The organism is Comamonas testosteroni (assembly GCF_030505195.1).
GTDB classification, from domain to species: Bacteria; Pseudomonadota; Gammaproteobacteria; order Burkholderiales; family Burkholderiaceae_C; genus Comamonas; species Comamonas testosteroni_G.
The window spans coordinates 740554-852561 of sequence record NZ_CP129672.1 but is presented as its reverse complement, the minus strand read 5'-3'; the positions used below and the strand labels follow the sequence as shown (position 1 = coordinate 852561).

The window sequence follows — 112008 nt, the reverse complement described above, 5'->3', positions numbered from 1 at the left end:
CGGCAAATCGATGCATCAGCCAGCTGGAGGCCATATGGCGCGATACCGAGGCCACGCGCTGCCCCTGGTCGCCAGCGTTGCTGCGGCTGATTTTTGCGTCGGTATAGGCATAGGCCAGCGTCCAGTCCCAGTTTCTGGCCAGGCTGGCGATCAGCTCGGCTTCAAAGCCCTGGGTTTTGACCTCGCCCAGTTGCAGGCTGTTGAGAGGGTTGGCCGGATCATTGGTCTTGCGATTCTGTTCACGCAGGCCGTATACCGCAGCATAGCCAGAGATGCCTTTGCCCTCAGGAATCCATTTCACGCCGGCTTCCAACTGCTTGCCGCGCTGGGGTTTGAACGGCGTGCCGTAGAAGTCCACGCCGCCCAGAGGCTGGAAGGATTCGGTGTAGCTGACATACGGAGCCCAGCCGCCGCTGGCCTGGTACGTCACGCCCAGGCGTTTGGTGGTGGCAGAGTCGTCGGCGGCCGCTGCCGGGCGACCTTCGGTCTCGGTTTTGGCCTTGTCGTGACGCAAGCCCACTGTCGCGGTCCAGGGGCCCCAACGCAACTGGTCCTGCAGATAGACACCGAGCTGGCGCTGTGCCACGTTGGGCGCACGTACCAGTTGGGAGGCCGAGGGCGGCATGAACGTGCCATACACGGGGTTGTAGACATCCAGCGCTGTGCCTGGTCCGCGCCAGTTGGATTGGTTGCTGGTGTTGCGCTGCCAGTCCATGCCGGCCAGCAATTGGTGCTGAACCTCACCGGTTTGCAGCAGGCCTTCGAGCTGTGTGTCGATCAGCAGCATGCGTCCGCCATTGATCTGCCACACGGCATCGCGCGGTACGGTGCGGCCGTTGGCGTCAAACACCGGGCGCGCTGGACGGCCCGTGGCAGCGTTGGCTGCAAAACTGGTGTAGAGCGTACGGTAGTCGACTTCGCTGATGGTGCGGCGCAGATTCTGACGCAGTGTCCATTGAGGGCTCAGACGATGGCTGAACAGATAGCCAAATGACTTGTTTTCGGAGTCGTACTTGTCCCAACCCGGTTCGCTGATAAAGGTGCGGGTCGGAATCTGTCCGTAGGGGCTGGGCAGGCGCGTTCCCTGCCAGGGAAAGAACTGGGTGATGGAGCCGCTCTTGTCCTTTTGGTACAGGGCTTGCAGCGTCAGCGAAGTATCGGTGCTGGGACGATAGGTCAGAGAAGGCGCAATCACCACGCGGTCGTCCTTGACGTGATCGACCTGGGTGTTGCTGTCGCGGCCCACGGCCACCAGGCGATAGAGCCACTTTCCCTCGTCGTCCATGGCTCCCGTCATGTCGCTGGCAATCTGCTTGCGGCCGTGGCTGCCCAGCTGTATCTGCACCTCACGCATGCGCTCGGCCTGGGGGCGTTTGCTGGTCAGGTTGAGCACACCGCCCACGCTGCCCTGGCCATACAGCACGGAGGAGGGGCCGCGCAGGAATTCCACACGCTCCAGCGTATAGGGCTCGACCTTGATGTTGTTGTAGGTGCCGTAAGTGCGCAGCAGCCCGTCCTGGTACTGACTGACATCACCGCCACGGGCCTTGAAAGAGTCCACGCGGTTGTCGAAATAGCTGGAATTGATGCCCGCCGTGTAGCGCGTGGTTTCGCGCAGGGTGGTCACGCCCTGTGCTTCGAATTGGTCGCGCGTGACTACGCTGATGGATTGCGGCGTTTCGATCAGGGGTGTATCTGTCTTGGTGGCCGAGATCGCACGCCGGGCGACAAAGCCGCTGACCGGACCGGTGGCGGTTTCACTGGCCAGGCTGTCTTGCACGGTAACGGGGGCCAGCATGACTTCGGCATTGCCGTCAGCGCTGGGTGCGGGAAGCGAGGTCTGTGCCTGAGTGCCCAGGCTCAGGCAGGCCAGGGCGCTGAGCCAGGCCAGCGAACGTCGGTCGGTCAGACCGGGATAAGAGGAGTTCATGATGCGTTTGTCAAATGGCTGGCCCTGCAAAAAGCGTCGGGGCCTTTGTGTTGGCGGGGTTCGATGCGCTGCTGCGCATCAGGGCTTGGGGGCGGCGGGCAGGGCGGGCGATGGCATGCCGTCCTTGAGGCTGAAGCTCAGCGTGGTCACATAGCTGGCCTCGCCATAGCGCTTGCCCTGCGCTTCGCCGCCTTGCTTGTCGTTGTGATGCACCTCGGCCACGTACAGGCCCTTCCAGGGCAGGGCAAAGTTGACCCGGCCTTGCTCGTCGCTTTGCGCCTCGCGCGACCAGCCCGAGGGGGCGACGATTTGCACCTTGGCCTTGGGCAGTGCCAGACCGTTGAAGCTCACCATGAATTGACCCGGCTGGCCCGTGGGCACCAAATCCAGGGCCTGGGCATTGACGGCCACGGCCTGTGTTGGCGTTGCTACCCAGCGGGCCGCAGGGACCCACAGCAAGGCTGGCTCATTGCGCTTGCTGCGGTCAATCAAGGGATAGACGGTGCTGGCAAATAGGGTTTGAGCCTGGCTTGCCGCGTTGTAGCTGAAGCCCGTGGCGTTTCGCTGGCCGCTTAGTTGTTGCGTGCCGCGGGCTGTTTGCTGGGCCAGCGTGGGCGTGGCCAGAAATTTGTCCAGCGCCCCAGGCGAGGTCTCGCGCAGGTTGTCATTGAACTCGCCAAAAAACAACTGGGCCTGGTCGCCATCGTTTTCCAGCCAGACTTGATGAGCGTGGGCTGTGCACAGGCTGGCGAGCAGCAGAGTGGCGAGAGCTATGGGGTGATAAAAATGGCGCATGAAAATCTCCTTGGATGCGGGATAGGTGAATGCATTGCTCTGCACGAGTGAAGGTCGTCTGCCCGATATCCAGACTCAAGTGCCGGTCTGGATTCCACGAAAAGAGAGCCTGTTGATTTCTTGTATGGCCCTGTGCTCTTTCCTCGCACCTCTTGTTCAATCGATGGGCCACGGCCAGTCATGCAAGCGCCGAGGCGGCTGCTGCACCGCGATGCACATGCCATGTCCTTGCCCGGTCATGATCGGGATTTCTGTTGCATCAATAGGCGCCTGGGTTCATTCATTGACGCTCAGCGGCTCTCTGATTCGTGGCCTCTGCGGGCTGTGAGTGCAGTCCGTCAAGGACCGAGGCGGTCGAAGGTAAAAACCAGTACTCCCAGTGCCAGTGCCATCAAGCCAAGCAAGGGCAGGCGCTGTGCTTGCCAGGTCGCCATGCTGGTGGCGGCCAGAGCCGCCAGGCAAAGAGCGGCCGTCCACACCGTGGCCGACATGGCTGTGGTGGTTGCGCCCGCAAAGCCCAGAGCAATGCCCAGTGACAACACCAGCAGGATCCAGCCGGCTTGGAACAGGCGCTGGCGGCGAAGTACGGTGGCGGGAGCTTCACTATCGATATCCGGCCAAGCGTCTTCGTGATGTCGCTCCATGGCCAGGGCAAGAGCCGTCCAGGCGGCAAAGCACAACAGAAAGTCGAGCAGCATCTCCTAGGCCTCCTGTGCCGCGTTGTCGCCCGAGATCAACTGGGCGCTGGGCTTGCGTCCGGGAGCTGCCGCGCCCTTGGCGGGGCCTGCATGTCTGGCTGCAGGCTGAGGCCTGCCTCGCAGCAGGTGCCGGGTGAGAGCGGCAAGCATCAGCCCCATGGCTGCAAAACTCAGGTCCATGCCGGCCCAGCTCCAGTCCATGGCGGGCAGGCTGATGCCCAGATGAGTGGAAGTGGTCAAGGCATTGACCCAAGGCAATAGCAGGTATGCGGCGGCGGCCATACCCAGCACCAGCGCCCAGCCTTGGCGCATGGGCCGTATCAGACCCAGCAGCAAGGCCAGCGCCCAGGTGCCGAAGAAGCAGGACAGTTCGGCATCGGGGCGGCCCGGCATCTCCAATGGCAGCAGCCGGTTGGCCAGCAGATAGGCCGCGATCGCCAGCGGCAGGCCGCCCATGAGGCCGATATTGAAACTTGCCACCAGCCGTTCACCAAAGGGCAGGGGGGCGGCAGGTGTCTTGCGCAGCGCCTGGGCGCGGCGCTTGACCGACCACAGTATCAGGCCCGAGGCAATCATCAGCGAGCCCATGACGCCAAAGCCAAACAGCACCCAGCGCATCCCGATATCGGCGAAGCGAGCCAGATGCAGGCCATAGAGCACGCCATAGGTCTTGATGGCCGGGCTTTGTGGATCGACCTGGGTTTGCAGCTGACCGGTGCGGCCATCGAAGCGCAGCCGCGCTGGTCCGTACTGCAGCCTGTCGCCGTCGTGGCGGGTGATTTCCACCAAAGGACCCTGGCTGTCGCTGCGCACGGTGATGCTGCCGACACGGCCGCCCCGCCACAGCTGAGCGGCCTGGCTCAGCATGGGGGCCAGATCCACCATAGGCAGGGGTTCCGCCTGTGCGTTGCTGCCACGCCTGGCGCTTCGCGCGCCGGGAGCGTCGCCCTGCAATTCGGAAAAATAGCTTTGAGTGTCCGTTCCTTTCGCGCCAGGGTAGACGGCAGCGATGCCGGCCGGCATGTACATGGCGTGGAAAATCATCAGACCGCTGAACGTAATCATCAGATAGAACGGCAACACCAGTACCCCCGAGACGTTGTGTGCGTCCAGCCAGGCGCGCTGTCCTCCCTTGCGCGGGCGAAAGGTGAAGAAGTCCTTGAAGATGCGGCGGTGTGTGACCACGCCGGTCAGCAAGGCAATGAACATCATCAGCGTCGCCACGCCCACCACCCAGCGGCCCTGAATCGTCCAGCGGCCCTTGTGAGCGGTGCGAAGCTCGAAATGAAAGCGGTAGAAAAATTCTCCGCTGGCGGTCTCGCGGGCTTGCAGTGTTGCGCCGGTTTGCGGGTGCAGCAGCAAAGTCTCGAAGCGGCTGTTGGGCTTGTCGCGCCACAGCACATTGACGGCCGGCGTACGTTCGTCGGGCAGACGCATGATGTAGTTGCTGACGCCTGGGGCGTGCCTGTGCAGCGCAGCCTGAGCGCGTTGCGCCACATCACTGTCGGGTGGTGGCAGGCCATGAAGTTCAGGCCGCATCCACATATTGAATTCGTTCTTGAAGAAGCTCAGCGTGCCGGTGACGAAGATCGCAAACAGAAGCCAGCCCAGAATCAGCCCTGACCATGTATGCAGCCAGGACATGGCCTGGCGGAAACCCTCTTGTTCGGGCTGGCGCGTGGTTTTGGCGCTTGTCTTGGTTTGAGGTGGGGTCATGCTTCCACTCCCAACCACAATGGCCCATACAGCACTGCGCTTAGGGCTAGGGCAGGAAGGAGTACACCGGCCCAGGCAAGCCAAGCCGTGCGTGCATAGAAGGTCCAGGCAATAGCTATGGCGTAAATGACCCAGGACAGCAAGGTGGCTGTCATTGCTGCCTCCACGCGACTCATCAAGGAGTTCAGCAGCAGACTCAGGGCAGCAGTACTGACTGCGGCCAGCGCATAGCCTCCAAGCACGGCAGCCACACTGCGCGAGGCAACCGCAAGGCGGTAGTGAATGAGGGGCGATGTGGCTTTCATACCGCCTCCTGATGTGCTGGCGCCGGGCGGCAAAGATGGCCGCAGACAGGAGCTGCAACGACAAAGCGCGGGTGAATCACCCTTGGCGAGGAAAAGCAGGTAGACGGAAAGCTCAGCATGACAGACAAGCAAACGATGTGGCAGATTCGCTGGCTGGCTTGTGTCAAGAAATCATGCGGGCGTGCGAAGAAATGTAAAGTCGATTATAGATGCAATTAAGAATGATTTGTATTTATTTCTGTGATTGGGCTTGCGTGGCCTTAAAAACGGCATCTGAAGTTCTGCCCATCATTGGCCATTGCCTGCCTGGCGGATGTCTGAAGGCCCTTCCTGGCGCGTTGGGCGACTCATCGCCGGGGGGGCGTTCTTCCCCTGAGCCATAGCTGGTGTGCAAGCTAGTTCTTCTTCTTCTTCTCTTCTACACACGCTCTACTGCGATCACCACGGATGGCTGGTGAACTGGCTGAAGCGGCCAGTGCATTGTGTGAAGGATGCTTCGGATCAGGCACAGGACACCTATATGCGTCTTCTCAGCCAATGCGCCTCTGGGCTGCAAGTCCTGGGCCGATCCCGATCTGCGTGAACAGAGGGAGTGATCGGTGGCTATATCGTCACCCGGGCATACCGGCTCGGGCTTCTGGGCGCAACCCTTGGCACCTTGAACAGCTGCCGAAGCCCACTCGCCAAGCGGTGAGCGGCTGCCGCGAGCTGCCAGCAGCCGCGATGAGATGCTGGCGGGCCTTGCCGATGCCATGAGTCCGCCCTGACGCTCCTTGCCGCACCCATGCATGCTGCCCCGACTGCCCCGGGCAGGGCTGGGAGCAAGCACCGGCATGGGCCGGCTCACGGGAATGCGTCTGCGACGGTATCGATTCCGAACAATTGCCTCCACTTGCATGCAGACTCCGAAGTTGCAACGCACAATGCCAGCCTGTGTTTTTTATTCACCGTGATCATGTCCGATTCCTCTGCGGCTTTGCCAGTCAGCCTGACACTTTCCATGCGCGATGTGCTGCGCCGCATGGAGCGGGCCGCGCGTAAGCCCATGTACCAGCTGGGAGCTGAAGCTGCCAAGGCCGCCTATGAGGCCGGTGCCGGCGTGCTGGAGATACCCAGGCAGGCCTTGCCCCGTGTGGAGGACCTGCAGATTCCCGCACGCGACGGAGCGAATCTGCCTGCCCGCCTTTATGCACCGGTGGCCCGGGATGAAGCTCCCGCAGCGGGCCTGCCTGTGCTGCTGTATCTGCATGGCGGCGGCTTTACCGTGGGCAGCGTGGCCACGCATGATCCGCTTTGCCGTCAGCTCGCGCATCTGGCGGGTTGCATGGTTGTGTCGCTGGACTATCGCCTGGCGCCGCAGTTCCAGTTTCCCGTTGCACATAACGATGCCTGGGATGCGCTGCAGTGGCTGGCGGCCCATGCGGCAAGCCTGGGAGCGGACGGCAGCTGCATGGCCATCGGCGGCGACAGCGCAGGCGGTACGCTGGCGGCAGCCTGTGCGATCCAGGCACGCGATGCCGGGCTTCAGCTGGCCTTGCAACTGCTGATCTATCCAGGCACCACGGCGCATCAGGATACCGACTCCCATCGCCGCTTTGCCCATGGACTGGTGCTGGAAGAGCCGTCCATCACCTGGTTTTTCGCGCAATATATTGCCAACCCCCAAGACCGCGAGGATTGGCGCTTCGCGCCCTTGCTGGCGCCCGATGTCGACCATGTCGCACCCGCCTGGATCGGTCTGGCCGAGTGCGATCCCCTGGTGGACGAGGGCGTGGAATATGCTGACAAGCTGCGCATGGCGGGTGTGCCTGTGGATCTGGAAATCTACAAGGGCGTGACCCATGAGTTCGTCAAGATGGGCCGCGTGATTGCCGAGGCGCGTCAGGCGCACCGGGATATGGCGCAGGCCTTGCGCGGTGCGTTTGGATTGAATTGAATTGCAACCAGAGTAAGAACCATGAATCGACAGGACTTTCGCAGCTTTACCCGTATCGAGGTGCGCTGGGCCGAAGTGGACGCGCAGAAGATTGTCTTCAACGCCCACTATCTGATGTATGCCGATGTGGCCATCACCAACTACTGGCGCCAGCTGGCCATTCCTTATGAGGCAGGTTTTGCATCACTGGGCGGCGAGTTGTTTGTGAAAAAGGCCAGCACGATCTATCACGGCTCGGCCACCTTGGGCGATGTGCTGGATGTCGGCATCCGTTGTGTCAAACAGGGCAATACCTCGCTGCAGTTCGAGGCCGGCATCTTCCGAGGCATGGAGCTGCTCAACACCGTGGAGCTGGTCTATGTCTTTGCCGACGCCCAGACGCAGACCCCCAGGCCCGTACCCCAGGCCATGCGGGATCTGCTCACGGCCTATGAAACTGGGCAGGAGGTCGTCACGCTGCGCTCGGGCAGCTGGAACGATCTGGGGCGCGACGCCGAGCGCCTGCGCCTGGCCGTGTTTGTGCGCGAGCAGGGTGTGCCGCGCGAGATAGAAATAGACGAGTTCGACCCTGTGGCGCGCCATGTGGTCCTGTTCAATGGCCTGAACCAGCCCGTGGCCACAGGCCGGCTGGTCAGCGATGCACCGGGCGTGGCACGTATCGGCCGCATGGCCGTGGATCGCAGCGTGCGCGGCGGCCGCTGGGGGCGCATGGTGCTGGAGAGCCTGATCGATGCTGCACGCGAGCGCGGCGACAAGGAAATCGTGCTGCACGCTCAGCGCCATGCCGAAGCCTTTTATCTGCGTGCAGGTTTTACGCCGGTAGGCGAGCCTTATGAGGAGGCCGGCATTCCCCACATCACCATGTGCCGGGTGCTTTGAAACTTCTGTTTTGATAGCTTGTAACGCTTTATATATAAGCGTTCAGGCCTGATTTGATGCTTTATTCTAAGGAGCGTCCATGGCAAGAATCATGACCGTCCTCAGTCTGATCGGGGTGGCGGCGGCCGCCTATGTGGCTTATCGCTACGGGGTTTTCTGAGTCCCAGGGGCTGCAGGTGGGCGCCACCCGCTGGCGGGAGCGCTCTGCGGCGGCCTGCTTCGCGGCCCTTGTCGCACGCAGGTCTGAGCCCTGTCCTTTCTCACCTGCGTGCGGGAGGCATTACTGCAACTGATCCTTCAGTGCGGTGATGGCCTTCTGGGCGCAGGCTTCGTCCAGATGGCCGCCCGGCGCACCGGCCACGCCAATGGCACCAATGGTTTCATTGCCGATCTTCAGCGGCACGCCGCCGCCCAGCACCAGGAAGCCGGGGATATTCGCCATGCCGGCTGCATCGGGATTGGACTGAATGGCCTTGGCGATGCCACTGGTGGGGTTGCGCGACGATGCCGAGGTGAAGGCCTTGGCACGCGAGGCTTCGACGGTATGAGGGCCGGCGCCGTCGGCACGCACCATGGCCAGCAGCACGCCCGAGCGGTCCAGCACCGAGGCGCTGACGTTATAGCCCTCGGCGCTGCAGGCTGCCACGGTCTGCTGGGCCAACTGCAAGGCAGTGGCGCTGGCGATGCTGCGGGTGGAGGTGGTCGCAGCAGAGGCGGTGCTGGTGCCGGCCATGGCGGCAGTCAGGGTCAGGGTGCACAGGGCGATGTTGCGCAGGCGTTGGTTCATGTCAAAGCTCCTTGAAGACGGGGTGAACAAGCGATGACAGAACTGTAAGAACGGACGTCCTCGGTGCCCATTCGCAAGGCAACGGATGGCCATCGGTAATCCTACCGAGTCGGGCTGTTCAGCAGGCCGCAGTCAGCAGCAGTCGCGTCTGCTCGGCGACCGATCCCGTGCCCAGCTTTTCGGCCAGCTTGGCACGGTGTGTGTCCACGGTACGCACCGATATATCGAGCGCAGCTGCGATTTCCTTGCTGCCCAGTCCCTTGGTGATCAGCTCCAGCACCTCGCGCTCGCGCTCGGTCAGGCCGCGCAAGCTTTGCCGGGCCTCGTTGCGCTCAGCCTGCTGGTCCAGCCGGGTCTGTGCCGACTCGATGGCTTGCAGCAGGGTCTGCTCTTCGATGGGTTTGGTCAGGAAATCGGTGACCCCCGCCTTGAAGGCGCGGCGGCAGGCATGCAGATCGCCGTGGCCGGTAATCACGATCGTGGGCCAGTCCACGCCCTGGGCCATGAGCTGCTCGTGCAGCTGCAGGCCGGACATCATGGGCATGCGCAGGTCGGTGATCAGGATGCCGGGCCGGCCGCGATCCAGATGGGCCAGGCAGTCGGCGGGAGATTCAAAGCAGGTCACGGGCAGCTCATAGGTCTGCAGCAGCAGATGCAGAGCGTTGCGCACCGACGGGTCATCATCGATCAGATAAATCATGTGCAGGCTAATCGGTTCCATCCAGCGGCAGATGCATGACAAAGCGGGCGCCATGCGGGCCGGGCACATACTCCAGACGCCCGCCCATGCGCTCCATCAAGGTGGCGCAAAGCGGCAGGCCCAGCCCCATGCCATCGGACTTGGTGGTGAAAAACGGCTCGAAGATGCGCTGTGCCGTGGCAGCAGTCATGCCCGGGCCGTTGTCCTGCACTACGAGCAGGGCCTCGCCACCGCTTTGCTCCAGCGTGATGCTGATGGCTGCTTGCGCGTCCTGCGTCTGGCCAAGCGCATCGAGCGCATTGCGCACCAGGTTGTGCAGCACCTGCTCCAGCGCCACGGGGTCGGCCCAGGCGCTGCAAGGCTGCAGTGGCGCCTGCCAGTGCAGCGCCACCTTGGCCTGGCGTGCCGGGCCCTCCAGCAGAAGCAGGGCCTGATCGACGACCTGGGCCAGATCCAGTCTCTGCGGCTGGCTGGGGGCGTTGCTCACATAGCTGCGCATGCGATCCAGAATGGCGCCTGCGCGCCTGGCCTCGCGCACATTGGCCTGCAGGGCAGCCGCCAGCAACTCGGTCTTGCCCAGCTCGTGGGCGCGCAGCGCGGCCTGGCTCTGGCTGAGCAGGGCGGTGACGGGCTGGGCCAGCTCATGCGCGATGCCCGAGGCCATCTCACCCATGCCGTTGACGCGCGAGGCATGGGCCAGCTGTGCTTCATTGGCCAGCAACTGGGCGCGCCGCTGGTGGCGCCTGGCCTGCTGGCGGCTTTGCCAGACCAGTTGAACCGCACCGACCAGCGCGGCGCTGATCAGGGCGCTGATCAGCACCATGCTCCAGCTCACCAGGCTGCGGGGACGGCTGAGCAACTGCACCTGCAGAGGCTGGTCATAGCCGGCGAGAGTGAATTCGCCAAATCTGTGGCTTTGCTGCAGCTGAGCTGCCGGCTCCAGCAAGGTGCGGCCATGAAGGCGGATGCGCAGCCCGCTGTCGTCGGGCAGGACTTTGTCGTCCAGCAAGTGGGAAGCATCAATGCGAACGCAGAGCCAGCCTTCGGGGTCTGCTATCTTTTTGAGGAAAAGATAATGGCCCGGATGCAGGGAGTCAGGCAGGCTGGCGCTGGCTCGCGGCGCCAGAGGCGCGGCAGTCTGAGCCACGGCCGGGTCCCGGCAGCTGCCTGTGGCGGGTGTGGCCGCGGTGACCAGCTGAATTTCCTGCACGCGCGGGTAAATGGTCTGCACCGATTGCGCAATATGCTGCAGAGCTGATGACTCCTTGGCTGCATCCAGCGGTGCCACGGCAGTCAGGGCGGTAAGGTGGGCCTTGTGCTGAGCGACTTTCTCCAGCATCTGGCGTTGCACGGTCTGGGTCAGCTGCAACTGCTCCTGCTGCTGCCGGACATGAGCCTGCCACCACTGCAGGGCCAGGATCAGGGCGCACAACAGCCCCCAGGCCAGGGCCAGCAGCCAGCGGTGGCGGTAGTCCGGGGGCGAGTTGCTCATGCGCCGAAGTGTAGCGGTGGCCGGGCAGGCAATGCCGGGCCAGAGAGGTTCAGATATCCGCCAGCAGCTCGTAGGGCAGGGGCAGGACCTGCAGCGCAATGCCCTTGCCCGCATCGGCGCTCTGGCCTTCGGCCAGCGCCGCGTGGGCAAACAGATCGTCGCGCGAGGCGGAGGCAATCTGCATCGAGACGATGGCATCCCAGCCGCCTTGTGGAGCTGCTGCAGCCTGCACCACGGAGCCGGTTGCCTGCTCGAGGTCTTCGGCGCTGAAGACTTCCTGGCCGACGCTCAGAGCCTGCTCGGCATGCACCAGATAGGCGCGGCGCTTGAGCGTGCCGCGGAACTGGCTGCGGGCCACCACTTCCTGGCCGGGGTAGCAGCCCTTTTTGAAGTTGACGCCGCCCAGGGATTCGTAGTTCAGCATCTGGGGCACGAAGGCATCCACTACCGGTGCCGACAGCGTGGCCACGCCGCTTTGGACTTCTGACCATTGCCAGAGGTCTTCGCTCAGCAACTGTCCTTCGGGGGCCTGGCCTGCAGGGCCCATCCACAGCGCACGCTGGTTGCCTGCGCCGGGGTAGAGCGCCAGCACATGGGCATCGCCTTGCTGCTTGAGCGTCCAGGCCGCCGCATTCTTGCCGACAAGTTGCTCGGCCGCCTGGCCCGTCAGTCCGTAGAGGGCGAAGTCAGCCGTCGCATCGCTGAGCTTGCACTGGGCGCGCAGCACAAACATAGACAGGCGCTTGAGCGTGGGCGCCAGCAGGCTGCGGTCACAGATCAGCACAATCTCATCAGCGCTGCGCCTGAAGCCGATGAAGCTGGCCAGCATGCGGCCCTTGGCCGTGCAAAAAGCCGCGAGGCGGGCCTGATCGAACTTGAGCAGCGCGAAATCGTTGCTCAATTGGCCGTGGAGAAAGCTGGCTGCGTCGGCGCCAACGGCGCGGATGACACCAAGGTGGGAAATGGGGGTAATGCCGTTCAGGGGCAGCGTCTTGGGCTGGGTCATGGCTGAATTATGATCGTCGCTCTGTGTACTGATGGATCTAGCTTGTGCGTGCCCTTATTCGAGCACTGATATTTTTGCTGTTGCTGACTGCCCTGGCGGCAGGAGGCGCCTGGTGGTGGCTGAACCAGCCGCTGCAACTGTCCGAATCCAGTCTGGAGCTGGAGATAGAGCCCGGCACCACGCCGCGTGGCGTGGCGCAGAACGTGGTCAAGGCCGGGGTGCAAACCGATGCGCGCCTGCTCTATGCGTGGTTTCGCCTCTCGGGCAAGGATCGCGCCATCAAGGCCGGCAACTACGAACTGAGCACGGGGCTCACGCCCTATGTGCTGCTGCAAAAGCTGGCGCGGGGCGAGGAAAGCCTGCGTGCGCTGACTCTTGTCGAAGGCTGGAACTGGCGCCAGGTGCGCGCGGCGCTGGCGCGTGAGGAGTTCCTCAAGCAAGACAGCGCAGGGCTCAGCGACGAAGCCGTGATGACGGCCCTGGGTCGGGTGGGCGTGCCGCCCGAGGGGCGTTTCTTCCCCGATACCTATACCTATGCCAAGGGCAGCTCGGACATGGCCGTGCTGCGCCGTGCGCTGCACGCCATGGATCGCCGTCTGGCCGATGCCTGGGCCATGCGGGCAGCCAATACCCCGCTCAAATCTGCCGACGAAGCCCTGATCCTGGCCAGCATCGTGGAAAAGGAAACCGGCCGCGCTGCAGACCGCGCGCAGATTGCCGGCGTTTTCTCCAACCGCCTGCGCATAGGCATGCGCCTGCAGACCGATCCTTCGGTCATCTATGGCGTGGGGGCCAGCTTTGATGGCAATCTGCGCAAGCGCGATCTGCTGGAAGACACACCCTGGAACACCTATACCCGTGCAGGCTTGCCCGTCACGCCGATTGCCATGCCGGGCAAGGCAGCGTTGATGGCGGCCGTGCAGCCCGATCAGACCAAGGCGCTGTACTTTGTCGCCAGAGGTGACGGCACCAGCCATTTCAGCGCCTCGCTGGACGAGCACAATAGGGCCGTCAACCGCTACCAGCGCGGTCAGTAAGCAATCTTTGAGGGCGGCAGGCCCTGGCCTGTGCCCTGTGTCGAATCAAACAACTGGTGCCGCCATGCGCTGCACTAGAGGAAATATCAGTGAGTACAGCTTTATCCAAGGGTCTGTTCATCAGTTTTGAAGGCATCGACGGCGCGGGCAAGTCCTCGCATATCGAGGCCCTGGCCCAGGCTTTTCGCGACCAGGGCCGGGTGGTCACGCTCACGCGCGAGCCTGGTGGCACGCCGCTGGCCGAAAAGCTGCGGGCCCTGATGCTGCATGACGCCATGGATCCGCTGACCGAGGCGCTGATCGCCTTTGCGGCCCGGCGCGACCATCTGGTGCAGGTCATAGAGCCGGCGCTGGCGCGTGGCGAGGTGGTCATCAGCGACCGCTTTACCGACGCCACTTTTGCCTACCAGGGCGCTGGCCGCGGCTTCAGCTGGGAGCAACTATCGGTTCTGGAGCGCATGGCGCAGACCGGTACTGCGCTGCAGGCAGGGCAGGCCCCGGATTTCATGCGCGAGCCCGACATGACGCTATGGTTTGACCTGCCCGCCGAAGTGGCGGCCGAGCGCCTGACCACGGCCCGTGTTCCCGACCGTTTCGAAGCCCAGCCCGGCGAGTTCTTTGCCCGTGTGGCCCAAGGCTATGCCGAGCGCGCCCGGACGGCACCTCAGCGCTTTGTGCGCATCGATGCCCATGCCAGCCGCCACGCCGTGTGGCAGCAGATCACCCAGGCCGTGGTGCGCAAGGGCTGGCTGGCCATCATGGTGGGCAGCAAGTCATGAGCGCCTCTGATCTCGAAGCACCCTGGATCGCTGCGCAGCGTGGCCGCTTGCTGGCCCAGCGCGGTCATGCCTGGCTGCTGCAAGGACCTTCGGGTCTGGGTCAGTACGCACTGGGCTTGTCGCTGGTGCGCGCCTGGCTTTGCGAGCAGCCGTCTGCGCAAGGCGCTTGCGGCCACTGCGCCAGCTGCCATGCCATCGAGGTGCGTGCCCATGCCGATCTGTGCGTGCTCATGCCCGAGGTGCAGATGATGGCGCTGGGCTGGCCGCTGCCGGAAAAAGCCCAGGCCGACATTGACGACAAAAAGCGCAAGCCCAGCAAGGAAATCCGCGTAGATGCCATGCGCGATGCCGTGGAGTTCTGCCAGCGCACCAGCGCGCGCGGCCGTGGCAAGGCCGTGCTGGTCTACCCGGCCGAGCAAATGAATGCGATTACTGCCAATGCCTTGCTCAAGACGCTGGAGGAGCCGCCCGGAGACACCCGCTTCGTGCTGGCCAGCGAGGCCGCCCACCAGTTGCTGCCCACCATTCGCAGCCGCTGCCTGACGCACACCATGACCTGGCCTGCCGCAGCCGAGGCCGCGCAGTGGCTGCAGGCGCAAGGACTGAACGAGCCCGATGCCGCCGCGGCCCTGCAGGCTACCGGCGGTCGACCCGGCGATGCGCTGCGCATGGCGGCGGACGCGGGCAAGGCCGCCGCCTGGGCGCAGTTGCCAAGGCAGCTGGCCAAGGGGGATGTGGCTGCTCTGGCGGCTTTTGCGCCGGTGGATGCCGTGCAGGCGCTGCAGAAAATCTGCCACGACCTGATGACTCTGGCCGGCGGCGGCGAGCCCCGGTATTTCTCGCCTGCCGATCTGCCGGGCAAGCCGCTGCCCATGGCGCTGCTGGCCGAATGGTCGCGCGAGCTGGTGCAGGCGGCGCGCACGGCCGATCACCCCTTCAATGCCGGGCTGATGACGGAAGCCCTGGCCTCCAGGGCACGGGCGGTGCTGATCTCGGGCAAAGCCGCCAGAGCCGCTCGCTAGGTCATGCGGCATGGGCTTGGTCAAAATTTTCTCGGGTGTTAACCTTGCGATTTGCGCCGCCCGGCCATCACAAGAATTCTGCTACCCACTATGAACGCAATTACCACCCCTCGTCCCAGCGTGATGCAGTTGGCGATCAAGGAGAAGGCGGCGCTGTATGCCGCCTATATTCCGTTGTTCACCGAAGGGGGGATTTTTGTGCCCACGCAGCGTGACTATCGCTTGGGCGATGATGTCTACGTGCTGCTGACCCTGCCCGATGATCCGCAGCGCTACCCGGTCGCGGGCCGTGTGGCCTGGGTGACACCCGAGCGTGCTTCCGGCAATCGAACCCAGGGCGTGGGTATCCAGTTTCCCAAGGATGCCAAGTCCGCCGAGCTCAGGGCCAAGATCGAGCAGATTCTGGGCACGGCCCTGAGCTCCGAGAAGCCGACCCAGACAATCTGATTATTAATACTGGCGCGCTCCCACATCAGAGACGCCGAGCAATAGCTGTCTCGCCGCGATGGCGTCGTTCCCTGGGGAAGCCGGCGCAGCCGCTCAGGGGCGGTCCAATTTCTATGTTTACCGATTCCCACTGTCACCTGAATTTTCCCGAACTGAGTGCCAACATCGCGCAGATCCGCGAAGCCATGGCTGCTGCCAAGGTCACGCGCGCGCTGTGCATCAGCACGACGATGGAAGAGTTTCCCGAAGTGCACCAGCTGGCGCTGGACTACGACAATTTCTGGGCCACCGTGGGCGTGCACCCCGACACCGAAGACATGACCGAGCCCAGCGTGCAGGACCTGGTGGAGCGCGCGGCACTGCCGCGTGTGGTGGCGATCGGCGAGACCGGGCTCGATTACTACGGCATGGAAGATCGCAAGGGCGGTCGCACGATTGCCGATCTGGAATGGCAGCGCGAGCGTTTTCGCACGCATATCAGGGCTGCGCAGATCACGCAAAAGCCGCTGGTCATCCACACCCGCAGCAGCTCCGACGACACCCTGGGCATTTTGCGCGAGTGCGGCGAGGCGGATTCCGGCACCCAGGCCGGAGGTGTCTTTCACTGTTTCACCGAAACCGCCGAAGTGGCCCGTGCCGGTCTGGACATGGGTTACTACATCTCTTTGTCAGGCATTGTGACCTTCAAGAATGCCCAGCACCTGCGGGACGTGGCGGCGTTCGTGCCACTGGACAGGCTGTTGATAGAAACCGACAGTCCCTATCTCGCCCCCGTGCCCTATCGCGGCAAGACCAATAATCCTTCCTACGTGCCCTTTGTGGCCAAGCAGATTGCCCAGGTGCGCGGCATCTCCATCGAGGAGGTGGCTGCCGCCACCAGTGCCAACTTTGACCGCCTGTTCAAGGGCGTGACCTTGTCAGCGAACTCTGGAGCGAGTGCATGAGCCTTTTTGCTGCCCCATCGATTGCATCGTCATTGAGCCGCCGCCAGAGTCTGCGCTGGGCCGGTGCTGCTGTCGTCGGGGTGGCGGGCCTGCCAGGGCTGGCCCTGGCCAATGACTACGAGGACTATTCGCGGGCGCTGGTCAGCGACAACGCCCGTGTCATGGTGAATCTGATCTTTCGCGGCTTCAATGCCAACACCCTGGATTCGCGCGGGCGCCCGGGGCTGGTGGCGGCCCTGCATCAGGACTCGCTCCAGGTCTTCGATGTGCTGCTCAAGGCGCCTCGCATCGATGTCAATCTGGCCTCGCGCCAGAACGAGACGCCGCTGATGATGGCCTGCATCAAGGGGCACCTCGATATTGTGCGCGAGCTGATCAAGCGCGGCGCCGACGTCAATCGCGAGGGCTGGGCCCCGCTGCACTATGCGGCCTCGGCCGATACGCCGCAGACGCTGGACATCATCAAGCTGCTGCTCGAAGAAAGCGCCTATATCGATGCCGCTTCGCCCAACGGCAGCACGCCGCTGATGCTGGCCGCCCAGTACAGCAGTGAAGCCGTGGTCAGACTGCTGCTGCAGGAGGGCGCGGACATCACGCTGCGCAACCAGCGCAATATGACGGCAGCGGACTTCGCCAGGCTCGTGGACCGGCAGTACATGGTCGATTTGCTGGGCAAGGCGCTGCAGCACGAGCGCCGTACCCAGCCCCCGCGCGGGAGCTGGTAGCGAATGGGGTTCAGCAACGGCTAATTCTATTTTGATAGCTGCTAGCGCTTAATGAAAAAGGACTTCATGGTCATTTGACTCTGAAGTCCTTTGTTTACATGCGGTAGCAGCTATTAAATTTGAGGCTCTCCGGGGGTCGAGCTGCGCACCTGGTTGTGCAGGCGGGCATAGAGGCCGCCGAGCTCCATCAGCTGCGCATGCGAGCCTTGCTCGGCGATCTGGCCGCGCTCCATGACGACCACGCGGTCCGCATGCTCGATGGTGGACAGGCGGTGGGCGATGACCAGCGTGGTGCGGCCCTGCATCAGCCGGTTCAGGGCCTGCTGGACCAGGCGCTCGGACTCGTTGTCCAGCGCCGAGGTGGCTTCGTCCAGAATGAGGATCGGTGCGTCCTTGTAGAGCGCGCGGGCAATGGCCAGGCGCTGGCGCTGACCGCCCGAGAGCTGGCTGGCATTGTGGCCCACCAGGGTGTGCAGGCCCTGAGGCAGATTGCGCACAAAGTCGCCCAGATTGGCGGCCTCCAGCGCGGACCAGACGAGGGCCTCGTCAATATCCTTGCCCAGCGCCACATTGGCCGCGACGCTGTCGTTGAGCATGACCACGTCCTGGCTGACCATGGCGAACTGCTGGCGCAGCGTGTTCAGGTCCCAGTCGGCCACGGGCACGCCTTCCAGCATGATCTGGCCGCTGGTGGGCGAGAAAAAGCGGGGCAGCAGATTGACCAGCGTGGTCTTGCCGGCACCGGACGGGCCGACCAGGGCAACGACCTCGCCGGCCTTGACATTCAGGCTCAGGTGCGAGAGGGCCGGAGCCTTGTCTGGGCCGAACTGCACGCTCACATCGCTCAGCTGCAGTGCGCCGCTGACCTTGGCGGTGGGCTTGAAGCTGCCGCCTTGCTCGTCGGTGGAGCCTTCGAGCAGGGCCAGGCCACGCTCCAGTGCGGCCACGCCGCGCGTGATGGGGTTGGCCACATCGGCCATGCGGCGGATGGGCGCAATCAGCATCAGCATGGCCGAGATGAAGGCGGCAAAGCCGCCCACGGTCACATCCTGCACGCTGGCCGAGCCGATGGCGGCGCCGCCTTCGCGGCTTTGCCACAGGGCGATGCACAGAATCACCGACAGCGCAATTGCCGCCAGCACCTGGGTCAGCGGCGTCATGGCGGCCGAGGCGATGGTGGCCTTGGTGTTCAGGCCGCGCAGCTGACGGCTCAGCTCGCCAAAGCGCGACTGCTGCGAAGCCTGGGCGCCATGCAGGCGCACCATGCGGTGGGCCAGCACGTTCTCCTCCACCACATAGGCCAGCTCGTCGGTGGCCGTCTGGCTGGACTTGGTGATGCGGTACAGACGGCGCGACAGCGTCTTCATGACCCAGGCCACACCCGGCACCATGAAGGCCACGATCAGCGTGAGCTGCCAGTTCAGATAGATCAGGTAGCCGAGCAGGGCGATCAGCGTGAAGCCGTCGCGAGAGATGCTCATCATGGCCTGCACCAACTGCTGGGCGCCGGTCTGCACCTCGTAGACGATGGTGTTGGACAGCGCGGAGGCCGATTGCCTGGAAAACAGGCTCATGTCTGCGGCCAGCAGGCGCTCGAAGAGCTTCTGGCGCAGACCCAGCATGCCGTCATTGGTGATGCGTGCCAGCGCGTACTGTCCCGTGAACTGGGCCAGGCCGCGAACGACGAACAGGCCGATCAGAAACACCGGCACCGTCCACAGCGGCAGCGACCCTGTCGTAAAACCACTGTCGAGCAAAGGCTTGAGCAGTGCCGGCATGGCGGGCTCGGTTGCTGCCCCCACCAGCGTGGCCAGGATGGCCAGACCCCAGGCCCAGCGCTGGCCCGAGAAATAAGGCGTCAGGCGCTTGAGGCGCTGCATCAGCGGCAGCTCGGATGGATGGACGGGTGCTGCTTGAGCGGGAGCTGGGGCCGTGACGGCCTTGGAGGTCTCGCTCGGCGATGGGGGCGGTGTGGCTTGCATAAGCGCGTGATTTTAGGGCTTGTGCTTTTGGAGTCGACAGTGATCTCAATAGATGAAATTCGGGATGAAGTTGTAACCAACTATGCCTGTTTGAATATAAAGCGCCAGCCTGCGGCAGAATCGGCGAGGGGATTGCCTCTGCACTCACGCAGACTCTGGCATGCTCCCGATCTGAAAGTTTTGGGACACTTGCGTTTGATCACCCTACTGAGCACGTTCTTACATCAGGAATCCGTCAGTGTGTGTAACATTCGCGCTTGTGTTTGTACCGGGCAATTCCGGAAATTTTGATGGCTGCCAATGACTATTGACCGACTTCCATCCCTGACAACCTGGGCGGCAGGGCCGCGCGCTTCCCGCAGAGCCATGCTGGCAACGTTAGCCGCCACGCCGGCCCTTCCGGCACTGGCCCAGTTCAGGGTTGAGGTAACAGGCGTGGGCCTGACACAGTTGCCGATCGCAATTGCCCAGTTCAAGGGGGAAGGCTCGGCCCCGCAGAAGATTTCCGCCATCATCCAGGCCGACCTGGAGCGCAGCGGACAGTTCCGCGGCGTGGATGCCTCAGGCATGGCGCTTGACGAAACCTCCCGTCCCGATGTGGCCCTGTGGCGCCAAAAGGGTGCCGATTCGCTGGCGACCGGCAGCATCACGCGTCTGGCCGATGGCCGCTGGGATGTGCGCTTCCGTCTTTGGGATGTGGTCAAGGGCCAGGACCTGGGTGGTCAGGGCTTCGCAGTCACCACCGGCGATCTGCGCCTCGTGGCCCACCGCATTGCCGACTACATCTATGAAAAGCTCACGGGCGAGAAAGGCATTTTCTCCACCCGCATTGCCTATGTGACCAAGGCCGGTGCTCATTACCGCCTGTGGATTGCCGATGCGGACGGCGAGAATGCCCAATCTGCGCTGTCCAGCCCCGAGCCCATCATTTCCCCAGCCTGGGCGCCCAACGGCACGCAACTGGCCTATGTGTCCTTCGAGTCACGCAAGCCCGTGGTCTACGTGCACGATGTTGCCAGCGGCCATCGTCGTCTGCTGGCCAACTTCCGCGGCTCCAACAGCGCTCCCGCCTGGTCGCCCGATGGCAGCCGTCTGGCCGTGACGCTGAGCCGCGACGGTGGCTCGCAGCTGTATCTGCTCAGCGCCCAGGGCGGTGAGCCCCGCCGTCTCATGCAAAGCAGCGGCATCGATACCGAGCCCTGCTTCTCCAGTGACGGTCGCACCATTTACTTCGTCAGCGATCGCGGCGGAGCACCTCAGGTCTACAAGGTCTCGTCCTCGGGCGGCAGTGCCGAGCGAGTGACCTTCACCGGCAACTACAACATCTCGCCGGCCATCAGCCCCGACGGCAAATGGCTAGCCTATGTCTCCCGCGTGGGCGGTGGCTTCAAGCTCCAGGTCATGGATCTGGCGACAGGCACAGTGAACTCCGTCACGGACACCACGGCAGACGAAAGCCCGAGTTTTGCGCCCAATAGCCGTCTGATTGTTTACGCCACCATTCAGGGAGGCCGTGAAGCGCTCATGACCACCACGCTGGACGGCAAGATCAAGGCACGTCTGGCAGGTGCAAGTGGAGACATACGTGAGCCCGACTGGGGCCCGTTCCAAAAACAGTGATCTGAAGTTTGCTTTCCCTCTTTCTTTCTAGTGATGAAGTCCATTGTGGACTGTTCGGAGAAATCTCATGTTGACTATCAAACGTCTTTCCCTGGCTTTGGCTGTGACCGCGCTGGTCGCTGGTTGCAGCTCTGGCGTCAAGCTGGACGACAAGCCCGTTGACGGTTCGCTGTCCAGCCAGGGTGCAGGCACCAGCGGCCAGGGCCAAAGTGGCGTGTCGGGCGTGGACCTGACAGGTTCCGCAGCGTCCAAGGCCGGCCCTCAGGGCGTCAGCCGCATCGTCTACTTCGACTTTGACAGCTACTCTGTCAAGGCTGATGCACAGCCCCAGATCGAAGCCCATGCCAAGTTCATCAAGGCCAACCCCGCGGCCAAGGTGCAGCTGGAAGGCCATACCGACGAGCGCGGCGGCCGTGAATACAACCTGGCCCTGGGTCAAAAGCGCGCTGAAGCCGTGCGCCGCTCTCTGGGCCTGCTGGGCGTGAACGACGCGCAGGTTGAAGCGGTGAGCTACGGCAAGGAAAAGCCCGCTGCTGAAGGTCATGGCGAAGACGCTTACGCCCAAAACCGTCGCGTTGAAATCAACTACCGTTAATGATGAAGCAGGCCTTGTTGACTCTCCGTCACGCAACGCTGCCTCGCCTGGTAGCGGCCGGCCTGCTGGCCGGCTCCGCCATCAGCGCTCATGCAGCCCTGTTTGGTGATGACGAGGCGCGCCGCGCCATCATCGAACTGCGCCAGCGCGTTGACAGCCTGCAGCAATCGCAGGAGCAAACCCGCCGCAGCCTGCTGGACTTGCAGTCGCAGATCGAGTCGCTCAAGTCGGACCAGGCCAAGCTGCGAGGTCAGAACGAGCAACTGACACGCGACGTCGCAGAGTTGCAGCGTGGCCAGAAAGATCTGGCAAAGGGCTTTGACGAGCGTCTGCGCCAGTTCGAGCCCGTCAGCGTGACTGTGGACGGCGTGGAGTTCACTGCCGATCGCAATGAGCAGCAGGAATTCGAGCAGGCTCTGGGCATGTTCCGTTCGGGCAAGTTCCCCGAGGCCGGTCAGGCCTTCGCCGCTTTCCTGCGCCAATGGCCCAAGAGCGGCTATACGCCGTCGGTACGCTTTTGGCTGGGCAACTCGCAGTACGCCACGCGCGACTACAAGAATGCCATCGCCAATTTCCGTTCGGTCATGACCAATGCGCCCATGCATGCTCGTGCACCCGAAGCGGCCCTGTCCATCGCCAACTGTCTGGTGGAACTCAAGGACACCAAGGCAGCTCGCAAGACCCTGGAAGAGCTGCTGCAGGCCTATCCGAACTCGGAAGCCGCAGGGATTGCCAAGTCCAAGCTGGCGACACTTAAATAATGGCCGAATATTCTCAGCCTCAAGCGGAAACAGCGCCCCAATCCGGCGCTGTTTTTTCTATGGAAGAAGCAGATGTGCAGCGCCGCTTTGGCGGTTTGGAGCGCCTGTACGGCGTGCAGGGGGCAGCGCAGATTCGCGCGGCCCATGTAGTGGTGGTCGGTGTGGGCGGAGTCGGTTCATGGACGGCCGAGGCGCTGGCGCGCAGCGGCGTGAGCCGCTTGACGCTGATCGATATGGACCATGTGGCCGAGTCCAATATCAATCGCCAGATCCACGCGCTGACCAGCACTGTCGGTCAGGCCAAGATCGATGCCATGCGTGACCGCATCGCCGAGATCAATCCGGCCTGCGCGGTCAATTGCATCGATGAATTTGTCGATCCGGACAACTGGCAGCAACTCTTGCCGGCCGATGCGGATGCGGTGATTGATGCTTGCGATCAGATCAAGGCCAAGGCCGAAATGGCGGCACATGCGCGCAAAACCAAGCAGTGCTTTATCTCTGTTGGTGCTGCAGGCGGCAAGCGCATGGCCCACTTGGTGGACATCGCAGACCTGAGTGCGACGACCCATGATCCGCTTCTATCGCAGCTGCGCTACCGATTGCGCAAGCAGCATGGCGCTCCCAAGGATGGCAAGCGCATGGGGGTGACTTGTGTGTTCAGCCGCGAGGCCGTCGCACCACCTGATGCGTCTTGCTCGATCGAAGGCGGTGATGGCAGTCTCAACTGCCACGGCTATGGCTCGGTCGTGGCTGTCACCGCGACCTTTGGTCAGTGCGCAGCAGGCTGGGTACTTGATCAATTGGCTCGCAAACCCAGCTAACCTAGCTAATCCAACTAATTCAAGAATTAGGCAAAGAGCCGGGGAAAATAGATTACAATAACGTCATTCCACTGATTAGGCAACTACTGCTTTTGATGTGTGGCAGGGTCTTTAGCTCAGTCGGTAGAGCAGCGGACTTTTAATCCGTTGGTCGCGAGTTCGAATCTCGCAGGACCCACCAGAATGCATAAGCCGCTACAGCTATTAAAGTTGTAGCGGCTTTTATGCTTTATGTGACCGTATATGTGACGCGTCTCATATCCAGTGATCTCATACAGTGGTCATACAGTCATTACGGCTGTCTCGTTGGGCTGAGCAGTCGCCCGCCATCGAGCCTTGATGTAGCGCTCCGTTGTTGCCTTGTCTGAGTGGCCGCAGAGCAACTGAATCTGCTCGATAGGTGTCCCAGCCAGCCACATATCAGTGGCACCTTTGCCCTTTAGGTCCCGGAAGCCGAATGAGGCCATGGGCGGGATATTCTTGGATGCCCTGATCTCGTTTGCGGTCCTTATGGCTTTGCCGAGCATGGAATTGATGCCACCGTAGGTGTACCCAGTGCCCGCTCGGGTGTGCACCAGAGGTTGGTCCATCTGTGGATTTGTGCCCACGGCACGGTTGATAAGCTTTTCCAAACCCTCGGTCATCGCAATCTTCAGCCTTGTGCCTGTCTTTCCCTGCTCGAAGGTGATGATGCGATTTCCCGTGTGTGGGTCGCGTGCGAGGACTTTTGGCGTCCAGTAGATGATGTCGCTTTCCGGGCGCTGTAGCGTGCGGTAGGTCAGCTCCATCAGCACGCGCACCTGGGGCCAGGCCAAGGCATAGACCTCCTGATATTCCTGATGGGTGACATACCGGTCGCGCTTTTTCTCCGAGTTTTCGCGCGTGCCGCTTTTTTGCATACACGGGTTGATCTTGAGGCCGGGGCATTTGTTTGTGCGAATCAGCCAGGACAGGCACGAGCTCAGACATGCCTTTTCCCGATTGGCGCGCACTCCACGCTCAGCCGCAGAGCCTGCGTCCAAATAGGCTTGGACGTGGTGGGGCTCAATGTGCTCAGGGAGCATAGCTCCAAAGAACACTTTGAGCGGCTCGGAGTCTTTTGTGTAGTCGGAGAGAGTCCGCGGCGCGAGGTCTTTTATGGACACCCGTTGTTGGCAGTCCACCAAGAATTGATCCAGCCAGTACGCGGTGGTGCCATAGTTGTCAGCTGGGCTGTTGTAGACGGCAGCTCGCTCCTTCGCGGTACGGACATCGGTGCCCATGCGCTCCCACCGGCCGTCCCTGTGGCGGTAGTAGAAGGCGTTGTGTTTGAAGGAAAGGCGAGTGCCCGCGAGACCCATAGGATCTCCATCTTTACGTGCTCGTCCCATGTTTTCTCTGTTTGAAGAAGGATTGCAGCCCGATTACGTTAGGTGTGGATGAGACTGCGCTCGTGCTTTGACCTGTGGTCACGGCAGTGCTGCCGGTCATGACTCTGTCGAACTCCGTGCGCGCGACAAGAGGGCGACCGCTGGGCTTTGGCTTCACCACCATGCCAAGGCGCTCCAGGAAGCGGATCTGTGCAGCTCCATTTTTCAGTGGAGAACAGATCTCATTGATCTCCGCATCGGTGAGGTATGGCCATGGATTGTTCATGTGCGTCTCCATGAAAAAGCCCCGCACTAGGCGGGGCTTGGGGTAATTGGTGAGGGTGAGTAGCTACTCGACCCACTTTGTGCCAGGTGGGGTTTCAAGTGGCTTGATAAATACCGCCTCGTCCTCGATCTCGCCGAGCACTGGGATGCGGCGAAGGCTCGGTGTCTTGATTTGGCTGAGCTTTTCAATTATTTCCGCTGCTTTCAATGCAGTTGCGTCACCCAGGCGGAGTGCGGTAACCAGGTCATGAAGTTCAGCGGGAGGAATGCCCAATCCTTTCAGATTAGGTTTGCTCTCCGTTGCAGACCCTTCAGTGCTGGCGTCCGCGCCCGATTCAATAATTCCGTGTGCTCTCTCAATCAATCGAGTGCATGCGAGAGGAAACGACCCTTCTTGCACATCACCTCCCAGAGCCTTGCTGATCTGCTCAAGTGTGAGTGGCGAGCGCTTAGGTGTTTGTCCACTTTCTAGAGCGGAAATTGCAGGTGCAAGCAGACCCTCTGCAATGCGCTTAGCTGCCTCTGCATCTTGAACTCCACCAGTAGCCAGGTTTTTATACAGATGGCGCAGGTTCGCCAGTGCTGTAGTGTGCTGTGCTTCGCTCACGGTTGATTCCTTTCAATCGATACTGATTATATATACAGTGTTTTAAGGCTGCAAAGGGCGTACTAAGTGCTTGCCGGGGTCACACCAAAAATGAACCCCGATCAGTGGCGGGCCGGGTGGTGATCGTCAGGCGACTTTTCGGAGCTGGCCTGCCTCGCTGTAGTTCGCGGCCACGATCAGCCGCATGGGTAGGGGGCTGACGCTGTTGCCGGCCATTCGCACCTGAGCCGTTTTCGTCAGGAGCTTGCCTGCGGCCGTGCGGTCAATGATGTAGTTGGGCGGGAAGTCCTGAGCGTTGTAGAGCTCGCGCGGCACCAGCATGCGCAGCGTGATGTCTACGATTACCCAGGGCTCGCCCTTGAGCCATACGGTCACCAGTGCAAGGCGGTCGCGCGTGGTGATGGTCGTTGCTGGCTCGCGTAGATCAGACCACTGCCCGCCGCTGCCGTGGTACCGCATGAGGAATGCAGCACAGCGCAGGGCGCCAGCTTCATGCTCTGGACTCAGGCTCTGCTGCTCCAGCTTGGCGGTAATCAGCTGCTGTTGGCTACCGCTGGTCGTGACCGTGGACATGCCCTCTCGCAGATCCCTAGCCGGCGTGGTGTTGAATCCGCCGTTGGCCTGCACCATGAAGGCCGTGGCAAGGCTCTGCCCGCCGCCGCTGGCCGTCACTGTGCCCACGGACCCGGTGATGTCGTTCGTGCCGTGGCTGCGGCGCTTTGTGGCGCCTGAGCCTTCGCCGTGACCCGCCTGCACAAGATATGCAGACGCCACCGCATGCTTGATGCTGCCTGCAACCATGGTGCCGATAGCTGATTCCATATCCATGGTGCGCGGCTCTTGGCCCTTGCGCTCCCCATACCCAACCTGAACCATGGAAGCGGCAACCAGTCCAATTGTGGTGCCGGTACCGGGCCGCACTGGATTTCCGCCCGCCGTCACGGTGGGCACGGGCTCACGCAGATCCACGCCGACAGAGCCGGTGTTGAATTTGGTGATGAAGGCGGCGTTTGCTGCAGCAGGGGCGATGAATGGATCCTTGCTGCCGATCACATACTTCTGCATGCCATGGGCAATGCGGCGCATCGTGGCCTCGGCCAGATCCTTCTTGCGGCCGAAAATGCTGGCACCGGGAATGCTCCAGTCGATGCAGTCGGCAGCCGGCATGTGCGGTTTGAGTTTGCCCACGGGCTTTTTTGCGTGGGTTTTCTCGGGCCAGATGATGGGCAGCCCATCGCAGCGGGCGATCATGTACAGGCGCGTGCGTGTGCTGTGGCTGCCCAGGTCTGCATTGCATATCACGCGCCATTCCACCTTGTAGCCAAGGTCTCGGAGACTCTGCACAAAACGATCCCAGGTTTTTCCCAACTGATTCTTGTCGGGAACGAGAAACTGGTTGCGACGCGGCACACGCTCGCCCGGATCTGCCACACGGTAAGTCGTTTTGCCGTTGACGTCCGTAATCTTGTCCAGCGTGATGACTCGGCCCGTTGCTGGGTCGCGCTTGGCGATCAGACGCGACCAGTGCAGCATTTGCTCGACATTCTCCAGCGTGATTACATCGGGCCTGGTGACACCAGCCCAGCGAATCACGATCCAGGCCAGAGAGCGAATTTCCGTGGATCGGGGTTGCCCGCCCAGCGCCTGGCTGTGGTGTGTGCAGTCTGGTGAGGCGTGAAGCAGGCCTACTGGCCGGCCGCCCGTGACAGTGCGCGGGCAGACTTCACGAATGTCTGCGCGATGGTGGCGCGTCTGCGGGTGATTGATCGTATGCATGCCGATGGCATCGGCGTCGTGGTTGATTGCATCATCAACCGGGCGGCCGATGGCCTGCTCAATGCCTGTGCTGGCACCACCGCCACCGGCAAACAGGTCAATCACCAGCTTGGCAGACAGTGCCAGCACAAATTGAGGGGTAAGCATAGGGCTCCAGAAATGGAAAAGCCCGCTCAGTGGCGGGCATGGGTTAGGTCATTCGCACAGGCCATATGACGATGCACAGGCGTGGGGCTCATTGAGCTGGGCTAGCAGATCGAACTGCTTGCCTCCTCGGGTTGTCTGTGCCCACTCGATGCGGGTCCAGACATTCAGGTCTGCAAATACCTTGCGGCGGTCCTTCGCCTTGTTGCTGTCGGTAAAGAAGGTGCTGTAACCACGTTTGCTGCACTGACCGACCATGTGCTCCCATTCGCTTATACGCTTTGGGTGCTCAGGCCAGCGCTGGGAAATCTGGCGCAGCTCAGACTTGCTGCAGTTGATACAGGGCATACACCCCACGCGGTCTGCACCCTGCAGGTAAAGCGGGTTGGGGTGGATGCAGCGGACTCCAGTGAATTCAAAGACTTGTGCCGCAGTCCACTCCACCAGCGGACGAAATGCCCGCAGGCCAGGACCGATGCGCTCGGCCATCTTGGCATTGCGGCGAGCTGCGGATTCGTCGCGGCGCACTCCCTGCCAGCTGATTACCCGGTGCCCTTGGTCCAGTAGACCTAGCTGGAACTCCACAGCCATGTTTCGCTTCAGCTCCTCGGTGCAAAACTGGGCTTTTCGGCTCGGAAATCGACCCTTTAGCATGCAAAGGTCAAGGAACGGATTGCCAGAGGGGTGCAGTACTGCAAGGGCGCGGCGCTTTGCTTTGTTACTCCAGCGGACCTTTCGGCCGGACTTGTCGCGGCGAGTACGTTGATCGCGGGCGATGAACATGCGCCGGACAGCAAAGCGCTCAGTGAAGTCTGCTTTCAGGCGCGTGATGCTGACGCCCAGTGCCTGCTCAAGATAAATCAGATAGTCATAGACGGCCTGATGCTCGTTACCGGTGTCACAAAAGATCGGCACAACGTTCTCGGCGGGACAGCGTTCTAGTGCAAGAGCCAACAAAGCAGTGCTGTCCTTGCCGCCTGAAACAGAGATTACGTGTTTGATGACCATGGGCCTGGGCTCCAGAAATGACAAAGCCCGCTCAGTGGCGGGCTGTGATGGGTGGCGCGGTCAGTGGCCGCATGGCAGGCTGCCGTCTGGCAGTGGTATGCAGAGATTGAAGGTCGCCAGCCACTGCAGTCCGGCGTCGGTGTGGAAGGGGTAGGGGCAGGCCTCGTTGGGCGTGCGGCCTGCATGATAAGCCTCACGGGCTTCGGCCTCTACCTGGGCTTTGGGGATAAGCACCTCGCCACCGGCCCAGGTGGTCTTGAAAGCCTCAGCCATGGGCGTGTGTGGGTGCCTGGGCCATCTGGCGCACAGCCTGCTCAAAGCTCATGCTGCGCACGGGGCAGTGCTGCGGCTGGGCGTTGGCCAGGATCAGGGTGTCATGGCGCGGCAGCTGGCGGGCGCTGGTCAGGCCTTCGCAGTCGGCGTCATAGACCTTGCTGAGGCCGAAATGCTGCTGCAGGCGTGCTGCCTGGCGGGCCTTACCGCAGCCTTTGGGGCCGAAGATCACGATTGAACGGGTGGGCATAGCGTTGCTCCTTTGCATGCTTCATGGCGCGCAGCGCTTGCTGCAGCTCGGTTTGAAAATAGGTATTGAGAGAGGCGGCAGGCGTGGCGGCGGTTGCCGCCTGGCTCTGCATGCGGCGCAGCAGGCGGCTGCGCTGTTGGTCGCGGTGCTGCAGCTCGTGCAGCACGGTGTCTATCGGATGCATCGGCAGGAGATCCCCAAACCCAGGTGGCCCAGCTCGACAAAGCCGTGGTCAAACGCTTCGGCGGCGCTGCGGGCAATGTGCTGGATGGAGACGCAGCCACATGTCAGGACAAAAACGCGCATGGCGGCGGCTCCTAGAAAAGCTGCAGATTCAGGTGGTTGGTGGTGCCGGCGCGCACGCGCTTGAAGGTCATCAGTGCCGGGCCGTGCTGGGTGCGGCGGCGCTGCTTCTTAGTCTGGGCTGCCTGCTCGGCTGCGATGCGCTCGCGGGCCTTGGCGAAGGTCTCGGCAATGTTGGTGCGCAAGGCATCGCGGTACTCGAATGCCGGGTTGGTGCATCGCATGCTGGGCCAGGTGGTGCGTGTTGCTTGCATGGGTTCTCCGGTTGAGGGCAAAAGAAAAGCCCGCTCAGTGGCGGGCTTGGTGATGGATGTGGTGGTCAGTCCTTAAAAGGGTCTGCCAGGGCGATACGCTCGATAGGGTTGAGGTGGTCGCGTTTGCATTTGCCCTTCATGCGCCACTTGTGAGCGATGTGCTCAAAGCGCATGCCAAAGTCGGTGCGGCCATACATTAGGTTGAGGTGTTCGTGCACCTCTCGCCTTATGAGCGCGTCGAACTTCATGAGCACCAAGGCCATCTGCAGGTGCCTTTCGTCCAGTACGCGCAGATCGGTCAGATCAAACTGGAAGCGGTAGCCGTTGTAGAAGCTCAGCAGCATCCCGGCTGCTGCCCGTGCGGCGCCATGGCTGTGACCGTCGGCCAGGATGAAGAAATAGGCCAAAACTCGGAGAGGGTCGTGCTCGGTGTGGGTGAGCGCGGGGTAGGCGATGTCGCTAGCGGTCATGGTTGTTCCTTGGACAAAGAAAAGCCCGCACAGCGGTTGCTGGCGGGCTGGTGAAAAGTGCCGGTGCCCTGATGGGCCTGCCTGGGGAAGTGATACGGAGGGGGAGGAGAGCTCCCAGGCCCGGCGAAAACTGAAACCATCTGGTGTGACCACTGTCGCCATCAACGTAGAGTGCGATCCCTGCGCTGAAGTTCCTGATAGCTGACGCCTCAGACCCATTTCTGCGGCGGCAGACCTGCTTGAGTTGTCACACCAGATGGCTCCGCTGATGCCCTGCGTGGGATAGGCGCATGCATGCCGCATGCTGGCTAAGTGCTCACATTTTTGATACTCCCAATGCTGATCTATGGACGAAAAAAAGCCCGCAGGGCGCGTGCCGTGCGGGCTTGTGTTGGGTGGATCTGGCTATTTGCTCAGGTCTTTTTCAAGCTGGGCTTTTTCGCTGCGCAAGCGCTCTAGCTCGTTCTGAGCGGCTAGTTGCTCGCCCTGGCAGCGTGTTGCCACTGCCTGCATTTCTGCGCTGATCGATTGCTCCCAGGTAGCGCCTGCCAGGTTGTTCATGGCAGATCCCTTTCGCTGTGCCAGAGCATCAAGATCCTTGCGGCAGTTGTTCTGCACGCGCTGGATGTTGTCGTAGGCTCCGCCGAGATAGAGCTCATTGATGTCTTTCAGTCGACCGCTCTTGCGCATGCGGTCAGTCTGCGCGTTGATGCGGTCAGCTTCGGTCATTGGCTTGGCGGCGGGTGCTGTGCTCTGGCCCGCCATTGGTGCAGCGGTCGCTGCAGGGCTTGGCTTTGGCGCATGCCCAGATGCGGGCCGCACTTCAACGGTTGAGCTCTTGCCAGTGGTGCAAGGTCTGTCTTGAAAGATCTGTTTGCCTGTCCCGTCGTCGCATTTGTAAATGGCCCAGGCTGGCGTGCTGGCTGCAAAGAGCAGCGCAAATGCAGCCAGTGTTTGCTGGCGTGTCTTCATGTCTTCTCCCTCATTTGATTGGGAGGTTTTAGCACATGAGGGAATTAGGTCAAACCGCAGCACCCTGCTGCAAGGTGCTCTGGTTTGCCCCGTAGCGCACGGGGAGGGCGTTGCCGGGATTCCAACCGGCATGACCGTTCTTGCTCTTGGCCGCCTTCGCCTCACCCTTTTGACCGTTTACGTACTTTGACGGCTGGTTACGGCAGGGATGCCGCGCAGAGCAGCGGCCATGCCCGCTGATGCTATTTGCCCGGTGCGCACTGCATTGGTGGTGCGAACTGTCTGGGCGTGAAGTTTTGAAAGACCGGGCGTAACCCGGTCGATACCGTGGTGCCCATCACATTGCTGCGATGGGCTGAATGTGCCACAAGTAAAACTAGTATGCAAGTAAAACTAGCAAAGAATACTTGTTGCTTCTACAAGCGTTTCCCGTTCCAGGCCCAAACCACACGGCCGACAACCGTCACTTCGTGATCACCGTTCAAGATCTCTACAGCTTTGGAGCTCTGGTTATCGCTAGAGACTTGAAGTTTGCCGCTCAGCAGGGGGGTGACTCGCTTAATAAAGTTTCTTCCGTCGACCTGGAGAACGTAGACGCCTTCCCTTGATGAAGGGTCGCGCGCGCCAGAGCCTGTATCAACCAGAAGTACATCGCCGTCGGTGAAAGTTGGATGCATGCTGTCCCCGTTGGCATGAATGAATCGCAACTCCATTGGGTTCTGTGGCTTGATGTACTGATTAACCCAGTGAGGGGAGAGTGCCATGTCGCCAACGATGACATCTCCCTCAAGCAGTTCGTTGCCTGGGCCCATGCTTCCGCTGTTGGCAAGAATGGGCACGATCACAGCATCAGGCGCGTGATACATCTGAATGCCCGAGCGGTCTACGAAAGGCGCTGGGGCGCGACTAGTCGGCGCTGCATCATCCTCGCCAATCAGTTGAGCGACGCTGATGTCAAAGATTCGCGCAAGCACCTCCAAGCGCGTTCTCTTTGGTGCGGTGCCTGATCCATCCTGCTTTTCCCACTGCTGGATTGTCTGCCATGCCAGCGGCTTGGAAAGGCCTTCTGCTTTGGCGATTTCCTCAGCCAGTTGCTGCATGGACCAGCCGCGCGCCTCTCGCTCTTTTTTGATGATCTGGTGAATAGACATACGCACAAGTGTTCCTTGTGTCGGCTTGCAAGTCCATGCAAGATCAACTAGTATGCTAGTTATTCTTGTATAGGTGAAATATGTCCAAGCAAGCTCAAGACGATGTTAAGGGTGCGGCACGTGAGGCTGCGGCTAAAGCGATTTCTCTGCTTGGTGGCCCGGTGGAGGCCGCTAAGAAGGTGTCTGCACCGTCATATCAAGCTGTTCAAAGTTGGCGTGTCGCTGGCGTTCCAACTCGTTATTGCGTACAGGTCAGTGGACTAACTGGCATGCCTCTGTATGAGCTTCGGCCGTCAGACTGGTCCGTTTACTGGCCAGGCAGTGCAGCCACCGCTTCGAGTGCCAGCCATGGCTGACGCACTAGCTGAACAAATCGCAGCGGCCTGGGATGGGCGCAATGCTTACCGCGTTGCGGCTCATTTTGGCTTGCCCGCTCGTTGCGTCTACACGGCAATCTTGATGCTGCATGCCGATCGCAACTGGCTACTCAGTCTGCAGCAGGCCGGCGTTGTGCTCTCTGCAGCGCAGAGCGAGCGGCTTGCTTTGCTGCTGGATCTGATTGCTGAGGATCGCCCTCCACAAGACCGAGCCTTTCGCACAGCTGCGCAAACACCAGCTGCTGGCGAGGGTCTGCAATGCCCTTGTCGCGCTCAGCCTGGCGGCAGGTCGCAATCCACTTCACAAGGGCCTCAGCAGTGAAGTTCGGCTCAACCTCCAGCAGAAATATCAAGTGGCCCAGCATGGCCTCGATGGCGTCGATGCGTTCATCTGGCGTGGCTGGCTTGTCAGGTTGCGTGTCCATTTTTTTCGTCTTGATCAGCTCTGATATCGGGGCGGTTTTCGCCATGGTAGCCAATGGCGCGGAGCTGGATTTTTCTTTGGCTGGTGTGGCTGTGGGTTGTGTGCTCATGGCTGCCTTTGTTTGAGGAGGACTGCTATGGGCTCTACTGTCACAGTTGGCGCGGATTCCGGCTATGGCGTTCTGCATGGCGAATCCGACACTGGGCGCGGAATGTGCCTGCAAGATGCCGCGCGTCTGGTGGCCGATCGCTTCCCTGGTGGCGTGCCTGCACTGGCCGAGGCTATGAATGTCTCTGCCAACACGCTGCAGCACAAGCTGAACCCCAATAACACGCGCCACAAGCTGACGATGGATGAGGCTTTGGCGATTCAGCAGGCATCAGGCCTGCCGTTTGTGTTGCAGGCAATGGCTTCCGCCATGCGTCATAGCTGCGTGCCCGAGGCGCCTGATCAGTCTGGCGGCAATCCGGTCGAGGCGTTCATGCGCTACCAGCATGGCTTGGGCGACTTCACGGCTTCGGTGGCCGATGCCTTGCTGGGTGATGGCCCGGTCAATCGCAATAAGTTTCGCCGCGTGCAGGCCTTCGCCAGCGATGTGATGGTGCTGACAGGCTACTTGGTGGCAGCGGTGGCCCAGCGCGTGCCGCAGCAGCCATCGACGGACGGATGGGACGGCTGATATGTATATCCAGCTGAGTGCCCGAATGATGAACCAGGCAGAAGTGCTGCGCCAGATTCGCGGCTTGACCGGCCCGCAGGCTGCCAAGGCCTATGCCAAGGCGCTGAACGATACCGGCTTTCAAGTGCGCCGCGCCATGCAGGATGAGATGCGCGCTGTGTTTGACCGTCCCACGGATTACATCTTGCGCAGCCCGTTTGTGCGCATGGCTACGGCCGCGAAGCTGAGCGTGACCATCGAGCCTACCTATATGGGCGGCAAGGGGATCGACCCGCAAAAGATCCTTGATGCCCAGACCTGGGGCGGTCGTCGTCGTGACAAGCGCAGCGAATCCGCGCTAAGGCGCGCAGGCATCTTGCCCAACGGCTACCAAACGGCCATTCCCAGCGATGACAGGGGTGGGCCTTATCCCGGCAGCGATGACGGCAAGGGCAACTTGCGCGGCCCGTTTCTGGTTCAGCTGATCAGCTATTTCCATGCATTTGGCGAGCAGGGCTACAAGGCCAACATGAGCGAGAAGGGCTATCAGCGCGTGCATCGCGGCACCAAAAAGCAGGCCGGCAGGCGCTACTTCGTGACCTACGGCAAGACACGCGGCGGGCCACGCATCACCCAGAAGGGTGAGCAAGACGAACGCACAGCTCACCTGGCCCCCGGCATCTGGGCTGCCAGCGGCACGGGCGGTGCCGATGTGCGCCCTGTGCTGATGTTTGTGCGCCCTGGCCGTGGCTACCAGCCCCGTTTTGACATGGACAAGGTAGCCAAGCGCGCAGACGCCGAGGCCTATCTGGAGCGCCGTATCCGTTACCGCTTGCGTGAGGCCGCAGGCGTATGACCGCAACCAATTTCAACGCGGCCATGCAGCCGCAAACGCAGATATCAGGAGGTGCAACCATGCAGCAATCCAAACCCGTTATGACCAGCAAAGATACCAGCGCAGAGGCTTTTGCCGAGCTGGGCAACGAGACCCGCCGCCGTTTGAGCGAAAAGCTCTATGAGACGCTGCGCCATGCCCACCAGCAGGGCGTGCGTGACATGAGCCGCCGTGAGCTGCGCGACTACTACAACCAGCAAACCGGCGTGTGGCTGGAGCTGTGCAGTGTGGCGAGCACCGTCAATGCCTTGCTGGCCGCCGGGCGGCTTGAGGAGGGAGCTGCACGCCGCTGCAGCGTGTCTCCGCGTCAGCGTGACGTTGTGCCTGTGAAGTGCAAGGCGAAGCAACAAGCCATCGCCTGATATCAGTTGGGCCTAGGGCAATGAATCACTACCCGCACCATATTGGTGACTTCAACAATGCCACCCGGCATTTAACGTTCGTTGAACGGGCGTTGTACCGGGAACTGCTGGATTTGTATTACGACACCGAGCAGCCGTTGAACCCGGACTTTGACAAGCTGGCGCGCCGTGTGCTGGCAACGTCTGATGAGCTGCGCAAGGCGCTGCAAGGGCTGCTGGATGAGTTCTTCACGCTGCAGGATGACGGCTGGCACAACGAGCGCTGTGATATCGAGTTGGCTGCATACCTGAAAAAACAGGAGCAGCAATCGCTTGCTGGCAAAGCGTCTGCGGCCAAACGCAGGGGCGGAAAGAAGCCCGCGCCGCCACTGGCTGGTGGTGCTGTGACTGGTCAACCGGGCCACGGTGGTGACGGTGAACCCGGTGCAACGGACGTTGAACGGTCGTTGAACGGACGTACAACCAACCAGAACCAGAACCATATCGATGATGAAGAAAAGGCGCGCACGGATGCCGTTGTGCCTGCTCGTGAAGCCGAATGGGCAACTGTGTTTGAAGAGTTTGGCGTGCAGGTTGACCACACCAGCATCCATGACCGCAAGAAGTTCTGGCCGTTGGCCAACAGCTGGTGCACCAGCCGCGTGACGGTGGGGCAGATGCGCTCTGCCGTGGCCCGTGCCCGAGCCGAGGCGCGCGAGCCGATCTCCTACCTGCCGTCCTACGTAGACCGGGTGCTGGCGACTGCCTCGGCCCCGATCAAGCCCCGTCCTGGCCGAAGTGAGCCACCCATCAAAACCCTCCACCAAGGCATAGGAGTGCATGCGCTGTGATGAATGAAATGAATCGCCAATCGGGCAGCCGCTCGCTGTCTGCTGCCATCCAGTCGGGTGTGCATCGTCCTCCGCTGGTGAAGCAGGCCGAATGCGATAGGCATGGCCCCTTCCAGTCGCTGTGCCATCTGGGCGACATCTGGCTGGGTTGCCCAGCATGCGCGGCGGCAGAGCGTGAGGCTGAGAGGCTGCGTGATGAGCAGCAGCGCCGCGCGGTGCGGGTGCAAGAGTGGGAGGCCAGGATGGGCCGCGCCGGCATCCCTGAGCGTTTTCGTGATCGAACGTTGGGGTCGTACGAGGTGAGCCATGAGGGTCAGCAAATGGCGTTGGACTTCGCCCAAGCGTACGCCGATGACTTCGCCAGGGTTCGCAAGACAGGACGCAGCGCGATCTTCATGGGCAACTTCGGCACGGGCAAGACGCACCTGGCCGTGGGCATCGGTCTACAGGTGATGCGCGAGCACAAGGCCAGTGTGCTGTTTGTCTCTGCAGGCCGCATCGTGCGCATGGTCAAGGACAGCTGGGCCCGCAACTCAGGCGTGACCGAGAGCGATGTGGTGGCGCAGATGGTGTTCCCGGATCTGCTGATCGTGGATGAGGTCGGTGTGCAGCAGGGTACGGAGTTTGAGCGCAATGTGATGTTCGACGTTCTCAATGAACGCTATGAGCAGCGCAAGCCTTCGCTGCTGTTGACCAACCACACGGTCGAGGATCTCAGTAGCAAGTACCTGGGCGAGCGGGTGGTTGATCGCCTGCGCGAGGACGGCGGGGCTGTCCTCAAGTTCTCCTGGGACAGCGGTCGCCGCGACATCGGAGGGCTGGCGGCATGAGGGCGGTGGTGCTCAAAAAATGGGCAGGCCATGGGTCCTCCCTGGCCTCCTCCGAAGCGGGTAATTCGAGCCGCATGTTTAGACTGTTGCGCAGTGCTTCTAGGGGGGTTAAGTGAAGATCCTGCCTTACTTGGATGCTCCTATTTCGCAAGCGGAATTTGCAGAAATTATCGGCGTCAGCGAGGCCCGTGTGAGCCAGCTGGTGAGCGAGAAGGTGATCACGCGCGGCGACACGGCCCACGAGTGGCTGCTGAGCTACTGCGAACGTCTGCGCGATGTCTCGGCGGGTCGGGCCGGCAGCGATGGAACGGATTTGGCCTATGAGCGTGCCTTGCTGACCCGGTCACAACGTGAGGCTCAAGACCTCAAGAACAAAGTGGCACGCGGGCAGTTTGCTCCCATCGGCCTGCTGGCTGACGTGCTGGGCCTGGCCAGTTCTGCGGTGGTCGACCACATGGATCAGGTCGAGGGGCAGATGCGCAAGGCCTGCCCAGACCTGCCCTATGAAGCCCTGGTTGTCGTGCTGCGTGTGCTGGCTGGTGCCCGCAATGAGTGGATCCGAGTCACGACAAAACAGATATCAGAGCAAATCGAAGGAATGGCCTTGGGCTTTGAAGAAGACGCAGGCCAAGCAGAAGAGGAGGGCGGTGAATGAGCGTTGTCACCATTGAAGCCATGGAGGCCATCAAGGCAGCCGCGGCGCTGGGAATGTCCAGCATGCGGGCTGAGGCTCCGCAAACCCTGTCGGAATGGGCCGCTGAGAATTTCCTGTTGGCTGGTGAGTCCAGCCACCAAAAGGGTGGTTGGGTGGCCTGGCCCTTTCAGATCGGCATTCTGGATTTCATGAGCGATGACCGCATCGAGGAACTGGCGGTCAAGAAGTCCAAACGGGTGGGCTATAGCAAGATGATCACGGCCTTTATTTGCTACAACATCGCCCACCGCCGGCGCAAGCAAGCGCTGTGGCAGCCGACAGATGATGACCGCGACAGCTTCGTCAAGTCGGAAATCGAGCCGCTGCTCGACCCTGTGAACGGTGTGCCGTCTGTTCTCGCTGCGCGCAAGCGAGGTGGGCGCATCGAAGAGACCATCAAATACAAGCCATTCCGTGACAGCGTGCTGCACCTGCTGGGCGGCAAGGCTGCGCGGGCATACCGCCGTATCACGGTCGCGGTGGCAATCCTTGATGAGTGGACGGCCTTTGACCAGACCATTGGTGCCAGCAAGGACAAGACGGCGGGCTCTCCCGGCAGCTTGGCCAAAGGGCGGTTGGAGGGGGCTCCATATCCCAAGTTCGTGGGCGGCAGCACGCCGGGCATCATGGGGCTGTGCCACGTCTCACGCGCCTGCGAGGATTCAGAAGATGAAGTTGATTACCTCATCGAGTGCCCCCGCTGCGGCGTAGAGCACACGCTGACCTGGGGTGGGCCTTCGGTGCTGCACGGCTTCAAGTGGGAACGCGGCAAGCCCGAGACCGTGCGCCATGTCTGCCCACATTGCCGCGACTCCATCACCCAGGCCGACTACATGCCGGGCGGTTGGCCCCTGGTCGGCGCCTGGGTGTGCCGTCGCTCAGGCAAGCGCTTTGGCGCTGATCGCATTTGGCGCGATGCCAGCGGCGAACCCTGCCGGCCACCGCGCACGGTGGGCGTGCATATCTGGGCTGCCTATAGCCCGCAGCGCCCCTGGTCCACCATTGCAGACGAATTCGAGAAGGCCGACCGTGCATTGAAAGAGGGTGATGCCGGCCCCATGACCAGCTTCACCAACGAAACTCTGGGCCAGGCCTGGGAGCTCAAGGGCGAAGCCGCTGATGAACATGCGCTGCAGGCCCGCGCCGAGCCCTACAAGTTGAAGACTGTGCCCGTGGGTGGCTTGATGCTCACGGCCAGCGTGGACGTGCAGCACACCTGGTGGGATATCAGCGTCTGGGCCTGGGGGCGAGGGCTGGAGAGCTGGGTGGTGGATCACCACATCATCGAGGGCAACCCTGCCAATGAAAGCGATTGGGAGCCGGTCACCGCCTATCTGCAAAGCCGTTACAAGCAGCTGTGGAACGGCAGCAGCATGGGCATCACGGCCACCAATGTGGACAGCAGCGACCAGACGCAGGCGGTCTACAACTGGGTGACCAAGACGCAGAACGTCATTCCCAATTTGCGCGCTATCAAGGGCCGGCCTGGCATCGCTCTGGTGGGGCCCGTCACGCTGCAGGAGGTCAACTATCGTGGCCGCAAGATTGCGCGCGGGGTCAAGCTGTGGACTCTGGGCGTTGATAACGCCAAGGATCTGCTGCTAGGCCAACTTGCCATCAAGGAACCCGGACCTGGCTATCTGCACTTTAGCGAAGAGCTGCCACGCGAATGGTTTGAGCAGCTGACTGCTGAGCACCGTGTGCTGCAGCGGATCAACGGCAAGGATGTGTTTCGCTGGATGAAGCGCCGGCAGCGGAATGAGATCTTGGACTGCCGCAACTATGCGCTGCATGCCGCCATGGCCCAAGGGCTGCACAAATGGTCTGACGCCAAGTGGCAGTTGCTTGAGCAGGCTGTGCAACCGCCGCGCGACCTATTCAGCCCGCCTGAAACAGATGCCAGCGATGCAGCTCCAGTTTTGGAAGAGCCTGCACCTCGCGCTGTCACTCCGTCCATCCCACCAAAGCCAGCGGCCCAGCGCCGCCCCCGATCCTCTTTTGCCAGCGAAGAATGGAGCAGCAGACTATGACAGTGAATACTAACAAGAGCCAAGCAGACGCCGCACAAGTGGCCGATTCCGTGTTGCAACTCGAGTGCGATATGGTGGAGATCGCGCGGCAAGAGCTGGGCATCAGTGAGGTCGAGGCCTTGAAGGTGGCCCAGGCCTTTGTGCATGGCCTGCGCAAGCGCTACGGCGGCATGCGTATGGGCGGGCGTGGGGCGTCCATCTACATTCCCTCGCCCAGCAAGGCCGAGCGCAACAAGGCTATCTGTGAGGAGTTTGACGGCACCAACCATCTGGAGGTCATGCGGCGCCACGGCATCCAGCGTGCCACGCTCTACCGGGTCATTTCTGCCAAGGCTGGATCTGCGCGCATCGGTGTGGCCAGCGCCAAGGCGCCTTGAGAAAGTCTCATTTGTCGGCATGCAATGAGACGGCAAACCTCGTAGCGTGCTGCACAAAGGCAGGCAACACATGACCATCATTACCCAAGAGCATCTGGATCAGATCGACCTGGCGATTGCCAGCGGCGAGCTCAGCGTTTCCTATCAGGGGCGCAACGTCACATATCAGACCACCGATGCGCTGCTCAAGGCGCGCTCTCATATCGCGCGGCTGCTTGCGCAGAAGTCGCGCCAGGGCGCGGCCACATTTGGCGGCCGTGGTTACGGCCTGGCCAGTTTTGACCGCGATTAAGGAGCTCACATATGGCCAACATCATTGATAGTCTCGTGAGCTACGTGGCACCCGAGGCGGCCTTGCGCCGCGCCCAAGCCAGGAAGGTGCTTTCTCATTACGAGGCCGCACAGCCCAGCAGGCTGCGCAAGAACCGCAACACCAACCCGTCGCCCAATCTGCTGGTGGGCCGCAGCGCTTCTGCATTGCGCAACCACGCGCGCTATCTGGAGCGCAATCACGATATCACCCGTGGTGTGCTACGCACCTTGGTGAACAACGTGGTGGGCCCCAACGGCATCGGCATCGAGCCCCAGCCGCGCCGCCGCGATGGAACCATCCACAAAGAATATGCCGATCAGCTGCGCCAGTTGCACCGCAAGTGGAGCAAAGCGCCCGAGGTGACTGGGCGCATGCATTGGTCGCAGGCCCAGCGCATGGCTGCCTACACCTGGCTGCGCGATGGGGAAGTGTTTGCGCAGCAGGTAGTCGGCAATGCGCCGGGCTTGGTGCATGGCAGCAAGGTGCCTTTCAGCCTGGAGATTCTTGAGCCTGACTTTGTGCCGCTTGACTTCACCGATCTCAGCCGCAAAATTCGCCAAGGCATTCAGGTAAATGACTGGGGGCGACCCATGGCCTATCACGTCTTCAAGCGTGACCCGCGCGAGTCAGGCGCCTGGATCACGCCAGCAGATCTCAAAACCATTCCTGCGGGCAACATGCTGCATGTCTCCACCATGGACCGACTGCATCAGTGGCGTGGCATCAGCGAGCTGGCGAGCGTGCTCAACCGCGTGGAGGATCTGAAAGACTATGAGGAAAGCGAGCGCATCGCCGCCAAGATTGCGGCCAGCATGGCGGCCTACGTCAAGCGCTTGCCTGGTGTCGAGGGCTTTGACCCAGGTGCAGATACCCGTGAGAAAGACGACAAGGGCAACCCGCTGCCGCGTGACTTGCGCCTGCAGCCGGGCATGATCTTCGATGACCTGATGGTGGGCGAAGAGGTGGGCCTCATCGATACCAATCGACCCAACCCCAATCTGGTGGCCTGGCGCTCGGGCCAGCTCAAGGCCTATGCGGCAGGCGTAGGCGCCAGTTACAGCAGCATCAGCCGAGACTATGGCGGCACCTACAGTTCGCTGCGCCAAGAGTTGGTGGAGCAGTGGGTGCACTATGCCGTGCTGGCCGATGACTTTGCAGGTCAGTTCAGTCTGCCTGTCTGGGAGATGTTTGTGCGCGTTGCCCATCTGAGTGGCGCTTTGCCCATGCCTGATGATGTTGAGCCAGGCTCAGAAGATGATTGCCTTTTGATCGGGCAGTCCATGCCCTGGATCGACCCCCTCAAGGAAGCCAATGCCTGGGAGAGGCTGGTGCAAGCCGGATTTGCAAGCGAGGTGGAAGTCATTCGTCGCCGTGGTGGCAATCCGCGTGAGGTGCTTGATCAGATTCAGCAATATCGGCAGGAGGCAGCAGAAAGAGGACTGAAGATGTCATCTGATCCTGCTGGAGGCAATCAGCGCAGAGTTCGAGGGCATGGTTTGTCAGAGTAAGAATGACTAATTTCGCGCCTTTCTAGGACTCTGTCGTTGCCAATGTTGCTTATCGAAGGAAGCTTAGCCGGGGTATATCAACGGCTACTTGCGGAGATTGCCGAAGTAGTAAGACTTTTGATAAAGCGCGAAAGCATGGCTGGCATAAGTATGAATTTTTTGCAAGCGTATGGTGTCAGTCACAAGCGCGGATAGAAATTGATTCTGAAATTCATTGGTTACAATGTGCTACACAAACCAACTTGTGAGGCATACAGTGGATACCGTAATTGAAAATAGAGAATGGGTATTTAGCGGGATTGGAATATTGGTTTTGACAGCTTTGTGGAAAATATTTGGTAATATGGTTAAGACATTATTTGGGATTAAGTTATCAAATAATGATGAAAATCATCCTGCACCGGTGAGTATTAATAATACTGTGAACGTACATAACATGGATAATGGAAGCCCTTCAAAAACTGATGAGGTGGTGAAGAGCTTAGACTCAATCAAGCAGCATAAACGAATTTTATTTATTGATGATGATACAAAATTCAAAGTTGTTAAGATACTCTACAACAGTGGGTGGATTTTTACAAAACACGTGAAGGATGCTAAGAGTCTCATTGATAGAGAAATCTTAGAAGCTGACATTATTTTTATTGATATTCAAGGTGTCGGTGCAGCATTAGGATTTAAAGATGAAGGTCTTGGCTTGGCGTTGGCGCTTAAAGACAAATACCCAGAGAAAAAGATTGTTATTTACTCAGTAATAGAGGATGGTAATAGATTTCATGATGCTTTAAGAAAGGCAGATTCTTTTCTTTCAAAGAATGCTGATCCCTACGAGTTTGAAAAAACGGTTGAGGAATTGCTCTTAGGGAAATAATATGCGCTACAGATTAGTTAACAATAATAATGATATTATTTACTGCAATCTTTTAGATAACGAGAAGCCATTAATAAATGAGATTAAGAACGAATCTACTTTATTAAGGGATGGTAGGGTAAGGTTCGGAGTAATTAAATCAAAAAATGGAGTAAGCTTTGCTTCATCAAGTAGGTCTGATTATTTGAAGAGTTCTCAGAAGTTTAAGACATCTCACAAAGCAATTCATAATTCGATTGAATTTGTGATGAGATCAATTGAAAAGCAGCAAGAGTCAAGCTTTAAGAATACGGGCAGATTGATTCATAATTTGACATCATTGAATGCTCATATTATTCAAGAGATATATTCGTTAGTACCTCAGCAGCTTCTGAGCGATCGCACAAGCGGGCACACTAAAATTGTGCAAGGAATAATAACAAACAGCAGCTATGAAGCTGCTTTGTCCTTATTAGCTATTGCCAAAGCTAGTGCATCAATGAAGACCGAATTCTCGGTGTTCAAGAAATTATTTAACCCTGACCCCACGCTTCAGAAAAAATATCATCAAATACATAAGGTATTGATGAATATCTTGTATTTGTTTTTTCAGGATTTCACGGATAAGAGCGTGATAGTGAAAATTACTGAAAGTACTGCGACAGGTTTTTTTGACTATGAGTCAATTCATGTTGCACTTTATCATGTGTTAGATAATGCAGCTAAGTATACAAAACCAAATTCCACAATTGAAATAACAATTTCGGAGGATGAGAACTACGTAAGTATTAATTTTGCAATGACTAGTTTGCGAATTTATGATTACGAAATACCTCGAATTTTTGAAGAAGGATTCTCTGGGAAGCTGTCTACAAATACCGCTAAAAAAGGGAGTGGAATTGGTACATTTTTAATTCGTGAAGTTCTTCGTATTAATAATGGTTATGTTGATTATTCCCATGTGGCTAGCAGTATTCACAAACACATGGGTATTGAATATCAAACTAACTCATTTAAAATTGGATTACCTCGTAAACATAAGGCTTAGTCAGGATCGTAGCTATAGGTAGTATAGAGAAATAAATAATTGACTATGTTGATACTTTCTCATGTGACGCCTCTAGTTTTTATATAAGAAGATGATCCGTTGATATTTACTTAAAGAAAGTCTCATTTCACGGCATGAAATGAGACAGCGAAACCCAGAAACTGCCTGCATTCCGCCCTTGAGGCGACAACGAATGCAGGCAGTTTTTCATGAGTACATCGCAAAAGTGGTTCGCCATCCGCCGCAAGACAGCGCAGGCTGCAGCGGCTGCGGGTGTGCAGTCTGCCGCCGAGATCCTGATCTACGGCGATATCGGTGAGAGCTGGTGGGAAGAGACCACCAACGCCCGCGACTTTGTGGCGGAGTTGCAGGCCCTGGATGTGCAGGCCATCACCGTGCGCATCAACAGCCTGGGCGGCAGCGTTCCAGACGGCTTTGCCATCTACAACGCCATGAAGCGCCACCCGGCCACCATCACCACTGAAGTGGATGGCATGGCTTTCAGCATTGCCAGCCTGATCGCCATGGGCGGCGACAAGGTGTGCATGGCTGAAAACGCCATGCTCATGGTGCATGCGCCCTGGACTTATGCAGCTGGCAATGCGGTCGAGCTGCGTGACATGGCCGACCAGTTGGACACCTGGGCAGCTGCCATGGCGACCAGCTATGCCCGCAAGACCGGCAATCACGATGCCGTCATGGCCTTGCTGTCCGACGGCAAGGACCATTTCTTTACCGCTGCCGAGGCCTTGGCAGACGGCTTCATTGACTCCATCACCGATGCGTCACCCGTCGCGGCCAGCGCTGCCCGTGACTTGCCCCTTTCCCGTTACCGCTCCCTGCCAGCTGCTTTGCAGCGGGCAGGGGGTACTTCTGCGGCGCCTGCCGCGCAATCCGCTCCTGATGAGGACAACATGAAAAAGAACCGCACCCATGTGCTGATGAACGCCATTGGCGCATCTGGCGCGCCGGCAGCTGGTGGCGGAAGCGCCGCACCAGCTGCAGCTGCTCCCGTCGCTGCCGCTTCCACGCCCGTGCCCGACGCCGCTGCGCAAGCTGCTGTGCTGGCTGCTGATCAGACCCGTCGTCAGTCCATTCGTGCATCGTTTGCTGCCTGGGCTGGTCGTGAAGGTGTGCAGGATCTGCAGCGCCAGTGCGAAGATGATCATTCCGTTTCTGCCGCTGCCGCTGGTGCTCGCCTGCTGGCTCACCTGGGCTCTCAGGCAACGCCTGTGGCTGGCGTGAACGTCACCACTGTGGAAGATGAGGGCGATAAGCGCCGCGATGCTGCTGTATCCGCGTTGCTGGTTCGTGCCGGCTACGCCACCAAGGAGCAGGTTTCTGCCCACGGCGGCAATCCATACCGTGGCATGAGCCTGGTGGAAATGGCCCGAGCCTCCCTGGAATCCGCTGGCGTCAGTGCCAAGGGCAAGGACAAGCGCGAGCTCGTCGCTGCAGCCTTCACTCAGTCCACCAGCGATTTCCCCATTCTGCTCACCGATGCCATTCACCGCGTGCTGCTGTCGGCATACGCCGTGCAGGCGCTGACCTGGCAGCGTTTCTGCAAACGCGGTCAGGTGTCGGACTTCCGTGAGCACCATCGTTTCCGTGTCGGCTCGCTGGGCAACCTGCAGCCCAAGGGCGAAAACGGCGAGTACAAGAATGTGCACATCCCCGATGGTGAAAAGTCCAGCATTGCAGCCGCAACCAAGGGCTTCATCATCAATCTGTCGCGCGAAATGATCATCAACGATGACCTGGGCGCGTTCACTGACCAGGCTGCCGCCATGGGGCGCAGTGCCGCCCGCACGGTCGAGGCTGATGTCTATGCGCTGCTGGGTGAAAACAACGGCCTGGGCCCGACGATGCTGGACGGCAAGCCTTTGCTGCATGCATCGCACGGCAACGTGGTGGCGGAAGCTGCGGCACCTTCCAGTGCTGCCTTTGAAGCCTTCCGCATCCTCATGGCCAAGCACAAGGACGTGAGCGGCAACGACTTCCTGGATCTGCGCCCCGCCGTGTGGCTGGGCCCCGTGGGTCTGGAGGGCCGCGCCAAGCTGATCAACAAGTCCGAGTACGAGATCAGCACCGATGTGAACCCCTTGACGCCCAACGTGGGCCTGGGCATGTTCCGCGACATCGTTGGCAGCCCCCGCCTGGAGGGCACTCGCCATTACGCCTTCACCGATGTCAATGAAGGTGCAGCCCTGGAGGTCGCCTTCCTCGATGGCGTGGATACGCCTTTCATCGAGCAGCAGGACGCATTCGATACCGACGGTGCGCGCTTCAAGGTTCGCCTCGATTACGGCGTGGCCGGTCACGACCACCGCTGCATCGCCACCAACGCCGGCCAGTAAGCCCTGCGGCTGATAAAGGAGTATTGAAATGGCAAACAACTTCATTCAGCCCGGCAAGGTGCTGGACTATGTGAACACCACCGCTGATGCGGTGGTCAGCGGGCAAGTCGTGCTGATCGGCGTCATTCTGGGTGTTGCCCTGCGCAACATCGCGCCGGGTCAAACCGGCTCCGTCCAGATCGATGGCGTCTTTGCCGTCCCTAAATTGGCAGGTGCGGCCATTGCACAGGGCGCGGTGCCTGTGTTCAAACCGGCCGAGGGTGCTTTCTCCGGGGCTGCAGCCGCAGCCGGCGACATCTCCGGTGCATGTGCAGTGGCCTTCGGTGCGGCCGCAGCTAACGCCGAAGTGGTGCATATCAAGTTCACCGGCGTGCCCGGCACTGTGCAGGCTTGAGGCACATGGCTGCATCTCTTGCCCCATTCGCAGCGGTTGAGTCTCGGCTCAATGCGTCAGTGCTGCGCCGTCTGGCCAATGCCACTGCCACCTGGCAGGGCGGTCAGCCGTTCGGCGTGATCTTTGATCGCTCGCAGCTCGAAGGCTTCATGGGTGATGCCGTTACCGGCGTTAGCAGGAGCGTTTCTCTGTGCGTTGCCAACGCCCCAGGCATTACCGAGGGCAGCACGGCCCTGGTTCTGTCGGGGCAGCCCTGCGAAGTCACAGGCCCAGTGGTTGCAGACGCCAGCGGCTGGGCCACTTTTCCCATCGTCTTTCTGAACTGATCGCCATGTTGTTGCTTGAACAAGTCATCAAGACGCGCCTGGCAGGGCGCAGCGCGTTGGCCTCTTGGCAGGTGCGCGGTGCTTCTGAACTGTGCGACCGCACCAAGGTGCCGGCCATCGAGGTGCGTATGTCCGGTGCCGGTCTGGGTGATGTGTCGCGTGAGGCCGCCCAGCTGGAGCCGCGCTGGTCTTGCGTGCTGGTTGCCAAGCGCAGTGAAGGTGCCGCTTCTGAGCTCGATGCCGCCATGGAGGATGTGGTGGGCTGCCTGCATGGCTGGCGCCCGGTGTCACCTGGCGGTCGGGCCTGGTCCGAGCTGCGCGCCGCTGGCGTGCGTGAGGCTGAGTTTGTGGACGCCGGCCTGGTCGGCTACGCGGTGGAGTTCACCACCGTCTCTGTTTTCGAGTCGCTGGACGCCTGAGGCCGGCGCCGTTCAATCTTTCAAAGGAGCTAGCCATGGCTGCACTGCCCCGCGTCAAGAAGGAATACCAGATTCCGCGTGGACGCCTTGTTTTCTATCCATTCGATGCTGATGGTCGCCCTGGGGGCGGCTACCAGTTCGGCAACTGCCCTGGTTTTTCCTTGAGCGTGGAAGGCGACAAGGCCCCTCATTACAGCTCTCAGGGCGGTCTGCGCGAGAAGGACGAAGAAGTCCTGATCGAGATCACCCGCAAGGCATCCATCACCTCCGACAACATCAGCGGCAGAAACTTGCGCATGTTCCTGTCCGGCACTTCCGAGACGCACTCTCAGGCCTCGGCCACGGTGACCGATGAGGAGCACAAGGTGGAGCCGGGCGGCATCTACCGTCTGGGCGTCAGCCCTGCAGCTCCGACCGGGGCGCGCAAGCTCAGTGCAGTAACGGTCAAGAGCAAATCCGGCTCCACTCCCTATGAGGTGGGCAAGGACTACGTAGTAGATGTAGACCTCGGCCTGCTACAGATCGTCGAGGGCGGTGCCATCTCCACGGCAACCCAAGTCGAGGTTGGCTACACGGCCGCCGAGACCACCTGGGAGCGCATCAAGTCCGGCAACGGCACGGATCTCAAGGGGGCTTTGCAGCTGATTGCCGACAACGCCCACGGCACCAATCGTGATTGGTGGTTCCCCAGCGTAGCCCTGTCGCCCACAGGCGAGCTGCCGCTGATTCAGGACGGCACCGACTACAGCCAGTTCGGCCTGGATGTGGAAGTCCTCAAGCCCGAGGACGGCGAGGCCGTCTATGTGGACGGCCGCGCGTCTGTGATTCCCTAACTCACTACTTTTACAGACCGCCCGGCACGCCGGGGCGGTTTGCACTGCGGCCAGCAAGCACCGGCTGCAGTGCAAACCGAAGCAACTACTTTCACTAAAGCACCGACGCCATGGCCTTCAAGCCCATTCAAATTGTGATCAATGCCAAAGACGATGCGTCTGCGGTGCTGAGCAGGCTTGAGGGCAAGTTGAAGCTCTTGGGTGCGTCGATTGCCGGCTACTTCGGCATCAAGGCATTTGCCGGTGTGGTGAAAAGTGCCGCAGATTTTGAAGCGGCCATGAGCCGCGTCAAGGCCGCCACCGAAGGCACGGCTGCAGAAATGGCCGCGCTGACCAAGGCCGCCCAGGATGCCGGCAGCAGTACCAAGTACACCGCAGTGGAGGCGGCTGGTGCTCTGGAGAACCTGGCGAAGGCTGGTTTGAGCGCGGGCGACTCCGTCAAGGCGCTGCCCGCCGTGCTGGCCTTGGCCCAGGCGGGTGATATCGAGCTGGGCAAGTCCAGTGAGTATGTGACCAAGGCCGTGATGGGCATGGGCCTGGCGTTTGACGATGCCGGCCGCGTGGCCGATGTGCTGGCCAAGGGCGCCAACGCCACCAACACCAGCGTAGAAGGGCTGGCCCAGGCGCTGAGCTATGCCGCGCCCGTTGCCAATTCCCTTGGCGTGAGCCTGGAGAGCACGGTCGCCATCATCGGCAAGTTTGCCGACGCGGGCATTGACGCCAGCCGTGCGGGTACGGCGCTGAACTCCATCATGAGTCAGTTTGCCGATCCGACCAGCAAGTTTCGCAAGGAGCTGGGTGCTGCAGGCATTGTCACCACCAACTTTGAGGAGGCTTTGCACCAACTGGCCGCCAAGGGCAAGGACGGCGAGAAAGCCATCAATGCCGTGGGCCTGGAGTCTGGCCCTGCGCTGCGCGCCTTGCTCAATCAGGGCATGGGTGCGCTGGATGAGCTGACGGGCAAGCTGCGAGAGGCGGGCGGCAGTGCCGAGGCTACGGCCAAGACCATGGCCGACAACCTCAACGGTTCCCTCAAGGGCCTGGGCAGCATGTGGGAGACCGTGACCCAGGTGCTGGGCAAGCCCGTGCTGCCGGTGGTGCGCAAGGGCGTGGATGAGCTGACCGGCGCGCTGCGCAAGGCGGTCGAAAACGGTCTGGTGGAGCGCTTCGGCCAGGCTCTGGCGACGGCCTTTGAGAACGGCCTCAAGTTCTTCCGCGCGTTTGCAGCCAACGTCAACTTTGACGCTGTGGTGCTGCGCCTGCAGGTCTTTGCCAGTGAGACGGGCGAGACGCTGCAGCGCATCGGCCAATACGCCACCAACGCTGGCAACACGGTGCAGCTGGCCTGGGGCGTAATGACGGCGGGCGTCAATGGTGTGCTGACTGCCATCTACGGGCTGGGCGCAGCGTTTGCGCAGATCGCTTCCAAGGTCATGGAGGGCGTGGCCCAGCTGCGCAGCGGATTGGCATCCGTCACCTTTGGCGGTCTCAGTGAGAGCTTTCGCTTGGCGGCGGCTGATGCCGAGGAGATGGCCGGCGCTTTTGCAGCCTCTGCCGATGCCCTCAAGGCCAAGGCTGCTGAGTCCTTGCAGGGCATGGCCGATGGTGCCCAGACAGCGCGTGATGCCTGGAGCGGCTTGACGGGGGAAGTGACTGCGGTGGGCAATGCTGCCGCTGCGGCAGCTCCCTCCATCGAGGCGGTGGCTGCTGGCATCGAGGCCACGGGCAAGGCAACTGCCAAAGCAGCCAAGGAGGCTGCTGCTAAGGCAGAGGCCGACCGCATTGCGGCCGAAAACCTCAAGCAACTCAAGGTCGAATATCAGCAACTGATTGCCAGTGGCAATCTGGATGCCGCTGGGCGCAAGCTGCAGGAAATTGCCAAGGCACAACGCGCTGCTGCAGGTACGGCAGAGGATGCGGCTAAGTCCACCGCATTGCTGGAGCAGGCCTACAAAGACCTGGGCATGACCACCAACGAGGATCTGCAGCGCATGGCTACGCAGGCGCGTGCAGCGTTTGATCAATTAGAGAAAGATGGTCAGCAGCCGCCCATGCGTATTGCCGAGGCCTGGAAGGCCATGGCAGACAAGGTCATTGCGGCCAATGGCGGAATTGCACCTGAATGGCTCAAGACCCAAGCTGCCGTCAAGGGCTATGTGGTGGAGCTGGATGAGGCCGGCAAAGCCATCGTCAACACCGACCGTGCCACACGTAGAGCCACGGCATCTATGGCGACGGGTTTCAATGACCTCAGTAAGTCGGTCCGTGGTGCTGGCAGAGAGCTGGACAGGTTCAATGACCGCAATGGTGATGATCGGTCTGGCGGCTACGGCACAGGTGGGGGCGGCGGCTCGATCAAAAACGAACCTTTTGACAAGCTTATGGGCCGGCCACCTACAGCCGAAGAACGGCAGGCGCTGGCCAATGGTCTTACGCCAATGGATGTGTTGGCCGGCGGCTCGCTGGCTGTGCGCAATGCCAATATCAAGGGTTCGCCAAGCATCATGCAGCAGAACTCTGGGCCGCTGAACCTCGTGCCGCAGTTCCAAACCCGGCAAGAGCTCGATGCCTGGTGGAAGCAATGGCAAAACCAGTATGCGCAGGACAATCCTTTCTCCGTCAAGAGCAGCGGCGCACTGGGCAACTATCAATATGACCTGACCCAGTTTGCGGTGAAGGAAGCAGGCAGGGCAATCGACCTGCAGCAGGCCGCCGCCAATGCCCGTCCCAAGCCAGAGGCCGAGCGCAAGCCAAGTGCCCCTAGCCCCGTGCCTCAGGCGCCGGCAGCCGCACCAGCTCCTGCACCTTCCCAGCCAGTCATCACCCACAGGCACGAAGTAGTGATTGGCGGCCGTCAATACAACGTGGGTACAGACGCAGCGGGCAGCACAGAGATGCAGCAACTGATGGCCGCGCTGGAGCGGGATGCCAAGCTGTCTGGAGGTGTTCACTGATGGCGGGTCATTTTCTCGCGGGTATCGAGCTGCCGCGCGGCATGTTGTGGGTAGACGAATTCAACTGGTCTGCCGTGCAGAAGACGGTCGAGCGCGGTATTACCGGCGTCCAGATCATCGACGCTGCTGCCCGCATCGAGGGCCGCCCCATCACCCTGCAGGCCGTGGAAGACCAGGGCTGGATTCGCCGCGCAACGCTGCGGGCCGTGCAGGCCTTGGTTGATGTGCCAGACGGTCAGTACCCGCTGCGCCTGGCTGACGGCCGTGAATTCACCGTGCAGTTTGCGGCAGATGACCCGATTGCCGCTGCGCCCATCTCTCGGCCCGAGCTGCCTGCCGCCACCCATCCCTATGTCGCCACGCTGCGGCTGATCACTGTTTAAGCGAGAAGAACAATGCCCATTCTGCAAGGCGATATCCAGCTGCGTGCCAGCCGCGTCATGGACGACGTACCTGAGGGTGGCGGTGGCCCGTCCAACGTCGTGATCGAGTCCGGGCAAGAGAACGCAATCATGCCCGACGTTTCTGAGATGGACCGCGCCATTGGCCGCGACAACATGCGTCAGGTGTTTGTGGGTGTGGATACCCAAGACCGCGACACCTATCAGGGCAGCAATGTCATCGTGGCAAAGCCCCCCGAAGATCCCAATATCTCCATCACCCTGTTTGCCACGGGCGGCGTCTATGACACCCGTGCCCAGGCGCAGGCCCGGCTGGAGGCCTACCTCAACAAAGGGTCGGAGTGGGTGGGTTACCTGTATGAGGATCACATCCAGGGCCAGCGCGTCATTCAGATCTTCCAGCGCCCCGGTACCGAGTTGCCTGCCGTGGGTAAGACCCTGGTGCTGGTGGGCAATGAAGGGCTGGCGAACGAGCAGATGCAGTATGTCCGCGCCATTCGCGTGACCAGCGTGGAGCGCTCTTTCACCTATGACACAGACAAAGACTACAAGGCGCTGATTGTCTCTGTCGAGATCTCGGATGCGCTGCGCTACGGCTTCACCGGCTCCCCGGCCAGCCGCCAGTTCACACGCCTGCTCAACAGCGCCCGCTTGCGCGATACGGTGGTAGCCGATGCGGGCAGCTATGTGGGCGTCACGCCTTTGCAAAAGGCTGCAGCCCTGGGCGATTTCACCATCATCGCTAAAACGATCATGACCCAGATCGTGCCCTCGGCCCAGAGCGAGACGCCCATCCCTGCCACCATTCCCTATGCGGCTGCAGGCTTGCCCATCTCTGCGGCCGAGGCCGTGACCTTCAGCACATCGCAGACCTGGAATTCCACCACCAATCTGGCCTTACCGGGTGGCTGCCTGCCGGGTTCGCTCTCCATCGTGGTGGGAGGAGTGACCTTGACCGACAAGGGCGGCATTCTTATGTCGGGTACTCAGCAGATCGGTCTGGTGGACTATGCGAACGGCATTGTTACGTCCAGCTCTGGAAGCTATGACGGCAGCAAGACCATCAGTTACCGGCCTGCAGCCTATATGCAGCGCGTGTCGCAGTCCAGTGAGATTCGCATCACGGCGGAGAACCGCAGCCAGAGCTACACGGGCTTTATCACGCCGCTGCCGGCGCGCGGCACGCTTAGCTTTAGCTACCGGGCGCAGGGCCGCTGGTATGTGTTGTCTGACGCCGGCGACGGCGCGCTGCGCGGTACCGACTCCAGCTATGGCGCGGGCACCTATAGCGCCGAGACCGGCAGCTTTGTCGTCACGTTGGGTGCTCTTCCCGATGTGGGTAGCTCCATCGTCCAGCACTGGGGCGTGCCCACGCAGGAGACGGTGCAGCCCGCCTCCGATCTGCTGATCAGCCAGACCATTGCCCTGGCCTTGCCTGCAGGGCAGGCGCTGTATCCCGGCGCTTTTGATATCAAGTGGATGGATGGCACGACCCAGCGCACGGCCACGGCATCCGCCGCTTGGCAGCTCCAGGGGGATGCCACGGGCGAGGTGCGTGTGGGCCGCTCCGAAGTGCTGTTTGCGCCCAAGCTGATGCCTGCCGTGGGCACGGTGCTCGATGTCACGGTCGATACGGCCCCTGCGGTCGAGGTGAACCTGCAGCACCCCTCGCGCAATGGACAGGGCCGTCTGGCCGTCTCGGCGGGCCAAGGCGCTTTGGTGCCATTCACCGTCGAGGTGGAATGGAACACCATGACCGATCAGGCTGTGCTGGGCGTCTATACCCGCGACCAGCTCAAAGAAATGGGCGTGACGTTGGTCGACCCGCTCCAGCTCGCACGCGATGACGGCAACGGCAAGCTGATGCTGAACGGCGTGCAGGTCGGCACGGTTAACTACAGCACGGGCGCGGTGGACTTCAATCCCGATGTCGTCATCAAGATCCCCAAGCCGGTCTACTCATCCCGCCAGGTCAGCGGCGGCGGCTTCTCGGGCGAGGTGGCCCAGTACCGCCTCAACTATGAGGGCATCGAGTACCTCAATGCCCCGTCTATCTACCCGAATGACGAAAGCGGCTACGTCAAGATTCGGTTTCGCACCACGGGCAGCGCCACGCGCCGCACGCTGCAGGTCACGTTTGCGCCTGAGTTTGATCTGGTCACGGGTGTGCAAGCCCCGGTGGTGCCGGGCTCGGTCGTGCTGATGCCCTCCAGTGGTCAGCCCTGGAGCGATGACGGCAGAGGGCTGTTGCGGGTGCTGACCTCGGGCGGCTTTGTGACGCGCGGCTCGGTCAACTACGCCACGGGCCGCGTGGGCCTGACCTCATGGACGCCGGGCAATGCGAACACGCTGCGCCGTGCAGGCTGCATCACCACGCTGGGCGATGCCATCTCAAGCGCCTATGTGTTCCGCACGGCGGCAGCGCCCCTGCGTCCAGGCTCCCTCACGGTACAGGTGCCCAGGGCCTCGGGCGGCTCTCAGAACGTCAGCGCGGGCATTGACGGCGCCATCACGGCCCCTGGTGTGGTCGGCACGGTGGACTACGAAACCGGCCTGGTGCGCCTGGGCTTCGGTGCCCTGGTCGTGGCCGCAGGCAATGAGGCCGAGCCCTGGTATGACGCGGCCAACGTCCAGCCCGACGGCAAGATCTTCAAGCCCCAGCCCGTGGTTGCGAGCGCCTTGCGCTACACGGCGGTGGCCTATGCCTATCTGCCCATGAATGCCGACATCATCGGCATTGATCCCGTGCGCCTGCCCAGCGACGGCAAGGTGCCCATCTTCCGGCCAGGCTCGCTGTGCGTGGTGGGTCACACCAAGACCAGCGCTCAGCTCAACGTCAGCAACAACCAGACCATCAACCTGGCCCGCGTGCGTCTGTCGCGTGTGGTCGTGCGCGATGCCAATGGCAAGACCCTGAATACCGGCTATTCCGCCGACCTGGAGGCCGGACTGGTCACCTTTACCGATGTGTCTGCCATGACCATGCCGGTGACGATCGAGGACCGGATCGAGGACATGGCCGTCGCCACGGATGTGCAGATCTCGGGCGAGATCACCTTCAACCGGGCGTTGACCCATGACTACCCGGTAAGCGGCACTTATGTCTCTAGCGCCCTGCAGGCCAGCGACCGCCGTGCCCGCGTCAGCCTGGATTTCTCGCAGCAGAGCTGGGTCGACAACGCCTGGGCCGATGCGCCCATGGGCCCTCTGATTCCTGCCAAGTATGACCAGAGCGTTTCTCCAATCGAGATCACCAACGCTGGCGGCAGCACTGAGCGCTGGGTGCTGCAGTTCACGACGACCAGCCAATTCAGGGTGATTGGTGAGCATGTGGGTGTGATTGCTACGGGTGACATCAATGCGGTCTGCTCGCCGCTCAACCCGGCTACCGGCAAGCCTTATTTCACGATCAAGCCGCTGGGCTGGGGCAGTGGCTGGGCCATCGGCAACATCCTGCGCATCAACACAGTGGGGGCCATTTACCCGTTCTGGGTGGTGCGAACCATCCAGCCCGGTCCCGAGACCGGCATCGAGCACAGCTTTTCCATCCTGGCGCGCGGCGATGTGAACCGCCCACAGTCCGCCTGATTACTGATTTGGAGAGATAGAAATGGCATCCATCGTAGACACCAGCGTCAAGCACGCGTACAGCTCCATGGCCGGGGCACCCGCGATCAGCGGAACGGCCGGCTCTTTGATTGCCACGCTCGACGCCTTCCTGGTCACAGGCTGGGGCAGCAAGGCCGTGGATTCGGCGGTCATCAGCAATGGCGTGTGTCGCCTGAACTTTGCCAGTGGCAAGAGTGCGGCAGAGGTCCATGCCGTCATCGCGGTGGCCGGCGCAACCCCCTCGGCCTTGAATGGCGAGCAACGTGTCACGGCCGTTGCCAACGGTTGGGTGGAGTTCAAGACTTCTTTACCAGACGGTGCTGCCACCGGCTCTATCAGCTTCAAGATGGCAGCGCTGGGTTGGGAGAAGGTTTTTACGGCGACCAACAAGGCGGTCTATCGGCCCACGGACCCCCGTGGCACCCGTCCCTTTGTGCGGGTCGACGATGGCAATGCGCAATACGCCCGCGTTCAGATGTTCGAGTCTATGACCGATATTGATGCGGGTGTCGGGGTTGCGCCTGCAACGGTGGCGGGTGGCTATTACTGGTTCAAGCGCACCAATGCGACGCCAAGCTACTGGGTGTTGCTCGGGGATAGCCGTGGCTTTTACTGTGCCGTCTCAAATAACTCGACCAGTGCAGTGAACACCAGCGGATACAGCTGCGTGACAGCCTATTGCGGTGACCTCAATAGTGCGCGTAGTGGCGATGCCTGGTGTGCTGCCTTGACCGGGGCTCCGTCTTCCAGCTCCACCGATATTTCAGGATGCCTGTTTCAGTCGAGTGTCTCGACCGGGATGACACTGCAGCGCAGCTCGATTGGATTGGGCGGAGCGCTTCAGACCAATCGAGTGATTTTTGGGACTCCATCAAACAGAAGTGGTGAAGATTCATTTTTGGGTGCCTTCCCATCCCGGGCAGATAACGGGCTGAGGCTGTCCTCCATATGGCTTCTGGACGGCGCGGGCACTACCAATGGGCCGCGCGGCGAGTTGCCTGGTGCGTTTCACTGTCCGCAGACTCAGGCGCTGGCTTCCTTTGGTGCGGATGTCCGAATCACGCCCGGCGTGGGCGTGCTATCGGGCAAACAGTTGCTGAGCGTTTGCATAGGTACGCCGAACAATTTCAACCAGGGCGTTGCATTCTTTGACGCCACTGGCCCCTGGAGATAAGTCATGCCGCAGTCTACAGCCTGGTCAATCTGCGGCATTGACACCCTGGATGCTGATTTGACGTTGAGCCGTGTGGTGCCTTGGGGACGTTCCGGGGCGTTGGCTCCTGTCTCAGTGGCGTCCAGTGTTGCACCCACTGCCGGATCGGTGATGAACCTGCTGGCTGACGATTCAACGATAGTGAGCTTTGCGGCTGGTGATGTGAGGCAGCCTGGTTTCAGTTTGACATTCACATTTTCAGAGCCTGTAGAGCTTTGGGGTTTTCGCTTCGCGGGGCCCAGCCCCTCCACTTGGCCATTGAGGCATTCCGTGCGTGGAGGGCTTGCGGCATGTTCTGTCTCTGCGGTTGATTGGCAGGGAGTGGCTGTCCTGAGCGCCAGCCCTACTGCAGTGCTCAACTTTGAGTTACCCACGGGAGTTTGGGTAGAGCGAACGGCAGGAGTTTTTACCGCTTATAAGTGCTGCGCGCTAGCCGCAGACGGTCAAGCTATCGCGACTGTGGAGGCCTTCGGCCGTTTGTGGTTGTCCATGAATGGTGGAGCGACCTGGGCGGTGCAGCAAGCGGGATCTGCCTCCTTGAGTTGGAATGGGCTGGCCATGTCAGCAGATGGCAAGACCATCATTGCGACGGTGTACGGTGGCCCGGTGTGGATGACCAATGATGGCGGTGTCAGTTGGCGAACAGTGCTTTGGAGTGGTTACTGGAAGGGCTGTGCTGTTTCGTCAGATGGATTGACATTGCTGGTGGGCGATTACAACGGCGGCAACCTGTATCTATCCAAGGACGGTGGTGCAACTTGGACTGCGCAGACTGCGGCGGGTGGCGCCTCCTGGGGTGGCTGTGCGATTTCGGCGGATGGACAGGTACTTCTAGCGACGCGCTTCAGGGGGAGCGTGTGGCTGTCCAAGGACGGCGGTGCAACCTGGGGGGTGCAGACTGCGGCAGGGGCCTTGGACTGGGCCTATTGCGCAATCTCCGCAGATGGGAACACATTGTTGGCAGTCCCTGCCGGAGGCATTCCGATGCTATCCCGCAACAAAGGTAGCACATGGCAGTCAGTATCAGCGCTTGGCAATAAGACATGGTGGGGCTGCGGGGTGTCGGGTGGGGGCTCCGTATTGATCGCATCCGAGAGCAATGGGCCTCTACAGGTCTCCACAGATAGCGGAGCCACCTGGGTGCCCCAGAACGGTGCGGGTGTCCGAAACTGGTATGGCTGTGCGGTCTCCCAGACGGGGGGCGCGCTCGCTGCGGTCCAAGGGAATTCTGCCGGGTACCCGTGGATGCGGGTATCACCAGACCCCATTTATGGGGTGACCCCATACAGGCAGGCCATTGCCAGCCATGAGGTAATTTCTGGCGATGGGGCATCCACACCGCAAGGGCTGATCGAATGCAGCAAAAGTGAGATGTATCTCGCTGCTGATTTGGAGTTTGGGGGCCGTGGTCTGATCTACGGCTCAGTCAGTGAATTTGATACCAAAGCTGCTCTGCAGCGCCGCGTGCGCCTGTTCCGAAGCCGTGATGGCTATCTGGTGCGCGAAGTCTGGAGTGCTGCAGATGGCAGCTACCGCTTCGAGGGCATCAACGAGCGCTACGAATATGACATCGAGGCCTGGGACCACGAGAAGAACTATTTCTCGGCGGTAGCCAACAACCAGATCCCCGAGGTGGTGGCATGAGTGATGCACCCGTATTCGAGATCTCAGCCGCCCATGCCCTGGCCCGCCTGCAGGCCACGCTGGCCTTTGCGGACTCCGGCCCTGAAGCGTCGCGCATCTCCCTGTATGACGCTGCCGAGCAGCTGCTCGTCACGCTGACGCTCACCAAGCCCTGCGGCCAGATCGTGGAGGGCGGCTATCTGCTGCTGACTCAGGCCAGCGGCGGCGGCGACATGATTCTGACCAGCGGCCAGGCCGCTATCGGCGTCTGGAGCACCAGCGATGGCAAGCTGATCGGCCGTGGTCTCGTTACCGACGAGGCGGGCGCTGGGCACTTCAAGCTGCTGGGCAGCACCGGCACCCAGCTCTATGCGGGCGGCAAGGCCATCCTGGGCGAGACAAGGATCGACTGATGGCCGCTGTCGACCTGATCTTCAACCGCGCCTTCAAGACCGGCAACCCGGTCGAGCTGGTGTTTGGCGACGATGGCGGTGGCGCTCAGGTGTCCGACGCGACCCTGGTCGTTGCCGCGCGCATGCCAGGCCTGCGGGTCCGGTCCCTGGTGCATGTGCGCAAGGATCTGGTTGCTGCGGGCCGCATGCCTGGGCTGCGCTGCAGCGCGGTCGTGCGCTACAACACCGACACGCCCCGGCCCGTAGTGGCCGAGGTAGCCGCCAGTGCTCAGCAGGCGCAGCCTGTTGCGCAGGGCTGGATATCCGGGTGGCAGGAAACCGATGCACAGCCTGCGGGCTGGGTGTCGACCGCTCAAGACGCCATGCCCTTGCAGGAGCTGTTCGGCGTCGCATGGCAGGAAGGCCAGCGGCAAAGGATCACCCTGCAGGGCAGGTTTCAGCAGGCGCGGGCACTACCTGGCGCAACAACCCGGGCCCGCTGGCAAGAGGGGCAGGGCGTGCGCGTGAGTCAGAAGGCCTCGGCCCAGGATGCTGCGCCCGTTCGGGCCGGTTGGGTGGTGCGGTTTCAGGAAAGCCTGCGCGACCGCCGCCGCATGGTGGTGGCAACGGCGCAGGATGCGACGGGCCTGCAGACCCTGTTCACCACGGGCGCAGGCCCATCGGTGCCGCTGTATCGGGGCTTCCAGGCCCGCTACCAGCAGGCCATCAAGCCCACTGCAGGCAAGTCTCAGACTCAACCGCCCGAGCCGGAAAAGCCCGGTTGCTATGAGCAGTTGGTGGGCGGCCCCATCCGATTGCTGTTCTGCAGGTCTTGGACTGCCTCGGCCAATCTGCTCTTCATGTGCTGCAAGCCCGTCGGGCCCGAGCCGCAGCCCCAGTTTGTCATTCCACTGCTGCCCGTCTATATGCAAGTCCACTACCTTACGGCGCATCTGCTGCCAAGCCTTGAGCCCGTAGTGCTCACTGACGTTTCCATTGCTGCCGACGACGACAGCTACTGCTGGAGCCTGTCGGCCAACGGCCCTGAGCACCTGCTCGACCAGCTCGCGCCCGTGGGCGGGCTGCCGCAGCGGCTGCAGGTCGGCATCGACGGCATGCAGTTTGTCTTTGCGGTCACCAGCACCGCGCGCAGCCGCTCGTTTGACCGCCGCCGCGTGACCGTGCAGGGTATCAGCGTCACGGCCATGCTGGGCAACCCCTACATGCCCAAGCAGGCCTGGCTCTCCACCTCGGTGGCAACGGCGCAGCAGCTGGCGGTGAGCGCGCTGCAATTCAGTGGCGTGGATCTGGACTGGCAAATCCCTGACTGGCAAGTGCCCGCCGGCGCGTGGAGCTTTCAGGGCACGCCGCTGCAGGCCGTGCTGCGCATGGCCCAGTCGGTCAATGCTGTGGTGCGCAGCCACCGCACGGCAGAGCAGTTGATTGTTGCGCCACGCTATCCAGTGCTGCCGTGGGAGTGGGGCACGGCCGTGCCCGATGTGCAAATGCCTGCGGCCGTCATCGTCACCGACGAGCTGCGCCCGGATCCGCGTGCCGAATACAACGCCATCTATGTCGCCGGCGGCAGCGTGGGCGGCGTGCTGGGCCATGTGGTGCGCAGCCTCGGCGCACGCGACAAGCTGGCCCCGCAGATTCAGGACGACCTCATCACCCATACCGACGCCGCCCGCATGCGCGGTAGCTGGGCGCTGGCCGCCAGCGGCAACAAGCTGCAGCACAGCATCAGCATGCCCGTGCTCACGGGCGGCACCAACCCCGGCATCTTGAACCCCGGCCAGCTACTGGAGGTGGCCGACACCGACGGCACCTGGCGCGGCCTGGTGCGCGGCGTCAGCGTCAGTGCCTCTATGCCTCGCGTGCGCCAGCAGGTCACCGTTGAAAGGGTGGCCGCATGAGCACCAACCTCTACAAGCGCCTCAAGGCCCTGCTCCCCGACGACCCCGTCATGACCGGGCAGATCAGCGCCGTGTATGCCGACGGGACCGCGCTGGTCGCGCTCGAAGGTGCAGCAGGCCTGCTGCGCGTGCGCAACCCGCTGGGCAAAGCAAACAGTTCTCGTGTGTATGTGCAAGGCGGCGAAGTGACGGGCGCGGCCCCGGAAATGGCTTATGTGCTGATTGAGGTCTGAAAGCGAAAACCGAAAGGAGAGGGAATGGACGATTTTGGCGACGAGCTGCCAGCGACTACACGCCGGCAGATGAATGAACGCTTTGACAAGGGGAGTGAACGCATGGCCGCCATCGAGCGAGATTTGAAGGCAGTAGCCCAGGAGCTGCAGGAACTCAAGCAGCAGCTGGCCGAAATGCTGGAGTTTTTTTCCGCCATGAAAGGTGCTTTCAAGGTACTGAACTGGGTGGGCAAGGTCGCCAAGCCGCTTGCCGCAATCGTCATGTTGGGTGGGGCCTGCGTGGGCTTCTGGACCGCAATCAAGGGAGTGACAAGCCGATGAACTGGAAAGAAAAACTCATTGCAACCATCGGCGGCGCTGCCGTCGTCTTGGCTGTGCCGCTCGTGGAGAAGTACGAGGGCACTGTGCTGCGCAGCTATCGCGATCCGGTGGGCATCATCACGGCCTGCACGGGGCATACCGGCCCAGAGCTCAAGATGGGTCAGACCTATACCCGCGAGCAATGCGAGGAGATGCTTTACAAGGACTTGGTCAAGCATGCCGATGCCCTGAGCTGCGTGCGTGCGCCGCTGACCGACGGCCAGCGCGCGGCATTCCTGAGCTTCGCCTTCAATGTGGGTGATGACGCTTTCTGTCGCAGCACTCTGGTGCGCAAGGCCAATGCGGGCGACATTGATGGAGCCTGCGCCGAGCTGAGTCGCTGGACTTATGCCAGCGGCAAGGAACTGCCCGGCTTGGTCAAGCGCCGCGCGGCAGAGCGCCAACTGTGCGAGGCGGGCCTGGGATGACCGGCGCATCCCGCATCTGGCCCTGGCTGGCCTTGGCCCTTGCCCTGCTGCTGGCTCTGCAGACCCAGCGGCTGGCCAAGGTCGAGACTTCACAGTCAAAAGCAGCGGCGGCGCAGGCTCAGCAAGCGCAAGTAGCTACAGAAAAGAAAGCTGCGGCCGTGGTGGAGCACGGCGCAGCTCAACAGGAAAACACCCATGACTACACGCAAGAAATGGCCCGACTGGAGGCTGGGCGCACTGCTGATGCTGCCCGTATTGCAGGCCTGCAGCACGACATTAGGAGCGCAGCAACCCGCAACGCCCAGCTTGCCGGTGACGCCGCTGCCTTCCGAGATCTCGCAGATCAGCACCAACGACTCGCAGCAATTGCTGCAGAAGGCGCAGCAGTGGTTGGCGAGCTTGGCGGCCTGGTCCAAAAGCGAGACGCCCAGGTGAGCCTGTTGCGCGGCCAGATTGCGGCTGACCGAACGCTGCTTGAGCAGTTGAACTAAAAGCGCCCCGATACCTTGATTGGTGTCGGGGCGCTGTTTTGCGTTTGGAGCTTGATCAGTAGCCTTCGATCAAAGGCATTTCAGATCTGAGTAAAAAATATGGCCGAGCCCATTTTAGATGGATCCCTCCTCCTCCATCTCATCATGATCGTCTGGTCCGTGCATCCAGTCAGGCTCTAACTCACCAAAGTCCATCGAAATCCCAGTTGGGAGCAGTTCAACGTGATCGATCGATGCGCTGCCATTTTCGAAAACGATGGTGAGGATGAGGTTTAAGTCGGTTAGTTCTGTACAAGACCTCGTTGCATTGCCAAGGTGAAGGTACTCGCGGTCAATGGAGTCCCATTGGTCCAATCCAAAACTGATCGCTGCTGTAACGTTCATTGATACAGTGGTCTGAATTACCAGTGTATTGCTTTCGTACTCAACTACATCAAACTCCTGGATCTGCTCTAGAAGTGGTTTATCAGGCTCAAACGAGATGTCAGGTGCGTCTTCATCGTAACTCCATTGCGAGTATGCCTCCACATGAATTTCTATCTTGTCTGATTGGAAATTCAAGGCTTCGTTAATTGTCACTTCGACATCTGCGACCTCGTTACGCAGCAGCATGGTCTTAAATAGATCTGCTGCCTCATCTGCGTCGCTTTGGAAAACGGAGAGCGCATGCGCTAGATTGTCCACAATGTAGATCAAATCTGAGCTTGCGCAGAATTGCTTCCAATCTCCGTCTGTAGAGACAGCGACGACTGTTGTGTCGTTTTTTCGAGCCCACCCCTCAAGCCCTAGTAATGCGACTGCATCTGGAAATTCGTTCTTCTTCGCCTCTTTGGTGCCAAATGGCGGCTTTGTTTCAATGAAGCGCGATAGCAACTCGCCTATGCCTACGAACTCGGCACATGAAAGCACGGTCGCACTGGTGTTATCAAGAAACTCTTGCAAGCGCTCTTGTGTTCTCTCTTCACCCGACTGTTCTCCAAACAAAACTCGAAGTGCTTCTGTTCGCTTCTCTTTGTCTATCCCCCATGAGTTCCCAAGTGGCTTTAGTGCGTTGGTTGCTTTGCTCTTTTGGAGGATAGACTCTTTTTTCAGATGAGCAGTAATTTCGTGAAGGACGATGTCTGGAATTAGATGAGTTACGTCCGACCTACTAAATTGCGACATCAAGGCGAGGACGCCAACTTCAAAGCCAAACTGATGGCGTTCTACTATTGATGTGTCAATTGTGATCGCGCCGACTTTCCCACTAATGACGGCCCTTTTTAGTTCTTTTGTGGATATGGATGGCATGCTGTCCCTGAAAATAATTTGATTCTATTGAGTTTGTGCAGATGGATTGTTGCAGAAAATTAATGTGAAGCTACATGTGATCGAATTTTCTTGTGCATCGAAAGAATCTTTGGTTGTCGAGCAGGGAATGAATGTATCTAGACGCTATTGACGTCACCTGGGTTAAGCGCCAGTCCTTAAGCACGTGCAATAGGTATCTCATGCAGCTTGGTCGTATAGCGCGGCGTGCGGCGCTCTTGGCGCATGCGCCAGCCGCTCTCGTCCTGCTCGGGCACGCCGGTGCTGGCGACATGCACCGTGCCCTTGCCGAAGCGCTTGTTGACCTTATCCATGGCTTCCATCAGCTTGCTTTGATCGCGGCAGGGTTCCTGAAATAGCAGATCGCCTTGCTGCACATCAGTGGGGCACAGATCCTGCAGCATGACGCCGGCTTTGGCGAGCTGATAGCCAGGCTGGTAGATCAAGCGCAACCCACGCACGGCCGCGTTGACTAGAGCCTTGGTGTCTGATGAGGGTGGCTGGAGTTGAATCACGGCCGTTTCGTAGAACCTGCGGCCGGGCCTGAATGGCGAGGTGTGCGCGAAAACATGCAGGGCGCCTGCGCGCAAGCCACCAGCGCGGAGCTTTTCTGCGGCCCTGGTTGCAAATTCGCTCACGGCTTCAATCAATGGGGGCAGGGTGGTGATGGGGTGGCCGAAGCTGCGGGTGCATGCAATCTGCTTTTTGGCGGCAGGGGCCGTCTCCAGCGTCATGCAGCTCACGCCTTGCAGCTCGCGCACAGTGCGCTCCAGCACCACGCTCCAGCCATCGCGCGCGGCATGGGCGGGCAGCCTGGCCAGGTCCAATGCGGTCAGCACGCCCTGCTCGGCCAGCTGGGCAGAGATGCGCCGGCCCACGCCCCAGACCTCGCCGGCGGCGGTGCGGCCGAGAATGTCGGCGCGTTGCTGCTCGGTCAGCTCGGCCCAATTGCAGACTCGCTGCAGCTCGGCAGGGTAGCTGCCAGGCTTGCGCTCCGAGTCCTTGGCGACGTGGTTGCAGAGCTTGGCCAGGGTCTTGGTGGGGGCCAGGCCCACGCAAGTGGGTATGCCGGTCCATTTCAGAATCCGTGCGCGAATGGCGAAGGCGCGCCGGGTTAGATCACGCACGCCGTCCAGATCCCCGATGAATGATTCATCGATGCTGTAGATTTCCTGGGTAGGGCCCAGGCCGGCAGCCAGCGACATCATGCGGTCGCTCATGTCGCCGTACAGCTCAAAGTTTGGTGAGAGGCAGACAAGCCCCTTGTGCTCTACCAGATCGCGCAATTGAAAAAACGGCTGCCCCATCTTCACGCCTAAGGCCTTGGCCTCGTCGGAGCGTGAGATGGCGCAGCCGTCGTTATTGCTCAGGACAACAACAGGAATGCCCTGGAGCGCAGGCCGGAAAGCCCGCTCGCAGCTGACGTAGAAGTTGTTGCCGTCGATAAGCGCGAACATACATGCTCATGCAAAGCGCTTGATGCAGGACTTGACCACGCCCCAGATTTCTAGCTCTTGGTTTTCTTTGGGGACGATGTCGGGGTAGGTGGGGTTGCCGGCCCGGAGCCTGAAATTGCCGCCAGCGTTGTACAAGACTTTGACTGTGAAGTCATTGTCAAGAACGGCCACAACGATGCTGCCATGACGGGCGCGCAGTGCCCTGTCCACCACGATGAGGTCGCCGTCGTCGATGCCGTACTCGCGCATGGATGGCCCGGCCACCCTCAGCAGGAACGTGGCCTGCGGGTGCTCAATCAGCAGCTCGGCAATGTCCAGCCTTTTGCCAGAGAAGTCCTCGGCTGGAGAGGGGAAGCCCGCGCGCACGCTGCAATCTGCCAGAGGCAAAGCAACTGGGGAGGCAGTGAGTTGGACGGGCATGCCGCTCAAGAGTCGATGACTGTACATGCATACAGTATATATCCGCCTTTTCTGGGCGAATATTGAAAACCCCTGCTGCCAGCGCATGGGGTCTTTGTTCTCACGGCGCTGTGGATTAGTCAGCGACTTCGTAGTTTTCGCCGTGTACCCAGTTGCCATCCCGGTCGATGCGAAGCCATCTGGAGCTTCCACCTTTGGCTACCAGCATCAGGTCGATGTAGTAGTCACGGGACTTCGGTGTGTGATTGGGACGCAGACCATGGTGGTAGACCGATATGCGGCTGAAGGTGTCAGCGACAAGCTGGCGTGCTTGCAGTCGTGTCTCTATGTCCTGGGCTTCCACGCCGGCAGCGAGTGCCCGCCATTTCTCATCAGCACCAGATATGTCGCGTCGGGCGAGCATGGCGATATCGCGTTCCTGGGCTGCCAGCGTTTTCTCCGCGATTGCTAGATCTTCTTCCAGCTGGCGGGCGCGACGGGCAAAGGTGAGTGGTATTCCTTCATCTGCCGAGGCGAGCATGGCATCTGTCAGCTTGTCGAGCTGGGCCTTTATCGCTTCGACATTCTTTTGCGCCTTCAGGAGCTCTTTGCGGCTTTCGGAACTGGTATCGGCTTCAAACAGGCCCTGCAAGTTCATCATGTCGGAGCAGTAAGACATGATTGCTCGCTCGATGGGGGCCACTGAGGTAGAGCCACGGACCGGGCAGACTGCGCTGAAGGTGGCCGCGGCCGAGCACAGCAGACGCCTGTAGCCATCCCGAATCCGGCCATCCGGTAGCCGTTTCTTGCTGGCCAGGTGCTGTCCGGCCATGGGGTGTCCGCAGTAGCCGCAGTACGTGATGCCGATTCCGGTGATCACGTGCGGCAGGTCGCCCTTCACCCTGCGGCGTCCAGTGCTCTTGACGATCCGTTGCAGGTCCTCCCATTCAACCTCTGACAGCAGTGGGGGGTAATAGCCTTTGAGCAGGTACTCGTCACCGTCCACGCTGATGGGCTTATGTCCTGCCAGCTGGGGCATTTTGGTGATGCGGTAGACCTGAAGCGTTTGATTTTCCTTGCTCGTCGGGTACATGCGCAGACCCTCGGCGTTCAGCTTTTCAATAATTCGCTTGCCGCCCAAGCCTTGCTTGTACATTTCGATCACGAGCAGAATGGCTTTGACCGTCTCGGGCTTGAAGTCCCAGCCGTCGGCGTCATTGCGTGTGAGCCACGCCGGGTCGTGTCCCTGCTCAACGCGTCCCCGGTAGGAGCCATCAATCCATTTTTCGCACAGACGGCGAACGCTTGCCTTGACCCGCTTGCTCTTGGTGTCCGACTCTTCATGAGCGCGAATCATCACCAGCAGGCTATAGACAAGGTCCATCGGGTTGTCCTTCAGCCGCTGCCGGCTGTAGGTCTTCCCGTCGCTTGCAGTGACCACAGTGATGCCCGCATTTACAATCTGGGCCAGTTGCGCCTGTGCCTGGATGGGTTCGGCGCGAGATAGGCGGTCTAAGCCCTCAACAATGAGCACTGAGCCAAAGGGAACGCGCCCCTCTTCAACAGCACGCAGGAACACGCCCAGGGCGCCTGATTTGATGTGCTGCTGATGGTAGGCAGAAAGCCCCTCGTCCCTTAACGATAGATGGGTATCAAGTTTGAGGTCGTGCTCGGCAGCCCACTTGGCAGCATATGCAAGCTGCCGGTCTGTGCTGCCGCCTGCCGATTGCTTTGGATCAGAGAACCGCAGATAGCTATACACCAAACCATTTTTTGCAGAATCCCCCATGACTGAAGCCATCTCCCAGAAAGATCAAATTCCCCGTATAGGTATGGTATCACTCGGGTGCCCCAAGGCCTTGACTGATAGCGAGCTGATTCTCACGCAGCTCAGCGCCGAGGGTTACCAGACTTCCAAGACCTTTGAAGGCGCGGATTTGGTCATCGTCAACACCTGCGGCTTCATCGACGATGCCGTCAAGGAAAGTCTGGACACCATTGGCGAAGCTCTGGCAGCCAACGGCAAGGTGATCGTGACCGGTTGCCTGGGTGCCAAGGCTGGCAAAGAGGGTGGCTCCACCATGGTGGCCGAAGTGCATCCCAGCGTGCTGGCAGTCACGGGACCCCATGCGACGCAGGAAGTGATGGATGCGGTGCACACTCATCTGCCCAAGCCGCACGACCCGTTCGTGGACCTGGTGCCTGGCAGCTTTGGCGATGCTGGCATCAAGCTCACGCCCAAGCACTATGCCTATCTGAAGATTTCCGAAGGCTGCAACCATCGCTGCACCTTTTGCATCATCCCCAGCATGCGCGGCGATTTGGTCTCGCGTCCGATCGGCGATGTGCTCAAGGAGGCCAAGGCGCTGTTCGAAGGGGGCGTGAAAGAGCTGTTGGTGATCAGCCAGGATACCTCGGCCTATGGTGTGGATGTGAAGTACCGTACCGGCTTCTGGGACGGCAAGCCCGTCAAGACCCGCATGCTGGAGCTGGCCGACGAGCTGGGCAAGCTGGCGCAGCAGCACGGTGCCTGGGTGCGTCTGCACTATGTCTACCCCTATCCCACCGTGGATGCGGTCCTGCCCTTGATGGCCGAGGGCAAGATCCTGCCTTACTTGGACGTGCCCTTGCAGCACAGCCACCCCGATGTGCTCAAGCGCATGAAGCGACCCGCATCGGGCGAAAAGAACCTGGACCGTATCCGCGAATGGCGCAAGATCTGCCCCGAGCTGGTGATTCGTTCCACCTTCATTGCCGGTTTCCCCGGCGAGACCGAGGAGGAGTTCGAGCATCTGCTTAACTTTATTCGCGAAGCCGAGATCGACCGTGCCGGCTGCTTTGCCTACAGCCCTGTCGAAGGCGCCACCGCCAACGAGCTGCCTGGCATGCTGCCCGAAGAGGTGCGCGAAGCGCGTCGTGCGCGTTTCATGGAAGTGGCCGAGGAAGTCTCCACCAAGCGTTTGCAGCGCCGGGTGGGCCAGGTCATGAAGGTGTTGGTGGACAAGGCTGTCAGCCTGGGCAAAAAGGGCGGTGTGGGCCGAACCTATGCCGATGCCCCCGAGATCGACGGCGTGGTTCACATCCAGCCGCCCGAAAAGGCCAGCAAGACCTACAAGGTGGGTGAGCTGATCAGCGTGCGCATCGTGGGCACGCAGGGGCATGATCTGGTGGGCGTTCCGGTTTGAGTTTCCATGGCGCCGCTGTGCGGCGCCCTGTCAATCCGGTAAGAACAAAAAGGCCGCAATTGCGGCCTTTTTGCATCTGATCTCTTGGTTGTGGCTCTTGTCTGTCAATTGCCTGCGGGAGATCTTGAGGCAATGACGGGTTTAGCTCTGACCGGGTCGCTGCCGCCTCTGGAATCAGGTTGAGACCCCAGGCATGGGGCGTCGATGCGAAACACTTTTTCTGGGCAAAGTGCTACTGCATGGTGTTGTTCATGGTGAAAAATGGCCTTTCTCGGAAGACAGCCTCTTGTCTGTAAAGAGGTTTCCATCGAAAGGTGACGAGCCTGATCTCGGCACTGTATCCACAGTTAGGGCTGCTTGGTTCCCCACCTGACCCGGTTGGCTGCTTCCCCATGCGAGGAGGCCCGTCATGCTCGATTATAGATGCAAAACAGACACAGCCCAGCGAGCTGTGAAATGAGATTCCAGGAGCAGGCTTGTTGGCATGTCCCGGCCCCGTAGAATCAGAGGCTATGTCTTATTTAGTGCTTGCTCGCAAATACCGGCCCCGTACCTTCACCGAAATGGTGGGACAGGAGCACGTGGTTCAGGCTCTGACCAATGCGTTGACCCAGCAGCGCCTGCACCATGCCTATCTGTTCACGGGCACACGTGGCGTGGGCAAGACCACGGTGTCGCGCATTCTGGCCAAGTCTCTGAATTGCCAGGGCCTGGACGGTAACGGTGGAATCACCGCAACCCCCTGCGGAGTTTGCGCAGCATGCACTGAAATCGATAGCGGGCGTTTCCCCGACTACACCGAGCTGGACGCTGCGTCCAACCGGGGGGTGGATGAGGTGCAGAGCCTGCTGGAGCAGGCGGTGTACAAGCCGGTGCAGGGGCGCTTCAAGGTCTTCATGATCGACGAGGTGCACATGCTGACAAACACCGCTTTCAACGCCATGCTCAAGACGCTGGAGGAGCCTCCGGAGTACCTGAAGTTCGTGCTGGCCACGACCGATCCGCAGAAAGTGCCGGTCACTGTGCTCTCGCGCTGCCTGCAGTTCAATCTGCGTCCGATGGCGCCCGAGACGGTTCTGGAGCACCTGACCCATGTGCTGGATAAGGAAAGCGTGCCGGCGGAGCCTCAGGCGCTGCGCCTGCTGTCGCGTGCTGCACGTGGTTCCATGCGTGATGCGCTGAGCCTGACCGACCAGGCGATTGCCTTTGGCAGCGGCCAGTTGCAGGAGGCGACGGTGCGCCAGATGCTGGGCAGCGTGGATCGCAGCCATGTATTCCGCCTGATCGATGCCTTGGCGCAGGGGCACGGGCGCACGGTGGTGGAAGTCTCCGAAGAGCTGCGTCACAACGGTCTGTCTGCTGCATCGACGCTGGAAGAAATGTGCGCCGTGCTGCAGCGCATGGCCGTGTTGCAGGCTGTGCCCGATATGCCGCTGGATGCCAGCGACCCCGAGGCCGCCGAAGTGGACCGACTGGCCAGTCTGATGCCGCGCGACGAGACTCAACTGCTCTACAGCATCTGCCTGTATGGGCGTGCAGAGCTGGGGCTGGCCCCCGATGAATATGCGGCGTTGACCATGGCGCTGCTGCGGTTGCTGGCCTTCAAGCCGGAAAACGCCGAAGCTGGCACGGCTGAAAAAAAAACTCCAGCGCTGAGGCCTAGCCGTCCGGTTGTCCAGGCTCCGAATCCGATTCAGCAGCCACCGGCTTCACCGCCAGCAGCGATGGAGGCACCATCGGCCCAGGCTCAGTCCATCCCGTCTGTACCGCAGCCTGTTACGAAAGCCGCACCGGAGTCCGCACCAAAGCAGGAGCCTGCGTCAGAGGTCGGCATGGCCGAGCCAGAACATATTCAAGCTGTTGCCGATCGCTCGGATTCAGCTGCATATTCCCTAGCAGAGCCGGTGGTGCAGGTCGCTCCGGAGCCGACCCGATCGCCAGCTCCTGCGGTGACGCCTGAGCCTGCTGCGGTTCAGCAAGCCATGCCCTCGGCGAATCATGAAGCTGTCGCAGAGGTAGGCCAAATGCCCGCCGACGATGCGTCCGAGAGCGCCGAGGTCGTCGATATGGCTGATGCTCCCGAAGAGCAGGATGCCAGCGAGGCGGCCTGGGCAGGCATGCCCGATGAGGGCTGGTCTGACGATGGGCGCTGGGGTGATGATGCTGACCTGGATGTCGGCCAGCCCCTGCATGCCATGCCGCCCATGGAGTCTGACGAGCCGGCGGCCCAGAGCGCAAGCGGTGGCTATGTCAGCACGGCCCAGGATGCAGCCCCTGTGGAGTGCACCCCCGAGGGCGATCTGTGGTTTGGCGTGGTGCAGCAGTTGCTGCAGAGCGAAGCCGTGGTGGCTGTGGCGCGGCAACTGGCGCTGCAGTCGCAGCTGCTGGGCCGTGAAGGCGATCTGTGGCGGCTGCGCGTGGAGTCCAACTCGCTCAATCAGGCTGGCACACGTGATCGTCTGCGTGCTGCGCTGGAAGCAGCCGGTCATGCGCGACAATTGCAGGTTGAGCAAGGGCCGGTGACGGACAGTCCTGCCCGCCGGCTGGCCCTGGAAAGGCAAGCCAGCCAGTTGCTGGCCGAGGACATTGTCAAAAGCAATCCGCAGGTACAAACCTTGATGCGAGACTTTGGCGCGAAAATCGTGCCCGGTAGTATCAAGCCCATATCTATTCAGCCTGAATAAGGCGTTTCAACAAAAGAAGGAATTCTCATGTTCAACAAAGGACAACTCGCCGGTTTGATGAAGCAAGCTCAGGCCATGCAGGACAACCTGAAGAAGGCTCAGGAAGAGCTGGGCAATATCGAAGTCGAAGGCGAATCCGGTGCCGGTCTGGTCAAGGTCGTGATGACCTGCAAGCATGACGTCAAGCGCATCACCATCGATCCCAGCCTGCTGGCCGAAGACAAGGACATGCTGGAAGACCTGGTGGCTGCTGCCTTCAACGCGGCTGTGCGCAAGGCCGAAGAGACCTCCAACGAGAAGATGGGCAAGATCACTGCCGGTATGCCTGGACTGCCAGGCGGGATGAAGTTCCCGTTCTGACGGATTTTCCCTTGAGCGGCGGTGCCGCTTCCCTGGCAAAGAGATGGCTGCGATGCCGCGATGCGGTTCTTGCTCGCTGTCCCTGGCCGGAGTGTGCAGGGGATGAATGGCGATCTGCGCAGTGGCAGGTCGCCTTTTTTCTGGTGACTGAAAGGACAACGCGTGTCTGATGTGCAATCTCTGGATGCCTTGATCGAGGCCTTGCGCCGACTGCCGGGTGTGGGCATCAAGTCGGCGCAGCGCATGGCGTTTCATTTGCTGCAGCGTGACCAGGCCGGGGCGCTGCAGCTGGCCCGGGCACTGGACTCTGCGGTGAACTCGGTGCATCACTGCGAGCGCTGCCATACGTTTACCGAAGGCGCTATCTGCCGAATCTGTGATGACGCCGGGCGCGACGGGGCTCGGCTGTGCGTGGTCGAAGCGCCGGCCGATCTGGCTGCCATGGAGCGCACGGGGGCCTATCAGGGCTACTACTATGTGCTGATGGGGCGGCTGTCGCCGCTCGATGGCGTGGGTCCCAAGGAAATCGGCATGAAGCAGTTGCTCGAGCGTGCCTGTGACGGCGTGGTGCAGGAGGTGATTCTGGCCACCAGCTTCACGGCCGAGGGCGAGGCCACGGCCCATGCCGTCAGCGAGGCGCTCAAGTCGCGCGGCATTCTGGTCACGCGGCTGGCGCGCGGCGTGCCTATAGGCAGCGAACTCGAATATGTGGATCTGGGCACGATTGCCCACGCGCTGGTGGATAGGCGCTGAAGATATTGATTGGATTGGCCTCAAGCGCTTTTCTATCAAGCGTTTGTTGCTATCTACTTCGTTAAACGAGTAGATATAAAAAAGCCCGCTGGTTTTGCGAACAGCGGGCTTTTTTGCGGCTGGCGAGGCTTATTTGCGCTTCTTGGCAGGTGTGCCGCCGCGTGCCTTGGGTTCGCTCTTGCCGCCGCGGGGAGTGGTTGCGGTGCTGGTCTTGGCGCTCTTGCCGGCGGTGGCTGCCACCTTGCTGCCGCCACGAGTGTTGCGGGCTGAGCTGTCGCTGCTTTCGGCGCGTGCGCTGCGGGCTGCGCGGCTGGGCAGGTAGGCAATCAGCGACTGGCCGGGGCGCAAGGATGCCGTGGACTTGAGGTCGTTCCAGTCCGCGAGGTTGGAGACGCTGATGCCATAGCGGCTGGCCACGCTGACCAGGGTATCGCGCTTGCGCGCCTTGACCGTGGTGCGCACGGTCACGACTTCAGGTGCGAAGGAGATCTGACCGTTGTCGGCCACATGGCCGGGCACATCGGTCTTGACGTTGGCATCGCGCGGCACCATCAGGGTCGAGCCGGCCTTGATCAGCATGCGCGGCGGGATGTTGTTGATGGCGCGCAGATCGGCTTCGCCCAGGCCTGCACGCTGGGCGGCTTCGGCCACGGTGATGGTGGTGGGCACGGTCCATACCGTCCAGCTGGCAAACTGGCCTTCGCTATAGGCCTGCAGATTGCGGCGGAAAACCTTGGCATTGTCCCAGGGCAGCAGCACCTGTGGTGTGGCGCGCGCAAAGATCACCGGCTTGTGAAAGCTGGGGTTGAGTGCTTTGAAGTCCTTGACGCTGACATCGGCCAGCTTGGCCACCAGCTCCACGTCGATGTCGTGCGGCAGATCCACGGCCTGGAAATAGGGGTGGTTTTCGATGATGGGAAGCTCGGTGTTGAACTTCTCGGGTTCGGCCACGATGTTCTTGACGGCTTGCAGCTTGGGCACGTAGTTGCGGGTTTCGGCCGGCATCTGCAGATCAAGGTAGCCGGCGGGCTGGCCCAGCTTTTCATTGCGCTTGATGGCGCGGCCCACACTGCCTTCGCCCCAGTTATAGGCGGCCAGGGCCAGATGCCAGTCGCCGAACATGTTGTAGAGCTTTTGCAGATAGTCGAGCGCGGCGCGGGTCGAGGCCAGCACATCGCGGCGATCATCGCGGAAGACATTTTGCTTGAGGTCGAAATAGGTGCCCGTGGCCGGCATGAACTGCCACATGCCGGCGGCCTTGGCGCTGGAAACGGCCTGAGGGTTGAAGGCGCTCTCGATGAAGGGCAACAGCGCCAGCTCTGTCGGCATATTGCGGCGCTCCAGTTCCTCGACGATGTGGAACAGGTATTTGCTCGATCGCTCCGTCATGCGCTGGATGTAGTCGGGGCGCGTGGCATACCACTGCTCTTGGTTCTGGACCAGATCCTGCTCAAGATTGGGCATGGCAAAGCCCTTGCGGATGCGAACCCAGAGATCGCCCGTGGCTTCCAGTTCAGCGACTTCGGAGCTGCCGACTTTGCCCTGGCCCAGGGGTTTGAGGGGGCCGTTCGGATACATGGGGTCGACGCTGCTGGTGGTTGCGCAGCCGGTTAATATCAGTGCGCTTGTCAGCAGCAGGGTGGATAGCAGCTTCATCAGAAAACGTTTTTCCATTGGCGCAGGGTAGCCAGCACGCTGGCGGGCTCCTCGGGCCTGGTTTGAGGATCATGGTGCACGGCGGCCGCGATCACATCGGCAGCGCGGCTTCGCATGAACGGGTTGATGGCCAGCTCGGTCTGCAATGTGGAGGGCAGCGTGGGCAGCCCGTTCTTGCGCAGTTGCTGGCAATATTCCAGATACTGAGCCAGTTCCGGATTGTTTGGTTCCACGGCCTGCGCAAATCGCAGGTTGGAAATTGTGTACTCATGTGCACAGCACACCAGCGTGTTGCCGGGCAGGGCGGCCAGTGCGTCCAGCGAAGCCTGCATCTGCGCTGCCGTGCCTTCGAAGAGGCGGCCGCAGCCGCCCGAGAACAGCGTGTCGCCGCAGAACAGCAGGGGCTGGCTTTGCGCCCGGGTGCTGAAGAAGGCGATATGACCGCTGGTGTGCCCGGGCACATCGATGACCTGCCAGGGGCCACCGAACAACTCGACGCTGTCGCCGCCCTGTACGCGCGTGACGGGCTCGGGCAGGGACTCGTAGGCAGGGCCCCAGACGGGAGCGCCGGTGGCCGCACGAATGGTCTCAACGCCGCCCACATGGTCGGCATGATGGTGGGTGACTAAAATGCCCAGCAGTTTCAGACCCCGCTGTGCCAATGTGCTCAGCACAGGCTCGGCCTGACCCGGATCGACGACCACGGCATGTTCTGCATCGTGGAGCATCCAGATGTAGTTGTCGGAAAAAGCGGGAATGGGCAACAGGTTCATGAGCTGCAAAATTATAGAGATGCATCACTGGACGGATTCAGCCCTCGGGCACTACCTCCTGAAATGGGAGCAGCAGCGCTTTGACGAGGCGGTGGCCGATATCTTTGGCTACCACGCCTTGCAACTGGGCTTGCCGCAGCTGCAAGGCCTGCGCGGCAACCGCATGCCCCATCGCTGGCTGGCACTGGAGGGCCTCGATCCCGTTCCGGATGCAAAAGCAGGCACTGTAGCGCAAGCGGCGGCGGACCGAGTGTCGCAGGTGCAGCCGCCTGCCGATGATGCGCATAATTTTGCCCCTTTGATGCCGGCGCTCCGGACAGCCCCGGAAGCCCTGCCTTTTGCCGAGGCCAGCCTCGACCTGCTGCTGATGCCGCATACGCTGGAGGCTTCGAACGATCCGCATGCCGCACTGCGCGAGGCTGCGCGCGTGCTGGTGCCCGAAGGGCGGCTGGTGATCAGCGGGCTGAACCCCTCCAGTCTGCTGGGCTTGCAGCGCAGGGTGGAGCGCAGTGCGGGCTATTTGCCGGACCTGAGCCTGGGGGTGGGCTACTGGCGTTTGCGCGATTGGCTGCGATTGCTGAGCTTCGAGATCGAAGCAGTGCAATTTGGCTGTTATCGTCCTGCCACTGAAAGTGAAAAGTGGCTGAGCCGCTGGCAGTTCATGGAAGGCCTGGGCCACCGCTGCTGGCCGGTGATGGGGGGCGTCTATTGCGTGGTGGCCGTCAAGCGCGTGCAGGGCATGCGACTGATGAGCCCGAGCTGGCGCAAGGGCAGCGTGCCAGCTGGCATGAAGGCGCCCGTGACCCAGAGGCAGCCGCCGGACATGTTCTGGCGTAACAAGGAAGAAAATTGAATCAAGTTGTGATCTATACCGATGGTGCCTGCAAGGGCAATCCCGGCCCTGGAGGCTGGGGCGCATTGCTGCAGGCCGGATCGGCACAGAAGGAACTCTTCGGTGGTGAACTGGGAACCACCAATAACCGCATGGAACTCAAGGCCGTGATCGAGGCGCTGTCCGCGCTCAAGCGTCCCTGCGATGTGGTGCTGTATCTGGACAGCCAGTACGTGCGCAAAGGCATTACCGAGTGGATCCAGGGCTGGAAGGCCAAGGGCTGGGTCACCGCTTCCAAGGAACCCGTCAAGAATGTCGAGCTCTGGAAGCAGCTGGACGCGCTGGTGCAGGGCAGCGGCCACCGTATCGACTGGCGCTGGGTCAAGGGCCATGCCGGGGACCCCGGCAACGAGCGCGCCGATGCGCTGGCCAACAAGGGCGTGGAGTTGGCGCTCAAGAACGGCTGAGCCAGCAGCTGGACCAGTTGCGCTGGCTCAGTTCGTGATCTGTGCCAGTGCTTCTTGGATCTGCTGCTCGGATTCGGGACGCACGATGCGCGCCACTTCCTTGCCGTCACGCAGAAAAATCAGCGTGGGCCAGAGCTTGACGCGATAGCTGCGCCCCAGCGGCCGGCCGGGACCATCTTCCACCTTGATGTGCGCCACTTCGGGCTGGACTGACAGCGCGGACTGCAACAGTGGCTGGGCGCGCTGGCAGTGGCCGCACCAGGGGGTGCCGAATTCCAGCAAATTCGCGCCCTTGAGCGCATCGATGGCTTGCCTTGTGGGTTCTGTGGCCCAGTGGGTGGCTTGGTATGGCATGAAATATTTCCCAGAATGGATCGAAGGTCGAAGACCAGACGGCAAGACTGTCTTCAGATCAGGCCCTGCAGCAGCAGGACGTTGACGGATTCTCCGGGCAGGACATCGCCGCGCGTATCGTCCAGCACGATGATGCAGTCGGCTGCGACCATGGAGCTGAGCACGCCCGAGCCTTGCGGGCCCGTGGTGCGCACGGCGGCCTGGCCCTTTTCGTCGAGTTCGAGTATGCCGCGCAGATATTCGGTACGACCCGGGCGTTTGCGCAGGCGCTCGCTGCTGATCGCCTGCAGCAATGGCGCAGGGGCGCCGCGTTCGCCAGCCAGCATGGCCAGGGCCGGGCGCACAAACATCAGAAAGCTCACCATGGCGGCCACTGGGTTGCCGGGCAGTCCCAGCAGCACCGCCGGGCGCTGAGTGGGCGGTAGGTTGCTCTGATTCTGGGAGCCGCTTGCGCCTGTCTTGATTGGAATACCTGCCGACCTGGTCAGTGAAATTCCACCGGCGGGAGCAAGCAGGCCCACCGCCAGTGGCCGACCGGGACGCATGGCCACTCGCCAGAACTGAACGGTGCCCAGACGCTGCAGCATCGCGCGGGTGTGATCGGCCTCGCCGGCGCTGATGCCGCCACTGGTCAGCACCACATCGGCCAGGGTGGCTGCTTCGCGCAGGCGCTCTTCCAGCGCGGCCGGCTCATCGGGCACGGCCCCCAGGTCCAGCACATGGGCACCCAGTCGGCGCAGCAGCGCCTGCAGGCTGAAACGGTTGCTGTCGTAGATGGCTCCCTCGCGCGGCTCGGCGCCTGGGTTCAGCAGCTCGTCGCCGGTGGAGAAGTAAGCCACGCTGAGCCGGCGCCGCACGCTGACCTGGCCCAGTCCCAGACTGGCCAGCAGGCCAAGAGCGGCTGGTGTGAGACGCTGGCCGGCCTGCAGCGCCACAGAGCCTTGCTCCAGGTCTTCGCCGCGCAGGCGACGATTGGCACCTGCACGCAGGGCATGGCCGTCAAACTGAATGCACTCCTGGACAGCGCTGGCCTGCTCATGGACTACCACCGTGTCCGCACCCACCGGCATGACCGCACCCGTCATGATCTTCACGCATTGGCCAGAGCCAAGCCGGCCTTGCCAGGGCCCTCCTGCCAGCGCCGTCCCCACCACACGCAGCACCAGTGGCCGGCCGGGCTGCGCCTGCTCCAGTTCGCTGCCGGCAAAGGCATAGCCGTCCATGGCGCTATTGTCATGGGGGGGGACGTTGACGGGGCAGACCACATCGGCTGCCAGCACACGATCAAGAGCCTCGGGCAGGGCGACGGTTTCCACCTCTGCGACCGCACCCAGCGGCTGCAGCAGGGCCTGCAGCTGTTGCAGCACCTGGTCAGTGGTCAGCGTCTGGGCGCTGGTGGAAGCGGCAGGTTGAAAAGTCGCAGTCATAACAGCAGAAAATAAAAAACCTCATGACGGGATGCGGCCATGGGGCTGCGTGGCACTTTACGCTTTTGGCTTGAGGCGCCGGTGAATCAGGATTGGCGTTCGGGGGCGATTTGCTCCAGATCAAGCAACTGGGCCAGCGTGTTGGCGTTGCTGAAGGCCTGCTCGTCCCCGGGGCGGTCAAATAGGGCCTGGGCGCTGCGATGCTGGCCGGTCCAGGCGTCTATCTTGCGACCGCCGCCGATGATGAAGCGCTCGAGGCTTGGGGCGAGCTGGGCCCGCAGCAGGCAGAACACAGGCTGGGCGCGCAGTTGCGGCGGCTGACCCGGCAGGGCATGCTCGGTATCCCAGCCGTGAGCGATGACGATATCGGCATCGCCGCGCGACGCCAGCATTTGCGCAGCCAGATCGAGGGGCAGCAGCGGCGTATCGCAGGGCACGCAAAGCAGCCATGGCGTGCGGCAATGCGCGAGGCCAGCCATGAATCCCGCCAACGGGCCGGGGTAGTCGGGAAGGCTGTCGGCGCAGACCTCGGCAGCCAGTGGCTGGACCAGCTCAGCATAGGCCGCTGCATTGCGATTGGCATTGATGAGCAGGGGGCCGACTTGCGGGGCCAGGCGCTGCAATGCATGCAGTGCCAGTGGCAAGCCTTGAAAGCGCTGCAGGCCTTTGTCCACGCCGCCCATGCGTGCACCGCGCCCCCCGGCCAGCACGCAGCCGGTGATCTGCTCAGGGGGGATGCGTGAGTCAGCCACCGATATAGCTCATCTCGATGCGCCGACCTTGCTGCACCGGCGCCACATCGGGCGGCATTTCACTGCGCAGCTGCGAGTAGCGATCGTCGCGCTGCTGCCAGATGGGGGCGATGGCGCCGGCAATCTCGGCATCGCTGGCGCCCGTGCGCAGCAGGCTGCGCAAGTCCCAGCCCTGGCTGGCGAACAGGCACAGATAGAGCTGGCCCTCGGTGGACAGGCGTGCGCGGTTGCAGTCGCCGCAGAAAGCATGGGTCACACTGCTGATGACGCCCACCTCGCCCAGTTGCGGGTCATATTGACCGCTGGCATCGGCATAGCCCCAGCGCACGGCGGTCTCGCCAGGGGCACTGGGCGCCAGCGGGATCAGCGGCAGCTCGGCGCGCAGACGCGCTATCACCTCGTCCGAGGGCAGCACCTCGTCCATACGCCAGCCGTTGGTGGCGCCCACGTCCATGTATTCGATGAAGCGCAGTGTGATTCCCGTGCCGCGGAAGTAGCGGGCCATGGGCAGGATCTGGTCGTCATTGGTGCCGCGTTTGACCACCATGTTGACCTTGATGTGCGACAGACCTGCGGCCTGCGCAGCCTCGATGCCCGCCAGCACATCGGTCACGGGGAAGTCCACATCGTTCATGCGCCGGAACACGGCGTCGTCCAGCCCGTCGAGGCTGACGGTCACGCGATTCAGGCCGGCGTCCTTCAGGGCACGGGCCTTGCGTGCCAGCAGCGAAGCGTTGGTGGTCAGTGTCAGGTCCAGCGGCTGGCCATCGGGCGTGCGCAGCTCGGCCAGCTGGGCGATCAGGGCTTCGATGTTCTTGCGCAGCAGCGGCTCGCCGCCGGTCAGGCGCAGCTTGCGCACGCCATGGGCGACAAAAAGTCTGGCCAGGCGCGTAATTTCCTCGAAGCTCAACAGCGAGCTGTGAGGCAGATATTGGTAGTTCTTGTCGAAGACTTCCTTGGGCATGCAGTAGTTGCAGCGGAAGTTGCAGCGGTCGGTGACGCTGATGCGCAGGTCGCGCAAAGGCCGTCCCCATTGATCCTGCAGCAGCCCGGTAGGGGTCTGCAGGGGGCTGGGGACGATTGCGTTGCGGCTCGCCGCACGCTCATCGACCAAGGGAATCACACGTTCTGCCATGGGCTCGATTGTGCCGCAAGCGCGAAGTCCGGGCCGGCTGCGGGCTTGTTGTGGCTTATCAAATTTGATAGCTGTTAGCGCTTGACGGTATTGTGGATCAGTCTTTTGTAGTGGTTTCCGTGGGTTGCTGAGCGATCGGCTTCCAGCCTTTGAACTCGGGGTAGAACTCGGCCACGCCGGGGCCGTTGAAGTCCCAGCCCAGGCATTGGCCCAGATGGCGTGGCGGCAGGCCCGAGCCATTGGGGCCGAACTGGTTGAGCACGGTGTGGAAGGCGGGCGTTGCCATATTGAACAGCAGCTCGCGCAAATGCGTGCAGCCCACCACCCCGCCCAGATTGTCGGCAATGGCGCGGCGCCACCCACGGGCTATGCAGCAGCCCACCATCTTCTGCATGGACTTTGTGGCCTGGGGGCAGTGGCCCAGGGGGTGGTCGTCCATGGCAGCCTCTATGCCGTGCACCACCATGTCGGCATCGATGGTCAGGCGGATCCACATATGGTGAATCGGTTTGCCTGCCGGCACTTTGCGGCGGCCGTGCAGCTCGATGTCATAGGTTTTCTGGTCGATCAGCTCGGCTTCCACGTCCCACATGCCGTCATCACGGGCATAGCCCCGGTATTTGACGTCGCGCATGTGGATGGGGGCTGGCGTGCGGCTGGCACTGGGAGGCAAGGGCATGGGGTATACGTTGTTATGGCGGGCGACGACGGCATGTCGGAGCATGGCTGGATCGCCCGCGATGATCTTGAATCGGGTCTGGTGCGCCAGACCCGATTTCATTATCAAAGAGATAGCAGGCTTGTCCAGCACCAAGCGGACAGCGCGGCGGCAGGGGGGGCGACCCCGAGCCTGGCGGCAAGCGCCTAGCTGCTCGTGGGTATTTGCCCGGTGAGTGCTGCGGCCTTGAGTGCGGCCAGATCGAGAACTTCCAGTTTGCCGCGCCGCAGTTGCAACCAGCCGGCCTGCTGCAGCTCCTGCAGTATCTGGTTGGTGGTCTGGCGCGACAGGCCCAGCATGCGTGCGATCTGCTCCTGCGAGACGGCCAGCTCGCGGTGAGTGCGCATGCGGTCGGCCCATTGCTCGTGGCCCATGGCCATCTGCACCAGGCGGCACATCACGCGCTGCGGAGCAGGCAGTACGGTCTGTTCCTCCAGCGCAATCAGGCTGGAGCGCAGCTTGTGGGTCAGCAGCAGGGCCATGTGGCGCCAGCAATGCGGGTTGGCATCCAGCCATTCGCGCAGCGGCGTTATAGGGATATGCAGCAGAGCGCAGGCGGTATTGGCGCAGGCGTCGTGGGTGCGGGGCTCGCCATCGAAGAGGGCGATCTCGCCCAGCCAGCTTGGCGGCTCGATCAAGGTCAGCAAGGCTGTGCGGGTGTTTTCCTGAAGTGCTGCCGTGCCGGAGATGCTGAGCGAGCCCCTGGCCACCGCATACAGGCCGCAGGGGGCATCGCCGCGGCGAAACAGCCATTCGCCGGCGGTCAGCAGCCTTGGCTGGGCCAGTTGCTGCATCTGGGCGGTCAACTCCGGCGGCAGGGAGCGGAACCAGCGCCCTGCCTGCACAATGGCCCAGAGGTCATTGGAGTTGACATGCTCGAAGCTGCCGCGCTGGCGTGCAGTGGGCACTGCGGCCGGTGCAGGCCTGGGTGAGGGGTTTAGCGCTTGTGTCGGTGGCATGACAGACGGCAAGGTTGATGCTGCGCCACCATGCTCTGACAAGCGACCAGGAGATACAGCGATGAAAACCCTAATCGATCAACTGTCCAACTACGCCGGCTACCACCGCGACCCGCGCAATATCGTGACGCACTACATTGGCGTGCCCATGATCATGCAGGCGGTGGTCATTCTCCTGGCCAGGCTGCAATGGGGTGCGCCTGGCGGTATGCCGATCTCGCTGGCCCTGCTGGCAGCAGTTGCCGCTGCGGTGTATTACTGGCGGCTGGACGGGCGCTACGGCCTGTTCATGAGCGTGCTGCTAGCCGCCATGCTGGCGCTGGCCACTCACATCGCCGCGCAGCCCATGGGCAGCTGGCTGGCCTGGGGGCTGGGCTTGTTTGCGCTGGGCTGGGTGATCCAGTTCATCGGTCACTACTGGGAAGGACGCAAGCCCGCTTTTTTTGACGATGTGATGGGCCTGCTGATAGGCCCGCTGTTTGTGGCGGCCGAGCTGGGCTTTGCGCTCGGGCTGCGCAAGGAGGTGCAGGCGGCGGTGGAGCAACGCAGCGGCCCCGTGCGTCGCCGGCACCCGGTGAACGCTTGATATGCTCTGGTTCTGAGAGCTAAGTCCTCTATATTTATATTGGTTTGAGTGAGTTTTTATGGGTGTTGTGGCTAGCGGCGCCCGGCGGTAATACACAACTGTGCGTGCATCTTTCAAACATGTAATGCCTGCGTTAGGGTCATGCGCCTAAAATCGCGGGCTGACCCTAGGGGGCTGATGCCTTGTTGGCTCTTGCGGGGCTTTTTGTATTACTTCACCCAACCATCATGTCTCTGAACAATGTGACCCCCGGCTCCAAGACGCCTGAAGTCTTCAACGTCGTCATCGAAATCTCGGCCAACTCGGCTCCCGTGAAGTACGAAGTGGACAAGGAGTCCGGCTGCCTGTTCGTGGATCGTTTCCTGGGCACTGCCATGCACTACCCCGTGAACTACGGCTATGTGCCCCAGACCCTGTCTGGCGACGGCGACCCCGTGGACGTGCTGGTGATGACTCCCTTCCCCCTGCCCAGCGGCGTGGTCGTGCCCTGCCGTGCCATCGGCATCCTGGAGATGGAAGACGAGTCCGGCGTCGACGGCAAGGTTCTGGCCGTGCCCACGCAGAAGCTGCTGCCTTCCTACGACAAGATCAACCACCTCAGCGACATCCATGAGCTGACCCTGCAGCAGATCGCCCACTTCTTCGAGCACTACAAGGATCTGGAAAAGGGCAAGTGGGTCAAGGTTCTGGGCTGGAAGGGCGTGGACGCGGCACACAAGGAAATCGTGGACGGTATCGCCAACTACAAGGGCTGATCCAAACTAGTAAAGGGTCTCTAACCTTTACTTGCAGAGAAGCCCCGCAATCTGCATATATACAATTTGAAACGCACCTGGCGGACCTCGCTTGGTGCGTTTTTTTATGGCCTGCATCGATAGATACGAGGGGGAGCGCATGAGTTGGAAGATTTCGGACTGGCGCGTGGGGACCAAGTTGGGCATCAGCTTTACGGCGCTGGTGTTGTTGTCTGCATTGCTCGGGTTGGTGGCCTGGCTGCAGCTGTCCAGCATTCATGCAGCGGGCCGCGAGGTATCCGAGGTGGCGCTGCCCAGCGTCTACAACGCAGCCTCCATGCGATCCGAGTACAACCGGCTGCGACGCCATGAGGCAGGTATCGCCACTGCACGCACCCTGGTCGAGATCGAAGGCTACGAGCAGCAGATCCAGCAGCGCCTGAAGACCATTGCCGAGCAGGAGAAGGTGGTCCATGAGCTGATTGCCAGCCAGCCGCTGCGCGAGGCCTATGAAGGCTATCAGGCCAACAAGGCGAATTTCCTGAAGCTGCACGAGCAGCTGCTGGCGCGGGCCCGCGACGGCGACTACAACACCGTGGACAGCCAGGCCGGCATGGCCGATGAGCTGGGCCTGTTCTTTGCGGGGCTGTCCGAGCAGGCCTTCAGCCAACTGGCGGAAAGCACGGGCAAGCTGATGACGCTGCAACTCGAGAGCGCGGCTCAGGCCCAGCAGGCCGAAAAATCCAGCTTCGAGCTGGCTCGCTACTGGCTGCTCGGCACGCTGGCGTTGGTGGTGCTGTTTGCTGCCGTGGTCGGCATTGCGATGACACGTGCCATCACGGCGCCCGTGGCCACGGCCGTGGAGCTGGCGCAGGCCGTGGCTGCCGGTAAGCTGGGCATGGTGGTGAAGAATCAGCGCCGCGATGAAATGGGCTTGCTGCTCAACGCGCTGGAAGACATGCGTCGGCAACTGTCCGCCGTGGTCCAGGATGTGCGCGGCAATGCCCATGGCGTGGCCCTGGCGTCCAGCGAGATCGCGCAGGGCAATGCCGATCTTTCATCGCGCACCGAAAGCCAGGCCAGCGCCCTGGAGGAAACGGCGGCATCCATGGAACAACTGGGCTCGACCGTGCGTCAGAACGCGGACAACGCCCAGACCGCCAATCAAATGGCAAAGAATGCCTCCGATGTCGCGGGTCGCGGCGGGGATGTGGTTGCCCAGGTGGTGGACACCATGAAGGGCATCAACGACAGCAGCCGCCAGATCGCCGACATCATCGGCGTGATCGACTCGATTGCCTTCCAGACCAATATCCTGGCCCTGAATGCGGCCGTGGAAGCCGCTCGAGCCGGCGAGCAAGGTCGTGGCTTTGCCGTGGTGGCGGGAGAGGTGCGCACGCTGGCCCAGCGCAGCGCCGAGGCGGCCAAGGAAATCAAGCAGCTCATCCATGCCAGCGTGCAGCGCGTGGAGCAAGGCTCGCAGCTGGTGGACAAGGCCGGCGCCACCATGGCCGAAATCGTGACGGCCATCGGCCGCGTGACGGACATCATGGGCGAGATCAGTGCGGCCAGTCGTGAGCAGAGCCAGGGCGTGGCCCAGGTGGGCGAAGCCGTCACCCAGATGGATCAGACCACGCAGCAGAATGCGGCCCTGGTGGAGCAGAGCGCGGCAGCCGCCGACTCCCTGCAGCGTCAGGCCAAGGCCTTGGTCGATTCGGTGGCGATTTTTCAGCTCGGCAATCAGGCCCAGAGCTTTGCCGCGGCGGCTCTGAAAAAACGTACCGAACCCGTCGCCAGGGCCGTTGCCGCCAAGGCCGCCGACCCGGGCCAGGCCAAAACCGTGCAGATGGCCGCCAAGCCGACCCAGCCGGCCTTGAGCAGCGATCAGGACTGGGAGCAGTTCTAAGCCATTGACTGTTTCGGCAAGCAAATATTTCTCAGAACCCCGGTAGCGATCGCTACCGGGGTTTTTTTACAAGCTTTCATCAAACTGTCTTGATATTCATCAAGAAGCGGGGTGGCTTGGTGCCTTTTCAAAGCAATGTCTGTGCTTTGGAGCTCGAGAATCGCTATGGATCTTTATTGGTAACTTCTAGTAACTGCAGGGCGGCGTAAGTGCCTGCCTACGTGGCTGTAGGTTCCTGAAGATAGGCAAGAAATATGAAACTGGAAACAATTGAAAACAGATAAGACCTTATCCCGGACCCTTGGAACTCATATGCGCTCCACAGAGATATTTTCCGATTGAGCAGAGAAATTGAATCCTCACGTCTCGCATGCGTGGATTCAAAAGCGGTATTCATAAAAAACTAATTGGTAATAGAGGGAGGTGCAATCAATGAAAAGCATCAAAATCTCCACGCGGATTCTCGGCACGTTCGGGATTCTGGTCGTGCTGCTGGTCGTGGTAGTGGCCATGGCATTGCTGCAGTTGCGCTCCATGCGCTCCAGCGCTGAAACCATCACGGGCAATGCCTTGCCCAGCGTGGAAGTGATCAACACCCTCAATACCGACCTGGCGCGCACCCGCTTGCTCGAGTTGCGGCATGTCAACAATGACGAAGCCGCCTATATGGCCCAGGTGGAGACCCAGTTCGAGCAGTTGCAAACGCATCTGGCAGAGGCGAAAAAGCTCTACGAGCCGCTGATCATCACGGCCGAGGAGCGCGAGCTCTATACCCAGTTCCTGCGCGAGAGAGAGCGTTATGTGGCGCTGAACAAGCAATTGTTCGAGGCATCGCGCAGCGGCGACAAGGAGCGTGCCAAGCAGTTGCTGGGGGGGGAGTCTCTCAAGCTCTACGACGCGTCTTCGGCGACCCTGCAAAAGCTGATCAAGTTCAACAGCGATGTGGCAAGAGGCGAGACGCTGGCTTCGGAGGGGGTCTATGAACGGGCCGTGAGCCTGCTGATCGTGGCCGCCGCAGTGGCGGTGCTGGTGGCCCTGGGCGCCGGCCTCTGGCTGGTGCGTTCCATCCGCGCGCCGCTGGAGCAGGCCGTGCAGGCGGCGGACCGCGTGGCCAACGGGGATCTGAGTGGCGTCATTCGCGTGGAGCGAGAGGACGAAACAGGCCGCTTGCTCAGCGCCCTGCAGCGCATGCAAAGTAGTCTGGTGCAGACCGTGCGCTCGGTACGCCAGAACGCGGAAGGCGTGGCCTCGGCCAGTTCGCAGATTGCCTCGGGCAATGCCGATCTCTCCGGTCGCACAGAGGAGCAGGCCAGTGCGCTGGAGCAGACCGCCGCCTCCATGGAGCAGTTGGGCTCCACGGTGCGCCAGAACGCCGACAACGCCCGCGCCGCCAATCAGATGGCGGTGAATGCTTCCCAGGTGGCAGCGCAGGGCGGTGCCGTGGTGGCTGAAGTGGTGGAGACCATGAAGGGCATCAACAACAGCAGCCAGCAGATTGCCGACATCATCACGGTCATCGACTCCATCGCCTTTCAGACCAATATCCTGGCGCTGAATGCGGCCGTGGAAGCGGCTCGCGCCGGTGAGCAGGGCCGTGGTTTTGCCGTGGTGGCGGGCGAGGTGCGCACCCTGGCCCAGCGCAGTGCCGAAGCCGCCAAGGAAATCAAGGCCTTGATCAGCACCAGCGTGCAGCGCGTGGAGCAGGGCACGCAGCTGGTGGACAAGGCCGGAGCCACCATGGCCGACATCGTCTCGGCCATCAGCCGGGTGACGGATCTGATGGCCGAGATCAGTGCCGCCAGCCAGGAGCAGAGCCAGGGGGTGGCCCAGGTTGGCGAGGCTGTGACGCAGATGGATCAGACGACGCAGCAAAACGCGGCGCTGGTGGAGGAGAGTGCCGCTGCTGCCGGCGCGCTGCGCAAGCAGGCGCAGGATCTGGTTCAGGCCGTGGCGGTCTTCCAGCTGCCTGCCAGTGCGCTTCATGACCAGGCACCCAAGGCTGCAGCCCGTGCAGCGGCGCCGGCCATGGTCGCCGCTGCCGCCCCGGCGCGTCAGGCTCCTGTCCGTCGTGTGGCCGCCCGTTCTGCCCCCATGCCGGCAGCCCCGCGCTCTTTGATGGGGGGCGCTGCTGCTGGTGAATCTGCGCCTGTCCGCAATGCGCCCAAGTCCTCGCTGAACGAGGATGACTGGGAAACCTTCTGAATGTCTCCAAGGGTTAGGGATTCAAGGCCGCTGCAAAGCGGCCTTTTTTTGTCTCCGCCTTCAGGCCTTGCGCAGCGGGCTATGGGATTGCAGCTCTTGCACATACTGGGCCATGCCTTCGCTCTCGCGCTGCAAAAAGCGCTCGATGGCATCGGCAAAAGCCGGGTGGGCCACCCAGTGGGCACTCGGTGTTTCCACGGGCAGCAGCGCACGGGCCATCTTGTGCTCTCCCTGGGCGCCGCCCTCGAAGCGGTCAAAGCCGTTGGCGATGCACCATTCGATGGGCTGGTAGTAGCAGGCTTCGAAATGCAAGCTGTCGATCCGCTCCAGAGCGCCCCAGTAGCGGCCATAGGCGACCTTGTTATTGATAGCTGCTTGCGCTTGTCCACCATCAAAAAACAATGGTTTTGATGCTGAATTCGTTGACTGTAAGGCGGTAGTAGCTATCAAACTTGATGCTACGGGCTGTCCGTTGCGCTCGGCAATGAACATCACCCAGCTCTCGGGCATGGCCGAGGCCATGGCGGCAAAGAACTCCGGTGTCAGATACGGCGGGTTGCCATGCTCCAGGTAGGTGCGCTCGTAGCAACGATAGAAGAAGGACCAGTCCTGCGCACCGATGTCGCGGCCTTGCAGGGCCTTGAAGCTCACGCCGGCCTCGGCAATCTTGCGTCGCTCCTGGCGGATCTTCTTGCGCTTTTCCTGGTTCAGCGAGCCCAGAAAATCGTCGAAGTCCTTCCAGCAGGGCGGTGTCGTTGCTGTGTCAGCGCAGGCCTGCATGCTGGCGGGCTCTGCCTCGGCGGGCAAAGTGGCGCGCGCCGCAGGGAGGGCGGGCGGCGTGTTCGTCCAGTGAAACTGCACCGTGCTGCGCTGCATCCAGCCGGCCGCAGCGCAGGCGGCAAGATCATCGGCATCGCCAAACAGCAGGTGCAGCGATGACAGCTGCTGCTCGGCTGCCCAGGCCTGGACGGCATGCACCAGCGCCACGCGCAGTGCCTGGCTGCGTGCCAGCAGACGCGAGCCGGGCACAGGCGTGAAGGGGACGGCCAGCAAACCCTTGGGGTAGTACGGCAGGCCATGCTGCTGATAGGCGCGAGCCCAGGCCCAGTCAAACACATATTCGCCGTAAGAATGGGTCTTGATGTAGAGAGGGCAGGCGGCCAGCAACTCATCGCCGTCCCAGACGGTGATGACCCGGGCGATCCAGCCGGTGTCGGGCGTGGCGCTGCCGCTTTGCTCCATGGCCGCCAGGTATTCGTGGCGCATGAAGGGCGTGGGCGTGGATTGAGAGGCCAGCAGCACATTCCAGGTTTGTGCGTCCAGCTGCTGCACGCTGGCAAGCACGCGAGTGATAATCTTGTTTTCGGCCATGCCCTGATTGTCGCGGGGGCTGGTGGCCTCACCGCCTAGCTTGCTTTTCATGACGCTTTCCATTTGCTGTGCCCAACGCAATTTTGTTGTGGGAGACCTCTCTGGCAATGTCCAGAAAATCATCGCCGCTGCTGCTGAAGCTTATGCCAACGGTGCCCGACTGCTGCTCACGCCCGAGCTTGCCCTGTGCGGCTACGCGGCCGAGGACCTGTATCTGCGTCCGGCATTTTTGGAGGCCTGCGACGCGGCCCTGCAGCAATTGCAGCAAGCCAGTGTCCAATGGCCGGGGCTGGCGCTGGTCATCGGTCACCCGCAGCGCGATGAGCAGGGTGAGAAACTGTTCAACGCTGCCAGCGTGCTGCGCGATGGTCAGCAGATTGCGCGCTACTTCAAGCAGCTGCTGCCCAATTTTGGCGTGTTCGACGAACAGCGCTACTTTGCGGCCGGTCAAGAGAGCTGTGTCTTCGAGCTCGATGGCATCCAGATCGGCCTGCTGATTTGCGAAGACGCCTGGCATGCCGGCCCTGCGCGGGCTGCCGTGGCCGCAGGCGCCCAGTTGCTGGCCGTCATCAATGCCTCGCCGTTTCATAGCGGCAAATCCTCCGAGCGCGAGGCGGTGATTGCGCAGCGCGCCATGGAAAATGCGGCTCCCCTGGTGTATGCCCATCTGGTGGGCGGTCAGGACGAAGTCGTGTTCGACGGCTGCTCGTTTGCAGTGGACGCCAGTGGTCAGGTGGCGGCTCGCGCGGCCGCTTTCGAGGAAGAGCTGCCCATGGTGGCCGCGCATCTGGTGGATGGATGCGTGACGCTGACGGGGGCAGTCAACCCCCAGCTGAACCACCACCATGCGCTTTGGTCTGCGCTGGTGCTGTCCGTGCGTGACTATGTCGGCAAGAACCGTTTTCCGGGCGCACTCATCGGCCTGTCGGGCGGCATGGACTCGGCCCTGGTGCTGGCTATCGCAGTGGATGCGCTGGGCGCGGACAAGGTGCGCACGGTCATGATGCCTTCGCCCTATACGGCCGATATCAGCTGGCTTGACGCGCGCGAAATGTCCGAGCGCGTGGGCGTACAGCACGAAGAGATCGATATCGCGCCGCAGTTCGAAGCCTTCAAGGCGGCGCTGGCAGGCACTTTTGCCGGGCGCGCCGAAGACACGACCGAGGAAAACCTGCAAGCCCGTATTCGGGGGACCTTGCTGATGGCCATGAGCAACAAGTTTGGCTCCATCGTGCTGACCACAGGCAACAAGAGCGAGATGTCCACCGGCTACTGCACGCTGTACGGCGACATGGCTGGAGGCTTTGCCGTCATCAAGGATGTGTTCAAGACCGAGGTGTTTGCGCTGGCACGCTGGCGCAATGCCAACGATCCCTTCGGCACGGGGCTCGATCCCATTCCCGATCGCATCATTACGCGTCCACCCAGTGCTGAGTTGCGCCCCGATCAGAAGGATCAGGACAGCCTGCCGGACTACGAGGTGCTGGATGCCATCGTGTCCCGTTACATGGAAAACAACGAGAGCATAAGCTCCATCGTCGCCGAGGGTTTTGCGCCGGCGGATGTGGAGCGGGTCACGCGTCTGATACAAATCAACGAGTACAAGCGTCGCCAGGCGCCGGTCGGTCCACGTCTGACAATGCGCAGCTTTGGCAAGGACTGGCGCTACCCCATCACCAACAAATTTCGCGCCTGAGGTTCTGCCTCCGGTGTTTGCCGATTTCAATCAATTGAGGAACCAGCCCCATGAAAATGATTACCGCCGTCATCAAGCCCTTCAAGCTCGAGGAAGTGCGCGAGGCCCTGGCAGAGTGTGGGGTGAATGGTCTGACCGTGACCGAAGTCAAGGGTTTTGGTCGCCAGAAAGGCCATACCGAGCTCTATCGTGGCGCCGAGTATGTGGTCGATTTCCTGCCCAAGGTGAAGATCGAAGTCGTGGTGCGAGATGAAGATGTGGACCGCTGCGTGGATGCCGTCGTCAACGTCGCGCGCACCGGCAAGATTGGAGACGGCAAGATCTTCATCACCCCCGTGGAGCGAGTGGTGCGCATCCGCACGGGCGAGCTGGACGACACTGCTGTCTGAGCAGGCATGCCGGGTCCAGTTATGCGCCCCAGTTATGCGCGCCAGACATGCGCCCCAACCAAAAAGCCAGACCTTGAGTCTGGCTTTTTTCATGGCACGGAGCCGGGCTTGCGCGCTGCCTGCAGCTCTGCGGGCAGGCGGATGCCGTTCCACAGGGTTTGCAGGCCTCAGATCACCGAGCGCAGAGGCGGTGTATCCAGCTGGCTGCCTGCATTCTGGACGAGATTTTGCAGCAGGGCCGAGGTGTCGCTGCTGTTTTCGACCAGGCCCATCTGCCACTCGCCCATGAAGCCGTTGCCCACGCAGGACTGAAGAAACTGCAGCATGGCGTCGTAATAGCCATCCACATTGAGAATGCCGACGGGCTTGTCGTGGTAGCCCAGCTGGCGCCAGGTCCAGACTTCGAACAGCTCTTCAAACGTGCCGATGCCGCCGGGCAAGGCCACGAAGGCGTCGCTGCGCTCGGCCATCATGGCCTTGCGCTCGTGCATGTTCTTGACGATGTGCAGCTCGTCGCAGGCCTGGTTGGCCAGTTCCTTGTCGACCAGCGCCTGAGGGATGATGCCGACGACGCGGCCGCCAGCTTGTTGCGTGGCTTCGGCCACCACGCCCATCAGGCCGCTGCGTCCGCCGCCATAGACCAGCTGGCCGCCGCGCGAGCCTATCCATTGGCCCACGGCCTTGGCGACTTCGGTGAATTGAGGGTTGGTGCCGGGGCGTGAGCCGCAGTACACGCAAATGGAAAAAGCGGGTTGGGTCATACGATGAAACGGTGATAAAGAGCGGCAGCCCAGATGGCGCCGCACAGGCACAGGGCCAGAAATACAGCGGCGCTGCCCATGTCCTTGGCTTTCTTTGACAGCTCGTGCCATTCCGGGCCGATACGGTCTATGGCTGCCTCTATGCCGGTATTGAGCAATTCCACAATGAGAACCAGGATGACGCTGCCGGCCAGCAATGCTGCCTGCTCCCAGCTCTGACCTAGCCAGAGCGCCAGAGGAACCATGACAACAGCACAGATGGCTTCTTGCTGAAATGCTTTTTCGTGCCAGCCGGCCTTGAGGCCAGCCAGCGAGTAGCCGCCGGCATGCAGCACCCGGGACAGGCCGGTGCGGCTCTTTTGCGGGTTGACGGGGTCGGGTGAGGAGGCGCTCATGGAGAGATTGGGTCAGCGAATGTGTTTTGGAGTGGGGGCCTGATGCACCAGCTGGGTGCCGGCCCAGGCGTCGTGCCAGAACTGCTTTCGGGGGTGAAAGCGGCTCAGCAGTGCCCAAATCAGAATCCAGCCCAGGAGCAGCACCAGCACCTCCAGTGGCGGCAGGCCCAGCGGGTACAGCAGGGCCAGCGGCGGCAGCCACCACATCCAGCTGGCTGCGTAGCGCAGCAGGGCGCGGGTCTGCGTCAGCGGGCGACCTTGGGTATCGACCACGCGGATATGCCAGGTCTTCATGGCCAGCGTCTGGCCCTTGCTCCAGAACCAGACAAAGTAAATCCCCAGCACCACCAGCATGAAAGCCTGCAGCAGATGCCGATTGTCGAGTGCATTGCGCGTCTGAGACAGGGTTCCGAACAAATAGCCGGCAATGAACACCACGCCAAACAAAAGCATTCCTTCATAAAGCCAGCAAGCCATGCGGCGGCGAAGGCTTGGTGCTATGAAGTCAGGAGTGGTTGAGGGTGCTGCACTGCCTTTGCGGATCGGGGTGTCTTGCTGCATGAGGCAATTGTAGGGTTCAGGTCAGCAGGCTTGAAACTCGGTTTGCCGCATCGACGCTGTCATTGGTGCGAGTCTTGACCTGGCGCATCCAGCGGAGGCAGGGTGATCGGGGTGGCGCGAGGAATGTCCACGGGAGCCGTCTCCACAATCACCGAGGGCGTACGGATTGGGTGCGTCTCCACCATGGCCGGTGTTGCGGGCACGGGCGGTGGTGGGTGATGAATGGTTGCGGGCGGAATCTTGGGCAGATTGGGTACCGTATTGGGGGAGGCCGTGGCAGCAGGAATGCGCGCCAGCTTCTTGGAAGGCACAGGCTTGATGGCCGGTGCGGCGCTTACCACCTTGGGGGTGGCGCGGGCGGCCAACAGTCGCTTTTCTTCATCGCTCAGAGCCTGGTAGGCCTCCCACTGGGCCTGCTTGTCTGTTGCGAGCTTGTTGGTAATGGCGAAGTTCAGCCGGGCCTGGTTGCGCTGGGCGGCACTCAGGCCGGACCATGCTTCCATGCGGTCATGAAGCTTTTGCTGTTCGCGTTCGCTGAGTTTGTCAAAGCCATCCGCCAGGGCAATCCAGCGGCGCTTCTGTACCGAGCCGATCATGGCCCAGCGCTCTTCCAGCGGCTGCAGAATCTCGCGCTGGTGGCTGCTGAGCTCGCCCCAGCGTGGGCCCGAAGCCTGTGCCGAGGCTCTTTGGCGCGTGGACGGATCCGCATGCATGGACTTGGATGCAGCTACCGTGGCGGGAGGCACGGAGCTGGGTGCCAGCCTGACTTGCTGTACGACATTCCATCCTGTCCAGCTCAAGGCCACCAACAACAGCGCCGCCAGGACGGCGGCGGTATTGTCTGGTTTCAGGAGGGAGCGCTTCTCAGTGGGCATCAAGGCAGACGTGGCAGGCTGTTTAGTGTTCTGATGGAGTGGCTGCCGAGGTCTTGAGGTACTGGATGAAACCAGGGTCAGAGTAGGCAGCAGGGGGCAGATCATCGGTCAGCAAGGCGGTATCGACCTCGGTGACTTCGCTCAGCATACTTTGTTCGGTGTCGGAGTTGTAGATTACCAGGCCCGCAATGAGTGCAAAAACGGGGATGGCCGAGACCAAGGTGCGCCACCAGCCCTTGCCTTCGTCGGGATTGCCCAGTGTCAGGGTGCCGCCCTGGGCAGATGTTGCAGCACTGGTCTGAATGCGCAGTACGGACGCTTCGCGGCGGCGTATGGATACGGCTTGCTCACGGGAGGCGCGCAGACGTTCGGTGACTTCATACGGGAGCAAGGCTTCACCCTCACTCAGTCGTGCAGTGATTTGACGGGCGATACGGTCGACGGCCTGTTCTTGCCGGAGGGTGGGCACGGATTTCATAACTCGATTCCTTTGGCCTTGAGTGCCTTGCTCAATGTTTGGATGGCGCGAAAGCAATGGGTTTTGACACTGCCTTCTGAGCAACCCATGGCGGCAGCGGTCTCCGCGACATCCATCTCTTCCCAATAACGCATGAGAAAGGCCTCGCGTTGACGCGCAGGCAGCTCCTGTATCTCTTTTTCTATGCTTTGCAGCGTCTGCTTGCGTTCGGTCAGGCTCTCGGCGTTGTTGGCGGTGGATGCGTCGCTATGGGTTGCATAGGTTTCCAGCCAGTCGAAGTCGCTGTCCCCGTCCACGGAAGACTCCAGGTCGCTGAAGTGAGTGAAAACGGCTTTCTGGGTCTTTTGGCGGCGAAACCAGTCCAGGGTGCTGTTCGACAGAATGCGCTGGAACAGCATGGGCAGCTCGTTGGCGGGCTTGTCCCCATAGTGCTGGGCCAGCTTGAGCATGCTGTCCTGTACGATATCCAGGGCGGCCTCCTCGTCGCGGACATGGAAAACGCTGCGTTTGAAGGCGCGCTTTTCAACGTCTTTGAGGAATGCAGACAGTTCTTGTTCTGTGGCCAAGAGAGGGTAACCCTGGAGAAAACGGGAGTTAGGTAGTGGCGAAAGCCGCAGATTATCGCATCCGATGATGTTTTTTTGTGTACTGCATTTGAAGGTCTTGTTGCAGTGCGATAATGATCTTCAACTTAAAGAAGCAAACGGGTCACGGTCCGGCGTATACACAAACGTCCATGGCATGTGGTCTTAAGTCCTAAACCGGCCTCACAAGGGCTTCAGGCTAAGGGCACCGAAGGTTTTTCGTTAGAGAAATTCACAAAGGTTGATCATGGAAATCTCCAAAGCCGAGCTGGCCTCTGCAGCCGCCGCATCCTCCCCCAAGGGCGCCCAGGAATTGATGGGCTCCGAAATCCTCATCAAGTCTCTTCAGGCTGAAGGTGTCAAGCACCTGTGGGGTTACCCAGGCGGGGCAGTTCTCTATATTTACGACGCGCTCTACAAGCAGGACAGCATTCAGCATGTGCTGGTGCGCCACGAGCAGGCGGCTGTGCATGCTGCCGACGGTTTTGCGCGTGCCACCGGTGAAGTGGGCGTGGCGCTGGTGACTTCCGGCCCCGGTCTGACCAATGCGGTGACAGGCATTGCCACCGCCTATACCGACTCCATCCCCATGGTGGTCATTGCGGGTCAGACTTCGACCAATTACATCGGTACCGACGCATTTCAAGAGTGCGACACCGTGGGCATCACTCGTCCCATCGTCAAGCACAACTTCCTGGTCAAGGATGTGCGTGAGCTGGCCGAGACCATGAAAAAGGCTTTCCACATCGCCCGCACCGGCCGCCCCGGCCCTGTGGTGGTGGATATTCCCAAGGACGTGTCCTTCAAGAAGGCGCTGTACACGGGCTATCCTGAAAAAGTGGAAATGCGCTCGTACAACCCCGTCAAAAAGGGTCATGCGGGCCAGATTCGCAAGGCTCTGCAGCTGCTGTTGACGGCCAAGCGCCCTTATATCTATACCGGCGGCGGCGTGTTGCTGGGCAATGCCTGCAACGAACTGCGCCAGCTGGTGGACATGCTGGGCTACCCCGTCACTCACACCCTGATGGGTCTGGGAGCCTATCCCGCCAGCGACAAGAAGTTCCTGGGCATGCTGGGCATGCACGGCACCATCGAAGCCAACAATGCCATGCAGAACTGCGATGTGCTGCTGGCTGTGGGCGCCCGCTTTGACGACCGCGTGATCGGCAATCCCAAGCACTTCATGTCGGTGGAGCGCAAGATCATCCATATCGACATCGATCCTTCCTCCATCTCCAAGCGCGTGAAGGTGGATGTGCCCATCGTGGGCGACGTCAAGGATGTGCTGAGCGAGCTGATCGCCATGCTGCGCGAGTCGGCCCAGCGTCCCGATGAGTCAGCTCTGGGTCAGTGGTGGAACACCATCGAAGGCTGGCGCAGCCGCGACTGCCTGAGCTACGACAAGTCCAACACCGAAGTCATCAAGCCCCAGTACGTGGTCGACACGCTGTGGAACATGACCAAGGATGCGAACGCCTACATCACCTCTGATGTGGGTCAGCACCAGATGTGGGCGGCGCAATATTACCGCTTTGATGAACCCCGTCGCTGGATCAACTCCGGCGGTCTGGGCACCATGGGCGTGGGTCTGCCTTACGCCATGGGCATCAAGCTTGCCAAGCCCGACTCCGAAGTCTTCTGCATCACGGGCGAAGGCTCGATCCAGATGAACATCCAGGAGCTGGCCACCTGCAAGCAGTACAACACCCCGGTGGTCATCTGCGCGCTGAACAACCGTTTCCTGGGCATGGTGCGCCAATGGCAGGAAATTGAATACTCGGGTCGCTACTCGAGCAGCTATATGGATTCGCTGCCCGACTTCGTGAAGCTGGCGGAGGCCTTCGGCCACCGCGGCCTGCTGATCGAAAAGCCCGCCGATGTCGAGGCTGCGCTGCGCGAGGCACGCCGCATCGTGCGCGAAGAAAGCAAGACGGTCTTCCTGGACTTCCGCACCGACCCGACCGAGAACGTGTTCCCCATGGTGCAAGCCGGCCGTGGCATCACGGAAATGCTGCTGGGTGCCGACGACCTGTGATGCCTGGGAAGCCGATTTTCAGTGAATTCGGCTCCAAGCACTTACATGTCAAGCGCAAGCAGCTATATTTTAAATAGCATTTTTTGACGAATCTATTGCCCGCCGAGCCTGGCACTTACCGGTGTCAGGGGAGGGCGGCGAAAAGAGGAATCTCCCAATGAAACACATTATTGCCGTGCTGCTCGAGAACGAGCCTGGAGCACTGTCGCGCGTCGTGGGCCTGTTTTCTGCTCGTGGCTACAACATTGAATCCCTGACAGTTGCACCGACCGAGGATCCCTCGCTGTCGCGCATGACCATCCTCACCACGGGTTCGGACGATGTGATTGAGCAAATCACAAAGCACCTGAACCGACTGATTGAAGTGGTTAAAGTGGTGGACCTGACCGAAGGTGCTTACACCGAACGCGAGCTGATGATGGTCAAGGTGCGTGCCGTGGGCAAGGAGCGCGAGGAAATGAAGCGCATGGCGGACATCTTCCGCGGCCGCATCATCGACGTGACCGAAAAGAGCTACACCGTGGAGCTCACCGGCGACCAGTCCAAGAACGATGCCTTCCTGCAAGCCATTGATCGCACTGCCATCCTCGAAACCGTTCGTACGGGCGCCTCGGGTATTGGCCGTGGCGAGCGTATTCTGCGTGTCTAATGGCTGCGTTGCACCCTTTTGAATCTGAACAAACCTTTTTAACCCCCTCAAGATAAGAGACCTGGAGCCATCATGAAAGTTTTCTACGACAAGGACTGTGACCTGAGCCTGATCAAGGGCAAGACTGTTGCCATCATCGGCTACGGCAGCCAAGGCCACGCACATGCTCAAAACCTGAACGACAGCGGCGTGAAGGTGGTGGTCGGTCTGCGCAAGGGCGGCTCTTCCTGGGACAAGGTCGGCAAGGCCGGCCTGACCGTGATGGAAGTCAACGACGCGGTCAAGGCTGCCGACGTGGTCATGATCCTGCTGCCCGACGAGAACATCCCCGAGGTGTACAAGAACAACGTCGAGCCCAACATCAAGTCCGGCGCTACCCTGGCTTTCGCTCACGGCTTCAACGTGCACTACAACCAGGTTGTGCCCCGCGCCGATCTGGACGTGATCATGGTCGCTCCCAAGGGCCCCGGTCACACCGTGCGCTCCGAATACCTCAAGGGCGGCGGCGTGCCTTCCCTGATCGCCATCTATCAGGACCAGTCCGGCAAGGCCCGTGACGTGGCCCTGTCCTACGCTTCCGCCAATGGCGGCGGCAAGGGCGGCATCATCGAAACCAACTTCAAGGAAGAAACCGAAACCGACCTGTTCGGCGAGCAGGCCGTGCTGTGCGGCGGTGCAGTGGAGCTGGTGAAGATGGGCTTCGAGACTCTGACTGAAGCTGGCTACGCTCCCGAAATGGCTTATTTCGAGTGCCTGCACGAGCTCAAGCTGATCGTTGACCTGATGTACGAAGGCGGCATTGCCAACATGAACTACTCCATCTCCAACAACGCGGAGTATGGCGAGTACGTGACCGGCCCCGAAGTCATCAACGAAGAATCCCGCAAGGCCATGCGCAACGCCCTCAAGCGCATCCAGAGCGGTGAGTACGCCAAGATGTTCATCAGCGAAGGCCGTCTGAACTATCCTTCCATGACTGCCCGTCGTCGCCAGAACGCCGATCACGCCATCGAGCAAGTGGGCGGCCAGCTGCGCTCCATGATGCCCTGGATCTCCAAGAACAAGCTGGTCGACCAGACCCGCAACTGATGCTGAGGCAAGTCATTCGGCGCGAGCCGGATGATTGCGCTTGGGCAAGAGGCCACCTTTGAGGTGGCCTTTTTTCATTCCGGAGGCGATCTGTGTGGCGGGTACACTGGTGGCAGGGACATGGTCATGATGGCCGTGCTTGAAATACTATCGTTTTAATAGCTGCATGCATCTGACATGCAAGCACTGGAGGTCTGTTTGATGCAAAACAGCAATGATTCTGCCGATCTGAGTGGAATGCCGCGCAAACCGCGCAAAGGCATTTATGTGCTGCCCAATCTGTTCACGCTGGCAGCACTGTTTGGCGGTTTCTACGCCATCGTCATGGCGATGAACAACAAGTTCGAACTGGCGGCCGTGGGCGTTTTCTGCGCCATGGTGCTCGACAGTCTCGACGGTCGCGTGGCGCGAATGACGCATACGCAAAGCGCGTTTGGCGAGCAGATGGATTCGCTCTCCGACATGGTGTCCTTTGGCGCCGCGCCTGCGCTGATTGCTTATGAGTGGGCCTTGCGTCCCCTGGGGCGCTGGGGCTGGATTGCCGCCTTTGTGTATTGCGCCTGCGCGGCACTGCGCCTGGCCCGCTTCAACGTGAATACGGCCGTGGTGGACAAGCGCTATTTCCAGGGTATGCCTTCTCCTGCGGCAGCGGCCCTGGTGGCGGGCTTTATCTGGCTGACCAGTGCCCTGATGGTTTCCCACCGCGATGTGCCCATCTTCGGCGATGTGATTTCCTTTTTCGGCGGCTACCCCACGGATCGGGCCGATCTGTCCTGGATCATGTTCGCCATCACGCTGTTTGCAGGCCTGACCATGGTCACCAATATTCCCTACTACAGCTTCAAGGACATCGGCGGCGCCAAGAGCATGCCGTTCGTCTCGCTGGTGGTGGTGGCCCTGCTGATGGCCGTGGTGAGCATCGAGCCCGCCACCATGCTGTTCCTGGTGTTTGTCGGTTACTCGATCTCGGGATATGTGATCTATGCCTGGCGCCGCGCCAAGGGCGAGCAGGTCAGCATCGTGGCGACCTCCAAGGACGAGCCCGATGAGCGTGGTCTGCACGACGATTGAAGAGCGGCCCCAAAAAATCCTGGCCCTGTCAACTTTTCTTGTGTTAAAGTGATCCGCATGCAAAACCTGTCGCTAGCTCTACTACTAATGTCCAACGGGCAGAGAAAGTAGCGCGCGCGTACAAACACACCCTACTTGGCGGCCCGTAGCATCAGCGACGGGCCGTTTTTGCTTTTGGGCGTCGCTGGAGCTGGGTTCAATTTCCTCTAATTTCGACTAAAGAGACTCACCATGTTGCAAAACCCTTCCACCAAATACCGCGCTTTCGCCCCCGTGCGTTTGACCGATCGGACCTGGCCCGACGCGGTCATCACCAAGCCCCCGGTCTGGTGCAGCGTGGATCTGCGTGACGGCAACCAGGCCTTGATCGAGCCCATGGACATCGAGCGCAAGGTGCGCATGTTCGAGCAACTGGTGAAGATCGGCTTCAAGGAAATCGAAGTGGGCTTCCCTTCGGCCTCGCAGATCGAGTTCGACTTCATGCGCAAGCTCATCGAGGAAAACCGCATTCCCGACGACGTGACCGTGCAGGTGCTGACCCAGGCGCGTGAGCACCTGATTCGTCGCACTTTCGAGGCGCTGGAAGGCGTGCCCCGCGCCATCGTCCATCTCTACAACGCCACGGCTCCCGTGATGCGCCGTGTGGTGCTGAACATGAGCGAGGACGAGATTGTGGAGCTGGCGGTGACCAATGCGCAGATGTTCAAGGACATCGCGGCCCAGCACCCCGGCACCAAGTGGACCTTCCAGTATTCGCCCGAAATGTACTCGGACACCGAGCTGGAGTTCTCCAGGCGCGTGATCGATGCCGTCACCGATGTCTGGCAACCCACGCCCGAGAACAAGTGCATCATCAATTTGCCCACCACCGTGGAGCACTCCACGCCCAATATCTTTGCCGACATGGTGGAGTGGACGCACCGCAACATCAAGCGCCGTGACAGCGTGGTGATCTCGGTCCATCCTCACAACGACCGCGGCACGGGCACTGCGGCTGCCGAGCTGTCGCTGATGGCCGGTGCGGACCGTCTGGAAGGCTGCCTGTTCGGCAACGGCGAGCGCACCGGCAATCTGGACGTGGTGAATGTGGCGCTCAATATGTATATCCAGGGTGTGAACCCCGGCCTGGATTTCTCCGACATCGACGATATCCGTGCAACGGTTGAGCATTGCAACCAGTTGCCCGTGCATCCTCGTCACCCTTACGTGGGTGACTTGGTCTACACCTCCTTCTCCGGCTCCCACCAGGACGCTATCAAGAAGGCTTTCGCCGCCCACAAGGAAGGCGATATCTGGGATATGCCTTATTTGCCCATCGATCCCAAGGACCTGGGTCGCAGCTATGAGGCAGTGATTCGCGTGAACAGCCAGTCGGGCAAGGGCGGCATTGCCTATCTGCTCGAGAGCGAATACGGACTTCAGCTGCCCCGGCGCCTGCAGATCGAATTCAGCCAGGTCGTGCAGCGCGAGATGGATGCCAGCGGCAAGGAGTTGTCGGCTGCGGATCTGTGGGAGCTGTTCCAGCGCGAATATGGAGTCAACACCGTCAAGGCGCCTCAATATCGCCTGAGCGAGGCCGATGGCGTGGTCAATATGACTTCCCACATCGAGATCGCCGGGGAAAAGTATTTTTTGGAAGGCGAAGGTACGGGCCCCATTGATGCCTTCGTGCAGGCGTTGTCGGCTAACGTCGGTCGCAATGTGCGCGTGCTCAACTATGCTGAACATGCGATTGGCGAGGGCGCGAATGCCAAGGCGATTGCCTATGTGGAATTGCGCGTGGATGACGCTCAGGTCTGCTACGGCGTAGGGGTGGATGCCAATATCGTTTCCGCCTCCTTGCGCGCCATCATCTCGGGAGTGCAGCGCGTTGCCGCTGTCGCTGAAGAGGCGGTAGCTGCATGAAAAAGGTTCAAAGCCGGTGTCGCCAAAAGCACACCGGCTTTTTTGTCGGCAATCCTCCAGTCAAAACAGGCGTCTACCGGCGCCCTCACATAGAGAGTCCCCCACCATGTCCGATCAACTCATTATTTTCGACACCACCTTGCGTGACGGCGAGCAATCGCCCGGCGCTTCCATGACACGCGATGAAAAGCTGCGCATTGCCCGTCAGCTGGAGCGTCTGAAGGTCGATGTGATCGAGGCGGGGTTTGCTGCGGCATCCAATGGCGACTTCGAGTCCATCCAGTCCATTGCACGAGCCATCAAGGATTCCACCGTCTGCTCGCTCTCCCGAGCCAACGACCGCGACATTGCGCGTGCGGCCGAGTCGTTGAAGGATGCCAACCGCGCTCGCATTCATACCTTTATCGCCACCAGTGCGTTGCATATGGAGAAAAAGCTGCGCATGACACCCGAGCAGGTGCTGGAGCAGGCCAGGCAGGCGGTGCGCTTCGGGCGCAATCTCATCGAAGATATCGAGTTCAGCGCGGAGGACGGCTATCGCAGCGAGCCCGATTTTCTGGCGCGTGTGATCGAGGCAGTCATCAAGGAAGGCGCAACCACCATCAACGTGCCCGACACCGTGGGTTACGCGATTCCCGAGCTCTACGGGGAATTCATTCGCAACTTGCGCGAGCGCGTGCCCAACAGCGACAAGGCGGTCTGGTCCGTGCATTGCCACAACGACCTGGGCATGGCGGTGGCCAATTCTCTGGCGGGAGTGAAGATCGGCGGCGCCCGCCAGATCGAATGCACCATCAATGGTCTTGGTGAGCGCGCGGGTAACTGCTCACTTGAAGAAGTGGTCATGGCCATCAAGACGCGCAAGGACTACTTCGGTCTGGATGTGAATATCGATACCCAGCATATCGTGGCCGCCAGCCGCCTGGTCAGCCAGACCACGGGCTTTGTGGTGCAGCCCAACAAAGCTGTGGTGGGGGCCAACGCCTTTGCCCATGCCTCCGGCATTCATCAGGACGGCGTGCTCAAGGCTCGTGACACCTACGAAATCATGCGTGCCGAGGACGTGGGCTGGGCGGCCAACAAGATCGTGCTGGGCAAGCTCAGTGGTCGCAACGCCTTCAAGCAGCGCCTGCAGGAGCTGGGGGTGGAGCTGGACAGCGAAGCTGCCATCAACCAGGCCTTCACGCGCTTCAAGGAGCTCGCGGACCGCAAGAGCGAGATTTTTGACGAGGACATTCTGGCGCTGTTGAATGCCGAAGGAGCGGAGCACCAGAACAATCAGTTCCAGTTCATTTCGCTGGCCCAGCAGAGTGAAACAGGTGAGCGCCCACATGCCAGCGTGGTCTTCAGCAATGCAGGCAGGGAAATCAAGGCCAGCTCCGAAGGCAATGGCCCGGTCGATGCCTCGTTCAAGGCCATCGAGTCCGAAGTCAAGAGCGGTGCTGAAATGGTGCTGTATTCCGTCAATGCCATCAGCGGCTCGACCGAGAGCCAGGGCGAGGTGACGGTGCGCCTGCAACGCAGTGGTCGCGTCGTCAACGGAGTGGGTGCTGACCCCGATATTGTGGTCGCATCGGCCAAGGCTTATCTGAGTGCTTTGAACAAATTGCATAGCAATCAGGAAGTTGTTGCAGCACAAGGTTGACTGCTGGATTTATAATTTCACTCAGATTATCGAGAAGGTTGTGCAAGTGCTTGTCACTGCACAACTTTTTTGATTGAATTAAATCCTTACACCTTGTTGTCTGGAGTATCGCATGCAGATGCTGCGTCCATTTCGCCTTGCAAAACTCACTCAGGTCGTGTCTTTGGCTCTGTTGAGCTGCGCTCTGGCTGCTCCGGCAGTGCATGCGGCGGCGCCCAAAAAAGACTCCAAAAAGCCCGTGGCTGCTGCGGCTTCGGCTAAGAAAGCGGCCAAGGAGCCGGCTGGCAAGGTTCGTGCTGCAGCGCAGCCAAAAAGCACAAAGGTCTCCAAAGGCAAGCCGGAAAAGGCGGACGCCAAGCTTGCAAGCAAGAAGGGCGGCAAGACTGTTCTAGCAGCCAAGGCCGAAAGAGACGAGAAGAGCGGCGGCAAGAAGCGTCTGGCCAGGGCAGGAGCCGCTGGCGCTGCGGTTGCGGCTGCAGCAGCTGCCACGGCGGTCGAGCCCGCACGCCTGTCCTATGGGCAGATGGCGGGTCTTCACTCCGTCTCGGATCCCCTGGATCTGCAAAGCAGCGTGGCTTATGTGATTGACCAGGACACACATGAGGTGCTGCTGAGCAAGAACGATCAGGCAGTGCTGCCCATCGCCTCGCTGACCAAGCTGATGACGGGTCTGCTGATCTCTCAGGCCCGTCTGCCCATGGACGAGATGATCACCATCACGCAGGACGATGTGGATACCGAAAAGCACAGCAGCTCTCGCCTGCGTGTCGGTACCACCTTGACGCGTGCCGAGATGATGCATCTGGCGCTGATGTCCAGCGAGAACCGTGCTGCCCATGCCCTGGGACGCACTTATCCCGGCGGTCTGGCGCAGTTTGTGCAGCTGATGAACTCCAAGGCGCAGCAGCTGGGCATGAAGGACACGCGCTATGTCGAGCCCACCGGCCTGTCCAGCAGCAACCAGTCCAGCGCGCGTGACCTGGCGCGTCTGGTGGCGGTGGCCCACGCGGATCCGCTGATGCGCGAGTACTCCACATCGCCCGGTTATGAAGTGGCCGTGGGTCGTCGCACGCTGCAGTTCAACAACACCAACCGCCTGGTCAAGAGCGACAACTGGGATATCGGCCTGCAAAAGACCGGCTATATCTCCGAAGCCGGACGCTGCCTCGTGATGCAAGCCCATGTGGCCGGCCGCAAGCTGATCATGGTGTTCCTGGATTCTGCCGGCAAGTTCAGCCGTCTGGCAGATGCCGAGCGTGTGCGCCACTGGATGGAAAGCAAGGGACCCACTGCCAGCAATACGATTGCAAGCCGTATCAGGGGCTAAGCAGGTAAAGGTCCAGTCAAAAAGCGCTACCCAGGTAGCGCTTTTTTATGGGGTCTACACCTGAAATGGCATTGAGGCCCCTTTGCAGATTGCGAGAGGCACCCCAGTATTTAACTGTGCTGGCTGCGGCTATAGGGATTGGGGGCGGCCTGAGCCGGAGCCGGGCGTGTGCCGCTGAAGCCCAGGGCCACGGAAATCTCCTGCACCGTGGCCTGCAGTCTGGGGGCCCAGCTCTCGTCAAGCCGGTCTGCCGGGGCAGAGATGGACAGGCCTGCAATCAGCTTGCTCTGGTCGTCGTAAATGCCGGCGGCCATGCAGCGCACGCCCAATTCCAGCTCTTCGTTGTCGCGGGCAATACCGTATTGGCGCACTTTGGCCAGCTCATGTTCCAAATCACCCAGCTGGGTGATGCTGAAATGGGTCTTGCCAGGCAGGCCGGTGCGCATGGCGTAGGCGCGCACCTGCTGGGAGTCATCGGCCGCCAGAAACAGCTTGCCGTTGGAGGTCAGATGCAAAGGAGCATGGCCGCCAATGGCGCGTACCACCTGCATGCCGGAGCGCTCGCTGTAGGCGCGCTCCACATAGACAATCTCGTCGCCCTGGCGCACGGACAGGCTGATGGGTTGCTGAATCTGCTTGTAGAGCTGGCGCATGGGCGTCAGCGCCACTTCACGCACATTCAGCCGTGCCTTGACCAGGTTGCCCAGTTCCAGAAAGCGCATGCCCAGGCGGTAGCTGCCCGATTCGGGGCGATCCACAAAGCGGCCCGTTGCAAGATCATTGAGGATGCGGTGCGTGGTCGAGGGATGCAGGCCCGTGCGTTCGCTGATCTCCTTCAAAGAAACCGCTTCCTCACGCGATGCCAGCACGTCGATCAACGTGAACATGCGTTCCAGAACCTGGACGCTGGGCTTTGCGGAGGCCGATAGGTCGTCTTTTTTCATGCGTTGGAGATACTTTGCGGGATGGGGGCATTCTAGCGGTGCTGCAGCCGTGCAGCCATATCATCCGCTCATATATCCATGTGCTGCTTTTTGTGACGTCACTCTTCAATGTGCGAGCGCACAATGCTTTGCCTGTCTGCGCGCTGCCATAGCTCGCCCTGGCGAATCTCATGTGGCAAGAAGCTGGCCTTGTAGCGCATCTTCTGGCTCTCGGAGATCCAGTAACCAAGATAGACATAAGGCAGGTTCATGGCTTTCGCTTGCTGGATTTGCCACAGCACATTGAAGGTGCCGTAGCTGGCGTGGTCTTCCGGATCGTAGAAGGTGTAGACCGCCGACAGCCCGTCCTCCAGTACGTCCAGAATGGAGAGCATTTTGAGTGTGCCGGGCTGACCGTCTGCGCCCGGCTCGCGGAACTCGACCAATCGGGAGTTGACTCTGCTTTGCAGCAGAAACTGCGTGTACTGGTCCACGCTGTCGTTGTCCATGCCGCCGCCGCTATGGCGGTGCTGCTGGTAGCGCAGGTAGAGCTGGTAGTGCTCGTCGGAGTAGTGCAGGCGCTGAATGGAGGCGACAAGTTGCCCATGCTGTTTTGCAGCGCGCCGCTGGCTGCGGCTGGGGCGGAACTCCTGGGCCAGGATGCGCAGGGGAACGCAGGCCTTGCAGCCATCGCAATAGGGGCGATAGGTGAACATGCCGCTGCGTCTGAAGCCCAGCGTGACCAGTTCCGAATAGGTGGTGTTCTGAATCAGGTGACTGGGTGTGGCGACCTGAGAACGTGCCAGTCGGCCCGGCAGGTAGCTGCAGGGATAGGCTGCCGTGGCATAGAACTGCAGGGCATGTAGCGGGAGGTCGTTCGGGTGCGTCATGATCGGACTCGGCTGCAGATGCGGTGCGTCAAGCTTCACTGTGGCTTAGCAAGTGCTCCCAGTATATGGGGCTGAATTGCCACTGCATATCGGGCAGTTGGGCCTGGGCTTGAACGGTCCGGGCGAACTGCGCTCTTGTGACTTCTCGAGCGCCCATGAAAGACAGATGTGCGGTGGCCTGCTGGCAGTCGATCTGCGCGACCTGATGAGCCCGGCACAGAGCAACCAGTGCCGAGAGTGCGATCTTGGATGCATCGGTTTGCAGGGCGAACATGGACTCGCCAAACACCGCTCTGCCAAGCGCCACGCAATAGAGGCCGCCGACCAGCTGGCCGTCGATCCAGGTTTCCACGCTATGTGCAGCGCCTTGCTCATGCAGCTCGGTATAGGCATCGACGATGCTCTGCACAATCCAGGTACCGTTCTGTCCGTCGCGAGGGGTCTGGGCGCAATGCTGCATCACCGTGGCAAAAGCGCTGTCGATGCGAATTTCACAGCGCGGATCGTTGCGAAATTTCTGCAGTCTTTTGCGCAGGCTGCGGTGCAGGCGAAACTCGTCGGGATGCAGGGCCATGCGCGGGTTGGGAGACCACCAGAGCACCGGCTGTCCCTCGCTGAACCACGGGAAAATGCCTTGACTGTACGCGGTGCGAAGACGTGCTGCATCAAGCGTATTGCCGGCGGCCAGCAGCCCGGGGATGGGATCCCGTTCCCCCCAGGTCTGATCGATGGGGGGGAATTCTTGTTCGGGCTGCAGCCAGGGCAGGGAGTGCGTCATTGGCAGTAGGAGTGGATGGACTGCCCTTAGTCTTGCACAGACTGAAGCGGTTTTGCGCGTCGCGGCGGATGACGGGTGCTGGCGTAATCCCGCTGTCGGAGTCGAGAATGAAAAAAGGCTTCTCGAAGGAAGCCTTTTTTGGGGGAGCAGCCGCGGCAGCTGCCGCCGCCACATTACACGCGCTTGCGGTATTCGCCGGTGCGGGTGTCGATTTCGATCTTGTCTTCCTGGGACACGAACAGGGGCACAGCCACTTCGAAGCCGGTAGCGATCTTGGCGGGCTTCAGAACCTTGCCGGAGGTGTCGCCCTTGACGGCGGGCTCGGTCCAGGTGATTTCGCGCACGATGGTGGTGGGCAGTTCGACGGAGATGGCCTTGCCGTCGTAGAACACCACTTCGGCAGTCATACCGTCTTCCAGGTAGTTCAGTGCGTCAGCCATGTTTTCGGCTTCGACTTCGTACTGGTTGAATTCTTCGTCCATCCACACGTACATGGGGTCGGCGAAGTAGGAGTAGGTGCAATCCTTCTTGTCCAGGATCACGTTGTCGATCTTGTCGTCGGCCTTGAACACGTTTTCCGTGCCGAAGTTGCCGATCAGGCTCTTGAGCTTCATGCGCACGGTAGCTGCGCCACGGCCGCCACGAGCGTATTCGGTCTTCAGAACGATCATGGGGTCCTTGCCGAACATGATCACATTGCCTGCGCGGATTTCTTGAGCGATTTTCATGGCTTGCTTGCGTTTGAAAGGTTGGAGCCGCTCTACACGGCAGGCAAGCTGTTCGCAATGGTCGCTGGAGAAAGCAACGCATCAAAGGTGCGGCGGCGGGGCCTGCCGCATGTACCGCGGCGGGGCGCGACCCCGAAAGCAAGATCGCTCGGCATACCGGCTGCGACTGCCCTCAGAGAGGCAAAACGTGGATTTTAGCTTTTTTCGGCGAAAAAAGCTTGAAGCTGCTCAATCAGTTCGGTTTGCTCCATCAATCTGGCGCGTGCAGCCCTGATGCAGCAGGCCCATTCGTCCAACATTTTCCGGTTGAGCAAAGGCAATGTTTGCGGTGCGGTCATGCCATTCCAGGTGTGGTGAAAGCGCCTGAGGCTGTCCGGGGCCTGGAGCCAGTCCAGAAAAGCGTTCAGCTTGTCGTGGTGGGCGTTGTCATGCTGGGGGTAGATCTGCCAGACCATGGGCTGGCCGGCCCAGAGCGCACGTACCAGGGAATCCTCGCCACGCACCAGATTCAGGTCGCAGGCCCAGAGCATTTCGTCGAACCGGGCCTGAGGGCGGGCTTGCAGATAGACCGGCTGCATCTGCTGCGCTTCAGGCAGAGCCTGCACGGCAGTCGTGGCCCTTCCCGGGGTCACCAGCAGTCTCGCGTTGAGCGCCTGCTTGTCCGAGAGCTGTGCGAGCAACTGGGGCAGGGCGGCAGGCTCGTAGCAAAACAGCGAGACGGCACATTCGTCATGCTGAATGCCTTGCGCGCGGCGCCATGAGTCGCGTTGGGCCGCGAAGGCCTGCTGGCGCTGCGCCAGGTTCTGCTCGCGTACCAGCGAGCCGGTTGACGCCGTAAAGCCAGGGTAGAAGAACCAGCGTGTCAGCCCGGAGGCGGGGCCGCTCATGATGCGTGAGGGCAGGCGATGGCAGCGCTCCACATAGTCTTCTGCCGAGAGGTATTCGAGATTGATCCAGAGCGGGGGCTTGCTCTTCGATGCCTTGTCAGCAATGGCGCTCACAAATGCTGCGGGAATCTCGCAGCCGAAGGCCTCGATGACCACGTCGCCAACCGATGCCGGCAGGTCGGCCGCTTGCGCGGGCCAGGCATGCACGCTCAGGCCCGGCGGCCAGGGCTGAGGGGCCATCCATTGCAGGGCGCTGGCATCGTCCATCCACAGGCGTACCCGCTGGCCGCGTGCGGCCAGTTCTGCGGCCGTGCGCCAGCACACCCCCACGTCGCCAAAGTTGTCTATGACCTGGCAGAAGATGTCCCAGCTCAGTGATGGGTGCTGTGGCGCTTGGCCGGGGGCTGGCAACGGTGCGAATTCGGGCATGGGTTCAGTCTTTATCGGTTGAGGCGCTCTGGCACAGGTGCTCGACCAGCAGTTGTGCGACGGGCGAGAGTGCGTCCTGGGAGCGTACGCAGAGCATGAGTTGGCGCTCGGCCCAGGCTTCGTCCAGGCGGATGCAGCGCAAGGGCAGGGCGCCCATGTAGATATGGGCGCTGCCCTCGGGAAGAATGCCCACGCCCAGGCCGGCGGCCACCATCAGGCACAGGGCGTCATAGCCCGTCACCTTCATGCGCAGGCGCGGCTGCAGGCCCAGATCGGCGGCAGAGCGGGTGATGAGATGGTTGAGCGCGCTGTCGGCATGCATGCCGATCAGATCATGCTCGATGACCTGCTCCAGGCGCAGCCTGTGCTCGCCGGCCAGCGGATGGGATTGGGGCATGACCACGGCCAGCCTGTCCCGGCGATAGGGGCGCAGGCTGATCTTGCTGCCGTAGCTGCCGTTGTTGAGCAGGCCGATGTCGGCTTCGTTGTCGGCCACGGCGCGCGCGATGTCGGTGCTCACGCGCTCCTGCAGCCGCACGTCCACCAGCGGGTGCCGGCTCAGAAAGCTTTGCAGCTGGGCGGGCAGAAACTGGGTGATGCTGGAAATATTGGCCATCACGCGCACATGACCGCGCAGGCCTTGCTCGCCGCCCTGGGCATAGTCCTTCATCTGCGTGGCGATGCCGTCCAGCTCGTTGAGCACGCCGCGCGCCATGTTCAGCAGGGCGTAGGCGGCGGCCGTGGGCTGGCTGCCCCGGTTGCTGCGTGTGAACAGCTCAAGCTGCAGCTGATCCTCCAGCTCGGCCAGACGCCGGCTGGCGGCCGAGGGGGCGATGTGCTCGCGTGCAGCGGCACGCGCGATGGCGTTTTCTTCCATCACGGCCACAAACAGGCGCAGGGTGATCGGGTCCAGTTTCATGAGGCATGCATTATCCCGCCTGGCTATGCCCAAATGCGATGGCAGCTTCGCATTTCAGCGTTTTGCAGGACTGCTCTTCAAGGGCAATATGCTTGAAAAGCCGCCTTGCCTGGTGCTGGTCAACGCAAAGCGGCACAGCAAGACAGGTAGCAAGAGACCAACAAGAGACAAACGCATGACGACGATGAATATCCAAGACCCCGCCACACAGACTGCCACGCCGCGCGCGCTGGAGGGCGTGAAAGTGGTGGAAATGGGCCAGCTGATTGCCGGCCCCTTCTGCGGCAAGACCCTGGGCGAGTTTGGTGCCGATGTCATCAAGATCGAGGCGCCCGGTGCGGGCGATCCGCTGCGCAACTGGCGCTTGATCAAGGAAGGCACCTCCGTCTGGTGGCAAGTGCAGTCGCGCAACAAGCGCTCCGTCGCTCTCGATCTGCGCCAGCAGGAGGCGCAGGCCGTGGCGCGTCAGCTGATTGCCGAAGCCGATGTGCTGGTCGAGAACTTCCGTCCCGGTACGCTGGAAGGCTGGGGCATGTCGCCCGAGCAGCTGCATGCCATCAACCCCGGTCTGGTGATCCTGCGCATTTCGGGCTATGGCCAGACCGGCCCCTATCGCGATTTGCCGGGCTTTGGCGTGATCGGCGAGGCCATGGGCGGGCTGCGCCACCTGACGGCCGAGCCGGGCCGGGTGCCGGTGCGCGTGGGCGTGTCGATCGGCGATACGCTGGCCGCCCTGCACGGCGTGATCGGCGTGATGATGGCTCTGTACCACCGCAAGGTGAACGGCGGCCCCGGCCAGGTGATCGACGTGGCCCTGCATGAGGCCGTGTTCAACATCATGGAAAGTCTGATTCCCGAGTACAGCGCCTTTGGCGCCGTGCGCGAGGCCGCCGGCAGTGCGCTGCCGGGCATTGCGCCCTCGAATGCCTACCCTTGCCAGGATGGCTGGGTGCTGGTGGCGGGCAATGGCGACTCCATCTTCAAGAGGCTCATGGCGGCCATCGGCCGCCAGGATCTGGCCGATGCGCCCGATCTGGCAGACAACGCGGGCCGCGTACAGCGCGTGGCCGAGATCGATGCCGCGATTGGCGCCTGGACGCAGGCGCGCAGCGTGCAGACGGTGATGGACGAGCTGGGCGCAGCACGCGTGCCGGCCGGCAAGGTCTACACGGCCAAGGATATTGCCGAGGATCCGCATTACCAGGCACGCGAGATGATTCTGACCCAGCGCACCCGCGATGGTTTCGAGCTGCAGGTGCCTGGCGTGGTGCCCAAGCTTTCGCTGACGCCGGGCACGGTGCGCAGCAGCGCCCCCCATGTGGGCGACGACACCGATGCCGTGCTGGCCGAGATAGGTCTGAGCGCCGAGCAGGTCGCCCAGCTGCGCGAGAAAGGCATCATCCAATGAGCACGCCAAATGTCTGGAATGGTGCGGGTCGCCGCATTTTCATGAACGAAGTGGGCACGCGCGACGGTCTGCAGATGGAGCAGGCCTTTGTGCCCACCGAGGACAAGATCGCGCTGGTCAACGCGCTGTCCGAGGCGGGTCTGTCCAAGATCGAGGTCACGGCCTTTGTCTCGCCCAAGGCCATCCCGGCCCTGCGCGACGGCGAGATCGTGATGCGCGAGATCGCACGCTGGCCGGGCACGGTCTACACGGCTTTGGTGCCCAATGTGCGCGGCGCGGAGCGTGCGATCGAGGCGCAGACCGACGAGCTCAATCTGGTGATGTCGGTCAGCGAGACGCACAACCTCTGCAATCTGCGCATGCAGCGCAGCCAGTCCTTCGAGGCACTCAGGCAGGTGATCGCCACGGCGCAGCAGGCGGCAACGCCCGTCAACGTGTCGCTCTCCTGCTGCTTTGGCTGCCCCATGGAGGGCGATGTGGCCGAGGCCGAAGTGCTGGCCTGGGTGCAGCGCTTTGCCGATCTGGGCGTGCAGGGCATCACGCTGTGCGACACCACGGGCATGGCCTATCCCAGCCAGGTGCATTCCATGGTCCTGGCCTTCAAGTCGCGCTGGCAGCAGCTGGGGCTGACCCTGCATTTCCACAATACGCGCGGCATGGCGCTGGCCAATGTGCTGGCCTCCATTGCTGCGGGTGCGGATCGCTTTGACGCCTCGATTGGCGGTCTGGGCGGCTGCCCCTATGCGCCAGGTGCCTCGGGCAATGCCTGCACCGAAGAGATCGTGCACGCGCTGCAGCTTATGGGCTATGACACCGGCACAGACCTGGCCCGCATCGTGGCGGCTGCTCGCAGCCTGCCGGCACTGATAGGCCACGAGACGCCCAGCCAGATCGTCAAGGCCGGAGCGCGCTGGGATCTGCACCAGCCGCCCGCGGATTTTGCCGAGATCAAGGAACGCGCCCAGGCCAGGGCCTGAGACGGTTTTCGCCCCGCTGCATCGGCTCTTTCGGGGGAAGGAGCTGGTGCGGTTTACCGCCCCACGGCTTGCGCAAATTCGGACCAGGCATGGTGTCTGGCCAATACAGATGCCCGCTGTACACCCTTGTCTGCGCAAGTCCCCATTCCAATCAGGAGACAAACATGACTGTTCAACGTCAACGCCTTCATTTCATGCTTGCGACGGCCGCTGCCGCGGTCGGCCTTGCCAGCGCCCCGGCCATGGCCCAAGGCAGCTATCCCAGCAAAACCGTGCTGATGATCGTGCCCGCAGCCGCAGGTGGCACCACCGATCTGGCCGGCCGCATGGCCGCACAGGCGCTGGCGCCGGTGATCGGACAATCGGTGGTGGTGGACAACAAGGGCGGCGGCAACGGCGCCATCGCCGCCAATCTGGTCAAGCGTGCCGATGCCGACGGCTACACGCTGCTGATGCAGTACTCGGGCTACCACGTCATCTCCCCGCATCTGACCAAGGCCAGAAGCTGGGAGCAAGGCGACTTTGCCCCCGTGGCCAATGTGTTGTCGGCGCCGCAGATCATCGTGGTGCGCTCCGAGCTGCCGGTGAAGACGCTGGCCGAGCTGGTGAGCTACACCAAGGCCAACCCCGGCAAGCTCAACTACGCCTCGTCGGGCAACGGCTCGCTGCAGCATGTGACGGGTGCCATGCTGGAGCAGCAGGCCGGCGTGAAGATGGTGCACGTGCCCTACAAGGGCACGGGGCCGGCGCTGCAGGACCTGCTGGGCGGCCAGGTGGACCTGACCTTCGGCACCGCGCCTCCCTTCATGCCCCATGTGCAAAGCGGCAAGCTGCGCGTGCTGGCCGTGACGGGCAAGCAGCGCCTGCCCAGCCTGCCCAATGTGCCCACCACGGCGGAAGCCGGCTACCCGGGCGTGAACGCCACCTCCTGGTTTGCCGTGTTTGCGCCCAAGGCCACGCCGCAGCCCGTGATCGACAAGCTGACGGCCGACATCAAGAAAGTGGTGCAGGACCCCGCCTTCAAGAAAAAGGCCGAAGAGCAGGGCGCCACGGCAGACTATATGAGCCCGCAGCAACTGGCGGCCATGGTCAAGACCGAATATGCCAACTGGGCGCAGGTGGTGAAGTCGTCCAGGATCGAAGCCGAGTAAGCGGCAGGGCGCAGGGATTGTCTCGAATCCATTGATTCTAAAAAAGGAGCTACTAGCGCTTGTTATATAAAGGTTTCAGATATAAAACTATCTGAAATTAAATCTCAACAAGCGCTAGTAGCTCTCTTTATTGACGCTTTGTAGCCGCTGGCCGGTTTGCACCGCTTGCTGCCGGATTGGTCCACATGCGCAGACAATAGCGCCCATGTCTTCCACGCATTCCGCCGAACTGCTGGCCCAGGTGGCCGCGCTGCCGCCGTTGCCCGGCGTCTATCGCTATTTCGATGCTGCCGGAGTCCTGCTCTACGTGGGCAAGGCCATCAACCTCAAGCGTCGCGTTTCCAGCTACTTTCAAAAAGACCATGGCGGCACGCGCATAGGCCATATGGTCAGCAAGATCGTGCGGCTGGAGACCACGGTGGTGCGCTCCGAAGCCGAGGCGCTGCTGCTGGAAAACAACCTCATCAAGACGC

At 61.2% G+C, this 112008-nt stretch carries 111 protein-coding genes, 1 tRNA gene and 1 other RNA gene (2 of these 113 cut by a window edge); 64 read left to right on the top strand and 49 right to left on the bottom strand.

Features of this window, described 5'->3' with window-relative positions; translation table 11 throughout:
- The 5 genes from QYQ99_RS03880 to QYQ99_RS03860 all read right to left on the bottom strand — a co-directional run.
- Positions 1-1930 carry the 5' portion of a TonB-dependent siderophore receptor gene (locus QYQ99_RS03880; RefSeq protein WP_302091506.1) on the bottom strand. 257 nt of this gene lie to the left of the window's left edge, so only the first 1930 of its 2187 coding nucleotides appear in the window; its start codon is at positions 1928-1930; its stop codon lies off the left edge, out of view.
- 78 nt (positions 1931-2008) lie between these two features.
- Positions 2009-2725, bottom strand: a complete 717-nt coding sequence (locus tag QYQ99_RS03875) for a TonB-dependent receptor (RefSeq protein WP_302091505.1) — start codon at positions 2723-2725, stop codon at positions 2009-2011.
- Positions 2726-3063: 338 nt separating this feature from the next.
- The gene (locus QYQ99_RS03870) at positions 3064-3423 is read right to left on the bottom strand and encodes a DUF3325 domain-containing protein (RefSeq protein WP_302091504.1); all 360 of its coding nucleotides are present in this window, start codon (positions 3421-3423) and stop codon (positions 3064-3066) included.
- Positions 3424-3426: 3 nt separating this feature from the next.
- Positions 3427-5139, bottom strand: a complete 1713-nt coding sequence (locus QYQ99_RS03865) for a PepSY-associated TM helix domain-containing protein (protein WP_302091503.1) — start codon at positions 5137-5139, stop codon at positions 3427-3429.
- Positions 5136-5444 carry a DUF3649 domain-containing protein gene (locus QYQ99_RS03860; protein WP_302091502.1) on the bottom strand — a complete coding sequence of 103 codons (309 nt, stop codon included), beginning with the start codon at positions 5442-5444 and terminating at the stop codon, positions 5136-5138. Before QYQ99_RS03860 ends, QYQ99_RS03865 begins: the two co-directional genes overlap by 4 nt.
- Before the next feature lie 955 nt (positions 5445-6399).
- Here QYQ99_RS03860 and QYQ99_RS03855 point away from each other — a divergent pair.
- A complete protein-coding gene (locus QYQ99_RS03855) occupies positions 6400-7380 on the top strand; it encodes an alpha/beta hydrolase (protein WP_302091501.1) in 981 nt (326 codons plus the stop codon).
- Positions 7381-7401: 21 nt separating this feature from the next.
- Positions 7402-8259, top strand: coding sequence for a GNAT family N-acetyltransferase (locus QYQ99_RS03850; RefSeq protein WP_302091500.1), 858 nt, complete (start codon positions 7402-7404; stop codon positions 8257-8259).
- Positions 8260-8539: 280 nt separating this feature from the next.
- Here QYQ99_RS03850 and QYQ99_RS03845 read toward each other — a convergent pair whose 3' ends face one another.
- From QYQ99_RS03845 to ygfZ, 4 genes are all read right to left on the bottom strand, one after another.
- On the bottom strand, positions 8540-9046 hold the full coding sequence (locus tag QYQ99_RS03845) for a GlcG/HbpS family heme-binding protein (RefSeq protein ID WP_302091499.1): 507 nt from the start codon (positions 9044-9046) through the stop codon (positions 8540-8542).
- A 118-nt stretch (positions 9047-9164) separates the two neighbouring features.
- On the bottom strand, positions 9165-9746 hold the full coding sequence (locus QYQ99_RS03840; protein WP_302091498.1) for a response regulator transcription factor: 582 nt from the start codon (positions 9744-9746) through the stop codon (positions 9165-9167).
- Positions 9747-9753: 7 nt separating this feature from the next.
- Positions 9754-11238, bottom strand: a complete 1485-nt coding sequence (locus tag QYQ99_RS03835) for a sensor histidine kinase (RefSeq protein WP_302091497.1) — start codon at positions 11236-11238, stop codon at positions 9754-9756.
- A gap of 49 nt (positions 11239-11287) precedes the next feature.
- Positions 11288-12244 (bottom strand): CAF17-like 4Fe-4S cluster assembly/insertion protein YgfZ, encoded by a 957-nt coding sequence (gene ygfZ / locus QYQ99_RS03830; protein WP_302091496.1) that lies wholly within the window; start codon positions 12242-12244, stop codon positions 11288-11290.
- Between the two features lie 44 nt (positions 12245-12288).
- Here ygfZ and mltG point away from each other — a divergent pair, with 44 nt between their 5' ends.
- The 6 genes from mltG to QYQ99_RS03800 all read left to right on the top strand — a co-directional run bounded on the left by mltG (position 12289) and on the right by QYQ99_RS03800 (position 17198).
- Entirely contained in the window at positions 12289-13281 is a 993-nt protein-coding gene (gene mltG / locus QYQ99_RS03825; RefSeq protein WP_302091495.1) for an endolytic transglycosylase MltG, read from the top strand.
- A gap of 89 nt (positions 13282-13370) precedes the next feature.
- The gene (gene tmk, locus QYQ99_RS03820) at positions 13371-14060 is read left to right on the top strand and encodes a dTMP kinase (RefSeq protein WP_302091494.1); all 690 of its coding nucleotides are present in this window, start codon (positions 13371-13373) and stop codon (positions 14058-14060) included.
- Complete coding sequence (holB, locus tag QYQ99_RS03815) at positions 14057-15082, top strand: DNA polymerase III subunit delta' (protein ID WP_302091493.1); 1026 nt, start codon at positions 14057-14059, stop codon at positions 15080-15082. The genes tmk and holB overlap by 4 nt, the downstream gene beginning before the upstream one ends.
- A 90-nt stretch (positions 15083-15172) precedes the next feature.
- On the top strand, positions 15173-15529 hold the full coding sequence (locus tag QYQ99_RS03810) for a PilZ domain-containing protein (RefSeq protein ID WP_302091492.1): 357 nt from the start codon (positions 15173-15175) through the stop codon (positions 15527-15529).
- 113 nt (positions 15530-15642) lie between these two features.
- Complete coding sequence (locus QYQ99_RS03805) at positions 15643-16473, top strand: TatD family hydrolase (RefSeq protein WP_302091491.1); 831 nt, start codon at positions 15643-15645, stop codon at positions 16471-16473.
- The gene (locus QYQ99_RS03800; RefSeq protein ID WP_302091490.1) at positions 16470-17198 is read left to right on the top strand and encodes an ankyrin repeat domain-containing protein; all 729 of its coding nucleotides are present in this window, start codon (positions 16470-16472) and stop codon (positions 17196-17198) included. Before QYQ99_RS03805 ends, QYQ99_RS03800 begins: the two co-directional genes overlap by 4 nt.
- A gap of 113 nt (positions 17199-17311) precedes the next feature.
- Here the strand turns inward: QYQ99_RS03800 and msbA are convergent, their stop codons facing one another.
- A complete protein-coding gene (gene msbA, locus QYQ99_RS03795; protein WP_419145830.1) occupies positions 17312-19180 on the bottom strand; it encodes a lipid A export permease/ATP-binding protein MsbA in 1869 nt (622 codons plus the stop codon).
- Positions 19181-19480: 300 nt separating this feature from the next.
- Here msbA and tolB point away from each other — a divergent pair, with 300 nt between their 5' ends.
- From tolB to QYQ99_RS03770, 5 genes are all read left to right on the top strand, one after another.
- On the top strand, positions 19481-20800 hold the full coding sequence (gene tolB / locus QYQ99_RS03790) for a Tol-Pal system beta propeller repeat protein TolB (protein WP_302091489.1): 1320 nt from the start codon (positions 19481-19483) through the stop codon (positions 20798-20800).
- A gap of 67 nt (positions 20801-20867) precedes the next feature.
- Positions 20868-21395, top strand: coding sequence for a peptidoglycan-associated lipoprotein Pal (pal, locus tag QYQ99_RS03785; protein WP_003056828.1), 528 nt, complete (start codon positions 20868-20870; stop codon positions 21393-21395).
- A complete protein-coding gene (ybgF, locus tag QYQ99_RS03780; protein ID WP_302091488.1) occupies positions 21395-22156 on the top strand; it encodes a tol-pal system protein YbgF in 762 nt (253 codons plus the stop codon). The genes pal and ybgF overlap by 1 nt, the downstream gene beginning before the upstream one ends.
- Entirely contained in the window at positions 22156-22980 is an 825-nt protein-coding gene (locus QYQ99_RS03775; protein WP_302091487.1) for a tRNA threonylcarbamoyladenosine dehydratase, read from the top strand. Before ybgF ends, QYQ99_RS03775 begins: the two co-directional genes overlap by 1 nt.
- A gap of 105 nt (positions 22981-23085) precedes the next feature.
- Positions 23086-23161 (top strand) — tRNA-Lys (locus QYQ99_RS03770).
- Between the two features lie 100 nt (positions 23162-23261).
- On the opposite strand, the gene QYQ99_RS03765 is transcribed toward QYQ99_RS03770, so the two are convergent.
- The 13 genes from QYQ99_RS03765 to QYQ99_RS03705 all read right to left on the bottom strand — a co-directional run bounded on the left by QYQ99_RS03765 (position 23262) and on the right by QYQ99_RS03705 (position 32810).
- Entirely contained in the window at positions 23262-24320 is a 1059-nt protein-coding gene (locus tag QYQ99_RS03765; RefSeq protein WP_302091486.1) for a tyrosine-type recombinase/integrase, read from the bottom strand.
- A 13-nt stretch (positions 24321-24333) separates the two neighbouring features.
- Positions 24334-24615 (bottom strand): DUF4224 domain-containing protein, encoded by a 282-nt coding sequence (locus QYQ99_RS03760; protein WP_302091485.1) that lies wholly within the window; start codon positions 24613-24615, stop codon positions 24334-24336.
- Between the two features lie 63 nt (positions 24616-24678).
- Entirely contained in the window at positions 24679-25221 is a 543-nt protein-coding gene (locus QYQ99_RS03755) for a hypothetical protein (protein ID WP_302091484.1), read from the bottom strand.
- Between the two features lie 126 nt (positions 25222-25347).
- Positions 25348-27144 (bottom strand): DNA cytosine methyltransferase, encoded by a 1797-nt coding sequence (locus tag QYQ99_RS03750; RefSeq protein WP_302091483.1) that lies wholly within the window; start codon positions 27142-27144, stop codon positions 25348-25350.
- A 48-nt stretch (positions 27145-27192) separates the two neighbouring features.
- Complete coding sequence (locus QYQ99_RS03745) at positions 27193-28149, bottom strand: phosphoadenosine phosphosulfate reductase family protein (protein WP_302091482.1); 957 nt, start codon at positions 28147-28149, stop codon at positions 27193-27195.
- Positions 28150-28209: 60 nt separating this feature from the next.
- A complete protein-coding gene (locus QYQ99_RS03740) occupies positions 28210-28422 on the bottom strand; it encodes a hypothetical protein (RefSeq protein WP_302091481.1) in 213 nt (70 codons plus the stop codon).
- Positions 28415-28672 carry a hypothetical protein gene (locus QYQ99_RS03735; protein WP_302091480.1) on the bottom strand — a complete coding sequence of 86 codons (258 nt, stop codon included), beginning with the start codon at positions 28670-28672 and terminating at the stop codon, positions 28415-28417. The genes QYQ99_RS03740 and QYQ99_RS03735 overlap by 8 nt, the downstream gene beginning before the upstream one ends.
- Positions 28626-28856 carry a hypothetical protein gene (locus QYQ99_RS03730; RefSeq protein WP_302091479.1) on the bottom strand — a complete coding sequence of 77 codons (231 nt, stop codon included), beginning with the start codon at positions 28854-28856 and terminating at the stop codon, positions 28626-28628. The genes QYQ99_RS03735 and QYQ99_RS03730 overlap by 47 nt, the downstream gene beginning before the upstream one ends.
- 133 nt (positions 28857-28989) lie before the next feature.
- Positions 28990-29229 carry a hypothetical protein gene (locus QYQ99_RS03725; RefSeq protein ID WP_302091478.1) on the bottom strand — a complete coding sequence of 80 codons (240 nt, stop codon included), beginning with the start codon at positions 29227-29229 and terminating at the stop codon, positions 28990-28992.
- A 65-nt stretch (positions 29230-29294) separates the two neighbouring features.
- Complete coding sequence (locus tag QYQ99_RS03720) at positions 29295-29699, bottom strand: DUF7673 family protein (protein ID WP_302091477.1); 405 nt, start codon at positions 29697-29699, stop codon at positions 29295-29297.
- A 405-nt stretch (positions 29700-30104) separates the two neighbouring features.
- Positions 30105-30734: a hypothetical protein gene (locus QYQ99_RS03715; RefSeq protein WP_302091476.1), complete on the bottom strand. Its 630-nt coding sequence runs from the start codon at positions 30732-30734 to the stop codon at positions 30105-30107.
- A 353-nt stretch (positions 30735-31087) separates the two neighbouring features.
- On the bottom strand, positions 31088-31822 hold the full coding sequence (locus QYQ99_RS03710; RefSeq protein ID WP_242607351.1) for an XRE family transcriptional regulator: 735 nt from the start codon (positions 31820-31822) through the stop codon (positions 31088-31090).
- A gap of 487 nt (positions 31823-32309) precedes the next feature.
- Positions 32310-32810: a hypothetical protein gene (locus tag QYQ99_RS03705; protein WP_302091475.1), complete on the bottom strand. Its 501-nt coding sequence runs from the start codon at positions 32808-32810 to the stop codon at positions 32310-32312.
- Between the two features lie 24 nt (positions 32811-32834).
- On the opposite strand from QYQ99_RS03705, the gene QYQ99_RS03700 reads away from it, so the two are divergent.
- From QYQ99_RS03700 to QYQ99_RS03565, 28 genes are all read left to right on the top strand, one after another.
- On the top strand, positions 32835-33302 hold the full coding sequence (locus tag QYQ99_RS03700; protein WP_302091474.1) for a phage regulatory CII family protein: 468 nt from the start codon (positions 32835-32837) through the stop codon (positions 33300-33302).
- A gap of 25 nt (positions 33303-33327) precedes the next feature.
- Positions 33328-34137 carry a hypothetical protein gene (locus QYQ99_RS03695; protein WP_256631087.1) on the top strand — a complete coding sequence of 270 codons (810 nt, stop codon included), beginning with the start codon at positions 33328-33330 and terminating at the stop codon, positions 34135-34137.
- A gap of 59 nt (positions 34138-34196) precedes the next feature.
- Entirely contained in the window at positions 34197-34538 is a 342-nt protein-coding gene (locus QYQ99_RS03690) for a hypothetical protein (protein ID WP_302091473.1), read from the top strand.
- A gap of 20 nt (positions 34539-34558) precedes the next feature.
- The gene (locus QYQ99_RS03685) at positions 34559-35368 is read left to right on the top strand and encodes a YdaU family protein (RefSeq protein ID WP_302091472.1); all 810 of its coding nucleotides are present in this window, start codon (positions 34559-34561) and stop codon (positions 35366-35368) included.
- Positions 35368-36198, top strand: a complete 831-nt coding sequence (locus tag QYQ99_RS03680) for an ATP-binding protein (RefSeq protein ID WP_302091471.1) — start codon at positions 35368-35370, stop codon at positions 36196-36198. The genes QYQ99_RS03685 and QYQ99_RS03680 overlap by 1 nt, the downstream gene beginning before the upstream one ends.
- 112 nt (positions 36199-36310) lie before the next feature.
- Complete coding sequence (locus tag QYQ99_RS03675; RefSeq protein ID WP_302091470.1) at positions 36311-36853, top strand: hypothetical protein; 543 nt, start codon at positions 36311-36313, stop codon at positions 36851-36853.
- Positions 36850-38922: a phage terminase large subunit family protein gene (locus QYQ99_RS03670; protein ID WP_302091469.1), complete on the top strand. Its 2073-nt coding sequence runs from the start codon at positions 36850-36852 to the stop codon at positions 38920-38922. The genes QYQ99_RS03675 and QYQ99_RS03670 overlap by 4 nt, the downstream gene beginning before the upstream one ends.
- Positions 38919-39299 (top strand): Mor transcription activator family protein, encoded by a 381-nt coding sequence (locus QYQ99_RS03665; RefSeq protein ID WP_302091468.1) that lies wholly within the window; start codon positions 38919-38921, stop codon positions 39297-39299. The genes QYQ99_RS03670 and QYQ99_RS03665 overlap by 4 nt, the downstream gene beginning before the upstream one ends.
- Before the next feature lie 70 nt (positions 39300-39369).
- Positions 39370-39591: a phage head-tail joining protein gene (locus QYQ99_RS03660; RefSeq protein ID WP_302091467.1), complete on the top strand. Its 222-nt coding sequence runs from the start codon at positions 39370-39372 to the stop codon at positions 39589-39591.
- Positions 39592-39602: 11 nt separating this feature from the next.
- Entirely contained in the window at positions 39603-41120 is a 1518-nt protein-coding gene (locus QYQ99_RS03655; protein ID WP_302091466.1) for a phage portal protein, read from the top strand.
- A 256-nt stretch (positions 41121-41376) separates the two neighbouring features.
- Entirely contained in the window at positions 41377-41991 is a 615-nt protein-coding gene (locus QYQ99_RS03650) for a hypothetical protein (protein WP_302091465.1), read from the top strand.
- A gap of 1 nt (position 41992) precedes the next feature.
- Positions 41993-43018 carry a sensor histidine kinase gene (locus tag QYQ99_RS03645; RefSeq protein ID WP_302091464.1) on the top strand — a complete coding sequence of 342 codons (1026 nt, stop codon included), beginning with the start codon at positions 41993-41995 and terminating at the stop codon, positions 43016-43018.
- 209 nt (positions 43019-43227) lie between these two features.
- Complete coding sequence (locus tag QYQ99_RS03640) at positions 43228-45375, top strand: ClpP-like prohead protease/major capsid protein fusion protein (protein WP_302091463.1); 2148 nt, start codon at positions 43228-43230, stop codon at positions 45373-45375.
- Positions 45376-45403: 28 nt separating this feature from the next.
- Complete coding sequence (locus tag QYQ99_RS03635) at positions 45404-45769, top strand: DUF2190 family protein (RefSeq protein WP_302091462.1); 366 nt, start codon at positions 45404-45406, stop codon at positions 45767-45769.
- 5 nt (positions 45770-45774) lie between these two features.
- On the top strand, positions 45775-46095 hold the full coding sequence (locus QYQ99_RS03630) for a head-tail joining protein (RefSeq protein WP_302091461.1): 321 nt from the start codon (positions 45775-45777) through the stop codon (positions 46093-46095).
- Positions 46096-46100: 5 nt separating this feature from the next.
- Positions 46101-46514: a hypothetical protein gene (locus QYQ99_RS03625; RefSeq protein ID WP_302091460.1), complete on the top strand. Its 414-nt coding sequence runs from the start codon at positions 46101-46103 to the stop codon at positions 46512-46514.
- A 35-nt stretch (positions 46515-46549) separates the two neighbouring features.
- Positions 46550-47347 (top strand): hypothetical protein, encoded by a 798-nt coding sequence (locus QYQ99_RS03620; protein WP_302091459.1) that lies wholly within the window; start codon positions 46550-46552, stop codon positions 47345-47347.
- A 110-nt stretch (positions 47348-47457) separates the two neighbouring features.
- On the top strand, positions 47458-50301 hold the full coding sequence (locus tag QYQ99_RS03615) for a phage tail tape measure protein (RefSeq protein WP_302091458.1): 2844 nt from the start codon (positions 47458-47460) through the stop codon (positions 50299-50301).
- Positions 50301-50684, top strand: coding sequence for a hypothetical protein (locus QYQ99_RS03610; protein ID WP_302091457.1), 384 nt, complete (start codon positions 50301-50303; stop codon positions 50682-50684). The genes QYQ99_RS03615 and QYQ99_RS03610 overlap by 1 nt, the downstream gene beginning before the upstream one ends.
- 12 nt (positions 50685-50696) lie before the next feature.
- Positions 50697-54290, top strand: a complete 3594-nt coding sequence (locus QYQ99_RS03605; protein ID WP_302091456.1) for a hypothetical protein — start codon at positions 50697-50699, stop codon at positions 54288-54290.
- 22 nt (positions 54291-54312) lie between these two features.
- Positions 54313-55485 (top strand): hypothetical protein, encoded by a 1173-nt coding sequence (locus QYQ99_RS03600; RefSeq protein ID WP_302091455.1) that lies wholly within the window; start codon positions 54313-54315, stop codon positions 55483-55485.
- Between the two features lie 597 nt (positions 55486-56082).
- Positions 56083-57168 (top strand): WD40/YVTN/BNR-like repeat-containing protein, encoded by a 1086-nt coding sequence (locus QYQ99_RS03595; protein ID WP_302091454.1) that lies wholly within the window; start codon positions 56083-56085, stop codon positions 57166-57168.
- Complete coding sequence (locus QYQ99_RS03590) at positions 57165-57560, top strand: hypothetical protein (protein ID WP_302091453.1); 396 nt, start codon at positions 57165-57167, stop codon at positions 57558-57560. Before QYQ99_RS03595 ends, QYQ99_RS03590 begins: the two co-directional genes overlap by 4 nt.
- Positions 57560-59455 (top strand): hypothetical protein, encoded by a 1896-nt coding sequence (locus tag QYQ99_RS03585; protein ID WP_302091452.1) that lies wholly within the window; start codon positions 57560-57562, stop codon positions 59453-59455. Before QYQ99_RS03590 ends, QYQ99_RS03585 begins: the two co-directional genes overlap by 1 nt.
- Entirely contained in the window at positions 59452-59688 is a 237-nt protein-coding gene (locus tag QYQ99_RS03580) for a hypothetical protein (protein ID WP_302091451.1), read from the top strand. Before QYQ99_RS03585 ends, QYQ99_RS03580 begins: the two co-directional genes overlap by 4 nt.
- A 102-nt stretch (positions 59689-59790) precedes the next feature.
- Positions 59791-60009 (top strand): hypothetical protein, encoded by a 219-nt coding sequence (locus QYQ99_RS03575; RefSeq protein ID WP_302091450.1) that lies wholly within the window; start codon positions 59791-59793, stop codon positions 60007-60009.
- On the top strand, positions 60006-60476 hold the full coding sequence (locus tag QYQ99_RS03570; RefSeq protein ID WP_302091449.1) for a lysozyme: 471 nt from the start codon (positions 60006-60008) through the stop codon (positions 60474-60476). Before QYQ99_RS03575 ends, QYQ99_RS03570 begins: the two co-directional genes overlap by 4 nt.
- On the top strand, positions 60473-60967 hold the full coding sequence (locus tag QYQ99_RS03565) for a hypothetical protein (protein WP_302091448.1): 495 nt from the start codon (positions 60473-60475) through the stop codon (positions 60965-60967). Before QYQ99_RS03570 ends, QYQ99_RS03565 begins: the two co-directional genes overlap by 4 nt.
- A gap of 114 nt (positions 60968-61081) precedes the next feature.
- On the opposite strand, the gene QYQ99_RS03560 is transcribed toward QYQ99_RS03565, so the two are convergent.
- The 4 genes from QYQ99_RS03560 to QYQ99_RS03545 form a co-directional block, all read right to left on the bottom strand.
- Entirely contained in the window at positions 61082-62257 is a 1176-nt protein-coding gene (locus QYQ99_RS03560; RefSeq protein ID WP_302091447.1) for a PIN domain-containing protein, read from the bottom strand.
- A gap of 176 nt (positions 62258-62433) precedes the next feature.
- A complete protein-coding gene (locus tag QYQ99_RS03555) occupies positions 62434-63732 on the bottom strand; it encodes a Y-family DNA polymerase (RefSeq protein ID WP_302091446.1) in 1299 nt (432 codons plus the stop codon).
- Positions 63733-63738: 6 nt separating this feature from the next.
- Positions 63739-64152 carry a LexA family protein gene (locus QYQ99_RS03550; protein WP_202788658.1) on the bottom strand — a complete coding sequence of 138 codons (414 nt, stop codon included), beginning with the start codon at positions 64150-64152 and terminating at the stop codon, positions 63739-63741.
- A gap of 115 nt (positions 64153-64267) precedes the next feature.
- Entirely contained in the window at positions 64268-65920 is a 1653-nt protein-coding gene (locus QYQ99_RS03545) for a recombinase family protein (protein WP_302091445.1), read from the bottom strand.
- Here QYQ99_RS03545 and rimO point away from each other — a divergent pair.
- Positions 65919-67316, top strand: a complete 1398-nt coding sequence (rimO, locus tag QYQ99_RS03540) for a 30S ribosomal protein S12 methylthiotransferase RimO (protein ID WP_034371765.1) — start codon at positions 65919-65921, stop codon at positions 67314-67316. The genes QYQ99_RS03545 and rimO overlap by 2 nt on opposite strands.
- A gap of 313 nt (positions 67317-67629) precedes the next feature.
- Here rimO and ffs read toward each other — a convergent pair.
- Positions 67630-67725: signal recognition particle sRNA small type (gene ffs, locus QYQ99_RS03535), an RNA gene on the bottom strand.
- Positions 67726-67828: 103 nt separating this feature from the next.
- Between ffs and dnaX the strand changes: the two genes are divergently transcribed.
- The 3 genes from dnaX to recR all read left to right on the top strand — a co-directional run bounded on the left by dnaX (position 67829) and on the right by recR (position 71113).
- On the top strand, positions 67829-70000 hold the full coding sequence (dnaX, locus tag QYQ99_RS03530; protein ID WP_302091444.1) for a DNA polymerase III subunit gamma/tau: 2172 nt from the start codon (positions 67829-67831) through the stop codon (positions 69998-70000).
- Positions 70001-70027: 27 nt separating this feature from the next.
- Positions 70028-70360 carry a YbaB/EbfC family nucleoid-associated protein gene (locus tag QYQ99_RS03525; RefSeq protein WP_003066189.1) on the top strand — a complete coding sequence of 111 codons (333 nt, stop codon included), beginning with the start codon at positions 70028-70030 and terminating at the stop codon, positions 70358-70360.
- A 162-nt stretch (positions 70361-70522) separates the two neighbouring features.
- Positions 70523-71113 carry a recombination mediator RecR gene (gene recR, locus QYQ99_RS03520; RefSeq protein WP_034371771.1) on the top strand — a complete coding sequence of 197 codons (591 nt, stop codon included), beginning with the start codon at positions 70523-70525 and terminating at the stop codon, positions 71111-71113.
- Positions 71114-71242: 129 nt separating this feature from the next.
- On the opposite strand, the gene QYQ99_RS03515 is transcribed toward recR, so the two are convergent.
- Both QYQ99_RS03515 and gloB read right to left on the bottom strand, forming a co-directional pair.
- Positions 71243-72769, bottom strand: a complete 1527-nt coding sequence (locus QYQ99_RS03515) for a transglycosylase SLT domain-containing protein (protein ID WP_302093103.1) — start codon at positions 72767-72769, stop codon at positions 71243-71245.
- A complete protein-coding gene (gene gloB, locus QYQ99_RS03510) occupies positions 72769-73542 on the bottom strand; it encodes a hydroxyacylglutathione hydrolase (RefSeq protein WP_053282548.1) in 774 nt (257 codons plus the stop codon). Before gloB ends, QYQ99_RS03515 begins: the two co-directional genes overlap by 1 nt.
- Before the next feature lie 19 nt (positions 73543-73561).
- Between gloB and QYQ99_RS03505 the strand changes: the two genes are divergently transcribed.
- Together QYQ99_RS03505 and rnhA are read left to right on the top strand one after the other, a co-directional pair.
- Positions 73562-74395, top strand: a complete 834-nt coding sequence (locus QYQ99_RS03505) for a methyltransferase domain-containing protein (RefSeq protein WP_034371780.1) — start codon at positions 73562-73564, stop codon at positions 74393-74395.
- The gene (rnhA, locus tag QYQ99_RS03500) at positions 74392-74841 is read left to right on the top strand and encodes a ribonuclease HI (protein ID WP_003056672.1); all 450 of its coding nucleotides are present in this window, start codon (positions 74392-74394) and stop codon (positions 74839-74841) included. The genes QYQ99_RS03505 and rnhA overlap by 4 nt, the downstream gene beginning before the upstream one ends.
- Positions 74842-74868: 27 nt before the next feature.
- Here rnhA and QYQ99_RS03495 read toward each other — a convergent pair whose 3' ends face one another.
- From QYQ99_RS03495 to QYQ99_RS03470, 6 genes are all read right to left on the bottom strand, one after another.
- Positions 74869-75195, bottom strand: a complete 327-nt coding sequence (locus QYQ99_RS03495) for a thioredoxin family protein (protein WP_034371783.1) — start codon at positions 75193-75195, stop codon at positions 74869-74871.
- Positions 75196-75248: 53 nt separating this feature from the next.
- Entirely contained in the window at positions 75249-76622 is a 1374-nt protein-coding gene (moeA, locus tag QYQ99_RS03490; RefSeq protein WP_302091443.1) for a molybdopterin molybdotransferase MoeA, read from the bottom strand.
- 86 nt (positions 76623-76708) lie between these two features.
- On the bottom strand, positions 76709-77374 hold the full coding sequence (mobA, locus tag QYQ99_RS03485) for a molybdenum cofactor guanylyltransferase MobA (RefSeq protein ID WP_302091442.1): 666 nt from the start codon (positions 77372-77374) through the stop codon (positions 76709-76711).
- The gene (gene moaA, locus QYQ99_RS03480) at positions 77367-78509 is read right to left on the bottom strand and encodes a GTP 3',8-cyclase MoaA (protein ID WP_302091441.1); all 1143 of its coding nucleotides are present in this window, start codon (positions 78507-78509) and stop codon (positions 77367-77369) included. Before moaA ends, mobA begins: the two co-directional genes overlap by 8 nt.
- Positions 78510-78606: 97 nt before the next feature.
- On the bottom strand, positions 78607-79233 hold the full coding sequence (locus tag QYQ99_RS03475; RefSeq protein ID WP_302091440.1) for a DUF2889 domain-containing protein: 627 nt from the start codon (positions 79231-79233) through the stop codon (positions 78607-78609).
- 140 nt (positions 79234-79373) lie between these two features.
- The gene (locus tag QYQ99_RS03470; protein ID WP_302091439.1) at positions 79374-80186 is read right to left on the bottom strand and encodes a Crp/Fnr family transcriptional regulator; all 813 of its coding nucleotides are present in this window, start codon (positions 80184-80186) and stop codon (positions 79374-79376) included.
- A gap of 61 nt (positions 80187-80247) precedes the next feature.
- On the opposite strand from QYQ99_RS03470, the gene QYQ99_RS03465 reads away from it, so the two are divergent.
- From QYQ99_RS03465 to QYQ99_RS03450, 4 genes are all read left to right on the top strand, one after another.
- The gene (locus QYQ99_RS03465) at positions 80248-80772 is read left to right on the top strand and encodes a DUF962 domain-containing protein (RefSeq protein WP_302091438.1); all 525 of its coding nucleotides are present in this window, start codon (positions 80248-80250) and stop codon (positions 80770-80772) included.
- Positions 80773-80999: 227 nt separating this feature from the next.
- Complete coding sequence (ppa, locus tag QYQ99_RS03460; protein ID WP_003056663.1) at positions 81000-81527, top strand: inorganic diphosphatase; 528 nt, start codon at positions 81000-81002, stop codon at positions 81525-81527.
- 139 nt (positions 81528-81666) lie between these two features.
- Positions 81667-83412 (top strand): methyl-accepting chemotaxis protein, encoded by a 1746-nt coding sequence (locus tag QYQ99_RS03455; RefSeq protein ID WP_302091437.1) that lies wholly within the window; start codon positions 81667-81669, stop codon positions 83410-83412.
- A 432-nt stretch (positions 83413-83844) separates the two neighbouring features.
- A complete protein-coding gene (locus QYQ99_RS03450; protein ID WP_301446145.1) occupies positions 83845-85614 on the top strand; it encodes a methyl-accepting chemotaxis protein in 1770 nt (589 codons plus the stop codon).
- 60 nt (positions 85615-85674) lie between these two features.
- On the opposite strand, the gene QYQ99_RS03445 is transcribed toward QYQ99_RS03450, so the two are convergent.
- On the bottom strand, positions 85675-87036 hold the full coding sequence (locus QYQ99_RS03445) for a GNAT family N-acetyltransferase (protein WP_302091436.1): 1362 nt from the start codon (positions 87034-87036) through the stop codon (positions 85675-85677).
- On the opposite strand from QYQ99_RS03445, the gene QYQ99_RS03440 reads away from it, so the two are divergent.
- Together QYQ99_RS03440 and QYQ99_RS03435 are read left to right on the top strand one after the other, a co-directional pair.
- Positions 87035-88681, top strand: a complete 1647-nt coding sequence (locus QYQ99_RS03440) for an NAD+ synthase (protein WP_302091435.1) — start codon at positions 87035-87037, stop codon at positions 88679-88681. The two genes, QYQ99_RS03445 and QYQ99_RS03440, sit on opposite strands and share 2 nt — an antisense overlap.
- A gap of 50 nt (positions 88682-88731) precedes the next feature.
- Entirely contained in the window at positions 88732-89070 is a 339-nt protein-coding gene (locus tag QYQ99_RS03435) for a P-II family nitrogen regulator (protein WP_003056652.1), read from the top strand.
- 167 nt (positions 89071-89237) lie between these two features.
- Here the strand turns inward: QYQ99_RS03435 and QYQ99_RS03430 are convergent, their stop codons facing one another.
- From QYQ99_RS03430 to QYQ99_RS03405, 6 genes are all read right to left on the bottom strand, one after another.
- A complete protein-coding gene (locus QYQ99_RS03430) occupies positions 89238-89831 on the bottom strand; it encodes a TIGR00730 family Rossman fold protein (RefSeq protein WP_302091434.1) in 594 nt (197 codons plus the stop codon).
- Positions 89828-90226, bottom strand: coding sequence for a diacylglycerol kinase (locus QYQ99_RS03425; RefSeq protein ID WP_302091433.1), 399 nt, complete (start codon positions 90224-90226; stop codon positions 89828-89830). Before QYQ99_RS03425 ends, QYQ99_RS03430 begins: the two co-directional genes overlap by 4 nt.
- A 12-nt stretch (positions 90227-90238) precedes the next feature.
- Positions 90239-90703, bottom strand: a complete 465-nt coding sequence (locus QYQ99_RS03420) for an RDD family protein (protein ID WP_034371810.1) — start codon at positions 90701-90703, stop codon at positions 90239-90241.
- Between the two features lie 143 nt (positions 90704-90846).
- Positions 90847-91662 carry a DUF3106 domain-containing protein gene (locus QYQ99_RS03415; RefSeq protein ID WP_302091432.1) on the bottom strand — a complete coding sequence of 272 codons (816 nt, stop codon included), beginning with the start codon at positions 91660-91662 and terminating at the stop codon, positions 90847-90849.
- A gap of 22 nt (positions 91663-91684) precedes the next feature.
- Complete coding sequence (locus tag QYQ99_RS03410) at positions 91685-92140, bottom strand: DUF3619 family protein (protein WP_302091431.1); 456 nt, start codon at positions 92138-92140, stop codon at positions 91685-91687.
- On the bottom strand, positions 92137-92706 hold the full coding sequence (locus QYQ99_RS03405) for an RNA polymerase sigma factor (RefSeq protein ID WP_302091430.1): 570 nt from the start codon (positions 92704-92706) through the stop codon (positions 92137-92139). The genes QYQ99_RS03410 and QYQ99_RS03405 overlap by 4 nt, the downstream gene beginning before the upstream one ends.
- A 265-nt stretch (positions 92707-92971) precedes the next feature.
- Here QYQ99_RS03405 and QYQ99_RS03400 point away from each other — a divergent pair, with 265 nt between their 5' ends.
- The 7 genes from QYQ99_RS03400 to pbpG all read left to right on the top strand — a co-directional run bounded on the left by QYQ99_RS03400 (position 92972) and on the right by pbpG (position 102445).
- Positions 92972-94759 (top strand): acetolactate synthase 3 catalytic subunit, encoded by a 1788-nt coding sequence (locus QYQ99_RS03400; protein WP_302091429.1) that lies wholly within the window; start codon positions 92972-92974, stop codon positions 94757-94759.
- A gap of 157 nt (positions 94760-94916) precedes the next feature.
- Positions 94917-95408 carry an acetolactate synthase small subunit gene (ilvN, locus tag QYQ99_RS03395; protein WP_003056638.1) on the top strand — a complete coding sequence of 164 codons (492 nt, stop codon included), beginning with the start codon at positions 94917-94919 and terminating at the stop codon, positions 95406-95408.
- Positions 95409-95480: 72 nt separating this feature from the next.
- Entirely contained in the window at positions 95481-96497 is a 1017-nt protein-coding gene (gene ilvC / locus QYQ99_RS03390; protein ID WP_003080801.1) for a ketol-acid reductoisomerase, read from the top strand.
- Between the two features lie 201 nt (positions 96498-96698).
- Positions 96699-97568, top strand: a complete 870-nt coding sequence (gene pssA, locus QYQ99_RS03385) for a CDP-diacylglycerol--serine O-phosphatidyltransferase (RefSeq protein ID WP_302091428.1) — start codon at positions 96699-96701, stop codon at positions 97566-97568.
- A gap of 231 nt (positions 97569-97799) precedes the next feature.
- Positions 97800-99473, top strand: coding sequence for a 2-isopropylmalate synthase (leuA, locus tag QYQ99_RS03380; RefSeq protein WP_302091427.1), 1674 nt, complete (start codon positions 97800-97802; stop codon positions 99471-99473).
- A gap of 106 nt (positions 99474-99579) precedes the next feature.
- Entirely contained in the window at positions 99580-101118 is a 1539-nt protein-coding gene (locus tag QYQ99_RS03375; protein ID WP_302091426.1) for a 2-isopropylmalate synthase, read from the top strand.
- A 112-nt stretch (positions 101119-101230) separates the two neighbouring features.
- Positions 101231-102445 carry a D-alanyl-D-alanine endopeptidase gene (gene pbpG, locus QYQ99_RS03370; protein ID WP_302091425.1) on the top strand — a complete coding sequence of 405 codons (1215 nt, stop codon included), beginning with the start codon at positions 101231-101233 and terminating at the stop codon, positions 102443-102445.
- Between the two features lie 110 nt (positions 102446-102555).
- Here pbpG and QYQ99_RS03365 read toward each other — a convergent pair whose 3' ends face one another.
- From QYQ99_RS03365 to QYQ99_RS03340, 6 genes are all read right to left on the bottom strand, one after another.
- Positions 102556-103389 (bottom strand): IclR family transcriptional regulator, encoded by an 834-nt coding sequence (locus QYQ99_RS03365; RefSeq protein ID WP_302091424.1) that lies wholly within the window; start codon positions 103387-103389, stop codon positions 102556-102558.
- A 98-nt stretch (positions 103390-103487) separates the two neighbouring features.
- On the bottom strand, positions 103488-104258 hold the full coding sequence (locus QYQ99_RS03360) for an arginyltransferase (RefSeq protein ID WP_302091423.1): 771 nt from the start codon (positions 104256-104258) through the stop codon (positions 103488-103490).
- A gap of 28 nt (positions 104259-104286) precedes the next feature.
- Positions 104287-105036 carry a leucyl/phenylalanyl-tRNA--protein transferase gene (gene aat, locus QYQ99_RS03355; protein WP_302091422.1) on the bottom strand — a complete coding sequence of 250 codons (750 nt, stop codon included), beginning with the start codon at positions 105034-105036 and terminating at the stop codon, positions 104287-104289.
- A gap of 173 nt (positions 105037-105209) precedes the next feature.
- Complete coding sequence (gene efp / locus QYQ99_RS03350) at positions 105210-105764, bottom strand: elongation factor P (RefSeq protein WP_003056627.1); 555 nt, start codon at positions 105762-105764, stop codon at positions 105210-105212.
- A 194-nt stretch (positions 105765-105958) separates the two neighbouring features.
- Complete coding sequence (earP, locus tag QYQ99_RS03345) at positions 105959-107080, bottom strand: elongation factor P maturation arginine rhamnosyltransferase EarP (protein ID WP_302091421.1); 1122 nt, start codon at positions 107078-107080, stop codon at positions 105959-105961.
- Between the two features lie 4 nt (positions 107081-107084).
- A complete protein-coding gene (locus tag QYQ99_RS03340; RefSeq protein ID WP_302091420.1) occupies positions 107085-107999 on the bottom strand; it encodes a LysR family transcriptional regulator in 915 nt (304 codons plus the stop codon).
- A gap of 175 nt (positions 108000-108174) precedes the next feature.
- On the opposite strand from QYQ99_RS03340, the gene QYQ99_RS03335 reads away from it, so the two are divergent.
- From QYQ99_RS03335 to uvrC, 4 genes are all read left to right on the top strand, one after another.
- Complete coding sequence (locus QYQ99_RS03335) at positions 108175-109407, top strand: CaiB/BaiF CoA transferase family protein (protein WP_302091419.1); 1233 nt, start codon at positions 108175-108177, stop codon at positions 109405-109407.
- The gene (locus QYQ99_RS03330) at positions 109404-110384 is read left to right on the top strand and encodes a hydroxymethylglutaryl-CoA lyase (RefSeq protein WP_302091418.1); all 981 of its coding nucleotides are present in this window, start codon (positions 109404-109406) and stop codon (positions 110382-110384) included. Before QYQ99_RS03335 ends, QYQ99_RS03330 begins: the two co-directional genes overlap by 4 nt.
- Before the next feature lie 164 nt (positions 110385-110548).
- Entirely contained in the window at positions 110549-111535 is a 987-nt protein-coding gene (locus QYQ99_RS03325) for a Bug family tripartite tricarboxylate transporter substrate binding protein (protein WP_302091417.1), read from the top strand.
- Between the two features lie 205 nt (positions 111536-111740).
- Positions 111741-112008, top strand: partial view of an excinuclease ABC subunit UvrC gene (gene uvrC, locus QYQ99_RS03320; protein ID WP_302091416.1) — the 5' portion only. 1685 nt of this gene lie beyond the right edge of the window; the window shows 268 of its 1953 coding nt (coding positions 1-268); its start codon is at positions 111741-111743; its stop codon lies beyond the right edge, outside the window.

Excerpts from the sequence above, each read along its gene's own strand:
- QYQ99_RS03875 (WP_302091505.1), bottom strand. The coding sequence starts at position 2,725 with ATGCGCCATTTTTATCACCCCATAGCTCTCGCCACTCTGCTGCTCGCC.
- QYQ99_RS03870 (WP_302091504.1), bottom strand. The coding sequence starts at position 3,423 with ATGCTGCTCGACTTTCTGTTGTGCTTTGCCGCCTGGACGGCTCTTGCC.
- QYQ99_RS03865 (WP_302091503.1), bottom strand. The coding sequence starts at position 5,139 with ATGACCCCACCTCAAACCAAGACAAGCGCCAAAACCACGCGCCAGCCC.
- QYQ99_RS03860 (WP_302091502.1), bottom strand. The coding sequence starts at position 5,444 with ATGAAAGCCACATCGCCCCTCATTCACTACCGCCTTGCGGTTGCCTCG.
- QYQ99_RS03855 (WP_302091501.1), top strand. The coding sequence starts at position 6,400 with ATGTCCGATTCCTCTGCGGCTTTGCCAGTCAGCCTGACACTTTCCATG.
- QYQ99_RS03850 (WP_302091500.1), top strand. The coding sequence starts at position 7,402 with ATGAATCGACAGGACTTTCGCAGCTTTACCCGTATCGAGGTGCGCTGG.
- QYQ99_RS03845 (WP_302091499.1), bottom strand. The coding sequence starts at position 9,046 with ATGAACCAACGCCTGCGCAACATCGCCCTGTGCACCCTGACCCTGACT.
- QYQ99_RS03840 (WP_302091498.1), bottom strand. The coding sequence starts at position 9,746 with ATGATTTATCTGATCGATGATGACCCGTCGGTGCGCAACGCTCTGCAT.
- QYQ99_RS03835 (WP_302091497.1), bottom strand. The coding sequence starts at position 11,238 with ATGAGCAACTCGCCCCCGGACTACCGCCACCGCTGGCTGCTGGCCCTG.
- ygfZ (WP_302091496.1), bottom strand. The coding sequence starts at position 12,244 with ATGACCCAGCCCAAGACGCTGCCCCTGAACGGCATTACCCCCATTTCC.
- holB (WP_302091493.1), top strand. The coding sequence starts at position 14,057 with ATGAGCGCCTCTGATCTCGAAGCACCCTGGATCGCTGCGCAGCGTGGC.
- QYQ99_RS03810 (WP_302091492.1), top strand. The coding sequence starts at position 15,173 with ATGAACGCAATTACCACCCCTCGTCCCAGCGTGATGCAGTTGGCGATC.
- QYQ99_RS03805 (WP_302091491.1), top strand. The coding sequence starts at position 15,643 with ATGTTTACCGATTCCCACTGTCACCTGAATTTTCCCGAACTGAGTGCC.
- QYQ99_RS03800 (WP_302091490.1), top strand. The coding sequence starts at position 16,470 with ATGAGCCTTTTTGCTGCCCCATCGATTGCATCGTCATTGAGCCGCCGC.
- msbA (WP_419145830.1), bottom strand. The coding sequence starts at position 19,180 with ATGCAAGCCACACCGCCCCCATCGCCGAGCGAGACCTCCAAGGCCGTC.
- tolB (WP_302091489.1), top strand. The coding sequence starts at position 19,481 with ATGACTATTGACCGACTTCCATCCCTGACAACCTGGGCGGCAGGGCCG.
- pal (WP_003056828.1), top strand. The coding sequence starts at position 20,868 with ATGTTGACTATCAAACGTCTTTCCCTGGCTTTGGCTGTGACCGCGCTG.
- ybgF (WP_302091488.1), top strand. The coding sequence starts at position 21,395 with ATGATGAAGCAGGCCTTGTTGACTCTCCGTCACGCAACGCTGCCTCGC.
- QYQ99_RS03775 (WP_302091487.1), top strand. The coding sequence starts at position 22,156 with ATGGCCGAATATTCTCAGCCTCAAGCGGAAACAGCGCCCCAATCCGGC.
- QYQ99_RS03765 (WP_302091486.1), bottom strand. The coding sequence starts at position 24,320 with ATGGGTCTCGCGGGCACTCGCCTTTCCTTCAAACACAACGCCTTCTAC.
- QYQ99_RS03760 (WP_302091485.1), bottom strand. The coding sequence starts at position 24,615 with ATGAACAATCCATGGCCATACCTCACCGATGCGGAGATCAATGAGATC.
- QYQ99_RS03750 (WP_302091483.1), bottom strand. The coding sequence starts at position 27,144 with ATGCTTACCCCTCAATTTGTGCTGGCACTGTCTGCCAAGCTGGTGATT.
- QYQ99_RS03745 (WP_302091482.1), bottom strand. The coding sequence starts at position 28,149 with ATGGTCATCAAACACGTAATCTCTGTTTCAGGCGGCAAGGACAGCACT.
- QYQ99_RS03740 (WP_302091481.1), bottom strand. The coding sequence starts at position 28,422 with ATGGCTGAGGCTTTCAAGACCACCTGGGCCGGTGGCGAGGTGCTTATC.
- QYQ99_RS03735 (WP_302091480.1), bottom strand. The coding sequence starts at position 28,672 with ATGCCCACCCGTTCAATCGTGATCTTCGGCCCCAAAGGCTGCGGTAAG.
- QYQ99_RS03730 (WP_302091479.1), bottom strand. The coding sequence starts at position 28,856 with ATGCATCCGATAGACACCGTGCTGCACGAGCTGCAGCACCGCGACCAA.
- QYQ99_RS03725 (WP_302091478.1), bottom strand. The coding sequence starts at position 29,229 with ATGCAAGCAACACGCACCACCTGGCCCAGCATGCGATGCACCAACCCG.
- QYQ99_RS03720 (WP_302091477.1), bottom strand. The coding sequence starts at position 29,699 with ATGACCGCTAGCGACATCGCCTACCCCGCGCTCACCCACACCGAGCAC.
- QYQ99_RS03710 (WP_242607351.1), bottom strand. The coding sequence starts at position 31,822 with ATGTCTATTCACCAGATCATCAAAAAAGAGCGAGAGGCGCGCGGCTGG.
- QYQ99_RS03705 (WP_302091475.1), bottom strand. The coding sequence starts at position 32,810 with ATGCAGAACGCCATAGCCGGAATCCGCGCCAACTGTGACAGTAGAGCC.
- QYQ99_RS03700 (WP_302091474.1), top strand. The coding sequence starts at position 32,835 with ATGTGCCTGCAAGATGCCGCGCGTCTGGTGGCCGATCGCTTCCCTGGT.
- QYQ99_RS03695 (WP_256631087.1), top strand. The coding sequence starts at position 33,328 with ATGATGAACCAGGCAGAAGTGCTGCGCCAGATTCGCGGCTTGACCGGC.
- QYQ99_RS03690 (WP_302091473.1), top strand. The coding sequence starts at position 34,197 with ATGCAGCAATCCAAACCCGTTATGACCAGCAAAGATACCAGCGCAGAG.
- QYQ99_RS03685 (WP_302091472.1), top strand. The coding sequence starts at position 34,559 with ATGAATCACTACCCGCACCATATTGGTGACTTCAACAATGCCACCCGG.
- QYQ99_RS03680 (WP_302091471.1), top strand. The coding sequence starts at position 35,368 with ATGAATGAAATGAATCGCCAATCGGGCAGCCGCTCGCTGTCTGCTGCC.
- QYQ99_RS03670 (WP_302091469.1), top strand. The coding sequence starts at position 36,850 with ATGAGCGTTGTCACCATTGAAGCCATGGAGGCCATCAAGGCAGCCGCG.
- QYQ99_RS03665 (WP_302091468.1), top strand. The coding sequence starts at position 38,919 with ATGACAGTGAATACTAACAAGAGCCAAGCAGACGCCGCACAAGTGGCC.
- QYQ99_RS03660 (WP_302091467.1), top strand. The coding sequence starts at position 39,370 with ATGACCATCATTACCCAAGAGCATCTGGATCAGATCGACCTGGCGATT.
- QYQ99_RS03655 (WP_302091466.1), top strand. The coding sequence starts at position 39,603 with ATGGCCAACATCATTGATAGTCTCGTGAGCTACGTGGCACCCGAGGCG.
- QYQ99_RS03645 (WP_302091464.1), top strand. The coding sequence starts at position 41,993 with ATGCGCTACAGATTAGTTAACAATAATAATGATATTATTTACTGCAAT.
- QYQ99_RS03640 (WP_302091463.1), top strand. The coding sequence starts at position 43,228 with ATGAGTACATCGCAAAAGTGGTTCGCCATCCGCCGCAAGACAGCGCAG.
- QYQ99_RS03635 (WP_302091462.1), top strand. The coding sequence starts at position 45,404 with ATGGCAAACAACTTCATTCAGCCCGGCAAGGTGCTGGACTATGTGAAC.
- QYQ99_RS03630 (WP_302091461.1), top strand. The coding sequence starts at position 45,775 with ATGGCTGCATCTCTTGCCCCATTCGCAGCGGTTGAGTCTCGGCTCAAT.
- QYQ99_RS03625 (WP_302091460.1), top strand. The coding sequence starts at position 46,101 with ATGTTGTTGCTTGAACAAGTCATCAAGACGCGCCTGGCAGGGCGCAGC.
- QYQ99_RS03620 (WP_302091459.1), top strand. The coding sequence starts at position 46,550 with ATGGCTGCACTGCCCCGCGTCAAGAAGGAATACCAGATTCCGCGTGGA.
- QYQ99_RS03615 (WP_302091458.1), top strand. The coding sequence starts at position 47,458 with ATGGCCTTCAAGCCCATTCAAATTGTGATCAATGCCAAAGACGATGCG.
- QYQ99_RS03610 (WP_302091457.1), top strand. The coding sequence starts at position 50,301 with ATGGCGGGTCATTTTCTCGCGGGTATCGAGCTGCCGCGCGGCATGTTG.
- QYQ99_RS03605 (WP_302091456.1), top strand. The coding sequence starts at position 50,697 with ATGCCCATTCTGCAAGGCGATATCCAGCTGCGTGCCAGCCGCGTCATG.
- QYQ99_RS03600 (WP_302091455.1), top strand. The coding sequence starts at position 54,313 with ATGGCATCCATCGTAGACACCAGCGTCAAGCACGCGTACAGCTCCATG.
- QYQ99_RS03595 (WP_302091454.1), top strand. The coding sequence starts at position 56,083 with ATGTCAGCAGATGGCAAGACCATCATTGCGACGGTGTACGGTGGCCCG.
- QYQ99_RS03590 (WP_302091453.1), top strand. The coding sequence starts at position 57,165 with ATGAGTGATGCACCCGTATTCGAGATCTCAGCCGCCCATGCCCTGGCC.
- QYQ99_RS03585 (WP_302091452.1), top strand. The coding sequence starts at position 57,560 with ATGGCCGCTGTCGACCTGATCTTCAACCGCGCCTTCAAGACCGGCAAC.
- QYQ99_RS03580 (WP_302091451.1), top strand. The coding sequence starts at position 59,452 with ATGAGCACCAACCTCTACAAGCGCCTCAAGGCCCTGCTCCCCGACGAC.
- QYQ99_RS03575 (WP_302091450.1), top strand. The coding sequence starts at position 59,791 with ATGGCCGCCATCGAGCGAGATTTGAAGGCAGTAGCCCAGGAGCTGCAG.
- QYQ99_RS03570 (WP_302091449.1), top strand. The coding sequence starts at position 60,006 with ATGAACTGGAAAGAAAAACTCATTGCAACCATCGGCGGCGCTGCCGTC.
- QYQ99_RS03565 (WP_302091448.1), top strand. The coding sequence starts at position 60,473 with ATGACCGGCGCATCCCGCATCTGGCCCTGGCTGGCCTTGGCCCTTGCC.
- QYQ99_RS03560 (WP_302091447.1), bottom strand. The coding sequence starts at position 62,257 with ATGCCATCCATATCCACAAAAGAACTAAAAAGGGCCGTCATTAGTGGG.
- QYQ99_RS03555 (WP_302091446.1), bottom strand. The coding sequence starts at position 63,732 with ATGTTCGCGCTTATCGACGGCAACAACTTCTACGTCAGCTGCGAGCGG.
- QYQ99_RS03550 (WP_202788658.1), bottom strand. The coding sequence starts at position 64,152 with ATGCCCGTCCAACTCACTGCCTCCCCAGTTGCTTTGCCTCTGGCAGAT.
- rimO (WP_034371765.1), top strand. The coding sequence starts at position 65,919 with ATGACTGAAGCCATCTCCCAGAAAGATCAAATTCCCCGTATAGGTATG.
- QYQ99_RS03545 (WP_302091445.1), bottom strand. The coding sequence starts at position 65,920 with ATGGGGGATTCTGCAAAAAATGGTTTGGTGTATAGCTATCTGCGGTTC.
- dnaX (WP_302091444.1), top strand. The coding sequence starts at position 67,829 with ATGTCTTATTTAGTGCTTGCTCGCAAATACCGGCCCCGTACCTTCACC.
- QYQ99_RS03525 (WP_003066189.1), top strand. The coding sequence starts at position 70,028 with ATGTTCAACAAAGGACAACTCGCCGGTTTGATGAAGCAAGCTCAGGCC.
- QYQ99_RS03515 (WP_302093103.1), bottom strand. The coding sequence starts at position 72,769 with ATGAAGCTGCTATCCACCCTGCTGCTGACAAGCGCACTGATATTAACC.
- gloB (WP_053282548.1), bottom strand. The coding sequence starts at position 73,542 with ATGAACCTGTTGCCCATTCCCGCTTTTTCCGACAACTACATCTGGATG.
- QYQ99_RS03505 (WP_034371780.1), top strand. The coding sequence starts at position 73,562 with ATGCATCACTGGACGGATTCAGCCCTCGGGCACTACCTCCTGAAATGG.
- QYQ99_RS03495 (WP_034371783.1), bottom strand. The coding sequence starts at position 75,195 with ATGCCATACCAAGCCACCCACTGGGCCACAGAACCCACAAGGCAAGCC.
- moeA (WP_302091443.1), bottom strand. The coding sequence starts at position 76,622 with ATGACTGCGACTTTTCAACCTGCCGCTTCCACCAGCGCCCAGACGCTG.
- moaA (WP_302091441.1), bottom strand. The coding sequence starts at position 78,509 with ATGGCAGAACGTGTGATTCCCTTGGTCGATGAGCGTGCGGCGAGCCGC.
- QYQ99_RS03475 (WP_302091440.1), bottom strand. The coding sequence starts at position 79,233 with ATGCTCCGACATGCCGTCGTCGCCCGCCATAACAACGTATACCCCATG.
- QYQ99_RS03470 (WP_302091439.1), bottom strand. The coding sequence starts at position 80,186 with ATGCCACCGACACAAGCGCTAAACCCCTCACCCAGGCCTGCACCGGCC.
- QYQ99_RS03465 (WP_302091438.1), top strand. The coding sequence starts at position 80,248 with ATGAAAACCCTAATCGATCAACTGTCCAACTACGCCGGCTACCACCGC.
- ppa (WP_003056663.1), top strand. The coding sequence starts at position 81,000 with ATGTCTCTGAACAATGTGACCCCCGGCTCCAAGACGCCTGAAGTCTTC.
- QYQ99_RS03455 (WP_302091437.1), top strand. The coding sequence starts at position 81,667 with ATGAGTTGGAAGATTTCGGACTGGCGCGTGGGGACCAAGTTGGGCATC.
- QYQ99_RS03450 (WP_301446145.1), top strand. The coding sequence starts at position 83,845 with ATGAAAAGCATCAAAATCTCCACGCGGATTCTCGGCACGTTCGGGATT.
- QYQ99_RS03440 (WP_302091435.1), top strand. The coding sequence starts at position 87,035 with ATGACGCTTTCCATTTGCTGTGCCCAACGCAATTTTGTTGTGGGAGAC.
- QYQ99_RS03445 (WP_302091436.1), bottom strand. The coding sequence starts at position 87,036 with ATGAAAAGCAAGCTAGGCGGTGAGGCCACCAGCCCCCGCGACAATCAG.
- QYQ99_RS03435 (WP_003056652.1), top strand. The coding sequence starts at position 88,732 with ATGAAAATGATTACCGCCGTCATCAAGCCCTTCAAGCTCGAGGAAGTG.
- QYQ99_RS03430 (WP_302091434.1), bottom strand. The coding sequence starts at position 89,831 with ATGACCCAACCCGCTTTTTCCATTTGCGTGTACTGCGGCTCACGCCCC.
- QYQ99_RS03425 (WP_302091433.1), bottom strand. The coding sequence starts at position 90,226 with ATGAGCGCCTCCTCACCCGACCCCGTCAACCCGCAAAAGAGCCGCACC.
- QYQ99_RS03420 (WP_034371810.1), bottom strand. The coding sequence starts at position 90,703 with ATGGCTTGCTGGCTTTATGAAGGAATGCTTTTGTTTGGCGTGGTGTTC.
- QYQ99_RS03415 (WP_302091432.1), bottom strand. The coding sequence starts at position 91,662 with ATGCCCACTGAGAAGCGCTCCCTCCTGAAACCAGACAATACCGCCGCC.
- QYQ99_RS03410 (WP_302091431.1), bottom strand. The coding sequence starts at position 92,140 with ATGAAATCCGTGCCCACCCTCCGGCAAGAACAGGCCGTCGACCGTATC.
- QYQ99_RS03400 (WP_302091429.1), top strand. The coding sequence starts at position 92,972 with ATGGAAATCTCCAAAGCCGAGCTGGCCTCTGCAGCCGCCGCATCCTCC.
- ilvN (WP_003056638.1), top strand. The coding sequence starts at position 94,917 with ATGAAACACATTATTGCCGTGCTGCTCGAGAACGAGCCTGGAGCACTG.
- ilvC (WP_003080801.1), top strand. The coding sequence starts at position 95,481 with ATGAAAGTTTTCTACGACAAGGACTGTGACCTGAGCCTGATCAAGGGC.
- pssA (WP_302091428.1), top strand. The coding sequence starts at position 96,699 with ATGCAAAACAGCAATGATTCTGCCGATCTGAGTGGAATGCCGCGCAAA.
- leuA (WP_302091427.1), top strand. The coding sequence starts at position 97,800 with ATGTTGCAAAACCCTTCCACCAAATACCGCGCTTTCGCCCCCGTGCGT.
- QYQ99_RS03375 (WP_302091426.1), top strand. The coding sequence starts at position 99,580 with ATGTCCGATCAACTCATTATTTTCGACACCACCTTGCGTGACGGCGAG.
- pbpG (WP_302091425.1), top strand. The coding sequence starts at position 101,231 with ATGCAGATGCTGCGTCCATTTCGCCTTGCAAAACTCACTCAGGTCGTG.
- QYQ99_RS03365 (WP_302091424.1), bottom strand. The coding sequence starts at position 103,389 with ATGAAAAAAGACGACCTATCGGCCTCCGCAAAGCCCAGCGTCCAGGTT.
- QYQ99_RS03360 (WP_302091423.1), bottom strand. The coding sequence starts at position 104,258 with ATGACGCACCCGAACGACCTCCCGCTACATGCCCTGCAGTTCTATGCC.
- aat (WP_302091422.1), bottom strand. The coding sequence starts at position 105,036 with ATGACGCACTCCCTGCCCTGGCTGCAGCCCGAACAAGAATTCCCCCCC.
- efp (WP_003056627.1), bottom strand. The coding sequence starts at position 105,764 with ATGAAAATCGCTCAAGAAATCCGCGCAGGCAATGTGATCATGTTCGGC.
- earP (WP_302091421.1), bottom strand. The coding sequence starts at position 107,080 with ATGCCCGAATTCGCACCGTTGCCAGCCCCCGGCCAAGCGCCACAGCAC.
- QYQ99_RS03340 (WP_302091420.1), bottom strand. The coding sequence starts at position 107,999 with ATGAAACTGGACCCGATCACCCTGCGCCTGTTTGTGGCCGTGATGGAA.
- QYQ99_RS03335 (WP_302091419.1), top strand. The coding sequence starts at position 108,175 with ATGACGACGATGAATATCCAAGACCCCGCCACACAGACTGCCACGCCG.
- QYQ99_RS03330 (WP_302091418.1), top strand. The coding sequence starts at position 109,404 with ATGAGCACGCCAAATGTCTGGAATGGTGCGGGTCGCCGCATTTTCATG.
- QYQ99_RS03325 (WP_302091417.1), top strand. The coding sequence starts at position 110,549 with ATGACTGTTCAACGTCAACGCCTTCATTTCATGCTTGCGACGGCCGCT.